This is a genomic window from Alteromonas sp. 5NW40-0090 (genome assembly GCF_057552975.1).
Genome location: NZ_BAAJLT010000014.1, coordinates 1 through 115,343, shown reverse-complemented (window position 1 = coordinate 115,343; position 115,343 = coordinate 1). Strand labels below are relative to the sequence as shown.

Annotated in this window: 91 protein-coding genes (1 of these 91 running past the window's edge); 68 read left to right on the top strand and 23 right to left on the bottom strand. The window is 43.9% G+C overall.

Annotated features, from left to right (window positions below):
• Both AC27KT_RS17195 and AC27KT_RS17190 read right to left on the bottom strand, forming a co-directional pair.
• Positions 1-1,188: the 5' portion of a peptidase domain-containing ABC transporter gene (locus tag AC27KT_RS17195; protein WP_487131992.1), read on the bottom strand. It extends 1,080 nt beyond the left edge of the window; the window shows 1,188 of its 2,268 coding nt (coding positions 1-1,188); its start codon is at positions 1,186-1,188; its stop codon lies beyond the left edge, outside the window.
• A gap of 3 nt (positions 1,189-1,191) precedes the next feature.
• Positions 1,192-2,445 carry an HlyD family secretion protein gene (locus AC27KT_RS17190; RefSeq protein ID WP_487131990.1) on the bottom strand — a complete coding sequence of 418 codons (1,254 nt, stop codon included), beginning with the start codon at positions 2,443-2,445 and terminating at the stop codon, positions 1,192-1,194.
• A 434-nt stretch (positions 2,446-2,879) separates the two neighbouring features.
• Here AC27KT_RS17190 and AC27KT_RS17185 point away from each other — a divergent pair, with 434 nt between their 5' ends.
• Positions 2,880-4,424 carry a hydroxymethylglutaryl-CoA reductase gene (locus AC27KT_RS17185; RefSeq protein ID WP_487131988.1) on the top strand — a complete coding sequence of 515 codons (1,545 nt, stop codon included), beginning with the start codon at positions 2,880-2,882 and terminating at the stop codon, positions 4,422-4,424.
• A 74-nt stretch (positions 4,425-4,498) separates the two neighbouring features.
• On the opposite strand, the gene AC27KT_RS17180 is transcribed toward AC27KT_RS17185, so the two are convergent.
• Complete coding sequence (locus AC27KT_RS17180; protein WP_487131986.1) at positions 4,499-7,834, bottom strand: amidohydrolase family protein; 3,336 nt, start codon at positions 7,832-7,834, stop codon at positions 4,499-4,501.
• 170 nt (positions 7,835-8,004) lie between these two features.
• Here AC27KT_RS17180 and AC27KT_RS17175 point away from each other — a divergent pair, with 170 nt between their 5' ends.
• The 3 genes from AC27KT_RS17175 (at position 8,005) to AC27KT_RS17165 (ending at position 13,688) form a co-directional block, all read left to right on the top strand.
• Positions 8,005-9,135, top strand: coding sequence for a PepSY-associated TM helix domain-containing protein (locus AC27KT_RS17175; protein WP_487131984.1), 1,131 nt, complete (start codon positions 8,005-8,007; stop codon positions 9,133-9,135).
• 88 nt (positions 9,136-9,223) lie between these two features.
• Positions 9,224-11,341 carry a TonB-dependent receptor gene (locus AC27KT_RS17170; RefSeq protein ID WP_487131982.1) on the top strand — a complete coding sequence of 706 codons (2,118 nt, stop codon included), beginning with the start codon at positions 9,224-9,226 and terminating at the stop codon, positions 11,339-11,341.
• A 130-nt stretch (positions 11,342-11,471) separates the two neighbouring features.
• Positions 11,472-13,688 (top strand): molybdopterin oxidoreductase family protein, encoded by a 2,217-nt coding sequence (locus tag AC27KT_RS17165; RefSeq protein ID WP_487131980.1) that lies wholly within the window; start codon positions 11,472-11,474, stop codon positions 13,686-13,688.
• 77 nt (positions 13,689-13,765) lie between these two features.
• Here the strand turns inward: AC27KT_RS17165 and gorA are convergent, their stop codons facing one another.
• The 5 genes from gorA to AC27KT_RS17140 all read right to left on the bottom strand — a co-directional run bounded on the left by gorA (position 13,766) and on the right by AC27KT_RS17140 (position 19,824).
• Entirely contained in the window at positions 13,766-15,115 is a 1,350-nt protein-coding gene (gorA, locus tag AC27KT_RS17160; protein ID WP_487131978.1) for a glutathione-disulfide reductase, read from the bottom strand.
• A 243-nt stretch (positions 15,116-15,358) separates the two neighbouring features.
• Positions 15,359-16,663 carry a response regulator c-di-GMP phosphodiesterase, NosR family gene (gene nosR / locus AC27KT_RS17155; RefSeq protein ID WP_487131976.1) on the bottom strand — a complete coding sequence of 435 codons (1,305 nt, stop codon included), beginning with the start codon at positions 16,661-16,663 and terminating at the stop codon, positions 15,359-15,361.
• 63 nt (positions 16,664-16,726) lie between these two features.
• Complete coding sequence (locus AC27KT_RS17150) at positions 16,727-18,406, bottom strand: HAMP domain-containing sensor histidine kinase (protein ID WP_487132100.1); 1,680 nt, start codon at positions 18,404-18,406, stop codon at positions 16,727-16,729.
• Between the two features lie 11 nt (positions 18,407-18,417).
• A complete protein-coding gene (locus AC27KT_RS17145) occupies positions 18,418-19,242 on the bottom strand; it encodes a phosphate/phosphite/phosphonate ABC transporter substrate-binding protein (RefSeq protein WP_487131974.1) in 825 nt (274 codons plus the stop codon).
• 21 nt (positions 19,243-19,263) lie between these two features.
• A complete protein-coding gene (locus AC27KT_RS17140; protein WP_487131972.1) occupies positions 19,264-19,824 on the bottom strand; it encodes a response regulator in 561 nt (186 codons plus the stop codon).
• Positions 19,825-20,135: 311 nt separating this feature from the next.
• On the opposite strand from AC27KT_RS17140, the gene prlC reads away from it, so the two are divergent.
• The 8 genes from prlC to AC27KT_RS17100 all read left to right on the top strand — a co-directional run bounded on the left by prlC (position 20,136) and on the right by AC27KT_RS17100 (position 28,298).
• Positions 20,136-22,172, top strand: coding sequence for an oligopeptidase A (gene prlC / locus AC27KT_RS17135; protein WP_487131970.1), 2,037 nt, complete (start codon positions 20,136-20,138; stop codon positions 22,170-22,172).
• 6 nt (positions 22,173-22,178) lie between these two features.
• Complete coding sequence (locus AC27KT_RS17130) at positions 22,179-22,880, top strand: DNA-3-methyladenine glycosylase I (RefSeq protein WP_487131968.1); 702 nt, start codon at positions 22,179-22,181, stop codon at positions 22,878-22,880.
• Between the two features lie 172 nt (positions 22,881-23,052).
• Entirely contained in the window at positions 23,053-23,850 is a 798-nt protein-coding gene (gene ubiE, locus AC27KT_RS17125; protein WP_014950941.1) for a bifunctional demethylmenaquinone methyltransferase/2-methoxy-6-polyprenyl-1,4-benzoquinol methylase UbiE, read from the top strand.
• Positions 23,850-24,485: a ubiquinone biosynthesis accessory factor UbiJ gene (locus AC27KT_RS17120; protein WP_487131965.1), complete on the top strand. Its 636-nt coding sequence runs from the start codon at positions 23,850-23,852 to the stop codon at positions 24,483-24,485. Before ubiE ends, AC27KT_RS17120 begins: the two co-directional genes overlap by 1 nt.
• Positions 24,486-24,508: 23 nt before the next feature.
• A complete protein-coding gene (gene ubiB, locus AC27KT_RS17115; protein WP_487131963.1) occupies positions 24,509-26,137 on the top strand; it encodes a ubiquinone biosynthesis regulatory protein kinase UbiB in 1,629 nt (542 codons plus the stop codon).
• 293 nt (positions 26,138-26,430) lie between these two features.
• Complete coding sequence (cspE, locus tag AC27KT_RS17110; RefSeq protein ID WP_012519905.1) at positions 26,431-26,640, top strand: transcription antiterminator/RNA stability regulator CspE; 210 nt, start codon at positions 26,431-26,433, stop codon at positions 26,638-26,640.
• A gap of 424 nt (positions 26,641-27,064) precedes the next feature.
• Entirely contained in the window at positions 27,065-27,709 is a 645-nt protein-coding gene (locus AC27KT_RS17105) for a hypothetical protein (protein WP_487131960.1), read from the top strand.
• A gap of 106 nt (positions 27,710-27,815) precedes the next feature.
• Positions 27,816-28,298 (top strand): Lrp/AsnC family transcriptional regulator, encoded by a 483-nt coding sequence (locus AC27KT_RS17100; protein WP_458731610.1) that lies wholly within the window; start codon positions 27,816-27,818, stop codon positions 28,296-28,298.
• Positions 28,299-28,895: 597 nt separating this feature from the next.
• Here AC27KT_RS17100 and AC27KT_RS17095 read toward each other — a convergent pair.
• Genes AC27KT_RS17095 through AC27KT_RS17085 form a run of 3 tightly spaced genes read right to left on the bottom strand, consistent with a single transcriptional unit; the run spans position 28,896 to position 31,857 of the window.
• The gene (locus AC27KT_RS17095) at positions 28,896-29,903 is read right to left on the bottom strand and encodes a cytochrome d ubiquinol oxidase subunit II (protein WP_487131957.1); all 1,008 of its coding nucleotides are present in this window, start codon (positions 29,901-29,903) and stop codon (positions 28,896-28,898) included.
• Positions 29,904-29,914: 11 nt separating this feature from the next.
• A complete protein-coding gene (locus AC27KT_RS17090) occupies positions 29,915-31,288 on the bottom strand; it encodes a cytochrome ubiquinol oxidase subunit I (protein ID WP_487131955.1) in 1,374 nt (457 codons plus the stop codon).
• Positions 31,289-31,299: 11 nt separating this feature from the next.
• Positions 31,300-31,857, bottom strand: a complete 558-nt coding sequence (locus AC27KT_RS17085) for a GbsR/MarR family transcriptional regulator (RefSeq protein ID WP_136783374.1) — start codon at positions 31,855-31,857, stop codon at positions 31,300-31,302.
• A gap of 224 nt (positions 31,858-32,081) precedes the next feature.
• Between AC27KT_RS17085 and AC27KT_RS17080 the strand changes: the two genes are divergently transcribed.
• Positions 32,082-34,808, top strand: coding sequence for an ATP-binding protein (locus AC27KT_RS17080; protein WP_487131952.1), 2,727 nt, complete (start codon positions 32,082-32,084; stop codon positions 34,806-34,808).
• A 40-nt stretch (positions 34,809-34,848) separates the two neighbouring features.
• Here AC27KT_RS17080 and AC27KT_RS17075 read toward each other — a convergent pair whose 3' ends face one another.
• Positions 34,849-35,898 carry a substrate-binding periplasmic protein gene (locus AC27KT_RS17075; protein WP_487131950.1) on the bottom strand — a complete coding sequence of 350 codons (1,050 nt, stop codon included), beginning with the start codon at positions 35,896-35,898 and terminating at the stop codon, positions 34,849-34,851.
• A gap of 230 nt (positions 35,899-36,128) precedes the next feature.
• Positions 36,129-37,541, bottom strand: a complete 1,413-nt coding sequence (locus AC27KT_RS17070; RefSeq protein ID WP_487131948.1) for a M28 family metallopeptidase — start codon at positions 37,539-37,541, stop codon at positions 36,129-36,131.
• Positions 37,542-37,722: 181 nt separating this feature from the next.
• On the opposite strand from AC27KT_RS17070, the gene AC27KT_RS17065 reads away from it, so the two are divergent.
• Together AC27KT_RS17065 and AC27KT_RS17060 are read left to right on the top strand one after the other, a co-directional pair.
• The gene (locus AC27KT_RS17065; protein WP_118491847.1) at positions 37,723-37,944 is read left to right on the top strand and encodes an AbrB/MazE/SpoVT family DNA-binding domain-containing protein; all 222 of its coding nucleotides are present in this window, start codon (positions 37,723-37,725) and stop codon (positions 37,942-37,944) included.
• Positions 37,941-38,384 carry a type II toxin-antitoxin system VapC family toxin gene (locus AC27KT_RS17060; RefSeq protein WP_487131945.1) on the top strand — a complete coding sequence of 148 codons (444 nt, stop codon included), beginning with the start codon at positions 37,941-37,943 and terminating at the stop codon, positions 38,382-38,384. The genes AC27KT_RS17065 and AC27KT_RS17060 overlap by 4 nt, the downstream gene beginning before the upstream one ends.
• A gap of 58 nt (positions 38,385-38,442) precedes the next feature.
• On the opposite strand, the gene fre is transcribed toward AC27KT_RS17060, so the two are convergent.
• Together fre and ubiD are read right to left on the bottom strand one after the other, a co-directional pair.
• Positions 38,443-39,138: an NAD(P)H-flavin reductase gene (gene fre / locus AC27KT_RS17055; protein ID WP_487131943.1), complete on the bottom strand. Its 696-nt coding sequence runs from the start codon at positions 39,136-39,138 to the stop codon at positions 38,443-38,445.
• Positions 39,139-39,236: 98 nt separating this feature from the next.
• Positions 39,237-40,703 carry a 4-hydroxy-3-polyprenylbenzoate decarboxylase gene (ubiD, locus tag AC27KT_RS17050; RefSeq protein WP_474872530.1) on the bottom strand — a complete coding sequence of 489 codons (1,467 nt, stop codon included), beginning with the start codon at positions 40,701-40,703 and terminating at the stop codon, positions 39,237-39,239.
• Between the two features lie 391 nt (positions 40,704-41,094).
• Here ubiD and AC27KT_RS17045 point away from each other — a divergent pair, with 391 nt between their 5' ends.
• Entirely contained in the window at positions 41,095-41,346 is a 252-nt protein-coding gene (locus AC27KT_RS17045; protein ID WP_014950925.1) for a TIGR02647 family protein, read from the top strand.
• A gap of 177 nt (positions 41,347-41,523) precedes the next feature.
• On the top strand, positions 41,524-42,168 hold the full coding sequence (locus tag AC27KT_RS17040; protein ID WP_487131940.1) for a tetratricopeptide repeat protein: 645 nt from the start codon (positions 41,524-41,526) through the stop codon (positions 42,166-42,168).
• A 59-nt stretch (positions 42,169-42,227) separates the two neighbouring features.
• Here AC27KT_RS17040 and AC27KT_RS17035 read toward each other — a convergent pair whose 3' ends face one another.
• A complete protein-coding gene (locus tag AC27KT_RS17035; RefSeq protein ID WP_487131938.1) occupies positions 42,228-42,791 on the bottom strand; it encodes a cytochrome b/b6 domain-containing protein in 564 nt (187 codons plus the stop codon).
• A gap of 101 nt (positions 42,792-42,892) precedes the next feature.
• Positions 42,893-43,174: a PepSY domain-containing protein gene (locus AC27KT_RS17030; RefSeq protein ID WP_014950922.1), complete on the bottom strand. Its 282-nt coding sequence runs from the start codon at positions 43,172-43,174 to the stop codon at positions 42,893-42,895.
• Positions 43,175-43,487: 313 nt separating this feature from the next.
• Here AC27KT_RS17030 and AC27KT_RS17025 point away from each other — a divergent pair, with 313 nt between their 5' ends.
• A complete protein-coding gene (locus AC27KT_RS17025) occupies positions 43,488-45,851 on the top strand; it encodes a TonB-dependent receptor (protein ID WP_487131935.1) in 2,364 nt (787 codons plus the stop codon).
• A gap of 96 nt (positions 45,852-45,947) precedes the next feature.
• Here the strand turns inward: AC27KT_RS17025 and AC27KT_RS17020 are convergent, their stop codons facing one another.
• Complete coding sequence (locus tag AC27KT_RS17020) at positions 45,948-46,862, bottom strand: LysR family transcriptional regulator (protein WP_487131933.1); 915 nt, start codon at positions 46,860-46,862, stop codon at positions 45,948-45,950.
• 122 nt (positions 46,863-46,984) lie between these two features.
• Between AC27KT_RS17020 and AC27KT_RS17015 the strand changes: the two genes are divergently transcribed.
• The 5 genes from AC27KT_RS17015 to AC27KT_RS16995 all read left to right on the top strand — a co-directional run bounded on the left by AC27KT_RS17015 (position 46,985) and on the right by AC27KT_RS16995 (position 54,895).
• Positions 46,985-48,433, top strand: a complete 1,449-nt coding sequence (locus AC27KT_RS17015; RefSeq protein WP_487131931.1) for an NAD-dependent succinate-semialdehyde dehydrogenase — start codon at positions 46,985-46,987, stop codon at positions 48,431-48,433.
• A 19-nt stretch (positions 48,434-48,452) separates the two neighbouring features.
• Positions 48,453-49,736, top strand: coding sequence for a 4-aminobutyrate--2-oxoglutarate transaminase (gene gabT, locus AC27KT_RS17010; RefSeq protein WP_159580134.1), 1,284 nt, complete (start codon positions 48,453-48,455; stop codon positions 49,734-49,736).
• 188 nt (positions 49,737-49,924) lie between these two features.
• On the top strand, positions 49,925-50,803 hold the full coding sequence (locus AC27KT_RS17005) for a LysR substrate-binding domain-containing protein (protein ID WP_487131929.1): 879 nt from the start codon (positions 49,925-49,927) through the stop codon (positions 50,801-50,803).
• A 255-nt stretch (positions 50,804-51,058) separates the two neighbouring features.
• Positions 51,059-53,362 carry a TonB-dependent receptor gene (locus AC27KT_RS17000; RefSeq protein ID WP_487131928.1) on the top strand — a complete coding sequence of 768 codons (2,304 nt, stop codon included), beginning with the start codon at positions 51,059-51,061 and terminating at the stop codon, positions 53,360-53,362.
• 108 nt (positions 53,363-53,470) lie between these two features.
• The gene (locus AC27KT_RS16995; protein ID WP_487131926.1) at positions 53,471-54,895 is read left to right on the top strand and encodes an APC family permease; all 1,425 of its coding nucleotides are present in this window, start codon (positions 53,471-53,473) and stop codon (positions 54,893-54,895) included.
• Positions 54,896-55,128: 233 nt separating this feature from the next.
• Here AC27KT_RS16995 and AC27KT_RS16990 read toward each other — a convergent pair whose 3' ends face one another.
• A complete protein-coding gene (locus tag AC27KT_RS16990; RefSeq protein ID WP_487131924.1) occupies positions 55,129-56,823 on the bottom strand; it encodes an alkaline phosphatase D family protein in 1,695 nt (564 codons plus the stop codon).
• A 306-nt stretch (positions 56,824-57,129) separates the two neighbouring features.
• Here AC27KT_RS16990 and rnr point away from each other — a divergent pair, with 306 nt between their 5' ends.
• The 27 genes from rnr (at position 57,130) to AC27KT_RS16855 (ending at position 82,528) form a co-directional block, all read left to right on the top strand.
• Complete coding sequence (gene rnr / locus AC27KT_RS16985; protein ID WP_487131922.1) at positions 57,130-59,547, top strand: ribonuclease R; 2,418 nt, start codon at positions 57,130-57,132, stop codon at positions 59,545-59,547.
• Positions 59,548-60,288: a 23S rRNA (guanosine(2251)-2'-O)-methyltransferase RlmB gene (gene rlmB, locus AC27KT_RS16980; protein ID WP_136783359.1), complete on the top strand. Its 741-nt coding sequence runs from the start codon at positions 59,548-59,550 to the stop codon at positions 60,286-60,288.
• Between the two features lie 512 nt (positions 60,289-60,800).
• A complete protein-coding gene (locus AC27KT_RS16975) occupies positions 60,801-62,471 on the top strand; it encodes a S8 family serine peptidase (RefSeq protein WP_487131920.1) in 1,671 nt (556 codons plus the stop codon).
• Positions 62,472-62,760: 289 nt separating this feature from the next.
• Complete coding sequence (locus AC27KT_RS16970; protein WP_487131918.1) at positions 62,761-64,155, top strand: DUF4397 domain-containing protein; 1,395 nt, start codon at positions 62,761-62,763, stop codon at positions 64,153-64,155.
• 133 nt (positions 64,156-64,288) lie between these two features.
• Positions 64,289-66,397, top strand: coding sequence for a GAF domain-containing hybrid sensor histidine kinase/response regulator (locus tag AC27KT_RS16965; protein ID WP_487131916.1), 2,109 nt, complete (start codon positions 64,289-64,291; stop codon positions 66,395-66,397).
• Between the two features lie 221 nt (positions 66,398-66,618).
• Positions 66,619-66,987 (top strand): 50S ribosomal protein L14, encoded by a 369-nt coding sequence (rplN, locus tag AC27KT_RS16960; RefSeq protein ID WP_012519228.1) that lies wholly within the window; start codon positions 66,619-66,621, stop codon positions 66,985-66,987.
• A gap of 12 nt (positions 66,988-66,999) precedes the next feature.
• Positions 67,000-67,314 (top strand): 50S ribosomal protein L24, encoded by a 315-nt coding sequence (gene rplX / locus AC27KT_RS16955; protein ID WP_014950912.1) that lies wholly within the window; start codon positions 67,000-67,002, stop codon positions 67,312-67,314.
• 17 nt (positions 67,315-67,331) lie between these two features.
• Positions 67,332-67,871, top strand: a complete 540-nt coding sequence (gene rplE / locus AC27KT_RS16950; RefSeq protein WP_012519226.1) for a 50S ribosomal protein L5 — start codon at positions 67,332-67,334, stop codon at positions 67,869-67,871.
• A 12-nt stretch (positions 67,872-67,883) separates the two neighbouring features.
• Complete coding sequence (gene rpsN / locus AC27KT_RS16945) at positions 67,884-68,189, top strand: 30S ribosomal protein S14 (RefSeq protein WP_012519225.1); 306 nt, start codon at positions 67,884-67,886, stop codon at positions 68,187-68,189.
• A gap of 13 nt (positions 68,190-68,202) precedes the next feature.
• The gene (gene rpsH / locus AC27KT_RS16940) at positions 68,203-68,595 is read left to right on the top strand and encodes a 30S ribosomal protein S8 (RefSeq protein ID WP_012519224.1); all 393 of its coding nucleotides are present in this window, start codon (positions 68,203-68,205) and stop codon (positions 68,593-68,595) included.
• Between the two features lie 13 nt (positions 68,596-68,608).
• Positions 68,609-69,142, top strand: coding sequence for a 50S ribosomal protein L6 (rplF, locus tag AC27KT_RS16935; RefSeq protein ID WP_487131911.1), 534 nt, complete (start codon positions 68,609-68,611; stop codon positions 69,140-69,142).
• A gap of 12 nt (positions 69,143-69,154) precedes the next feature.
• A complete protein-coding gene (gene rplR, locus AC27KT_RS16930) occupies positions 69,155-69,508 on the top strand; it encodes a 50S ribosomal protein L18 (RefSeq protein WP_014950908.1) in 354 nt (117 codons plus the stop codon).
• A 9-nt stretch (positions 69,509-69,517) separates the two neighbouring features.
• Positions 69,518-70,018 (top strand): 30S ribosomal protein S5, encoded by a 501-nt coding sequence (gene rpsE, locus AC27KT_RS16925; protein WP_012519221.1) that lies wholly within the window; start codon positions 69,518-69,520, stop codon positions 70,016-70,018.
• A 6-nt stretch (positions 70,019-70,024) separates the two neighbouring features.
• Positions 70,025-70,204 (top strand): 50S ribosomal protein L30, encoded by a 180-nt coding sequence (gene rpmD / locus AC27KT_RS16920; protein ID WP_014950907.1) that lies wholly within the window; start codon positions 70,025-70,027, stop codon positions 70,202-70,204.
• A gap of 3 nt (positions 70,205-70,207) precedes the next feature.
• Complete coding sequence (gene rplO, locus AC27KT_RS16915) at positions 70,208-70,642, top strand: 50S ribosomal protein L15 (RefSeq protein ID WP_012519219.1); 435 nt, start codon at positions 70,208-70,210, stop codon at positions 70,640-70,642.
• Positions 70,643-70,647: 5 nt separating this feature from the next.
• Positions 70,648-71,967 (top strand): preprotein translocase subunit SecY, encoded by a 1,320-nt coding sequence (secY, locus tag AC27KT_RS16910; protein ID WP_014977524.1) that lies wholly within the window; start codon positions 70,648-70,650, stop codon positions 71,965-71,967.
• A gap of 38 nt (positions 71,968-72,005) precedes the next feature.
• Positions 72,006-72,122 carry a 50S ribosomal protein L36 gene (gene rpmJ, locus AC27KT_RS16905; RefSeq protein WP_012519217.1) on the top strand — a complete coding sequence of 39 codons (117 nt, stop codon included), beginning with the start codon at positions 72,006-72,008 and terminating at the stop codon, positions 72,120-72,122.
• Positions 72,123-72,297: 175 nt separating this feature from the next.
• Positions 72,298-72,654 carry a 30S ribosomal protein S13 gene (gene rpsM, locus AC27KT_RS16900; protein WP_012519216.1) on the top strand — a complete coding sequence of 119 codons (357 nt, stop codon included), beginning with the start codon at positions 72,298-72,300 and terminating at the stop codon, positions 72,652-72,654.
• A gap of 14 nt (positions 72,655-72,668) precedes the next feature.
• Positions 72,669-73,061 carry a 30S ribosomal protein S11 gene (gene rpsK / locus AC27KT_RS16895; protein WP_012519215.1) on the top strand — a complete coding sequence of 131 codons (393 nt, stop codon included), beginning with the start codon at positions 72,669-72,671 and terminating at the stop codon, positions 73,059-73,061.
• Between the two features lie 24 nt (positions 73,062-73,085).
• Positions 73,086-73,706, top strand: coding sequence for a 30S ribosomal protein S4 (gene rpsD, locus AC27KT_RS16890; protein WP_012519214.1), 621 nt, complete (start codon positions 73,086-73,088; stop codon positions 73,704-73,706).
• A gap of 19 nt (positions 73,707-73,725) precedes the next feature.
• On the top strand, positions 73,726-74,715 hold the full coding sequence (locus tag AC27KT_RS16885; protein ID WP_039217818.1) for a DNA-directed RNA polymerase subunit alpha: 990 nt from the start codon (positions 73,726-73,728) through the stop codon (positions 74,713-74,715).
• Between the two features lie 41 nt (positions 74,716-74,756).
• The gene (gene rplQ / locus AC27KT_RS16880) at positions 74,757-75,158 is read left to right on the top strand and encodes a 50S ribosomal protein L17 (RefSeq protein ID WP_012519212.1); all 402 of its coding nucleotides are present in this window, start codon (positions 74,757-74,759) and stop codon (positions 75,156-75,158) included.
• 264 nt (positions 75,159-75,422) lie between these two features.
• Positions 75,423-76,778: a flagellin N-terminal helical domain-containing protein gene (locus AC27KT_RS16875; RefSeq protein WP_487131906.1), complete on the top strand. Its 1,356-nt coding sequence runs from the start codon at positions 75,423-75,425 to the stop codon at positions 76,776-76,778.
• A gap of 159 nt (positions 76,779-76,937) precedes the next feature.
• Complete coding sequence (locus tag AC27KT_RS16870; protein ID WP_487131904.1) at positions 76,938-78,146, top strand: hypothetical protein; 1,209 nt, start codon at positions 76,938-76,940, stop codon at positions 78,144-78,146.
• Between the two features lie 2 nt (positions 78,147-78,148).
• Positions 78,149-79,384, top strand: a complete 1,236-nt coding sequence (locus tag AC27KT_RS16865; RefSeq protein ID WP_487131902.1) for a hypothetical protein — start codon at positions 78,149-78,151, stop codon at positions 79,382-79,384.
• Positions 79,381-80,349: an alpha/beta hydrolase family protein gene (locus tag AC27KT_RS16860; RefSeq protein WP_487131900.1), complete on the top strand. Its 969-nt coding sequence runs from the start codon at positions 79,381-79,383 to the stop codon at positions 80,347-80,349. The genes AC27KT_RS16865 and AC27KT_RS16860 overlap by 4 nt, the downstream gene beginning before the upstream one ends.
• Positions 80,339-82,528, top strand: coding sequence for a glycosyltransferase (locus AC27KT_RS16855; protein WP_487131898.1), 2,190 nt, complete (start codon positions 80,339-80,341; stop codon positions 82,526-82,528). The genes AC27KT_RS16860 and AC27KT_RS16855 overlap by 11 nt, the downstream gene beginning before the upstream one ends.
• 142 nt (positions 82,529-82,670) lie before the next feature.
• Here AC27KT_RS16855 and AC27KT_RS16850 read toward each other — a convergent pair whose 3' ends face one another.
• Positions 82,671-84,116 (bottom strand): hypothetical protein, encoded by a 1,446-nt coding sequence (locus AC27KT_RS16850; RefSeq protein WP_487131896.1) that lies wholly within the window; start codon positions 84,114-84,116, stop codon positions 82,671-82,673.
• 226 nt (positions 84,117-84,342) lie between these two features.
• Here AC27KT_RS16850 and AC27KT_RS16845 point away from each other — a divergent pair, with 226 nt between their 5' ends.
• The 12 genes from AC27KT_RS16845 (at position 84,343) to AC27KT_RS16790 (ending at position 102,345) form a co-directional block, all read left to right on the top strand.
• The gene (locus tag AC27KT_RS16845; RefSeq protein WP_487131894.1) at positions 84,343-86,349 is read left to right on the top strand and encodes a glycosyltransferase family 2 protein; all 2,007 of its coding nucleotides are present in this window, start codon (positions 84,343-84,345) and stop codon (positions 86,347-86,349) included.
• Between the two features lie 8 nt (positions 86,350-86,357).
• Complete coding sequence (locus tag AC27KT_RS16840) at positions 86,358-89,369, top strand: glycosyltransferase (protein WP_487131892.1); 3,012 nt, start codon at positions 86,358-86,360, stop codon at positions 89,367-89,369.
• 29 nt (positions 89,370-89,398) lie between these two features.
• Positions 89,399-91,174, top strand: coding sequence for a hypothetical protein (locus AC27KT_RS16835; protein ID WP_487131890.1), 1,776 nt, complete (start codon positions 89,399-89,401; stop codon positions 91,172-91,174).
• Positions 91,171-92,262: an alanine racemase gene (gene alr, locus AC27KT_RS16830; RefSeq protein ID WP_487131888.1), complete on the top strand. Its 1,092-nt coding sequence runs from the start codon at positions 91,171-91,173 to the stop codon at positions 92,260-92,262. The genes AC27KT_RS16835 and alr overlap by 4 nt, the downstream gene beginning before the upstream one ends.
• Before the next feature lie 21 nt (positions 92,263-92,283).
• Positions 92,284-94,116: a glutamine--fructose-6-phosphate transaminase (isomerizing) gene (gene glmS / locus AC27KT_RS16825; RefSeq protein ID WP_487131886.1), complete on the top strand. Its 1,833-nt coding sequence runs from the start codon at positions 92,284-92,286 to the stop codon at positions 94,114-94,116.
• A 66-nt stretch (positions 94,117-94,182) separates the two neighbouring features.
• Complete coding sequence (gene glmM, locus AC27KT_RS16820) at positions 94,183-95,523, top strand: phosphoglucosamine mutase (protein ID WP_487131884.1); 1,341 nt, start codon at positions 94,183-94,185, stop codon at positions 95,521-95,523.
• Positions 95,524-95,535: 12 nt separating this feature from the next.
• Positions 95,536-96,420 carry a glucose-1-phosphate thymidylyltransferase RfbA gene (rfbA, locus tag AC27KT_RS16815; protein WP_487131882.1) on the top strand — a complete coding sequence of 295 codons (885 nt, stop codon included), beginning with the start codon at positions 95,536-95,538 and terminating at the stop codon, positions 96,418-96,420.
• A gap of 75 nt (positions 96,421-96,495) precedes the next feature.
• On the top strand, positions 96,496-97,041 hold the full coding sequence (gene rfbC, locus AC27KT_RS16810) for a dTDP-4-dehydrorhamnose 3,5-epimerase (protein ID WP_487131880.1): 546 nt from the start codon (positions 96,496-96,498) through the stop codon (positions 97,039-97,041).
• A gap of 44 nt (positions 97,042-97,085) precedes the next feature.
• Positions 97,086-97,955, top strand: coding sequence for a dTDP-4-dehydrorhamnose reductase (rfbD, locus tag AC27KT_RS16805; protein WP_487131878.1), 870 nt, complete (start codon positions 97,086-97,088; stop codon positions 97,953-97,955).
• A 37-nt stretch (positions 97,956-97,992) separates the two neighbouring features.
• A complete protein-coding gene (gene rfbB / locus AC27KT_RS16800; protein WP_487131876.1) occupies positions 97,993-99,075 on the top strand; it encodes a dTDP-glucose 4,6-dehydratase in 1,083 nt (360 codons plus the stop codon).
• Positions 99,076-99,162: 87 nt separating this feature from the next.
• Positions 99,163-100,845 carry a glycosyltransferase family 2 protein gene (locus AC27KT_RS16795; protein WP_487131874.1) on the top strand — a complete coding sequence of 561 codons (1,683 nt, stop codon included), beginning with the start codon at positions 99,163-99,165 and terminating at the stop codon, positions 100,843-100,845.
• A 312-nt stretch (positions 100,846-101,157) separates the two neighbouring features.
• A complete protein-coding gene (locus tag AC27KT_RS16790; protein ID WP_487131872.1) occupies positions 101,158-102,345 on the top strand; it encodes a nucleotide sugar dehydrogenase in 1,188 nt (395 codons plus the stop codon).
• A gap of 109 nt (positions 102,346-102,454) precedes the next feature.
• On the opposite strand, the gene AC27KT_RS16785 is transcribed toward AC27KT_RS16790, so the two are convergent.
• Positions 102,455-103,861 (bottom strand): mannose-1-phosphate guanylyltransferase/mannose-6-phosphate isomerase, encoded by a 1,407-nt coding sequence (locus AC27KT_RS16785; RefSeq protein ID WP_487131870.1) that lies wholly within the window; start codon positions 103,859-103,861, stop codon positions 102,455-102,457.
• A 213-nt stretch (positions 103,862-104,074) separates the two neighbouring features.
• Here AC27KT_RS16785 and AC27KT_RS16780 point away from each other — a divergent pair, with 213 nt between their 5' ends.
• The 3 genes from AC27KT_RS16780 to AC27KT_RS16770 all read left to right on the top strand — a co-directional run bounded on the left by AC27KT_RS16780 (position 104,075) and on the right by AC27KT_RS16770 (position 108,403).
• Positions 104,075-106,429, top strand: a complete 2,355-nt coding sequence (locus AC27KT_RS16780) for an Ig-like domain-containing protein (RefSeq protein WP_487131868.1) — start codon at positions 104,075-104,077, stop codon at positions 106,427-106,429.
• 498 nt (positions 106,430-106,927) lie between these two features.
• On the top strand, positions 106,928-107,575 hold the full coding sequence (locus AC27KT_RS16775) for a YkgJ family cysteine cluster protein (protein WP_487131866.1): 648 nt from the start codon (positions 106,928-106,930) through the stop codon (positions 107,573-107,575).
• A gap of 165 nt (positions 107,576-107,740) precedes the next feature.
• Positions 107,741-108,403 (top strand): transposase, encoded by a 663-nt coding sequence (locus tag AC27KT_RS16770; RefSeq protein WP_487131864.1) that lies wholly within the window; start codon positions 107,741-107,743, stop codon positions 108,401-108,403.
• Between the two features lie 17 nt (positions 108,404-108,420).
• Here AC27KT_RS16770 and AC27KT_RS16765 read toward each other — a convergent pair whose 3' ends face one another.
• A complete protein-coding gene (locus tag AC27KT_RS16765; RefSeq protein WP_487131862.1) occupies positions 108,421-109,311 on the bottom strand; it encodes a LysR family transcriptional regulator in 891 nt (296 codons plus the stop codon).
• A gap of 218 nt (positions 109,312-109,529) precedes the next feature.
• Between AC27KT_RS16765 and AC27KT_RS16760 the strand changes: the two genes are divergently transcribed.
• The 3 genes from AC27KT_RS16760 to AC27KT_RS16750 are packed head-to-tail and all read left to right on the top strand — an operon-like array spanning position 109,530 to position 113,803.
• The gene (locus AC27KT_RS16760; protein WP_487131860.1) at positions 109,530-111,302 is read left to right on the top strand and encodes an ABC transporter transmembrane domain-containing protein; all 1,773 of its coding nucleotides are present in this window, start codon (positions 109,530-109,532) and stop codon (positions 111,300-111,302) included.
• On the top strand, positions 111,303-112,355 hold the full coding sequence (locus AC27KT_RS16755) for an HlyD family secretion protein (protein ID WP_039222081.1): 1,053 nt from the start codon (positions 111,303-111,305) through the stop codon (positions 112,353-112,355). It begins immediately after the preceding gene.
• Positions 112,349-113,803 carry a TolC family protein gene (locus AC27KT_RS16750; protein WP_487131858.1) on the top strand — a complete coding sequence of 485 codons (1,455 nt, stop codon included), beginning with the start codon at positions 112,349-112,351 and terminating at the stop codon, positions 113,801-113,803. Before AC27KT_RS16755 ends, AC27KT_RS16750 begins: the two co-directional genes overlap by 7 nt.
• Positions 113,804-113,937: 134 nt before the next feature.
• Here the strand turns inward: AC27KT_RS16750 and AC27KT_RS16745 are convergent, their stop codons facing one another.
• A complete protein-coding gene (locus AC27KT_RS16745) occupies positions 113,938-114,750 on the bottom strand; it encodes a hypothetical protein (protein WP_487131856.1) in 813 nt (270 codons plus the stop codon).
• Positions 114,751-115,343: the final 593 nt, after the last annotated feature.

Genomic DNA, 115,343 nt, shown 5'->3' with positions numbered 1-115,343 from the left:
ACCTATATTAATTTTGCCCAGTGTGATGTCTTTATTCAGAGTAGCGACAAGCTTGTTTTGCCATTGACCGTGACGCTGTACTTCTTGTCCGTATACGCGAATGGGCAAAATGGCGCGCACGCTTTCCATAAAGTGGCTTTGCTCAGACGCGGCAAGGGCAATACGTTCAGTCGTTAGCCTTTTGATAAACGGTAAAAGCCCAAGTCGAAAGGCAAGGTAGATAAGCATAATCGCAACCACAACAAGGGTAAGTTTGAAGGAATACAAAAACATTACCGCCAAGGTGATCATGGCCATAATTCCGTCCAGTACTGCAGAAACTACGCCCGTGGTTAAAAACTCGCGAACACTTGCCAACGACCCGAATCGGGATACCACATCACCAATATGACGCTTATCGAAGTAATCCAAGGAAAGAGAAAGAAGGTGCTTAAATACTGACGCTGACATCTGAAGCTGAAGGCGAGAGGACACCGATAAAATAACTAACTTTCTTATTCCGCTAGTAAAAGTTTCCATAACAAGTAGTAAGGCAAAACCAACAGCAAGCGCTTTTAGCAAGGCATCGTTGTTGTAAATGAGTACGTCGTCTACCACTGTTTGCATATAATAAGGCGTTGCAAGCGCGAAAAGCTGCAACACAATCGACAGTGCGAAAAGAGTAAGTAAATTTCGTTTAAACCCAACCGTACGAGAGAAAAATTGAGCAAGACCAAGGCGTGGTGCTGACCTCTTAGGACTGAAGGTGTCGCTAGGTGACACTTCTAATGCAATACCGGTTATGTATTTTGATGCTTCTTCAAACTGAAGCTTTCGCCGTCCAAGAGCGGGATCATGAATAGTAAGGGTTTTCCCTTTTACTTTGGTCAGCACCACAAAGTGATTCATATTCCAGTGTAATATAGCAGGGCAGGAAAGTTGTTTAAGGTGCTCCATTTCTATTTTAATTGCTCGGGTTTGAAACCCCAAGTCGCTGGCAATTCCCATTACATCTTTCAACGTTGTGCCGCGTAGCGAAACGGACATGGTTTGGCGTAAGGTGTTGAGGTCGCGCTTGTCACCATAATACTGTGCAATCATAGCTACACATGCCAGCCCACATTCAGCCGCTTCACTTTGCAAGATAACGGGTACCCGCTTTGTTGTATGGAAAATATGGGTGGAAAGGGGGTGTGTTATGCTCAACATTTTTTAAAGCTTCCCTGTAATGCTGTATAGCGGTTCCATTAGCCACTCCAAAAGGCTACGTTGACTTAAATCAACATCTGCAGAAAATGTCATTCCAGCCTTTAACGAAATAGGATTTCCGTAAGCCAATATTTCATTTGCGCTGAGGCTTGCAGTAACAAGGTAGGTTGGCTCGCTAATTGAAATAGGTACATCTTTAAGCTCGCCGGGCAAAACGAGCGACGGGGAAATATTCACGATTTCACCAGACTGGACGCCAAATTTTTGATAGGGAAATGCGTCGTATCGGATATGCAAAGCTTGTCCTTCCCGAATAAATCCTGCCGAGCTAACGGGAACAGCTAAACGCGCTTGTATGTCGCCATTCTCGGGAAGCAGTGTTAGAAGCGGGCGAGAACTATCAACGGTGTACCCTGTTTTAACTTGAAGGCCGGACACAACACCGGTGTGAGGTGCATACACGGTCTCTTCAGCGTCGCTTTTGTAACTCACAATTTGGTGATTAAGGTCGCTGTATGCATTCTCTATATTCGCCAGTTCATTGGCTTGCTGTTGCGGCAAAGTAGAAATTTCATGATTAATTGCTGCAATATTAGCTTGTTCGCTTCTCAGATCCTTTTTGGCTAACGTAAGCTGTTGCTCTGTTGTTAAACGTTGTAGCGTATGGTTTTCAAAATCGGCTTGGCTAATATGACCCTGCTCAAGTAAGCTTTGAGCTTTCTCCCATTGCTTGGTAGCTAAAAGCCATTGGGATTGTGATATTTCAACAATGGCATCTAGCGCCTCTAAGGCTTGCTGGGCTTGAAGGCGTTGCTCTTCTAAGCCATGTTGCTGGGCTACATGCAATACTCGAAGCCGCTGAATACTTTGCAATGTCCTATGCTGCTTCGCCTCAAGTTCTGCAAGTAGCTGCGTGCTAACCTTATTCCCTAGACCGTCCTTGTTGCTGTAACTTATCGTTATAAGGGGGGCGCCTTGTTTTACTAGCTGCCCCTCGCTGACTAAAACATTAAGTACTTTTCCACGTCTTGCGTTGGCGTAAAGTTTAAATACACCGTGGTTAGGCTCTAGCCATCCATTGACTGATGCCTTACGCGCATAACTTTCTGTGTTCAAGTACACTACAACGGCCACAACCCACACAATAAGCAGGCCTGAAATCACTGAGTAGACCGGTTTAGGAGTCATTAAAAAGCTTCCTTCCGCAGAATTTAATTGTTCATTAATGACTTCTTTTCTAAACAGCCCTGTTCTCATCCGTATTCCCTTCTATCTTGCTCTCAGCAATCAGAGCATGGGGTTAAAACCACTCCAGTTCTCAATGCGTTACATCACATAAAAAGTATCTGGCTGCCGCTTCCTTGTTGGCTACTAATCCTTGGCGTCTCAATCCTTGATGCCTCCGTTTTGTTACTGCCAGATACCTTGTGGTCAACATAACTGCGATGACGGTGATAACTTTAGGTGAGTTGAAAGTTTGAAGAATTGTGCCTAGGGTCTATGTTTAAGCCGCAACTACTCTGACTGGATTTGGCACATTTTTGAAAGTGCATGGCCTAGAATTGAAAGTTGATTTTGCTCAAAAAATTAGCTAAAGAATAAAAAGAAGTCATAGAACTGTATAAAGAATGTGCTATAAAAAACAAAGAAATATGAAAATAAAACGGTAAGAGCACATAGAAGGAAGCCTCATGTTTGTACCCAGTATACTTTTAAAACAACTTTACACACGCGCAAGTCTAACCAAGACAGATAAAGGCTTATCCTTTTCTCTGAAAAATAGATTGAAAGACGCAACCATCAAAGAAGTGAAATGGATATCTCTTGATGGAGTAAAGATCCCTGAAGACAAAATTTCACTTCAACTCACGCCTGATTCCTGCATTTCTGTAAAAGCGCTCAACAAGTCAGACGGAGAGCCTTTTGCATTGCGTCAAACTATAACCGTACACTTGGATATTGACGAGGCTCCCTGCCCTGAAAAACGCAAGCTGGGTATTTGTTTTTCTGCGTCGCCGTTTGGAAAGCTTAAATTTGAGGTGGAAGACAATATTACGGCACCAGGACAACGCAGTGCGTTTATTCCTCGCGATGACATGGACGATTACGGTGAGAGCATTATAAAAACACGCCAAGAATATTTTGAAAGCGCGACGGGCAAGAAAATTGACCACGTAGGTAAGTACTCCATTGACCCGCAAACGCTTAAAGGCAATATCGAGCATTTTATTGGCGTGGCACAGGTTCCTATTGGTGTTGCAGGGCCGCTTAAAATAAACGGTGAATATGCACAAGGGGAATTTGTAGTACCGCTAGCGACCACTGAAGGGACATTGGTAGCATCATATAATCGCGGTATGAAGTTACTTAATATGAGCGGTGGTGTAACGGCAACGGTAGTTGATGACGCCATGCAGCGAGCCCCTGTTTTTATCTTTGAAAACGCACGGGGTGCAAGGGACTTCGTGAAGTGGATAAAAGAGAATTTTGAAAAGATTAAAGAAGAAGCAGAAGCGACTTCAAGCGTTGCCAAATTGACGTATATCGACCACTTTCTATCGAATAAATTTGCGTTCTTACGATTCAACTTTAGGACCGGCGATGCCGCAGGCCAGAATATGGTGGGCCGCGCTACGTTCGCGGCATGCGGGTGGATACTCGATCACTATGAGGGCATAGAGAATTTCTATCTTGAATCAAACTTTGCCACCGACAAAAAAGCCTCTCAGATAAATATTATGCGTACTCGTGGTAAACGGGTGACAGCTGAAGCCACCATTAAGCGAGAGCATTTGTTAGAAGTAATGCGTGTTGACCCGAAACAAATTGATTACCACGGCCGAGTGGCTGGTGTGGGCTCTTTCTTATCTGGTGTGAATAATACGGGTCTGCATTCGCCAAATGGGATTACCGCTATGTTTATTGCCACAGGGCAAGACGTAGCAAACGTGTCAGAATCATCGGCGGCTATGATGTACTCAGAACTTACTGATGATGGTGACCTGTATGTGTCTATCACCATACCATCGCTTATAGTTGCAACTTATGGCGGCGGTACCGGTATTGGTACACAGCGAGAGTGCTTAGAGTTATTAGACTGTTATGGTCGAGATCGCGTGTATAAATTTGCAGAAATCGTGGCGTCGGTTGTGCTGGCTGGTGAGATATCGCTAGCGTCAGCGATAAGTTCGTCAGACTGGGTTTCGTCACACGAACAGTACGGGCGAAATCGTTAGAACGACTAGAATTATTGGCGGAAAGTAAAAGGGCTTCACATAATGTGAAGCCCTTTTATTTAGCGGTTCATTTACTAATGTTCCCAATGATAGTGGTGTGCTTTTGCTTCCACTTCATCTGCCGTTTGTTGCGGCATAAAGGTGGCATTGTCTTGCTCAAAGAAAAACGGTTTACGTTTTTTCTTACTGCCCACTTCGTTCATGGTTGCAGATTCGTATATGCGTCCATTTAGTACGGTGTATTCTACGAATTCACTCTTTTTAATGTCGCTTAGTACATCGCCATCAATCACGACTAGGTCAGCAAGTTTACCTTTTTCGATGCTGCCAAGGTCTTTGCCCATTCCTAGGTGTTTCGCGCCATCAATTGTACCGCCGCGTAGCGCTTCCCATGGCGTGAAGCCGCCTTGTTCCATGATCCACAGTTCCCAGTGAGCAGCTAAGCCTTCGCGCTGTCCGTGAGCGCCAATATGTACACTGACCCCATTATCTCGAAGCTCTTTGGCGTAGCTTGCTACGTTTTGGTGGTTGTACTGATTTTCTGGCGCAGTAGGTCTGCGGATCGCACGGCTGTCTAGAATAGTCGACGGGGTATAGCGAAGAAGACGCGGGTTCTTCCAGACTTCAGTTTTGTCGTACCAGTACTCTTCACCCATCATGCCGCCGTACGACACAACAAAAGTCGGCGTATAGCCAAACTCTGTGGCTTTCCATAGTTGAGTGACGTCGCTGTAGCCTTTTTCCACAGGAATGCTGTGCTCAAGACCCGTATGACCATCTACCAGCATGGTCAGATTCTGCTGAAGCTTACCGCCTCCTTCAGGCACTACCATCATTTCTTGATTTTTTGCTGCCCACAGCACTTGCTGACGCTGGTCACGACGCGGCTGGTTGTAGCTTTTCACTGAAATAGCACCGGCTTCTTTCAAGCGCTCTACGTGGAAATAGGCATCTTCATAATTATTGATGATCGCTTTGTAACCTAGTCCTTCTGCACCGTATAAAATCGTGCCGGTGGAGTAGATACGCGGCGCAACGATATCGCCTTTACGCTGTAATTCTGCCGCAGCAAAAATTTCTGTCGTGTCGTTTGAAGGGTCATGAATGGTCGTTACACCGAACGACACGTTCGAGTACTGACTCCAGTTTTGCTGAGGAATAATCTCATTGCGGCCCTGCGAGCCGTGAGCGTGCGCGTCAACAAGCCCTGGGATAATGGTTTTACCCGTGGTGTCTATTTGCATGGCATCATCAGGAATGGTCACATCGCCACGTTTACCCACTGCTTCAATGCGATTGTCTTTAATTAACACCACGCCATCTTCAATCACCTCTTGGGTATTGTCGGCATCGCGCATAGTTACCACTTTACCGCCAACCAAGGCTTTGTAGCCAGAAGGCTTGTCAGCTTTAGTGGTAAACGACAAGTCCATACCTTCCGCTACCGGCTCAGGTAAGGTTTCCGCTGCGCCATCAACAAAGGCAAAGGCTTCATCAAGTGAACGGCTAAATAGCGTAGGGCCGTTAAACCAGCTAAGGGTTTTGTTGTCAGGCGACCACGTTAAGTATTCACCTGCACGGCTTGAAAGCTGCGTTACCGGCAGTGAGGTCATGTTCGGGCCTATGGTGATGCGCTTGCCATTTTCGACAAACGGCGCCACGTAAGTTTTGAATTGGTAAACAAACGCAACCCATTTCTTATCGTGTGAAAGTTTGTACTCACTTACCTTATCGGCACCGTAAAGGTGAGTTCGCTTGTCGTTACCCTTAAGGTTAACGCTTGAAAGCTGGGTTTCGTAGTAAGCTTCGCCGCCCGCTGATTCGGTGAAATACACGCGATCATCGTTACCCGCGAAATGCGCGTTGTAGCCGCCTTCTGAGACTTTTTCTACGGTGTCTTCTTCAAGATCTGCTACGTAAATTCCTGGCTCAACCGAGTATTTGGGGTCTAGCAAGTAGCCGCCCGTAAATTTGCGGAAGACGATTTTCTCGCCATCGGCAGAGAAAGACGGCTCAATATAGTGACCTGGCTGCTGGGTAACAACCTTTCCTTTACCGCCACGAGCAGAAACCACGCGAACAGTGCCTAGGTCTTGGTCATTCCATGTCGTATAAACAATCGACTTTCCGTCGTTAGAGAAGCGCGGATAGTATTCGTCATGGTCGTTTTGTTTCGTTAAACGCTTAATTTTGCCAGATTTAACGTCGCGCACATAAAGTTTACCTAGCGCTTGGAAGAGTACGGATTTACCGTTGGGCGACATTTGAGACCAGCGGATCATGCGAACGTCAAATTCATCAGGTGCGACATCTACGTCAAAACGTAACGCATCGGCAAATTTCACCGTGCCTTCAACGGTCACGTCCATGGTGCTGGTGGTTTTATCTTTCACATTGATAGTGTGAAACTTACCGCCTGTCCAATATACGATTTTGCTGCTGTCTGGCATCCAGTCGAAGTAGGCAAAGTAACCTTCTGAACCAAAGCCTTCCTGCATATCTCGCTCTAGTTCTAACGTCAGTGGTGTTTCTACACCTGTTTTGATGTCTTTTATGAAAAGCGCGGTTCTATCTTTGACGCGACGAACAAAAGCGATGTATTTACCGTCAGGTGAAGGCGTAGGAACCACAGCGCCGCCCGTCCCGCTAATATAGCGGCTCTCTTCGCCGGTTTCGCGGTCGTAGCGAGTGATAGCAAAAATGCCTTCTAATGGGTCGCGGTTGTATTCAAAGCGGGCGCCCGGAACGGTATTTTCGGTAAAGTAAATATACTTGCCGTCATGAGAGAATACAGGGTCAGCAATGTTTTGCTGGTCGCGCTTTCCACTGTTACGGGCTTTAATTTGTAGGCCGTCACCACCTGATTTGTGGTACATCCAAATCTCGCCCGCCGGAATACTACGGCTAGACATGATGCCTTTGGTTACCACTAGGTATTCGCCGTCTGGGCTCCATTTAGGAGAGTGGATAAGATTGCTTTTCTCTTTGGTTACCTGACGAAGGTTACTGCCGTCAATGTCCATAACCCATACATTACTTAACCCATCTTTATCTGAGATAAATGCGATCTGTTTGCCGTCTGGAGAAATTGAAGGGTGAATATTCCATGCGAAGTCTTGGGTAAGCGGGGTCGCATCGCCACCACTCATGCTCACTTTGTACAAGTCGCCCAGCATGTCAAAAACCATAAACTCGCCGTTTGGAGCAATGTCTAAGCTAGACCACGTGGTTTCATTTGTTTTTATAGTGACTTCGTTTAGTGCATAAGGTGGGTTATTAACGTCCCACTTTTCGAGTTCGGATTCTGTTTTTTCTTCACTGTCGTTTTGGGCGTATATGGTAGGTACTGCACCTAACCCCAAAGCACTTACTAGTGTGATGGCCAGTAAACTTCTTTTTGTCGTTATCATAATTCTATTTCCAAGTGCTTGTTATTTATTTTCTGTCTACATCAGAGTACATGAGTTAGCCTGAAATGACGTACTCTTGAATTGTAAAACTAAGGTTAATCTTACTGCAAAGTAGGCAAGATTCATTTAGCTAATGCGATTGTAAGCACGATTTTAGCGTTTAACTTTCATTGACCAATTTTCGAGAATCGTTACTATTCGCGTTTATTTCGCAATTTGTGAGCGCGGCTTTGAAACTTTGGGTACGACGACTGCACCTTCTATTAGCGCTGGTATGTGGGTTATTTATTATTTGCCTTAGCATCACCGGTGCATTGCTAATTTATGCAAAAGATATCCAAACCTTTGTCCAACCAGAGAAGTGGACCATAGAATCTCACGAATCGCCCTTACCCCTTTCTTACATAGTGAATGCGCTGGAAGACGAGACGGGTCAGAAAGTCGAGCTTTTAATGCCCGAGTCAGACCCTGAGCTCGCTTGGCAAGGAAAGCTCAACAATGGCGAATACGTAAGCGTAAACCCCAACTCTGCCGAAATACTTCATAGATACGATTATTACAGCACGTTTTATGGGTTCACCATGGCTATCCATCGATGGCTGTTGTATCAAGATGGTGACAACGAAAGGCCACTTAGAAATTGGGTGTCTGTTAGTGCCTTAGTTCTACTTCTTGAAGTAATTGTGGGTTTTTACCTTTGGGTAAAGCCAAAAAATAGAATAAAACGCCTTGCGATTAAACGCCGCGCCAAGTTTCGAATTCTCATGTATCAACTTCATACAGTGCTGGGCGTTTATTTGGCTATACCACTAATACTCATCGCTTTTAGTGGCATGGCGTTTAATTGGAAAAGCGCTACGCAGCAGGTGGTGGAAACCGTTACTTTTTCAAAAGTTGAGAAAAGGCCAGTACCTGAACCGTTATCCCACGATGCTAGTAGTGCTTCAGTGGCTATCGATACATCGTATCAAAACGCCATAGCGGTGTTTCCCAATGCGTCACTATTTCGCATTTACTTCCCAAAAAATTCAGGCGAACACATAGGTTTCAGAATGCAAAACCCCGGCGAGTCTCACGCCTACAGCTGGGTTTGGACAAATCCTCAAAATGGAGAAGTAACCGGTTATTACGATGCATCAAAAGCTAACGTAGCGACGCAAGTTTGGAACTTCAAATACAAGTTTCACATTGGTGATTTCGCGGGCCCATTGCTTGAATCTATCTGGTTATTTATCGCATTACTCCCTGCGTTTTTTACAATAACAGGGTTTTACTTTTGGTATAAACGCTATTTTAGATAATGAGAATGGTTTTCATTATCTTTACATTGCTCTTCTACATCTTTAGTATAACGTGCCTTTCGTAACCTTATTTTCTAAAAGAGTTTTCATGTTTAGACCATCGCTTACGCTCATTGCCTTAGCCGTTAGTGCGCCTTCTTTTGCTAATGATGCCCAAAAGGATATGGAACGTATTATCGTTTCTGGAAGCCGTGTTATTGAAAGTATTGATGAAGTACCAGCGTCAATCACCGTTATTTCAAGAAAGCAGATTGAAGATCACCTGAAGGTAAACCCCGAGTTACAGAGCTTGTTAGCGCAGATGGTGCCGGGCCTAGCTCCAGATACGGGTAGTTCGAGCAATACTGGCCAGTCGTTGCGTGGACGAGCTCCGCTTGTGATGATTGATGGCGTGCCTCAGTCCACGCCGCTTAGAAATGGCTCGTTAGGTGTGAAAACGATTGACCCTAGCGCGCTTGCTAGAATTGAGGTAATTAAGGGCGCCACGTCTGTTTATGGTAACGGAGCGTCGGGCGGAATTATCAACTACATTACCAAACAAGCAACAGCGCAAGACACGCATGAGGGCCAAGTGAGTTTGTCTTCACGTTTCAGCGCAGTGAAGCTTGAAGAGTCAGCCGGTGCGCGTATTTCAGCTGCGATTAACGGCAAGGTGGAGAATTTCGATTACCTTGTTACCGCCAGCTTCGAGGAAAACGGCGTTCAGCGCGATGCAGAAGGCGACATTTTAGGTTTGCAGTACGGCCTGTCAGACGCTGAAACACAGAATTACTTTACTAAATTAGGTTACGATTTCGATCAAGAGAAACGCCTTCAATTTAGCTACAACTACTTTAGCTCTCAACAAAAAACTGATTTGGGAGATGTTCCAGGAGACATCAACGAAGGTGTTAAAACCTACGCTATTCATGTACCTGAAGCGTTGCAAAAACGCGGGAAACCTCAGGGGCCTGACGGAAATGAGAACGTCACCCTGAAATATACAGACAGCAATATCTTTGCAAACAGTGAAATGACGCTTGATGTGTACTCGCAAGATATTGAGAACGTATTCTTCTTTTCGCCTAACTTAGCTAACCCGGATGAAGGCTACGACGGCGGCCAGTCTATCATTCGCTCTGAAAAGCGCGGCGCTCGCGCGACGTTTAATACTGCCATTGATTTCGATGGCGTAGAAGCCACGTTTATCTATGGTATCGACGCGTTAAAAGACACTACCTCACAGCCGCTGGTTGATGGGCGCGTGTGGGTACCTGAAATGGAAATGGACAGCTTAGCAGGCTTTTTACAAACAAAGTGGGTAATTCACGACGACGTTATTGTAAAGGCAGGTGTGAGAAGGGAAAGTATCGATTTATCGGTTGATGACTACGAAACACTGAAGCTGTGTCGTTCTGAAACTCAATGCTCTGTTCCTCTTCAAGTTAAGGGTGACACTATAGATTACGACGCAACCACTTATAACATTGCAATTAAGTATAACTGGAGCGACAGCTTTAGCCCGTTCTTCAATTATTCGCAAGGTTCAGACATCGCTGACATTGGCCGCCTACTGCGCGCTGCAACGGTAGATGATATTGGTCTTATTCAAACGGAAGCTTCTATCATCGATAACTACGAAGTGGGCTTCACCTCTCTTTTCGACCAGGTACGCCTTGAAGTTGCGGCTTACAGAAGTACATCTGAACTCGGTACGACCAATAGTTTCAACGAGGTGACAGGTGTGTATGAGCCTGTTCGCGCACCGCAGGAAATTTGGGGTTATGAAGGCTTAGTAGACTATCGAATTTCAGAAACGCTCAACGTGGTAGCCACATATAGTTACGTTGAAGGGAAAAATACCGAAGCTGATGTGTACCTTGGCTCTCGCCAAATTAGTCCACCCAAAGCAACGGCAAACGTCAATTGGAAGCCATCAGACACTTTATCGCTAACAGTTAGCTATCTGTATGTGGGTGATCGTAAACGCTTCTCGCCAAATGCTGACGGCGACTATGTGGGCGATCAAGGACCTATATCGAGCTACAATATTGTTAACCTAAGTGGACAATACCAGTTCGCTGAAAACTGGAATGCGTTTATGGGTGTCGAGAACCTGTTTAACAGCGACTACTATCCTGCGCGCGCTCAGTCGTATACTTACGGTGGCTACAATATTAAAGGGTTAGGCACCACAGCAACCCTTGGTGTGACTTACTCTTTCTAACCAATAGCACCTCGTCTAATTGTGGCGAGGTGCCTTCTCTTTACCATCACTGTCAATGATGCTTGTCTATTACAGCAATAATCGCTAATTTCGTAACAAGTCATTAACAATGAATTGTGTAGGAATTACCGTGAGCAACGCTGAACAACAATTGCATTATTCTACCTGTACGCTTTGTGAAGCAATGTGTGGTATTGAGGTAGCGACGAAAGGCCGTCAGATACTGTCAATAAAAGGGGATAAAGATAACCCCTTTAGTCAAGGTCATATTTGCCCGAAAGCGAGTGCGTTAAAAGACTTGTACGATGATCCTGATCGCTTGAAGCGCCCTGTAAAAAGGGTAAGACTTGACGACGAAGACAGCGCATGGGAAGAGATTTCTTGGGATGACGCCTTTGATTTGGTTGCAAACAACTTACACCGCATTCAGCAGGCACACGGTAACAATGCGGTTGGTGTGTATTTAGGTAATCCTAATGCGCATAATATGGGCTCAATACTATTTGGGCCTTATTTCTATCGCGCCCTTAAGTCGCACAACCGCTATTCCGCTACATCCGTTGACCAGCTGCCACATCACATTGTTAGTCGACGACTTTTTGGTCATATCTCCCAAATTCCTATTCCTGACATTGACCATACGCAGCACTTTATGATCATCGGCGGAAATCCGCTGGCCTCTAATGGCAGCATTATGACGGTGCCAAACGTGAAGAAACGTTTGAAGGGCATTCAAAAACGCGGTGGGAAAGTCGTTGTTATAGACCCTAAACGCAGCGAAACCGCTGATATCAGCTGTGAACATCACTTTATTCGCCCTGGCAGTGACGCGCTATTACTGCTGGCTATGCTGCATGTATTATTTGAAAAGCAATTGCATAAAGTGGATGAAATTTTACCTTATGCTGAAGATATAAAAGAGGTTGAAAAATACGTTCGCGATTACTCGCCGCAAAAAGTGAGCGAGCTTACCGGTATTTCGGCTTCACAAATCACTCAGCTTGTTTTGGACTTCTGCAATGCTGAGTCTGCAGTTTGTTATGGCAGGATGGGGGCTAGCGTACAAGCGTTTGGCACACTGACCCAATATCTCATCATGCTGTTTAATATGCTCACCGGAAACCTAGATAAGAGGGGGGGCATGATGTTTACACAGCCGGCCGCTGACGTATTACCTGTATCAGGCAAGGGCAGCATGGGCGGATTTACCTCTCGCGTAAGAGGGCTCCCGGCGTTTGCGGGTGAATACCCGGTAGCATGTTTAGCCGAGGAAATCTTAACCCCAGGAGAAGGGCAAATTAAGGCCATGGTGATTGGTGCAGGTAATCCCGTGGTCACTACGCCCAATGCAGAGCAGCTTGATAAAGCATTTTCTCAACTCGATTTTTTGGTTGCGGTAGATTTTTACGTTACCGAAACCTCTCGCCATGCAGATGTAATTCTTCCTCCGGTAACCGCGCTAGAGCGCGACCACTACGACATTGTTTTTCACAACTTTGCAGTGCGTAATTTCGCTAAATTCTCCGAAGCTGTGGTGGACATTGATGAAGACCAGCTTACCGATTGGCAAATCTATCTGTCTTTAGCTAAGCGGCTAGATGCCCTAAACGGAAAAAGCACGGCACACTATGCTGCGCTTTGGGACAAACAGCCTAAAGGTGTGGTCGATGATTTATTGCAAGCTGGGCTGTATGGTCGAGGGGCAAACGAAAGCAGAGACGCTCAGGCTAACTTAAATCAAACTTCACCCGACATTCCCTCAGAAGGGTTGTCGATTGAAATACTTAAAGCACACCCGCACGGAATTGACTTAGGACCGCTGCGGCCTTCCTTGCCTCATGCTTTGTTCCATGAAGATAAGAAGATCCACTTAGACTTTGATTATTTCATGTCTGATTTAGACAGGGTTAATACGCATTTCTTTGGAAAAGCGAAACATGCTACGCCACAAAATCAGTCCGTCGTTTTGATAGGACGCCGGCACATTAAAACCAATAATTCGTGGCTGCATAACAGTCCTCGTATGGTGAAAGGCAACAACCGCTGTACGTTGCAGTTGCACCCTGATGACGCCGCTAAATACGGCATTGAAGATGGTGGTGAGGTCAGTGTGAAATCGCGCGTTGGGGTGCTAACTGTAGAGGCTGAGATCACAGATGCAATTATGCCCGGCGTGGTGTCTATTCCGCATGGATGGGGTCACAACAAAAAAGGTATAAAGTTGTCTGTGGCAAGTCAACATCCTGGGGTTAACACCAACATCCTTACCGACGATTTACAGGTAGACGAACTGTCGGGAAATGCGGTACTAAATGGTGTACCAGTCGAGCTAGAAAAAGTTAGTTAGAGGCATATAAAAAACCGGCATTTACTTGCTAGTAAATGCCGGTTTTTGTAAGAAAGCACTCAATTAAGCACCTATTCTTAGGTCATTGTAACAAACTCTTCCGCACTGGTAGGGTGAATGGCTACACAAGCGTCAAAATCAGCTTTGGTCGCGCCCATTTTTATAGCAACGGCGAAGCCTTGCAGAATTTCATCCATGCCGTGGCCAATACCGTGTAGACCTACCACTTTTTCCTCTTTACCTGCACACACAAGTTTCATCTTAGTCATTTGACGATGGCGGGTTACCGCGGTGTACATAGACGCAAAACTAGAGGTGTATACTTTAATGTTATCCTCGCCATATTCTTTGACAGCTTCTGGCTCGGTTAAGCCAATTGTGCCAATAGGTGGGTGACTAAATACCACGGTTGGAATCATCGAGTAATCCATGTGAGCGTCTTTTTGGCCGTTAAATAAACGTTCGCTAAGCAAACGACCTGCTTTAACTGCCACCGGAGTAAGCTCTGCCTCCCCGGTAATATCACCTACTGCGTACACGTTTTTGGCTGTGGTATTTTGGTACTTATCTACTTTAACCGTGCCGTCATCACTTAACTCAACGTCGGTGTTTTCAATATCGATTTTGTCGGTAGAAGGCTTACGGCCAATCGCCCAAATTAGGCAGTCAGCTTTTAGCACTTCACCGTTGGTTAGATGCACTGATAGCTCACCATCGTCAGCCTTTTCTACTTTCTCCACACTGGCATGGTCGTGCAGTTTGCAGCCTTCAGCGTGGATCATGTCAACCAAAGTTTCGTGAATAAGCGGGTCGAAGTTTCTAAGCGGCGCGTGTTTGCGAACCACTAGGTGCGATTCTGTTCCAAGAGCGTGTAGTACGCCGGCTAATTCCACGCCAATGTATCCGGCACCAACCACAACAGCGCGCTTAGGCTGCTCTTTTAAGGCGAAGAAACCATCAGAATCAATGCCGTATTCGGCACCTTCAATATCTGGGATTATTGGGCGGCCGCCTACTGCAATCGTAATATGATCAGCCGTGTACTTTTCGCCGTTAACTTCTATCGTGTTGTTATCAATAAACTTCGCGAAACCACGGATAAGCGTTACATCGTTCGCAGTAAGAGCACGGTCGTAAGAGGCATGAATACGCTCAATATAAGCCTGGCGGCTGGCAATCAGGCTGTCCCAGCTAAAGTGATTTACCGACAAATCGAACCCGTATTCAGGTGCGTAGCGGTGAATAGCTTCAGCTACCTGTGCTCCGTACCACATGGCTTTTTTAGGCACGCAGCCAACGTTCACGCATGTACCGCCAATATCTTTCGCTTCAATGATAGCGGCCTTTTTTCCGTGTTTAGCTGCACGATTTGCGGATGCGATACCACCGCTGCCACCGCCAATACAAATATAATCAAAATGTGTCATTAAAAAAGCCTTTTTTGTCGGTTAGGCGAACGCAAGCGATAAGCACAAATGCCTTCGACAGGTTCGCAAAGCAAATCATTCTCTATCGGTCTCGTCATAAAGAGTAATCAAAAGACCGAGATTTGCTTAAGGGAATTTCATTTAGTTTATCAATGGGGACAGTGCAGCCTAATTAAAAGGCTAAGGTAAAGCGAGGCATATTCATGCATCGCCCGTCCTGTTTTCAGCACGAAACCTTTAAGCTTATTCACTTATAGTAGCAGAAAGCTCTTCTGGTTCTATTTGAATACTAAACGCTTTTCCACGCTCTTCTTCAAAGTGTACGAGTTTTTGAATGGTGGCATCACTAAACACATGTCCCTCGGGAAGGATAAGGATGTGACTATCGTTATACAAATTTTGGGCGAGGACCATGCCCGGCTTAAGCTGCGTGGCTTTTAATGATGTCGAGAGCAGTTTAGACGTTGTGACATCTTCTGCTTCGAGTAAAAGGTCCAAAAACTCGCCGTCATAGCGGGTATTTCTGTGCTTTTTCATTTCTAATTTGGCATCGCGAGGGCTCATTTCCACACCACTCATTCTGCCAGTTACTAAGCGCCAATAATCTCGGGCAATCGCTAAAATACGCGCGCCTGCGGGAATTTCTTTGGCAACTTTGTTATACAAACCTGAGCCATTGTAGTGCTCGAATTGAAACTCGATGATATCTGAAACTTGATGCAGTTCGTGTGCCGGCGCGAGGATCAGTGCTGCCTGTTTGGTTTGCGACAAGTAATTTTGTTGCTGTTGATATTTAAGCTTTGAAAATGGCGCTTTGAAATCTTCGGTTTCAAGCCCTAGCAGGCCAAGCTCACAAATAAGGCCGGCATAGCGTACTTGCTTTATTTCGTCTTTCTCTAAACGAGCAATACGCGCAAGTTTCGACGCTAATTCACTCACCTCAATAGCAAACTTACCGTTGATGTTTGGATTAATGCTTATCACGTTGAACAGCACTTGCTCCATGGCAATATTGTGCTTTTCTATTTTATTAAGCGCAGCCTTTATTTGGCGGGTACGCTTTTGAACCACTTGTTCCAGCGAAGCGTTTACGTCTCTAAGCTTTCTGTTTTGAAGGCGAGTAAGTTTTTGAAGACGCGTATTTTCGGCCTTCAATTTAACCCGCTCTAACCCCTCCTCAACCACAGATATTAATTCTTGGTTATCCCACGGCTTTTGAAGATATCGATGAATTTTACCTTGGTTAACGGCTTTAATAGTTGACTCGATATCGGCATATCCAGTCAGTACAACTCTAAATGTATCGGGATAATTAATAGCAACTTGCTCAAGAAGCTCAGCGCCTGACATTTGAGGCATTTTCATGTCTGAGATTACAACGTGGACCTCGTGATTACTCATCAGTTCCAGTGCTTTAGCACCGCTGTCAGCAAGCAGTAGCGTAATATCCATGGTGAAGAGCGCGCGTTTAATTGCACGAAGAATATTAGGTTCGTCGTCGACAAATAGCACGGTATAGGTTGAAGCTTGTTCAGTAGGCTCTGTCATAAATTATCCTTATACGCGACGTAACTAATATCACATGCTATTACATTATTTGACACTATAACTTCATGCATTATTAGTATCACCGTTATTTTGTGAGTCTTTGGAAACTGGGTTGATTGGAAGCGCTAGCGTAAATGTACTGCCATCTCCTTCGGTGCTAGAGGCTGATAGCGTTCCGCCGTGTTCTTGCGCAATACCAAATGAAATTGAAAGTCCTAAACCCGTTCCTTGTCCTTCCGGTTTTGTAGTGAAAAAAGGATTAAACAGTTTATCAAGGTGGCTTGGCGGTATTCCGCAGCCGGAATCTTCTACTCGTAACTCAACAAACTCGCCAACAGTGCAAGTTGTGATAATGATTTTTCCGTTTTTGCCAGTAGCTTCAATAGCTTGGCCAGCGTTAATGAGAAGGTTAGTTATCACTTGAGATATTTTACCAACATTCATATCTACATCAGGGATCCTTCCCAAATGCGTTTCTACTGTACATATGTATTTTAGTTGGTTATTAACCATGGCCAATGTGGTTCGCACACAATCATTAATGTTGTGTTTTTGCATTTGATCGCTATCAACGCGAGAAAACAATTTAAGCCCTTTCACTATCTCAGCAACGCGCTGCAAGCCTTCGCGAGAGTCACCGAGCAAGTCGGAAATATCTTCATTGATGAAAGCCATATCTTGATTGCCCAGCATTTTTTCAAGTTTATCAAGGGCAAGCGCGCGCTTTTGCTCATCCTTCTCGTCTAAAACAACCTGAATCTGTGAAAAAATCATTTGATAAGTCGCAACGTATTCACTGAGTGTTGAAATGTTGCTGCTAACAAAACCTACAGGATTATTAATTTCATGGGCAACACCAGCGGCGAGTTGCCCTACTGACGCCATTTTTTCAGCCTGAAGAAGTTGTACTTGGGCCTCTTTTAAATCTTTGTTCGTTTCTTCTAGCTGATAGTTTTTCTGGTTGAGTAAGGCTGTCCTGTCTTGTACTTTTTCTTCGAGAAGTGTGTTTAGTTCTTTAAGCTCATCTTGTGCACGCTGGCGCTGTTCGTATTCTTCCTTTAGCCGCTCAACGAGTTGATTAAATGCCTCAGCGAGCTCGCTTAATTCATCTTTCCCCCTAACAGAAACAAAAACTTCTTTATAGTCGTTGTTTCTCACCGCCTCACCTAAGTGTTTAGCACCCTGCAAAAGCTGCTGAAGCTGAGACATTAAAAACGAGCCGAGTAAATACGAACACAAACCAACTAGAACGAACTCCATCAGAGCGAGGGTTACCGTCCAGCTTCTAACCCTAGAGACCGATTCAGTAACTGAGGCTATGTTTAGGCCAATTTCAACATAGCCGTATAAGGTATTGTTTACCATAATTGGAGCGCGGGTGTCATATACACCATCGTCAGCTTCTGACACCGATAAGTCTGCTTCAAAGGGACGACTAAGCGCGGCTTCACTACCTTTCTCTACAAATATATTGTTGGTTTTGTCTTTTACTCTCACGTATGAAATATTAGGGTTGGTTAATATTTCGGATACATCGGCATCAAGTGAAGCTAAGTCATAGCTTAAAAAAGCATTCTTTGTTGTAGATACAAAAAGTGCAACCGTGGTGTCTGCAGACTTTTTGATGTTGCTGTCAACAAGATCGTTTAACAATTGAAACACAGTCACAAGGAGCACCAGCAGCAAAAGTGCAGCGATACTTGCAATTCCGGTAATCGTTTTAAATCGCAACGACAGCTTCATATGTTCATTTCTCATAGGTGCGGTCTTGAAAGTGACGCAATTCCTAGGTTTCTCACGTCGTCCCAATCGTTGTCTCTAGAGGCAATAAATCCGCCCAACCCAATATCGCTTAAAATTGAGGACTTACTGCTGTCATTAGATAATGCAATCAATGCATTAAGAATAGCTTGTCTATCGTCATCTGCCATCTTTGGGTGCGTCGCGATGGGGTGGGGCGTATAACCCTCACTTTGCCACAGCACACGAAGGTCATTTTTTATTGCTTCCGGAGAAATATTTAACGTGCGAAAAATTCCGCCACCTGCTTTAAAAAAATTACGCTGTACTGATAAGTACACCGAGTCGTGAGATTTCACATAACGAGGAATGAATGCGATGTTATTTTTGCGTAAGTGAGCGCTGGTGATAATAGTCGCTGCAAACGCAGCGGGCGCAGGAAAGGCAATTTCAGACCCGTTTAAATCTGAAAGCGTTTGAATTGGACTGTCCCGGTGAACCACAATGAGCCCACGTATTTTCTTGTCTGCCTGATGAGCAAGTGCGCGATAACCCACAGAGTCGTTAAAAACCACAAAATGATAAGGGTTCATGTAGGCCAAGTCGTAAAGTCCGGCAGTTAGGTTAGCTTCGAAAGTAGGAATGTCTTTGGCCGTTCTAAATTCAATGTTAAGACCAGTGTAATTACTCACATAATCAATAAATGGTTGCCACTTTTCGGTCATTTTCTTGGCAGATTGCTGAGGAACAACGCCAAACGTCAGCGCTTTTCCCTCAGCTGAAAGCGGGACTAAAGTAATCCATAGAGCGATTAAAATGCACGTTGCTGGCCAAGACATAGTCATTCCTTCTCATTCAAACTACATTGACATGAATTGCTCTAGCACATTGGTAAGATCATGATTTGAGAAAGGCTTTTGAAGCGTCGCATCAGCACCGATTTCCAGCGCACGCTCAAGACTTATGTCGTCTAAGGCTGATATGACGATAATTTTCAAATCTTTGTATTTGCTTTGTTCTCGGGTGAATTCAATAACACTGTAACCATCCATGCCAGGCATGCTAAGGTCAAGTGTCATAACCTTTGGTTCGTATTGACTTAACATGATCCCTGCTTGGAATCCCCCAGTCGCGATGTACGAATCGAAGCCTGCGCGTCTTGCTACACGCTGTATCGACTTGGCCACCGGCATCTCGTCGTCTACGATCAGGATGGATGGTGAGGCAATCCCTCTGAGCGCATCTGGAATAGGCATATCATGGCGTTCAAGAAACTCAATAAAGTCTTCAACAAGAACACGATTGTTACCACGTCCCGGAAGCTTGAAGCCCTTAAGCTTTCCGCTTTCGATCCATCGAATTACAGTGCGAAGGTTTACGTCGCAGTACGAGGCTATTTCGCCTGATGTTAAGGTTTTCATATCAATGCCTTGTAGATATATTAACCAGAATTATAGCTGCTATATGACTAGGAGACAAAGTAGACAAAAGGATGAAATACGACATTTGCGACATGCCTGGGGCGGTCGTGGTGTGAGATCACGCAAATCTGACGACTACCCCTACATGGAAAAGTGCGCTCAGCTTAATGAGTTATGGTGCAGTTTGGTGATCCATAGCCTTAAACTAGAAGTAACTTCAAGACAGGTCAACAGATGCGTAAACAATAGCTTGCTTTTAGTCAGCAAAGCCCCATCATTATTCTATCAAAGCGTTAAGAGTGAAAAAGATTATGACAACCCCTGCAATAGAAATGGTAGATGGACTACCAATTTTTTCCGCTATTGAGCCTGCCTCTATTAAGCCCGCAATTGAAAATGCCATTGCGGCGTGTAAAAGCGAAATAGAAGAGGTCGTGGCGTCGAAAGATTACTCTTACCAAAATTTAGTGCTGCGCCTTGAAGAGGTGGACGACCGTTTAAGCAAAATGTTCTCGCCGGTGTCTCATATGAATAGCGTGGTGAGCAGCGATGAATTGCGTGAAGCCCACGATGCGTGTTTGCCACTATTATCTGAATATGGAACTTGGGTAGGCCAGCACGAAGGCCTTTACAATGCTTATGCTTCCCTCAAAGCGTCAAACGAATTTGCGACCTTGAGCGAAGAGCAACAGAAAGTGATTGAAAACGCCGTTCGCGATTTCACGTTGTCAGGTGTAGCGCTTCCCGCAGAGCAGAAGAAACGTTTTGCAGAGATTCAGGCAAAGCTTAGCGAGCTATCGTCAACCTTTTCCAACAATGTGATGGACGCCACTATGGGCTGGACTAAACACATTACCGATGAAGCTGAACTTGCCGGTATGCCAGAGTCAGCCCTTGAAGCAGCGGCGCAAGCTGCGCACCAAAAAGACTTACAGGGCTGGTTGTTTACGTTAGACATTCCGTCTTATTTGCCGGTCATGCTTTACGCCGATAACCGCGAACTTCGCGAAGAAATGTATCGCGCCTATGCAACAAAAGCGTCTGATCAAGGCCCTAATGCGGGTAAGTGGGATAATACCGATATAATCAAAGAAACCTTAACGCTGCGTACTGAACTGGCTGAATTGTTAGGCTTTTCAAGTTATGCAGAGCGTTCACTAGCGACTAAAATGGCGGACTCTACCGATCAGGTCATAGGTTTCTTACGTGATTTGGCGGCTAAGTCTAAGCCTCAGGCAGAAAAAGAGCTTGAAGAAGTACGAGCGTACGCGAAAGACAAGCATGGTGTTAGCGAGCTAGCGGCATGGGATTTACCGTATTACAGCGAGAAACTGAAACAGGAAAAGTACACGATTTCTGATGAAATGCTTCGTCCTTATTTCCCCGAAGATAAAGTGTTGTCTGGTTTATTCGAAGTAGTACATCGCCTGTACGGCTTAAAAATTATTGAGCAGCCTGGCATTGATACATGGCACAAAGATGTACGCTACTTCACCATTACTGACGATGCCGATGTGATGCGCGGCAGCTTTTACCTAGACTTATACGCACGAGCTAAAAAGCGTGGCGGCGCGTGGATGGATGAATGTCGCGTACGTCGTGAAAAAATGGATGGCGAATTACAGCTACCCGTTGCGTACCTTACCTGTAACTTCAACGCACCTGTAGGGGATAAGCCAGCGCTATTTACTCATGATGAAGTGGTGACCATGTTCCATGAGTTTGGTCATGGGATCCATCACATGCTTACTAAAATGCGCGTAGCGGGTGTATCGGGTATTAACGGTGTACCGTGGGATGCGGTTGAATTGCCAAGCCAATTTTTAGAAAACTGGTGCTGGGAAGAAGACGCACTTAACTTTATCTCTGGTCACTATGAAACGGGTGAGCCACTCCCTGCTGATTTACTGGACCGTATGCTTGCTGCACGGGATTACCAGTCTGCTATGCAGATGGTACGCCAGCTTGAATTCAGTCTTTTCGACTTTTTACTGCATAGCGAAAAGGGCAGTGAGGTAGACGTACAGGGCACATTGGATAAAGTGCGTGAAGAGGTGGCCGTGGTCATTCCTCCATCATTCAACCGGTTCCAAAACGGCTTTGGTCACATATTTGCTGGTGGATACGCAGCGGGCTACTACAGCTATAAGTGGGCCGAGGTGCTTTCTGCCGACGCGTACAGCAAGTTTGAAGAGGATGGCATTTTTAACCGTGACACGGGCAAAGCATTCTTAGAAAACATTTTAGAAATGGGCGGCAGTAAGCCTCCTATGGACTTGTTTGTTGCTTTTAGGGGGCGCGAGCCGCAAGTTGACGCTTTGCTTCGTCACAGCGGTATTAAAGGCTAGGCACACATGAAAGAGTCTAAGCTAGAGTCTTTTCAATCTATCTACCGCCGAGCGTGCGAGCGCAAAGGCGGTGAAAGGGTGCTTGAAGCCATGCTCCAAGCACCACTTTCTAAAGCGCAAATTGAAGCCATTCCTGACGACCGTTTTTTAGCGGCGATGACCAAAAAAGTGTTCCAGTCGGGCTTCGTTTGGCGAGTTATTGAGCAAAAGTGGCCCGACTTTGAAACCGTATTTTTCGGGTTCGACATTGATAAAGTGTTGTTGATGCCCGATGAAATGCTAGAGCAAAAAGCGTCAGATAAGCGCATTGTTCGCAACTATAAAAAAGTGATGACAGTGCGTGACAATGCCATGATGATCAAAGACGTAGCCCTGGAGCACGGTAGCTTTGGTAAGTTCGTAGCAGGCTTTGAAAAAGGCAATATCACTGAGCTTTGGGCGTTTTTGAAAAAACGCGGTGCGCGATTAGGTGGCAACACCGGCCCCTACATGCTTCGTGCACTAGGCATAGACACGTTTTTATTCTCTCGTGACGTGGAAGATTACTTGCGAAAGAATGAAATTATCGACGGTGGCTTAACCTCGAAAAAGTCGCTGTCGGCGGCCAATGCGGCATTTGCGCAATGGCATGAAGAAAGCGGCCGTTCTTTGCAAGAGATCAGTGCCATTGTTGCCTATAGTTGGGGCACAAACAATCAGGTAGCGTAGAGCAAGCTGCTTTAGTCTTTTAAACAAGCGAGCTTGTGCCTTGCAGGCTCCGCTTTTGTAAAGGCCAAAGGCTTGATTTACATCACGAGACAGTCTGGCATAAAGCTTTTGCTTGAGCACACAATCCTATACACTTCGGCATTAATAAAAATATTCAAATTACAGGACTGTCATGAGCGACAATCAAACTCCCGCTACGCAAGCAGACTCTGCAATCGACAATGCTACTGAGCATACAACGCACTTTGGTTTCAAACAGGTGGATAAAGGGCAAAAAGCCTCTTTAGTTGCTAATGTTTTTGACTCTGTTGCAGCAAAGTACGACGTAATGAACGACCTTATGTCGATGGGAGTGCATCGTTTATGGAAGCGTTTCACAATAGACTGCAGCGGTGTTCGCGCTGGCAATAAAGTATTGGATATTGCCGGTGGTACTGGCGATTTAACCGCTAAGTTCTCTCGCTTGGTAGGCCCAACAGGGCGCGTAACCCTTGCTGATATCAACTTGTCTATGCTGAAAGTGGGCCGTGACAAGCTTCGCGACCGAGGTTTGGTAAGCAACATCGATTATGTGCAAGCTGACGCAGAAGCATTGCCTTTCCCTGACAACCACTTTGATGTGGTGACCATGGCATTCGGCCTTAGAAACGTAACGGAAAAGCAAAACGCGCTCAATTCTATTTTTCGCGTGTTAAAACCAGGCGGCCGTTTATTGGTATTAGAATTTTCTAAGCCTACGTCAGAACAGCTCAGCAAACTTTACGATATGTACTCGTTTCACATTTTGCCAAAAATGGGGCAACTGGTGGCGAACGATGCAGAAAGCTACCAATACCTTGCGGAAAGTATTCGCATGCACCCTGATCAAGAAACCTTGAAGGGTATGTTTGAGCAGGCTGGCTTTGAGCAATGTGATTACCAAAACCTGACTGGCGGTATTGTAGCGCTGCACAGAGGTTATAAGTTTTAATGCCTACTTCTGCGCTGGTTACCGCAACGGCTGAATCGGTTTTAAACAAGTTACTGTCTTTAGATGAAGAAAGCGAAGCAAGGCTAAAAGCGCTTGCTGGCGCTAGGCTTACCGCGTTCATTTCGCCGCTTCCCTATGGTATTACGCTGTCGTTTTCTGACCGTATCGACGTGCTTAGTGAACAAGGCTCGTTTGAAGACGCCGTCGCGGCCCTCGGGCCGAAAGACTGTTGTATTAAAACGTCGTTACAAACCTTGCCAGAGTTAAAAGAAACCAGCCAGTTGACTCGACTTATTCAGCAAAAAGCCCTCTTTTTGGAAGGAGAGCTAAATGTTGCTCAGCAAGTCAGTGCCTTATTTCAGCAGCTCGACATTGACATTGAAGAGTTGCTGGCACAAAAGACTAACGATGTTATTGCCCATCAAACCGTGAAAACGATGAAAACTGTGCATGAGAAGTCGATGTCAGCGCTAGCCTCCATGGCGAAAGTATTCGGAAACGCCGTAGTAGAAGAAAAGCAGCTTGCTGCACACAAGCTGGCGGTTATGCACTTTAGTGACGAAGTTAATGCGCTTCGCGATCGAGCAGAAAGTGCCGATGCGCGACTGCGCCGCCTAGAAGAAAAATTTAAGTAAGATTGAGAGAAACAGGCTCATAAATGCGTATTGTTAGGTTATACCGAATTAACAAGGTATTGTTGGAACACGGCTTAGACGAACTTATTCCAGCAAAGTGGTTACCCTGGTATGCGCGGGCTATGCGTCATACCATTTTCTGGGTGCGGAACAAGCACAAGGGCAAGTCAGCCGGCGAGCGTATTACGCTTGCACTACAAAACCTTGGGCCTGTTTTTATTAAATTCGGCCAGATGCTCTCTACCCGCCGAGACTTGCTTCCCCCTGCCATTGCTAACGAACTTGCCCGTTTACAAGACAAAGTTCCGCCGTTTTCATCTGAAGCAGCGCAACACATTATCAAGCAAGCGTTGGGGCTTTCTGATTTAAGCGAATTATTCAGTGAATTTGAAAAAGCGCCGCTGGCGTCTGCCTCTATCGCCCAAGTTCACGCGGCAAAGTTAAAGCATAACAATGAAGACGTCGTGGTAAAGGTATTGCGCCCAGATATTCGCGATACCATTGTGGCGGACATGGAGCTGTTATTTAGCTTGGCTAACGTGCTTCAACGCTGGCTTCCTGACGGCAAACGTCTGCGTCCTGTGGAAGTGGTTGTAGAATATCGCAAGACCATTGTTGATGAGCTTGATTTGCTACGTGAATCTGCGAATGGCATCCAGCTTGGTCGCAACTTTGAAGGTTCTGACGCGCTGTATGTACCTAAAATTTACAGTGACTACTGTCGCAGTAATGTACTGGTTATGGAGCGCATTTACGGCCTACCTATCTCAAATATCGACGCATTACTTACACAAAATACCAATATGAAAAAGTTGGCCGAGCGTGGTGTGGAGGTATTCTTCACTCAGGTGTTTCGCGACAGCTTTTTCCATGCAGACATGCATCCGGGCAATATCTTTGTATCTACGGAACATCCTGAAAACCCAAAATACATCGCCATCGATTTTGGTATTGTGGGTACGCTAAACCGTGAAGATAAGCGCTATTTGGCTGAAAACTTTATTGCCTTCTTCAACCGCGACTATCGCAAAGTCGCCCAGCTTCACGCTGACTCAGGTTGGGTGCCGCAAGACACCAACATCGATGAATTTGAGATGGCCATTCGCACGGTATGTGAACCTATATTTCAAAAGCCACTTGCAGAAATTTCCTTTGGTAACGTGCTGCTACAGCTTTTTAATACAGCACGACGTTTCAATATGGTGGTTCAGCCACAGCTTGTGCTACTGCAAAAAACATTGCTGTATATCGAAGGCTTAGGCCGTCAGTTGTATCCTCAGCTTGATTTATGGAAAACCGCCAAGCCGTTTCTTGAAAACTGGATGAAAGAGCAGATTGGCTTTACCGCCATGATGGGGAAGGTAAAAGACAATTTACCTTTCTGGTCTGAAAAACTGCCTGAAATGCCAGACCTTCTTTACGACAGTTTACAGCAAATGAAGCGCTTGCCTCTACAACAACAAAGGGCCCATTTGGCTCTGCTTCAAGAGCAAAAGAAAACAACTCAGACCACTCATTTAAGCGTAGTGGGTGCCACCTTTGTGTTAATGACAGCAATACTGCCAATGTACGATTTATCTTGGTATTTCCCTGCAAGTACAGGCGTAATTGGCGCAGTTTGCTGGTATTTGGCGTGGCGAAAAGGGCTTTGATTTTTGTTACGCTGCGGTGAATTATTTATGAAATCCGTAGTTTATCAATTAATTTGTATAGTAATCGTCCCGAAGAGTGTTATAGTGGTTGTGGCTCTAAGCCAAAGTCTTTAAATAGACGCGATTTTGTATTATTTGCTATATGTTAAACCACTCGAGTTACCCGGTAATTTGTTGTAAGTTGTTTGTCCATTCGTAAGTAAGACCCAATACTCCGCCAATTTAAAGACTCTAAAGAACTTAGTTACACGCGCTTATGCGCAATTTAATACGATATTTGAGGTCTATACGACATGTCTAAAGTTACAGGCACAGTTAAGTGGTTCAACGCTGATAAAGGTTACGGTTTTCTAACTCAGGATAACGGCGGTAAGGACGTATTCGTTCATTTCCGTGCGATCATCTCTGACGGTTACAAAACGCTTCCAGAAGGTCAGCGAGTAGAATTTGAAGTTGAAGAAGGTCAAAAAGGTCTTCAAGCTGCTAACGTGCAAGCTATCTAAGAATTCAAAAACGGCGGTCATTTGACCGCCGTTTTTCTTTCTGTTGTCTGGGTTTCCACGCTCACGCTTATTACACGACTAGGCTTTTATCGCATAAAGCGTTTGGTCTACAACTTTTAATGTATATATCTCTATAGAGTAGCGCTTTCAGTCATCTACAAGTCTACAGTGTAGCTATTGCAATCTTTTCTCAACTACACCATACAAGCATTCGTTCACCCCAATTAATTTTGATGCTCGCACCATAGCCCTAATATCGGTACGTCACGGTATTGCGTAGTCATAGCGTTTAATGCTTTACTCATCACAACGACCATTTAGGTAACACCGGTCCGTACAGTTAATTACCTACTAAGCAAGACGCAAAGTGTTTGTAATTACGGCCTGTTACCGCAGGTATAAATACGTCTAAAAGGAGTGCTTAATGCGCATACTATCAACGCTTCGATCCTCATTGGCCACTGCGCTACTTATTCTTTTTTCAAACCTTGCTAATGCAGCCCAAGTAAATGAACAAGTTGCTGATCAGAGTATTTTGGCAAAGGTGCTAAATATCGAAATCCGTATGGAAGACGTCGTGCCTAGTGAAGAAGAACGCAAAAACTTAAAGCAGAAAGCGAAAGACAATTACTCAGATATGCTTGAATATGTTGCCCGCGTAAATGCGTCTAACAAAATTTATGAGCTTGTATTAGAGGATTACGCAAAGCAAAAAGGTATCGCTGTTAACCAAACACTAATAAGCAAGTTTATAGAGAAGTTTGAAAGCCAAGTTTCAAGTGAAACAGCAACGAAACCCATAAGAGAGATAGCGGCTAAGCAGGTTCTTCAATTTCAAACAGAAAAAGCGATGTTCGAAGAATTTGGAGGGCGCGTTATCTTTCGCCAGTCTAACCCGCAAATGCCGATTGATGCATACAATGCTTTGCTATCTCGCTATCGCGATGCAGGTAAACTTGCCATAATAGATGAGGACTTGGGCGATGCATTCTGGGGTGTATTTACGCCGCCCTATCAATACGAAATTGCGCCGGAAAATATCGATTTTACTCAGCCATGGTGGCTTTAGATAGTGGCCTTAAAAAGTGGCGTTAATCTGCACATCAAAAACTAAAGCACCTGACGTAATTCACTGAAAAACTAAGAACATTGAAAATAAAGGGCAATACCTTACTATGGGTAGTGAAAAAACAGGCGGTATAGACGCAATAGATAAAGCCATTTTGGCCATGCTACAGAATAGCGCTGACACACCTGTTGCAGAAATCGCTGAGCAAGTCGGGCTTACGGTAACGCCCTGCTGGCGGCGTATTCAAAAGCTAGAAGAGAAGGGCATAATCTCTAGGCGAGTAGCGCTGTTGCAAGCAAAACACTTGGGGCTGGCCATGACCGTTTTCGTGCAAGTAAAAGCGGGCAGACATGATGGAAAGTGGCTGGCAAGTTTCGCCAAGCACGCCGCGTCGTTTGATGAAGTTGTTGAATGTTATCGTATGTCTGGCGAATACGATTACCTGCTGAAAGTTCTCGTTACCGATATGGATTGCTTCGATCACTTTTATAAGCGATTAGTTAACGGTATAGAATTTTCCGACGTAACTTCAAGCTTTGCAATGGAGCAGATTAAGTACACAACCTCGGTACCGTTAAACCACATTTAAAATCAAAAAAATGGGGCCGGTTTGACGGGCCCCATATAAATTAATGATTTTGGTCTTCAACGTGCTGGTCGGCGAATATCTTGGATTTCTTTTTGATTTTACATCCTAAGATACGCTGCGCATTTTTACGGCCGATATAGTGAGCGACTGTGTAGGGGTGCGCGCGCTTGAAGAACCGTGAGAACGAATGGAATACATTTTCCATAGTATTGGCTCCTTCTATTAAAAATTGCCCCAAATAAAATATAGTAATATTACAGTTTGATGTCAACAAAATATTTAATGGTAAATGACGTTTAAATTTTGATCACACTTTGAGGGGGAATATCAGCTAAAGCTAAATATGCCTATTCATTGGTATACATTGTTCGAGGGAAAGGATCATATTTTGATCGCATGTCTTCAATTCGAGCTCGTGGGTAGGTGATACTGGTCGCCGCAAATGCAGCAAGCACAGGGAAACCGTAGGAAACCGCAAGCAACTCGCAACGTATAGCGTTGAGTATAGCGCTGAATAGAAAGTGAACACCACTGACTTTCAATGATGTTCACTATTGTTTCAAGTAATTGGGATCCGCTGCGATCCCTCAATGAATACTAGTAGTAAGAAAGCTTCTCTGATTTACCGGAGAATATCTTATATACCATGGCGGTATAAGCCAAAATAATAGGTACAACAATAACTACGCCAACAAGCAAGAAGCGCAGAGAGCTTGCATCACTAAGCGCATCCATCACCGTCATCTGTCCAGGTATGATAAACGGATAGTAGCTTATGCCGAATGCGGTGAAACAAAGTAAAAATACTAGAAGGGCAATAAAGAACGGAAGCCATTCGCCTTTCCCTTGTGCATCAGGCAGTTTTTTAAGCAACACACCACAAAGTGCTAGAAGTGCGAAACACGCTACCGGAATAGCGAAAAGCACATAGCCCCAAGGTGCTGATAGCCATAAGTCTCGCACGTCATCGTGTAAGGTAAGGTTTGCGATACTTACCGCAACAATTCCTACCGTCAGTACACCTAATCCTCTTCTCGCCCAGTAATAGGCTTTTTGTTGAAGCTCACCTTCACCTTTAAGTATTAACCAGCACGAGCCAATAAACGCATAAGCTGCTGTAACACCAAAGGCAGCGAGTAGTGCAAAGCCTTGGGCCCAAATATCTGTGCGAAGGCCTGTCACGTAAATACCTAACATGTAACCTTGAGCCAGCGTAGTCAACAGTGAACCGTATTTGAAGACTAAATCCCACTTACGTTTTTTTACCTGTACAACTTTGGCGCGAAAATCAAATGCGACACCGCGCAAAATAAGCCCCAATAACATGAAGGTCGCAGGCAAATACAAGGTTTGTAAAAACTCACTATGGGCTTCAGGGAAAGCAATAAGCAGAAGACCAATGGCGAGAACAAGCCAGGTTTCATTAGCATCCCAGTAAGGCCCAATAGAGGCTATCATGTCATCGCGAAAGGCTTCTGTTCTTGGCGGAATAAGTATACCCACACCCAAGTCGTAGCCATCTAAAATGGCGTACAACAATACAGATAGACCAAGTAAGCCCACATAAATATTTCCGAGCATTTCTGCTGATACGTTTTCAAACATATTTGCTCTCCTTAAACCGTGCTTGGGTCAGGTTCAGAAGGCTGCATTTTAGCCTTCGCTATTTCCCGCTCTTCCGTTGTTATCTCTTCAATCTCAACGGCTCTTCTGCACATCAACATAAGTGTTCCCATGTATGCGATTAGAAGCACCGTATAGATAACAAGATAAAGCGTGAACGACAGAGCAATATTAGCCGGAGGCAACTGCGTAACCGCATCTGCTGTTTTTAATACACCGCTCACCAAGTAGGGCTGACGGCCTATTTCAGTTACATACCAGCCGGCAAGCGTTGCAATCCATCCGCTAAACGCCATGCCTGCAAACGTGCGCTTAAGCCAAACGGGGAAGTCTTTTTTGCGCATAAGATAAAGACTGCCAAGCCATGATACAGCAAGCATCAACATGCCCATACCCACCATGACTCTGAAGCCGAAGAACACAGGGGCAACAGGTGGATGTTCTCCTTCAAACTCATTTAGCCCTTTTATCTCGCCTTTCAATTCATGGGTAAGGATTAAGCTTGCACCATAAGGAATAGGAACTTCAAAATGGTTTTCCTTGCTTTCTTCGTCAGGAATTGCAAAAAGCAACAAAGGTGCGCCTTCAGTGGTTTCCCAAAGCCCTTCCATCGCAGCTACTTTCTGTGGCTGGTGTTCAAGCGTATTTAAACCATGCATGTCGCCAGCAAAAATTTGTAGCGGAATTAACACTGCCGCCGTATAGGTGGCGGTTTTAAGCGCGAGTTTAGGCGCAAGCTTGTCGTCGCCTTTAAGCATGCGGTAGGCAGAAAGCCCAGCTATTAAGAAACTGGCCGTCAGCCCAGACGCTAACATCATGTGTACGAAGCGGTAGGGGAAAGAAGGGTTAAAGATGATTTCTTTCCAGTTGGTGGCATACACCACACCATCGACTACTTCAAAGCCTTGTGGGGTTTGCATCCAGCTGTTAAGCGCTAATATCCAGAACGCAGATGTTGTGGTGCCAAGCGCAACAATAAGGGTGGATGCTGTGTGTAACCAGTTCGGAACACGGCGTATACCAAATAACATAATGCCTAGGAACGTAGCTTCTAGGAAGAATGCAGTAAGTACTTCGTAACCTAATAGCGGACCTGCTACGTTGCCCACTTTCTCCATAAATCCAGGCCAGTTAGTACCAAACTGAAATGACATGGTGACGCCGCTTACTACACCCAAGGCGAAGCTTAGGGCAAAGACACGTACCCAAAAACGATACATACGCATCCACACAGGGTGACCTGAAATATTAGAGCGCAGCTTAAAGTAGAAAAGAAACCAGCCCATCGCCATGGTGATGGTTGGAAATAAAATATGGAAACTAATATTTAACGCAAATTGTAAACGAGACAGCAAGAATGCATCCACAGAAGGCCCCCTTAGTTAACGCTGTTTTTTCCCGGAAGTAGCTTGTCCTTAAGCTCAAGCATACGGCCCACGCCAGAACCTAACTTCATCAACGTGTTTAACTTTTCAGGCCCAAGATTTTGAAGCTCTTCAGACCATGCCGTAATTGATTCGAGTAAATCGTGAATTTCGTTCAGTTTATGTTGAGCGTTTGCTTCCTTTTCATTAGCAGGTGCATCGAGCAGCAGATCCCGAAGTAAGCTCATTGTTGGGTCTATCTCGCGCTTTCTGCGCTCTTCAAACACCCGGTTTGCCAGCGTCCAAATATCACCGGCAGGAATAAAGAACTCTTTTCTTTCGCCTGGAACATGATGTTGTTTAACTAGGCGCCATGACTGAAGCTCTTTCAACCCCATACTGGTATTGCCTCTGGAGATATTGAGCGCATCGGCAACCTCTTGTGCCGAAATAGGCTCTTCGTTTAAAACAATAAGTGCAAGAATTTGCCCAACTGTTCTATTAAAACCCCAGCGACTTCCCATTTCGCCAAAGTGCATCACGGCAGAAGTAATTAAAGGCGTCATTTTCATTTTTACTTTCCAGAAGTTTCAGAAATTACTGAAAGTTTATTGTGTAAGATCAAAAAAGGCAACATTAATGTGCCTTTTAAGCAAAATTTTATTGATAATTTAATAAGAGTTAATTAGGAAACTTTCAACGATATTGCATGCTTTGATCACAATTTGTTGTTATCGTGGTTGAGTAATTAGACACTCGCAAGAAAGTTCGCTTTCTAAATTTCTCGGCCAAGGCAATGCAACACATTAAAGACAAAAAGATAAAGACGCTTCAGAACTGCGAAGATGAAGCTATTCACCTAATCGAAAGTGTTCAAAGCTTTGGTTATGTTATAGCAGTTGACCCTGAAACTAAAAAAGTTCAGGTGGTTAGTGAAAACATCAATGAGCTATTTAAAGTCAGTATCACTGCGGGTGAAACTCTTATTACTGAACTTATCGATACGCCTTCTGAAGATGCTCCCACCTTTCAAAGTATCTATCAAAGTGTTAAAGGCGGGAATTCACGCCGTGCTTACCAATGGAAGTTTGCGGAGAACGCACTTTGTTTAGACAATTGGGAAAAAGAGGGTAGCGGTGTTGTGTTCGACTCAAACGGTCTGCTTGTTATCGAGTTAGAGCCCACCCCTCAGCTTAGTTATGAAGCCGCCCAGCAATGGGTACCGATGGACGTAGATATTCGCACATTACTACCCGATGTAGATGGGTGCGACTCCATTCACGATGTTGCAGACGCCATTGCGAACGTGTTTAAGGGATACATAGGTTTCGATTCGGTGATGGTTTATCAGTTCGACAAAACCTATAGTGGTGAGGTGATTGGCGAAGTAAAAGTGCCTGGGGCTCGCTCTTTCAAAGGTTTGAAATTTCCGGCATCTGATATTCCTAGCCAAGCACGAGCGCTGTACTTAAAAAATCGCGTACGTTGTGTATATGACGTAGAACAACCCCCTATAGCTTTGATACCAACTGTGCAAGAAGCGGAGCGACCGCCTCTAGACTTATCCATGTCTATGGTTCGTTCAGTGTCGCCGGTTCATATCACTTACCTTAAAAATATGGGCATACGTTCATCGTTTTCCGTGTCCCTTGTGTTTGAAGGTAAACTTTGGGGGTTGCTTGCTTGTCACAATAATGAACCTAAATATATTGAGCAGAAAAAGCGTTTGGTATGTGAGTCTCTTGGTCACCTCTATGCGTGGCAGCTACACACTAAAGCCCTACACCAAAAGAAAGAGCAGTTTCAAATTCGGCAGCGCAAGCTGAATAGTATTATTCACCAGCTTACTAGCTATGCTAATCCCCTGGAGGCGATAACCCAAAAAGAAAAAGGCCTTTTGGATGTAGCCAGTGCATGCGGTATGGCGGTTATTACCCCTGTAGATAAATACTTAGTAGGTAGAACCCCGTCTGAACAAACATTAACTCGCCTTCTCGATAAGTTCGTTATTACCAACTCTGAAGAGTCAATTGCTATTAGCAAGTTGGCGGGAGAAGTGTCGGAACAATGTAACCTTAACGGCATTCGCGGCATGTATATATCCTGTGTATCAGCGAAGCTTGGTTATTACACCGTTTGGTTTAGAGAGCAAAAAGACAAAACTATCAGATGGGCAGGTCGTGAAGCTGCGAACAAAGATATTGGTAAGGTTTTAACGCCTCGTAATTCCTTTGATATGTATCTTCAAAGTGTAGCCGATGAATCGGTAGAGTGGACCCAGGATGATCAGCTCATAATAGAGGGTTTTGACCACCTATTTATACCTTACGCACTAAGCTTAAAAGCGTCGCTTGATAAGCAAATTAGTAAATTAGAAGAGTTAGACAAAGCTAAAGATCAGTTTCTTGCCAGTATTTCTCACGAGCTTCGTTCACCTCTTAATTCTATTGTAGGTTGGACCGACTTAGCGCTTATGGATGTGACGAATGTCGATAGAATGTCCGATGCATTGGGGGTTATCAAACGCGCTGCGTCTACACAGGCCGCGTTAATTAACGATATCTTAGACTTATCGCGCATTATCTCCGGCACAATGAAATTGAGTACGCATTCATTAAATATCGCTGGGTCTATATCTGAAGTCGCTAAATCATTCGAAGCGGGTTTCGCCAGTAAAAATATTCAACTTTCAATTAATTGCGAAGACGAGCACACACAAATTCTTGGTGATAATTTGCGTATTAAGCAGGTGATCAACAATTTGCTCAGTAATGCCCTTAAATTTACAGCAAAGGGCGGAACCGTACACGTGCGTGGGCGAAGGGAACATTCTAACTACTTGTTCCGTGTAAAAGACAACGGTAAGGGAATGACCCAAGATCAGATAGCTCGGGTTTTTGAACGTTTTTATCAAGGAAAAGATTCTCATAACAAACATGGCTTGGGGCTGGGTTTATCTATCGTAAAAAGCTTGGTTGAAATGCACGGCGGCGAAATTTACGCCGAAAGTGATGGGTTAAACTCAGGTACTACTTTTTTTGTGTCATTGCCAATCGCACCACTTAGTTTGCATGACGATATTATCGAAACCAAAAACTCTGAGATTAGCGATTTAACTGAATCACTTCGTTTGAGTGGCTTGCGAATTTTAGTCGCAGAAGACGAGCGAGACGCCCGTGATTTCATAAAATTGTTCCTAGAATCTAACGGCGCTCGAGTGAATGTCGTGAAAAACGGCTTAATGGCATGGAAGGAAATCAACGACATGCCTGAAGCTTTCGATCTACTGCTATCGGACATAGGTATGCCGGAAATGGATGGGTTAGGTCTAGTATTGAAAATTAGGGCAAGCGAAATCCCGGAAATTGCAAAACTTAATGCCGTAGCACTTACTGCTTATGCCTATACATCTGACCGCGTTAAAGCACTTAAAGCAGGCTTTAATAACTATGTGTCAAAACCGGTCGATGGCGAAGAATTGCTGACAATTCTGGAAATGTACCTACCAGAAACGTCGCATTAACTCGCTTGCTCTCCCCCGTATCCTTCGCACTGCAAGTCATCTACCAGCGGCGAAGCAATTGCTGGTAGGTGGTTTTATCTAACAGCGACTCGCGAGGCGACGAATCTTCTTTAGCGGGAAGCGCAGTATGCGCTTCCTCTAACGATATATACTTATTTCCGTCAATATAAAACAAACTGTTTTCAGATGTGGGTTTACCATCAAGTGAGTAGGCGGTGTTTAACAAATCAGAGGGGGTAGTTATGTTGCTGCGCCCGATAAAGTCGGCAACGCCATCGCCATCCACATCTTTGGTGAGCCAAGCTAACCCAAGTGGCTGATTCAATTCCCCCGAATTCTGCATTGTCGACACCGCTTGGTTGAATTGCGCAATAATCCTCTCAGCGTTAGCAACACCTTTGCTAATAGCTATTTGAAATCCCGTTTTCGCTAAAGGTTTTGCTGAAAAGTGCAAGGTTTCTTCATTATCGTTAGCCAGCAGTATGTTCAGCTCTCGAGCAAGCAGCTGGGTGGTAATTAAGTAAGGCGCTCTATCGTCGGCAAGTTGGCGAAAGGCATCAAACGTAGTGGGGTTGCGCGACCACTTTATATTTTTAAGTAACCTGAATGAAGGCGTATTTGCAAAGCGATTTTCAATAGCAACGCGGTTGTCCTTTAAATGAGGAAAGAGTTTTACGGCCTCAACATCTGCGTCTTTGCTTACCGCGTAAAGATAAATGGGTAAGTAGACATCGGAAAGTACATAGTTGCTCGTGTCCTCACCTAAGTTGATGTAGGCAAATTCACCGTCTAATTTGCCCGTTAAGACAGAGCTGCCCAGAAAAGCTTGTCGCATCACCTGAAGCTGAATATCCAACTCTGCTTTTTTAAACACTTTTTCAAGTAATGCGTTAATCCGAGCAGGCTCCCCATCATCGCTGATATAGGTCTCGAAGGAAGCTGCACCCAACTTAGTAGGGGCGGCATGTAATTGCGAAACACTAAAGCAACAAAGGACTAGGCTAATAGCCAATAAAGAAAGGCGTTGAGTGAAAATAGAGAGCGAGAACGCGCTGAATCTTACCAAAGGTGAACTCCGAACTGCCGTCATGCATTTCCTACACTGTAATGCAGTTAGTCACTTAATTCCAATAAACACGTGCTGGCTTAAATTAACAAAATGTAAGCGACATCAATATATTGAATGTAGTGTCCACGCTTAGACTAGCTTTTGTTGAATAAAGTCATTCGTGATGATAAGCCGGTTTCATTGCCAGCTTAACGTCACGAACTTGATTGGATGCCTAATTGGGTGCGTATAAAAACGCTTAATATAAGCATTTATTCGCCGAAGCTACCCGCAGGACCTGGGTAAACGACAACGCTTTCAACACCGTCTTTGTTAACGCTGGCAACGCCAAAAAAGTAGTTGTCGATAACCACGTTCTCAAGCATGGCCTCGGTAACGTTACCCACATATTTACTGTATTCCCATTGCGGAGCATCAGTATGACGCCAGTATACTTTGTATCCTTTAAGCTGAGGGTTCTCTTCCGCGTCTAGTGCATCCCACTTTAAAAAGGTTGAAGGCTGAACAGCACCGGCAATTTCTACATTTGCAGGTGGGTTCGGTGCCCACGCCATTGCAGCAAGAGAAACCGCATTTAAGCCGGTAAGTTTTGCAGCGTAATCAAAGTCAACCCCATCCAAGGTATCACCATAGGCAATACCGTCTTCTATACGAAGATCTTGATGCTGGCGGGTATAGTTCTCGTTAGTTTCCATAATACGAATACCCGGATAGCCCAAGTCGTTAAACGGGCGGTGGTGCCCGCCACGACCAAAACGATCTAAACGATAAATCACCATAGTGTCTAAATTTTCAATGTACTTATCAGCGATTTTATCTATATAGCGGGCAAGGTTACGGCTTGGTGAGTCAACCTCACCCCCGGTGAAACGTCGCATGCGTGCTTCTTTATCCGTTTCGGTTACGCGTGTACCTTCAGCAAACAAGCGAGCGGTGGTGTTGTTAATCACACCGTTTACCCCTTCGATATTGCCAATCATGTCATTATTGAGCACGGCTTTAATTCGCCAGCCGTCCTTCTTGGCTTGGTTTGCCATAATACGTCCGCCGAAAAGCCCTTGCTCTTCGCCAGATAGTGCAGCGTACACGATACTACCGTTAAACTTGTATTTGGATAGTACTCGTGCCGCTTCAAGGGTACCGGCAACACCAGAGGCGTTGTCGTTTGCACCCGGTGAATCAGAGGTGAAATCCATCACATCAGACACCCGTGAATCAATGTCGCCCGACATGATCACGTAACGGCCTGGATCAGTAATACCGCGTTGAATAGCAATAACACTTACCACTTCTACCGGATCGGGAATACGCTTTTCTCCGCTGATAACTTCCGACTGGTAGTACACTTCTAGGCAGCCACCACACTCGGCTGAAATTTTATCAAATTCAGATTTAATCCATCGGCGCGCAGCACCAATGCCACGGGTATCAGACTCGGTTTCAGAAAGGGTATGACGTGTACCAAAGTTTACCAGCGTAGTAATGTCTTTTTCGATATTTTCAGCAGAGACGCTCTCAGCGATATCATAAAGTGCTTGCTGCTGCTCGCTTTGTGCGTATGCAGTGAAAGATGCAGTGCTACTTAATAATATGGCAGAGGCCAGCAGACTATTTTTTCTCATTTTGGCGCTTATGTTAGCGAGTGCGGATAGGTTTTTTATCATTGTTCTCTCCAGTGTTTATCTTTTCACCATAACCAATACGTGGCTTGGCTACAATTGGAGTAAACGATTTAAACTAGCCAACTGTCGCAAGCTTAAAACTATCTATTCTTTACTTTCTGATAAAAAGTAAAGATGGTAGTATGATAAATGAACAGTTGAGAGGTGTGGAGATTAAATAACAATGGCTAAAGTTAGTATGAAACGGCAGATAACGCTACCCGCAGAGTTGTGTAGCATTGCAAATATCCATGCGGGCGATGATGTTGAAAGCTTTGTTGATCGTCAAGGTGTTATCTCTATTGTGAAAAAACAAACTGGCGCGGCAAAAGGAATTTTGAAAAATATCACTGTTAATCACAGCTTCAGTGATGAGGCGTCGCTCCATAGCGCGTTAGAAAAATGATAGCTATAGATACGAATATCTTGCTCCGCTACCTACTTCAAGACGAGGAAATGCAAGCTAAGCAAGCAAACAAATTGATTTTGTCTTCTGAAACAGTATTGATTACAGATGTGGTATTAATTGAAACCATCTGGACGCTAAAAGGTAAGCGCTACAGCTTAAATAAAGAGAAAATTATTCAGGTTATTCATGCACTATTTGCTGAGCCAAATATTGTGTTTGAGGATAATCAGGCTGTGTGGGCCGCACTGAAAGATTTTACCAATGCTAAGCCTATAAAAGCAGGCGGAAAAACCAAGCAAGCAGATTTCCTAGATGCTCTCATTATTAATAAAGCCAAACGTCACGCGCAGCTATATAAGCTAAACCTTACAAACGTGTTTACCTTTGATAAGGTGGCTCAGGAGATTGAAGGTATGACTGATCCTCAATATCCATAATAAAACGCCAACGACGATTCGATGGCGATAGGTTTTAACAAGCCCTTATGTAATTGGCTTAAATAAACGCGAACGCGTCGCCAAACAAGTTCTCAACTTTTAAGCCGCGCTGAGTAAAATCGTCGCGCACGACTTTTGCCATTTCGAAGCGGCCGGCAACATATACTTGAACGTTCGCAAAGTCGGCGTGATCGGCCATGACTGCGTGATGTACCCAGCCCGTTCTGCCTTTCCACTCGTCGCATGCAAACTCGACAACTGGCACAAAAGTGAAGTGCTCATTCGCCTTAGCGAGTTCGGTTAGCTTGTCAGCTAAATACAAATCAGCAGCGTGTTTTCCACCCCAATAAAGAGTAAGTGGTGTTTTATCACCGCTGTTAAGGTGCTCTTGCAGAATTGAGTAGGTATACGAGAAACCCGTACCACCAGCAATAAGAACCATAGGCAGGCCATTACTTTGCAAAAAGGCATTGCCATTACCTACGTTGACGGTAATTTCGCCATCTGCACGCATGCGCTCTAGCACTTCACCTGCGTAACTGTTGCCAGGCTCTGCGCCAATGTGTAATTCAATGCGGTTATTATCAAAGGCGGCATTAGCAATAGAAAATGGGCGCATATCTTTTTCGCCCATTACCACCATAGCGTACTGACCCGCTTTAAACTCAACAGGGCTTTCTGGCGTTAATTCAATTTTTTGTACCACTTCGGTTAACGGCGTGATGCTTGCAACCTTGCACTTAATCTCTGACATGTATTTTCTTTAAACCTTCTTGCTTAGCGTGTCGCCTTTTTATGCGCTTTAAGACAAGCGCATGCTTTAATAATCGTTATTAGCGCTACATCGAGTCGCTACATAATACCAAGACTGTCCCAAATATCATCAACGCGTTTTTTAACGTCTTCGTCCATCACAATGGGCACGCCCCATTCCCTATCGGTCTCACCCGGCATCTTGTTGGTCGCGTCCATTCCCATCTTAGAGCCTAGCCCTGAAACGGGGGACGCAAAGTCCAAGTAATCGATAGGTGTATTTTCTATCATTACCGTGTCGCGGGCTGGGTCCATACGGGTAGTAATAGCCCATATAACATCGTTCCAGTCGCGGGCATTAACGTCGTCATCGCACACTATCACAAATTTTGTGTACATGAACTGTCGTAAGAAAGACCACACGCCCATCATCACTCGTTTAGCGTGACCTGGGTATTGTTTCTTCATGGTAACCACCGCCATGCGGTAAGAACAGCCTTCTGGCGGCAAATAGAAATCGACAATTTCAGGGAACTGCTTTTGCAAAATAGGCACAAACACTTCGTTTAGCGCCACACCTAATATAGCTGGCTCATCTGGGGGACGGCCTGTATAAGTTGAATGATAGATTGGATCTTTGCGATGGGTTATATGAGTAACGGTAAATACAGGGAAGTCATCGACTTCATTGTAGTAACCGGTGTGATCGCCATAAGGGCCTTCAGGCGCAGTTTCATCCTGTGCAATATAGCCCTCAAGCACGATCTCCGCGCTGGCAGGTACTTGTAAGTCGTTACTAATAGACTTAACCACTTCGGTTTTATCTCCGCGAAGTAAGCCTGCAAAAGCATATTCAGAAAGGGTATCTGGAACAGGAGTAACCGCGCCTAAAATAGTGGCTGGATCTGCACCAAGCGCTACAGATACAGGGTAGGGTTCGCCCGGATGCGTTTGACACCACTCGCGAAAATCAAGGGCGCCCCCACGGTGTGACAACCAGCGCATAATAAGTTTGTTTTTACCGATAACCTGCTGACGGTAAATCCCCAAATTCTGGCGCTTCTTATGCGGCCCTTTTGTAACGCTCAACCCCCAGGTTACCAAAGGCGCAGCGTCACCCGGCCAACAGCGCTGAACCGGAATTTTTGACAAGTCTACATCGTCACCGGTAAGCACCACTTCCTGACAAGGGGCTTTTTTTAGGACTTTGGCAGGCATGTTAAGCACCTGCTTAAATACTGGCAGCTTTTCCCAAAGATCTTTTAGTCCTTTAGGCGGCTCTGGCTCTTTCAAATAAGCCAGTAGCTTGCCTACTTCACGCAGTGCTTCAACAGACTCTTGGCCCATGCCCATCGCTACGCGCTCTGGCGTACCAAATAAATTGGCCAGTACCGGCATGTTGTGGTTCTTAGGGTTTTCAAACAACAGTGCAGGGCCGCCGGCACGCAAGGTCCTGTCAGCAATTTCTGTCATTTCAAGGTCGGTATCAATCGGCTGGCTAATGCGTACCAATTCACCTTTAGCTTCTAGCTGGCGAATAAAGTCGCGTAAATCTTTGTACTTCATCAGTGCAGGTGCATCCACAAACTCAATTTATGGCAAGAATATACTATTTAGCGCCAAAGTCCGATCAGTAAGCGCTGTGTTTACATGATTAAACGTTTTACAGGTGAACTGGCCAGCAACATTTCCTCGCTCCGCTCGCAGGTTTTTCTTGACAATATTAGTTAAATTACGCTTTACAGAGGTGCAATTTGGGTGTGATATAGGAAAGCGTTAAAAATATTAACAAATCTAAGGTGGATAGCGCTTTGATGTATGCGCTTTAGTCTAGGCTTTCGCTCCTAGTGCTTTTATGCAAGTGCTTGGGAAAGGTTCTGGACCAAAGTTCTATGCTGAAAAGTTTCAGCAAGCACAGTGCTAAACCCCTTATAACCCTTTTGCCTAAGGTGGTTACATGAGCTCATTCGATCAGGACATGCTAGACGAATTAAATTTGTTATTGAAGTTTCCCACAGACAGCCTGCTTCAAGGTTTGAAAATTCATCACGACGCGAGCCAAAGCATGGTGAATGCAGCGTCCAGGCTGTACTCGAAAGGCCTAATCACCCAGCCAGACGGTGGTTACCTAACTGATTTAGGCATTGACCTAGCCGATCACGCCCGCCATATCCAATCGGCCATGTGCCCACGAAAAAGTAGCCACTGATCTTAAGAGGCTGGCGTTAGATTGAATGCGGGTGGACCGCGTCAAAGCTGAAAACAATTCGCCGCTAGCCTCCGCTTATAGCGTCCATGTGTAAAGATAACCATGTCTTGGTTAAGATAATCTATAATTAGCCGATACCTTAACCAAGACATGGTAACTAACACATACTCTTTTGCTATGAAACGTATTCTAACCACAGCCTTATTTATCTGTGCCTCTGCGACGGCTTTTTCCGCTCATGCTCTTGAAGGGGAAACTATCGAAGAGCTTCGCGCTGTTCAGCTTTATAGCCAAGACGCGTTAATCGACATGATTAACGCTAATACTCACCTAGACAAAGTGGTAGAAGACAGATGTCAGCTTGTTCAAGACATTGAAGCCCGTGCGGATGTATTAAAAGTGCCGGCCTACCAGTTTTTATGGGGGGACATGCTGGCGTGGGGCGTGTGCGTAGATGCTGAACCTTCTCGCGGTATTGGCTATATGGAGGACGCCGCGAATCAAGGTTTGCCAGCAGCACTAGAGCAGCTTGGACGATATTACGCAAAAGGCACGCTTGTGCAGCAGGATAAAGCGCGTGCGGTGGTGTATTTGCGAGAAGCGGCCGCACTTAAAAACCTGAAAGCGCAGATTCGTTTGGTTGAGTTGTTTTTAGAAGGTCATGGTAGCCCTTACGACTATGAAGATGCCTACCACTGGCTTTATAACTCTGTGACCAATGATAAAAAACAGCACCAGCAAATAGCTTCATACCTGGCTCGCTTAGAAAAATTAATGCACCCGAAAGCAGTGCGTGAAGCAAAGCGGCCTTTAGATAGCTAAAGGTTAGTGGTACGTAATCGATAGCAAACGCCTAAATGATTAAGATAGTTTGCGGGGGCTTAGCGCTTACGCCAGCCAGTAAGCATAGGGCGAACTAATTGAGTATTTCCTATATATTGCACAGCAAACACTGCAGCGACATGCACTAGCACGCAACCATACAGAACATCAGCCATAATGCTGTGTATCCATTCCAGCGTACTATTACCAAACATGGCATCTATTTCTTCCATCATAAAACCGGTAATACCTAAACCCAGCAGGAGCGTGATAACGGCCATTATCATTAGCCAGCCAAAAGGATTGTGACCATGAGCACTTGGGATTTGTTTATGCTTTAGGTGCTGAATATGCTCTCTAAAGGCCTGCTTGCTTAGCGAAATAGTGGAGAAGTTAGCGTAAGCAGCGGATCCCTTTATGTTGGAATTGGGCGAATATAAACCCCAAATAACGCGTATAGATATGAGCGCTACACCCACATAGCCTGCTATTTCATGGTAAAGCCGGCCCGGCTCTACAATAAAGTAGTTGGTGATAAAACTTGCAACAATGCCCCAGTGGCATACGCGCACTACCCAATCCCAAATATAAATATCTGAACCTGTGTCTTTAGCTTTGTGCATTATGTGACTTTCTCAAGGTAAAACAAAAAACGCTGCAATAGTTTGCAGCGTTTCTATCAAGTATTGAAGCAAGCATTTATACATGGCTTGCTAAAACACACTTAGTGCATTTCTTTCTTAACAATGCTGCCATCGACAGGGTTAAAGTAAATTTCTACTTTGTTCTCTTCTTTATCAAAACCATAGATTTCGTAACAGTTGCCGCCCGTTACTTTGAACTCGTTAATTTTGTAACCTTGCGCTAATAGCTGAGCCTGAAACGCATCTTGGTTCTGCCATTCAGCTTCAGGTGCAGTCGTACACTGTGTAGTGCCATGCTCTGCACTACACGCACTTAAAAGGGTTGCAGCGCCAATAGCCGTAGCCATCATTAGTTTTTTCATTGCAGTCTCCATTTCGCTTTTTAGTTAAATGTTATTTCTGTCCTACGTGGAATGAGTGTACTTAGTTTGCTCTATGATTCAAAGGGGCGTTTTTTGTTATGCCATTTATCGCGGCGTAGATTTTTCGAATGGCATATATCTGTCACAAAATTGCCTTTCATTTGTAACTTATACTTCATCGAACCGTCTCAAAAGCGCTCTACATTCTTTTGCTTCGATAATTCTAAAAGGTAAGCAATGTTGCCAATCTATCGGCGAAACGCTTACAAAAAATACATAAAACACCCACTAAGCACACGAAAGGAATGATTTGATGCGCCCTCTGTACCCACAACCGGTCTATTCACGCTCTTTGCTTGCTACAACGATTGCGTTTGCTTTATCAAGCGCAGCCATTGCACAAGAAGTCGCGCCTGATACTGCAAACGAAACTGACTATATAGAAGAAATTACGGTAACCGCTCAAATGCGAGAGCAGTCCGTAATGGATGTGCCTGTTACCATGGATGTTATAGGCAGCGAGTTTCTAGAACGCACCAATATTATGGAGCTTGATGAGCTATCTCGTATTTTGCCTAACGTTCAAATTCAAGAGCAGGCCGTAAGCTTACCGTCTTTTAATATTCGCGGTGTCACCGATGATGTGTCGTCGGTATCGGCAACGCCTCGTATATCGGTATATCAAGATGGCTTTGATATCAGTAAGAAAACCGTAGCCAGTGTCGCACTTTACGATATCGCCCGCGTTGAAGTGTTAAAAGGCCCACAGCCGACCCTATTTGGTGTGGCTGCTGCCAATGGCGCGGTAAGCATTCACTCCAATCTTCCTACCTTTGAACAGGAGGGTAAGGTACAGGTTGGCTATAACTCAGAAGAAGGCCAAGAAGTTGAGTTTATGTATAACCAGCCTATTAACGACAATCACAGTTTCCGTATTGCCGGGCTTTACCGAGAAATGGACGGCATTGTAGAAAATAACGCCTGTAGTGCTGACTCTTACTATGGCAATGCAAATATGTACAACCACCTGGGTGAAGAAGTACCTTGCAATAGTGAAGATCTTCAGGGGGTATCAGTTCAAGCACTTCGTGCAACTTGGCTTGCAAGCTATGAGAAGTTAGAAATCATTGCGCGTGCAGCAATGGAATACAACGACCAGCCGGGCATCGCTTTCAAATCTGGCTCTATCGCACCTAATGGTGGAGATACTAGCCCTTTTACCGCTGCTGAGTTCAGCTTAGGCAGTGAGCTAGGTATTGAGCGTACGCTTCAAGCTTATGATTTAACCGTAAACTACGATTTCAACCAAATGCTTAGCCTACACGCCGATGCCTACTATAAAGATGTAGAAGTAAGCGAAGGTTTCGATGCTGATGGATCTGCGCTTAGAATTCAAGATGCTTACTTTGATAACGATGCTACGTTACAAGGTGCATCGATGCGTTTAGTGTATGACTCGGGTGATAAATTGGCCGCGTTTGTAGGTGCGTCCATTACTCAAGACGATTCGATTTTGCCCTACTATGTGATGGTAGGCCCTTTTATACGCGGTACGTTTGATGCGGTAAAAGCACAGCTAGAGGCTAGTTCTAATATTCCGCTCAATCAAAATATAGCGACCAACGCATCGCTAGAGGAAATAGAAGCCCTGCGTGCAATATTGGTGTCTCAGCTGTTTAATGAAGATGGTTCGCCTATTTCAAACCCTGCATTGCCACCTATTTTGATTCAAGGGCCGTTTACCTTTGAAGCTGAGCTAGACATTGCATCTTATGTTGCTGAAGTTTCTTATTATGTAACCGACGATATTAATGTTACTGCTGGTGTTCGCTACATTGATGAAACTCGCTATACGCGAAATACCTTTACCACTGCAGACGGTGCATTTACCTTCGATGCCGAGCGCGATTTTGACGATACTCTGCCACGCTTCGCGGTAAGCTATGACGTTAACAACAACTGGAATTTATACGCGAACTACGCCAAGGGCCGACGTTCACCGGTTGTGGATGCTAATGCGGGTGGCGTTAACGTCACAAAAGCTGAAATTGTGGATAGCTACGATCTGGGTGTTAAATACCAAAGCGCCAACTTCCTGTTCTCAGGCGCTATTTTTACCTATGAATACAGCGATTATCAGCAAAGCTTTACCGATGCGGAAACCTTGCAGTCTATTACTGTAACGGTAGGCGACTCGACCATGTCGGGCATTGAGGGCATGGCGACCTATAACTACAGCGAAACACTCACGTTAACAGCAAGCCTTGGCTTCCTTGATGCTGAATTTGCTGACAGTACTGCTGATGGGTCTGAATTCCAATACGGCGGCAATAAGTTCCGCTTAGCGCCAGAGGTGAGTGGCGCGATAAACATCAACAAAGTATTCAACATGAGTAGTTTCGACATTGATGTGAACTGGCTCACCAGCTTTCAGTCTGAAGTGTTCTTTGAAAGCAGTAATTACCCTGGCCTTTCCCAAGATACCTATTCGCTTACTGATGTATCGGTGAAGCTGCTTCAAGACAACAGTAAGTTTGCTTACGAGTTTTATGTGAACAACCTGTTTGATAAAGAGTTCTTGATTGATGCGGGTAACACAGGCGGAGGCTTGGGTATTCCTACCTTTGTTCGCGGCATGCCACGCATTGCCGGTGTGCGTGTTTACTACGAGTTTTAGATACGCCTGTAATAGAAGCGCTTAGTTAAACAAGCGCTTCTATGCACCTCGTAAAATCGTCGTACCCATCAATGTAAGTGAACACAATTAATGACGTCAGTTATCCTGAAGCTCCTGCATAAACAAGTTCACTATACGTTGGTTAGCCAGTGGCTTTTTTCTGATGGCATGATAATCATTGGTGTAGCTTAACACGTCAGGTAGCAGCGGCTGCAGTTTATCGCTGTAGCCCAACATGGAAACAAAGTGCTCTGGCAGATAGCCTATGTACTTACCGGTTAACACTAGGGCAATGCGGGATTCCTGTTGGTGGGCCCGTGCAGTGATTGGCCAGTTTTGATGAATGTCACCAGGCTCGCGCCCCACCACCATACGGGGAGATTCAACAATCCCATAGGCGCGGACTTGCTCAACAGTTAACTTTGCGTGTTGATGTAACGGGTGGTGGCGCAACGCATATAAGTGCATGGTCTCACGAAACAACGGTGTTGCGTCTAACGCACTGTTTGAACGTGATAGCACCGTAATACCAATATCGGCTCGGCTCTGTAATACGGCTTCTTCCACTTCATCTGAGCCAATAGTCGACAGACTCAACGACACTTTAGGGGCTTTGTCGGAAAAAGACTCTAGTGCACGAACGATTGCCCCGTTATGGATCCCAGGAATATGCTCAGCCAATGCCAGATTTAAGCTGCCTAGAATTTGTTCGTGACTTTGGTTTACCACCTGTTTAAACGCTTCCATTGAGTTAAACAGGTTGCGGGTCGCGTTGTGCACCACTTCACCTTGCTCGGTCAAACGAAAACCGGAGCGCCCTCGTTCACACAGCTTCATGTCCAGACGCTTCTCTAAATTAGAGATGTGATTAGAGATAGTGGAATTTGCCAAGTTAAGCGTTAATTCAGCAGCGGTATACCCACCCGCTTCAACGACCGCTAAAAATATTCTTAGCTGTCGAATATCCAAATCAGTCAAATTTCCAGCCAGTATCGCTTTGTTTTTACCCATACATTTGCAAATTCAAAAGTGAATAATGATAAACAATTATATAAGCAAAAGTATCGTGGGGCTATGCTGCATTTAAAGTTTAACGCCGTGCCTCAGGCACCCTTGGTTTTAAGGATCTGATTATGCAACCCCACGCGTTACAAGCGCTCATTAAAAATGGCTCGTACATTAATGGTCAATGGCAAGCTAGCCAGCACACGTTTGATGTCAATAATCCGGCGACGGGTGAACTGGTGGCCTGTGTGGCAGATGCGACAAAAGACGATGCACTGGCGGCAATCGAAGCAGCAGATATAGCCTTTAAAAGCTGGTCAAAAACCACCGCGTCAGAACGCGCATCGCTATTAAGAAAGTGGTTCAACCTTATGATTGAGCATGCAGACACGCTGGGTCATTTGTTAACGCTTGAGCAGGGTAAGCCTGTGGCTGAGGCTATCGGCGAAATCAAATATGGTGCTGCGTATGTTGAGTGGTTTGCAGAGGAAGCTAAACGGGTCTACGGCGATACTATTCCGGGGCCGTCTCCAGATAAACGTGTCGTTGTTATCAAGCAGCCCGTGGGTGTTGTGACTGCGATCACACCTTGGAACTTTCCGAATGCCATGATCGCACGTAAAGCCGCCGCTGCACTTGCGGCAGGTTGTACTTTTGTGGTTCGCCCAGCCTCCGAAACTCCCTTGTCAGCACTGGCCATGGCCGAGCTGGCGGAGCAAGCCGGAATACCCGCAGGCGTGTTGAACATAGTCACAGGTACGCAGGCTTCCGATATCGGTAAGGTACTCACCCAGCATCCCCGCGTGGCGAAATTTACCTTCACGGGTTCAACCGGTGTAGGTAAGACCCTCATTGCTCAGTGCGCAGATGGCGTGAAAAAGGTGTCCATGGAGCTTGGCGGAAATGCGCCGTTTATCGTTTTTGACGATGCGGATATAGACGCCGCCGTAGACGGTGTCATCGTGTCGAAATACCGCAACGCCGGGCAGACATGTGTATGCACAAACCGCATTTACGTGCACGACAGTGTACATGACCAGTTTGTTGAAAAACTCATTGCCAAAGTCAGCGCGCTTAAAGTGGGCAACGGTCTGGATGAAGGGGTAAATATTGGCCCGCTTATCCATCAAAAAGCGGTGCAGGGCGTAAAGCGATTACTTGATGATTCAGTCGAGCAGGGCGCAAAAGTCGTGTTTGGCGGTGCGCCACAAAATGGCTCTAATTTCTTTGCTCCTACGGTTGTCACCGAGGTAACACAGCAAATGCCGCTGGCCGTAGATGAAATCTTTGGGCCAGTTTCAGCCATATTGCGATTCAACGAGGAAAGTGAAGTCATCGCCCAAGCGAATGACAGTGAGTATGGGCTTGCCGCGTATTTTTACAGCCGCGATATCGGCCGAGTGTGGCGTGTAGCCGAGCAGCTTGAATTTGGCATGGTTGGAATAAACGAAGGCGCTATTTCAAACGCTGCGGCGCCATTTGGCGGTGTTAAACAATCAGGCAATGGTCGTGAAGGCTCCAAGTATGGTTTGGAAGATTATCTAGAAATTAAATATTTGTGCATGGGCGGCATTTAAGCAGTTAGAGGGTAAAGCAATGAAAAATCAATCACTACAAGAAAGAAAAGTACAGGCGTTTGCCCGCGGTCAGGGCAATGCTTATCAAGTTTACGTTGAACGTGCACAAGGCTCGGAAATGTGGGATGTGGAAGGTAATCGATACATCGATTTCGGTACCGGCATCGCAGTGTGTAACACTGGGCACAGCCACCCAAAAATTGTTGAAGCTGTGAAAAAGCAGGTTGATAAGTTTAGTCATACCTGTGTCATGGTAAATCCGTATGAAGTGGCCGTTGAACTGGCTGAAAAACTTAACGCTGTTGCACCGGGCGATAGCGAAAAACGCGCAATTTTTGTGACCACAGGTGCTGAAGCCGTCGAAAACTGCGTGAAAATTGCACGTGCTCACACCGGACGCCGCGGTGTAATCGCGTTCAACGGTGGTTTTCATGGTCGTACTAATATGACGATGGGGTTAACCGGTAAAGTAACGCCGTATAAAAATTTATTTGGTCCTTTCCCGGGTGATATCTACCATGCGCCTTACCCTAATGCGCTGCATGGCGTCAGCGTTGAAGATGCGCTTAAAGGTATTGAAAACCTATTTAAAGCCACTATTCCCGCGCAGGATGTGGCCGCTATTATTCTAGAGCCGGTTCAAGGTGAAGGTGGGTTTTACGCAGCACCGGTTGAATTCATGCAAGCGCTTCGCACGCTGTGCGATGAGCACGGTATCGTATTGATCAGCGATGAAATTCAGTCTGGCTTTGCCCGTACAGGTAAAATGTTTGCCACTGAATATGCCGACATAGAGCCAGACCTCATCACCATGGCAAAAGGCATCGCGGGTGGTTTCCCGTTAGCTGCTGTCGTTGGCAAACAACATATTATGGATGCATCACACCCAGGTGGACTTGGCGGAACATACGGTGGCTCGCCGGTAAGCTGTGCGGCAGCGCTTGCGGTGCTAGATATTATTGAAGAAGAGCAGTTAATCAGCAGTGCAAACACCATTGGCGAAACCTTCTTGGCAAGATTGAACGAACTTAAGGCGCAATTTCCAGCGCTTATCAGTGAGGTTCGCGCCAAGGGAGCAATGATTGCATTAGAGCTTTGTGAAGATGGCGATGCAGACAAACCGAATACACACCTGACACAGCGGCTTATTGCCAATGCAGCAAAGCACGGCTTGGTGCTGCTTGCGTGTGGTTATTACGGTAATGTTATCCGCTTTTTGCCTGCGCTTACCATTACTTCCCAAGTGCTTGAAGAAGGTCTGGACAAGTTCACAACACTGTTTACCGAGCAGGCAAGCGTTTAAACGTTCCTGCAGTAAAAAGAACGCAAAACGTTGTAACTGCCAACCGGTTATAACAGGAGCCTTTTTCGCCTGATTTGCGCACTTCTCAATGTTGATGATAGTTTGCATGCTTGTTATTTTTTCTCACAAAATATAGTATTTTGTGAGAAAAATTCCATCGGCATAAATGACCAACAGCGAGAAGCAAAATGGACAGGCGGAAACTTCCTCTTTCGGCGTTAAGGGCGTTTGAAGCAGCAGCGCAAACCTTGCATTTGGGTAAGGCCGGTGAACAACTGGGCGTTACCCACGGTGCTATAAGTCATCAGATAAGAGCACTGGAAGAGCAGCTCGGCGTGGTCCTGTTTTCACGGGCCAATAATAGAATGGCGCTAACGGCTGCGGGTATCAGTCTGTATGACTCAGTACGCGACGGCTTTGATTTAATCGCTGACGGCGCGCGCCATCTAAGTCGCGATAAGATGAGCGGGACCTTGCATATAGCCTGTACTCAAACAATGGCGACATGCTGGGCAACCAAACACATTTGTGAGTTCAGCGAGCACTATCCTAACATCACCATTCAAGTGTCGGTCATCGACGCAATGCAAACTCAAGTACCCAAGGACATCGATATTGCGTTGTGCTACGGCAAACCTCAAGAAGATGAACGGCAGGTGAGCATGCTGGTCTCACCCCCGCTTTTTCCTGTGTGCAGCCCCACATTGCTCAATAAAATCGGTCACAATATCAGCGTTCAACGATTAGTCGAACACACCTTGATCCACGAAGGGCATGGTCAATGGCCTCGTTGGTTAGAGCAGTATAATGCGCGTCGCACCCCCGCTAATAATATCTATTTCTCTAATACTAGCCAGGCTATCGCCGCCGCTTCCCAGGGCTATGGCATCGCGTTGGCAAACAGTTTTGAAACCCTTGAGTTCATTAAAAATGGACAATTAGTTCAGTGTATGAACAAGCCGCTCGATGAGCCGCATAACTATTATATTTTGCGCCAACCTGATGCTTATCTTCCGCTTAAAGTGAGGTTGTTTGAAGAGTGGATCATGCGTGCGCTGCACAGCTGATCAGACCAAATTACCAATTGGAAATTTAAATAAGACGTGCACCTCCTGCTTTGTCTAAGTCTGTGAATTTAATTCACAGGGGTGGATAATTTTTATCCATTGTTTACTGCGAGTGGTAACGCTAGTTTGGATAGCGGGTAAACTATATCCGGAAAACAAAAACGAGCCACTTGATGCCCGTTACCGGATGCAAAAAATAATAATCGCCAGTTGCCCGAAAAATAAAAACAAGTGAATTGTTGGAGGAACCACATAATGAAAATGGGAAAACATGTTTTCTGGCGCACTGCGATTGCCTGTGGCGTAGCAATGGCAACAAGTAATAGCGCAATAGCACAGCAAGAATCAGAAGAAGAACCGTCTCGCGGGTTAGAAGTTATTCAAGTCACATCGCAAAAGCGTGTACAAAGCGTACAGGACGTGACTGTGGCTGTTACCGCCTTTGATCAAAAATCAATGGAAAAGCTGGGTATCCAAGAGCCAATTGATATTGCAGTTCATACCCCTAACTTAAATGTTAAAAATGTACTGAATAAATCAGCGCCCATCTTTACTATCCGCGGCATAGGTAATGCCGCGTTTACTTCAAATAGTGTTGCCCCAGTAGGTGTTTATGTTGACGAGTTGTTCCTGCCAACCAACACCATGATGAGCTTTTCTGTCTTTGACACTGAACGTGTAGAAGTACTTAAAGGGCCCCAAGGTACGCTTTTTGGGCGTAACACAACGGCAGGGGCAGTCAGTTTTACCACTGTAAGACCCGATCACGACGGTCGCGGTTATGCCAGAATTGGCGTGGGTAATTACGAATCGGCCGATGCTGAAATTGCTAAATCGTTTTCTTTAACCGGGGACGTTGCAGCACGAGTTTCTGCGAAGTGGCTCTATCAAGGTGAAGGAACATTCACCAATCGTCTGGATGACTCAAACCGAGATCTAGGAAGGGTAAATGCATTCGCAGTACGTACGGGTTTCTTATTTGATTTAGACAATGGAGAGCTATACGTCAATCTGCATGGCGGCCGCGACCGCAGCGAAAACGAGCCATGGGTAGGGATAGGGCGCAGCGCTCTCGATAACCCAACAGGCCCAGCACCAGAGTTGCCAGGCGTTAATGGGCAGCAGTATCGCAATAATTGTTTGAGTCGTGCAGATAATGACATCAACGCGTTCATTAACAACAGCAACTGTGTTAACCGTGTAGGTTACTACGACCCTTATACCGATGTGCGTGAAGGGGAATTCAGTCAAGAGCCGGTGATTGAAAGCGACAGTTTCGGCGCACTAGCTCATGCTACCCTTGACTTCGATGCATTCTCATTTGTTTCAATCACTGCATTTGAAACCCTTGATAAAACCACCGAAGAAGATTTTGACGGTAGCCCATTTCGCATAGGTGATACGTCATACAGCAATGATATTGATGTGTTTAGTCAAGAGCTTCGTCTCACATCTGCCCGTCCACTGGCCGGAAAAACGGACTGGATCACTGGTTTGATGTACTACCAAGATACCCAAGAAGTGTTCGACCTCTATGGTTACACTGACCGCGTAAATCACGATGTGCAGGTCGATTTTACCCAAGACACCACCAGTATTGCGGCTTACTTGCACACTGAAACTCAGCTGTCCGACAAGTGGAAGCTGATTGCAGGTGCGCGTATCACAAGAGATGAAATTTCGTTTGATGGTGGCACAACAGTCGTCAATTTAGATGATGATTTCACTGGCGATGTGACATTCTTTTCCGTAGACACGCCAATTCTTGTAGACGACGAAGAAATTAGTTCAACCGAGTTAACCTATAAGGTGGGTCTGGACTACGTGTTAAGCGATGATGTGTTGTTGTATGGTAACTTTAGTCACGGCTACAAAGCAGGCGTATGGAACGGCTTCTGGGCGGCAACGCAAGGCGATCACAGCTCTGCCGAGCCTGAATTTATTGATGCGGTTGAGTTTGGCGTTAAGTCCACGCTTCTGGACAATACCCTTCGATTAAATGCGGCAGTGTTTAACTACGACTATGACGATATGCAGTTATTCGCTGATTTACCTGACGGTCGCTACACCATTTTCAATGCTGGCTCAGCCAGTGTAAAAGGTGCTGAAATTGAAGCGAACTGGCTGCCTACGGATAATTTAGAGATTATCGCTGGCGCGGGTTATACCGATGCAAGTGTTGATGCGGAAGTTGGACTGTTGTCTTACTCCGACGCTACACCAGCAAACACGCCAGAGTTTACTTACAACGTCGTTGCCCGCTATTTTCATGACTTAAGCGGCGGGCTATATGGCTATGCGCAAGTTGACTACACCTATCAAGATGATGTTTTCTTTTCACTTGATAACTTAAAGGCAGTGAGTCAGGAAGCGTACGGGCTTACCGGTTTTAGGATTGGTGTGGAGTCAGATGAAGGGTGGGAAGCCAGCTTTTGGGTGAAAAACCTGACCGACGAAGAATACTTCACTGAAATTCTGACCTCTGGAAGTGCCGGTGTGTTGTCTGGGCAAGTAGGTAGTCCTCGCATGTTCGGATTGACGTTTAAAACAGAGATTTAATTTTCAATTTTACCAACGGTATTTCACAGGGCAAACCATCTTGTCGGTAACATGTATGGTTTGCTCTGTCCGCTAGGTAAAAGAATAAAAGCAGGGGGGTCGATTGCAATGACAATAAAAAACACTGCGCTTGATAAAGAACTCGGATTAAAAGATACATTGGCACTGGCATTTGGCTGCATGATTGGCTGGGGCTGGGTAGTGCTGGTTGGTGAATGGATCAGTGTGGCTGGCAGCATGGGCGCTATCGGCGGCTTCTTGGCCGCAGGTGCAATACTGGTTGTCATTGGGCTTTTGTACGCAGAGCTTGCTGCTGCCATGCCTATGGCTGGCGGGGCTCAAAATTACTGTATGCGTGCCTTTGGCCGTTGGCCTGCATTTATTTGCAGTTGGGCTTTGGTACTGGGCTATGTGTCAATTACGGTATTTGAAGCGGTGGCGTTGCCACAGGTAGCGGAATATTTCGTAGGACCATTAGACCAAGGCTACTTGTGGACCGTCGCCAATAACGATGTATATTTGACCTACGGCCTAATGGGTGCCGCTGGTGCCATCGTGATTGGTCTGCTAAATGTTCGTGGTGTGAAAACCGCAGCGCTATTTCAGACTCTCGTTACGCTGGTTATTTTAGCCGCCGGCGTTATGTTGTTTACCGGTGCTACCTTTGAGGGTAACGCCGATAACTTGTCTCCTTATTTTGTTAACAGTGTGACCGGCTCTATTGTCGCGGTTATGGTTATGGCGCCATTTCTGATGGGAGGCTTCGATGTTATTCCACAAGCTGCTTCCGAGATCAATTTGCCGGCAGCCAAACTGGGTAAACTTATTGTCGTCGCTGTGGTAGCGGGCGCCGCCTGGTACTGCGCGGTTATATTTTCCGTTTCAATGATATTTGACGGTAAGGGTTTGGCAGCGGCCAATCTCCCCGCTGTTGATGCAGCGGGCAAAGCGTGGGGGCAAATTGGCTGGCAAGTGCTGATCATCGGCGGGTTGGCAGGCATTCTCACCAGCTGGAACGGTTTTTTAGTTGGCGGAAGTCGCGCTGTCTATGCATTGGCAAGGGAAGGCATGTTGCCAGCATTCTTTGCACAGTTACACCCAAAGTATCGCACGCCAACTAACGCCATCTGGACAATTACTGCCCTTGGCTGCATCGGTCCTTTCTTTGGTAAGCAGCTTCTTATCTGGGTGTCTAATGCGGGTAGCCTCGGTTTTGTATTAGCGTATTTGTTTGTCGCGCTATCATTTATCAAACTTCGTAAGAGCGAGCCGAACATGCCACGCCCTTACAAAGTACCTTACGGTATGTTTTTTGGTGTTGTTGGTCTGCTCGGTGCGTTAGGCATGACATGCTTATACTTGCCCGGCAGTAACGGTGCTTTGCTGTGGCCAAACGAGTGGCTCATTGCCGGATTGTGGTTTGCTTTTGGCTTTGCGGCATTTATCTATGCCAGTAAAAAAAGTGCCCTACAGCGAGCAATCAGTCAGAAAACATCTACGGGAGCGCGCCAGAGCAAACGCGTCAGCGCCTAAATTTTTGTCCCCTGGTAAGCAAAAAGCCTGGCTCAGTCCAGGCTTTTTTATCTATGCGGACGGGTATAATGTTTCCGTTTTACATCTTAATGCGGTGCTCGTTTAAATGAAGAGACATCCACATTGAACAAGCATAGGAACGCACGAACAGCCAGAGCCGCTAGACTTAAGATTCTTTTAATAAATCACGTGTATAGACTAGAGCCTATACACGCTTACAAGTTTGTCGAACGCTATGCCTTAATCTCGAAGCTATGCGTGCTAACCACTTTTCCAGCCTTGGTTAAAATCGCATCCACATAATGCCAAGTGGCTGTTGCGCTGTCTTCACTAACCGTCAATGTCATAAAACCGCGCTGGTGAAGGTTACAGTACTGCAAATCTTCAATAAGAAGTGGAAGGTCATCGGCAAGCGTTTCTGCCATTTCACCATTCATGCTTAAGTAATGTTCCATACCGGGTGACGTTACGCCTGGTGTGGCAAGTTCAACACCCACTTCTGTGCCATCTTTCAGGGTTAATTTGTTATGCCATGCGTTATGTGTATCACCTGCAAGGGCAATAACTGGCTTGCCGATAGATTTTAGCTGCATCAGCACCTGTTCCCGTTCAATAGGGTAGCCGTCCCATGCGTCTAGGTTATATGGCATTACGGTATTAATAAGCGCAAGCTCTTGTTCACTGAGTGCGCCACCTTGCTTTTGTTTGCGTTTGATATTCGCAAGTTTGTGTACATGGACAGGAATTGCTTTTCGTTCAACGCCGTTAAATATCGATACAGGGAAAAGCATGCGCCCTATTAATAGTTGCTGCCCTAACACCTGCCATTTAGCTTGGCTTTGCTGCATAGACGAATGTAGCCATTTGCGTTGGGTTTCACCTAAAAGCCCACGACTAGGCTCACTGATATCTTTCATAAAGCCAGCTTGGTCAAACGCTTTTGTTTCAGGATCGCGATAGTCGCCGTATTCAAGCTGTTTGTCGCGGGCAAGAACGCGGGTGTCGAGCATGTATAAGTCAAGAAGCTTACCAAAAGTAAACTGGCGATAAATCTCTAAACGCTCAGTGCCAAAGGGCGGGCGTATAGGTAACCACTCATAATAAGCTTGCACGGCCGCAGCACGACGTTCATAAAAATCGCCTTCATCCGCTTGGTGATTTTCCGCGCCATCTTTGTAAGTGTCGTTAGTAATTTCATGATCATCCCACACCACAATAAACGGTTTGTTTTGATGTAATGCCAACAAGCCTTCATCCGTGCGATACAGCGCATAGCGATTGCGATAGTCGGTTAGCGTATAAAGCTCGGTGTCGTTATCAGGCGCGTAGGTTCGGCCAATCTCTTTCGCATGCTCTGTTGCATAACCCTTTCCATCGTACTCATAAATGTAGTCACCAAGGTGCAATACATAATCGATGTTGTCGTTTTTCGCTGCCTCCATGTATGGCGTGAAAAAGCCAGCAGGGTAGTTAGAGCAGGAAAATATGCCGAACGTAACGTCAGACACATCGGCTTCAGGCAGCGTGCGGGTTTCACCCACGGGGCTGGTATTGTTGGCACTTTTAAAACGGTAAAAATAACGTTTAGCCGGACTAAGGCCAGTTACGTCTACCTTTACGGTAAAATCATGAGTGGCTTTCGCATCAACAATGCCGCTACTTACCACGTTGACAAAATCAGCATCGCTTGCCATTTCCCATAAAATATTGGCTTTGGCTAGGCCGGAGCCTGGGGTTGGCACGGCGCGCGTCCAAATAATCACGGCGTCTTTTAATGGGTCTCCACTGGCCACACCATGGGTAAAGGTTGCGTTGGTTTGTGGTTGGCTGTTTGCTGAAGTGCTAACGGTACAGCCCGCTAGCCCTGTAGACACTGCCATACTCGCACCTGCGAATGACGACAGCCTAATAAACGATCTTCTATCCATATGCCTGCTCTTTATAGGTTTGTAAGGTAACTGGTGATGTCATTGTTTTGTTGAACGCTCATGCAACAAAAACGAAAACCCATTTTTATACTGAGTGTTTGTGACATACAGATGTCAGGCTGAGAATCCATAATAACAGTCAATGTTTTACTGCAAATACTGTTATACTGTGCAGCAAATAACCACATGAACCAAAAATGGTTCGTGTGTCTAAACAATCATATTTATGTTTTCTACAGGGCTTTGAAGAACTAAGCAACAAACGAAAACACGTTGAACAAAATACGAAAGGTAAATTTAAAATACATGAGTGATGATCCGCATTATCAGCGCGAGAAAGAGAAGTACGAAAATCCGGTAGCCAGCCGCGAATATTTAATGAGTTTATTAAAAGAGCACGACAAGCCGTTGTCGTTTCTTGATATCTGTAACTTGGTGAACGCCTTCGACGAAGAAGCGCGAATTGGAATTCAGCGCCGACTACGTGCCATGGAGCGCGAAGGTCAGGTGCAATTTACCAAGCAGAAAAAATACATTCTCCAAAACCGTGATGAACTCATTAAAGGCAGAATTATTGGTCACCGAGATGGCTACGGCTTTTTGCGTCCTGAAGATAAAAGCGGTGATTTATTTATCAGTGCTGGGCAAATGAACCTGTTCCTTCACGACGATGTGGTAGAAGCCCGCATTAGCGGAACCGATCGCCGTGGAAGAAAAGAAGCGTTTGTTACGCAAGTCATTGAGCCACGCAGCGAGCCGATTGTTGGCCGCTACTTTGTTGAACAAGGTTTTGGCATGGTTGTGCCAGATGACAGCCGGTTGCAGCACGAAATTGTCATTCCACCAGAAAGCACACACGGTGCTCGAATGGGGCAGGTGGTTGTGGTAGAGCTTACCCAGCGTCCACGCCGTAAAATGAGTCCGGTGGGCAAGATTGTTGAAGTACTTGGTGAGCATATGGCGCCAGGTATGGAAATAGAAATGGCACTTCGCACGTTTGATATTCCGCACCAGTGGCCAAATGGCGTAACCAAGCAAGTGGAAAAGCTTACCGATCAGGTGCCTGATGAAGCCAAAGAGGGCCGCATCGACTTGCGCCAACTTCCGCTGGTAACCATTGATGGTGAAGACGCTCGCGACTTCGATGACGCGGTATATTGCGAACCGCTTGACGACGGCGGCTGGCAGCTGTGGGTAGCCATAGCCGATGTAAGTCACTACGTAAGAACAGGCTCAGCCCTAGACGATGAAGCACAGCAGCGCGGTAACTCGGTGTATTTCCCCGACCAAGTTATTCCTATGTTGCCAGAAGTCCTTTCAAACGGCTTGTGTTCACTAAACCCTGAAGTCGACCGACTTTGCATGGTGTGTGAAATGACCATCAGCGCGAATGGTAAATTAGAAGAATTCCAGTTTTACGAAGCGGTAATGAATTCACATGCACGTCTAACCTACACCAAAGTTTGGAATATCCTGCAAGGTGATAAAGAACTTCATCAGCGTTACGAGCCTCATGTACCTCATTTACGTAATCTTCACGACTTGTACCGTGCGCTCAAAAAAGCCCGTGCCAAGCGTGGGGCGATTGAGTTTGAAACCCAAGAAGTCAAATTTGTATTCAACGCCCAGCGCAAGATTGAAAATATTGTGCCGCTGGTGCGTAACGACGCACACAAGCTTATTGAAGAGTGCATGATCATGGCAAACGTGAGTGCGGCTCTTATGCTTGAAAAGCATGAGGCGCCTGCGCTATACCGTGTGCACGACAAACCAGACGCCGACAGGCTTACCGCATTTACCAGTTACTTAAGTGAAATTGGTATCCCTCACGCCATTGTAGAAGATGCAGAGCCCGCTGCATTTACCGATGTGGTACTTAAAACCCGCGGTCGGGTAGACGAAGAGCTTATTCAAACCATGCTGCTGCGCTCAATGAAGCAAGCGGTTTACGACGGTGACAACGTAGGTCACTTTGGTTTGGCGCTAGAAGCTTACGCGCACTTCACGTCACCTATCCGTCGCTATCCAGACTTGGTCGTTCACCGTGCGCTAAAAGGCATTATTGCCAAGCAGCAAGGCAAGAAAGCGGTGAGTGGCGCGAAAAATTACACTGTTGAAGAAATTGAACAGTTAGGCGAACAGTGTTCAATGACAGAGCGCCGCGCCGATGATGCCACCCGTGACGTGGCTGACTGGCTTAAGTGCGAGTTTATGCTTGACCACGTCGGCGACACGTTTGAAGGTGTGGTTAGTTCGGTGACTAACTTTGGATTATTTGTTCGCCTTACCGAATACCACATCGACGGCTTGGTACATATAACATCGCTAGATGATGACTATTATCACTATGACGATGTAAAACAGGCATTGGTAGGCGAGTCGGGTCATCGACAGTTTAGACTGGGCGATACGGTAGAAGTGACCGTTGCGGCCGTAAACCTTGATGAAAGAAAGATTGATTTATTACTCGATAAGTCTATGCTGCGCGGCACCAAGGGCAAGAAGGTAAAAGTGAAGACTGCTAAGAAGGCTTCAGGAACTCCGACTCGCTTTGATAACAAACCACGCACTGACAAAAACTCGCGTTCTGATAAGAAAGGGAGTAAAGGCAAAGGTGGCTCAAGCTCGTCTAGTCGTAGTGGTGGAAAATCGTCAAGTCGCGGCAGCGCAAAAGGCGGTAGCAGCGGCAAAACACTGTCATTGAATAAAAGAGGTAAGCGTTAAATGGCGCAGCAAGAATGGTTATACGGTTTACATGCCATGCAGTCGGTACTTGAAAAAGAGCCCGAGCGTGTAATGGAAGTGTTAGTGTTAAAAGGTCGCAATGACGAGCGCCTAACCAACATTGTTAACCAAGCACGTCGTTTCGGTATTTCAGTACAGTTTTGTCAGCGCAAAGCACTCGATGACAAAGTGAGCGGTGAGCAACACCAAGGCGTGGTAGCAAGAGCGAAACCCGCTCGGGTGCTAGATGAAGCCGATTTGGACAAAATATTAGAAAGCGAAGCGCAGCCTCTAATTTTGGTGCTAGACGGTGTGACCGACCCGCATAATCTAGGGGCGTGTTTGCGTACTGCGGATGGAGCAGGGGTGCACGCGGTAGTAGTGCCGAAGGATAAATCAGCAAGCTTAAACGGCACAGTAAGAAAGGTGGCCTGTGGTGCAGCTGAAGTGGTTCCACTTATTCAAATCACTAACCTGGCCAGAACCTTGAAGCATCTCCAAGATAAAGGCCTTTGGATTGTCGGTACAGCCGGTGAAACTGATAAAACCCTTTATGATGTAGACCTGAAAGGCCCAACTGCATTAGTAATGGGAGCTGAAGGTAAGGGCATGCGCAGGCTTACCAAAGAAACGTGTGATGAGTTGGTGAAGCTCCCTATGGCTGGCAGCGTGACAAGTTTAAACGTGTCGGTTGCTACAGGTGTATGTTTGTACGAAATTGTAAGGCAGCGCGGACTATAACGTAGCCATTAACGCTAAGAATTTCTCAACGTCAATTCAATAGTATTTTGATAAAGCGTGTGATCCGAGAGGGTCACACGCTTTTTTTAGCTAAATTTATAAGTGTTTTAACATTTTGTTACACTTGAAAATGTAAGATAAATGTTAATTATAAAATTTTATTCCTAATATGAATGGGCTCGTAGAACACATTTGGCGCGCTTTTCATGGAGTGTGGTGTTTTTAAAAGTATTTTTAATGGTATAAAAAATACTTACCAGGGTTAAGGCAACATACTCAACTACTTGATTAGCCGCCTAATATGAGCTCTGTAGCTAACCTCTTTATTCTTGGTTATCTACAAACCTGACAAACGGGTAGGTCGTTGCAACGCAGTTGCGTCGGTTGTCATGGATGAGCTTTTCGTATGAGGTAATGGTTATACCTGTATGTCATTTAATAACAAATAGCTTCAAAAGCACGGACGAAAACAGTGCTGAAGTTAATAAGACAGATAAAACAGGAAATAAATTTTGAACTCGAAATTAAATAAGAAACACACATGTCTAACAGCAGCTGCTCTAGCTGTATCACTTGGCTTAATGGGTAATTCTGCAATGGCAGCGGGCGAAGGTCTGGTAAAAGTTAAGGAAAAGCCTCAAACCTTAAAACAAGCAATAGGTAAGCGATTGACTGTTGACCGTCTTGTTACTACTGAACAAGAGCGCTATATCATCAAATTCAAAGATGAAATGACCACTGAAACAGTGGAAGTAAGTGCGTTAAAAGGTAAAGGTCAAATCGCAAGTGCTAAATCAAAGGGTAAAAAATCTTTTGATATAGCGTCAGCTAAGTCTGAAGTAAGAAAAGCGGGTGGCTCTATCAAGAAAGAGCTTAAGAAGCATAAAATGGTAGCGGCTACCATGAGCAAGTCTGCACTAAACAAGCTTCGTAAAAACCCTAATGTAGAAAGTATTGAAGTGGACGTTCGTCGTAAACCTATGGCGCAAACTACGCCATACGGCTACACCATGGTCCAAGCGAATCAGTTTGGTCAGTCAGATACTACAGCTCGCAAGGTTTGTATCATTGATACGGGTTACAACCTAGGTCACCCAGACCTTCCTGGTACAAACGACGGTGTTACAGGACAAGCAAATAACAGTGCTGTTGGTAACTGGTATAACGACGGCAATGGCCACGGCACACACGTAGCAGGAACGATTGCCGCATACGATAACAATGAAGGTGTGGTGGGTGTATATCCAGGTGTAGATATGCATATCGTTAAAATCTTTAACGACAATGGCCAATGGACGTACGCGTCTGACCTTATCGATGCTATCACTCAGTGTCAGGATGCTGGCTCTAATGTTGTAAACATGAGCTTAGGTGGCGGCAGTTCGTCAACTACGGAGCGCAACGCTATGCAGAGCTTTACTGACGCAGGCATGTTGTTAGTTGCAGCTGCAGGTAACGATGGTAACAGTGCAAAATCTTACCCAGCCTCATATGATGCTGTAATGTCGGTTGCGGCGGTAGACTCAAATGAGAACCGTGCAAGCTACAGCCAGTATAACGATCAGGTTGAAATCGCCGCGCCTGGCAGTGCTGTACAGTCTACCTATCCAACCAATACTTATGCATCTTTAAGTGGTACGTCTATGGCAACACCACACGTGGCAGGTGGTGCAGCATTGGTATGGAGCTACTTCCCGCAGTGTTCAAACAATCAAATTCGTAGCGCACTTAATGCAACAGCTGAAGATAAAGGCAGTGCGGGGCGCGATAACTTCTATGGTCATGGATTGATGCAGCTGGCTGATGCATATAACTATCTTAACACTAATGGCTGTGACGGAAGCGGCACGGGTGGCGGTGGTGGTTCTGAGCCGGGTGTAGAGCCAGTATCAGGTCAACTAACAGGCCTTTCAGGTACACGTAGAAACTGGGATCGTTACACATGGACTATTCCAGAAGGTGTATCGCAAATGACTATTCGCACTTCTGGTGGCTCAGGTGACGCTGACCTTTATGTGAAGTTCGGCTCACAGCCAGAAACCAACAGCTATGATTGCCGTCCATACCAAAATGGTAACAGCGAAGTATGTACATTTGATGCGCCAGCATCAGGTACTTGGCACATCGGTATTCGCGCGTATTCGTCATATAGCGGCGTAACGCTATCTTACTCCTATGAGTAGATAACCCCGTCTCCCAAGACACATTCAAGCCTGCTGCTCAGCAGGCTTTTTTTATGCCCATTACACACCTCGAATAGCCTTTTTGAATAAAGAAGTTACTACAACAAACCGTCAATATTCATAAAGAAAGGTCAGGTTTGCAAAGATAGTGTAAAGCCCTGAACCAAGCTCTTTTAAGACAGCCATATCGCTGTATTGTGCGTGCAAATATAAGCACTTGTTACATGTGCCTCTTTGCGTTAACGCAGTCTTAAACCAACAAAGAACAACTTCAAAGGACATCCAATTTATGCAATTGACCTCTCACTCTTTGCGCAGTGGAACATGGTTCCGTGCAGCGGCAATAGGACTTGTGGCGCTGCTAGGGCTTACCGCATGTGGCGGCTCAGACAGCAGTAGCTCAGATTACACTTATGCGTACATACAGTTTTATAACGCTTCTCCTAACGGCGCGAATGTAGAAATGCGAGAGGTTGATGGAGATAGCTTTGGTTCAGCTCAGTTTGGTGACGCAACATCTATGTACTCTATGGATGAAGACGAATACGAGCTAGAGTTCATTCGTACCGATTCTGACGACCAAGAAGTTTACATTGACGAAATTACGGTGAATTTAAAAAATGGCTATAAAACCATCGTTGTTATGAGCGGTGATTTTAGCAACCCAACTTTTACTACTTACTCGTATGAGCGTGAAACACTTGAGGACCATTTTCGTTTGTTTGCGCTCTCTGTGGCCGCAGATGATTCATCGTATGATTTTTATATGAGTGAATCAGGTGACCCATTTGAGGCAGCTAATTTCCTCGGCACGGTAACAACTGGCGACATGGCAGAGCTAGAGTACTGGGACGCTGATGACGACAGTGAATACTTCGATGAAGGGGAATACACTATTTACCTTACCGAACCTGGTAGTGACGAAGTGGTATTCGAATCGCAAACCCTCGATTTTGTGTACGAAACTGAGTATCTGATGACCCTTCGTGACGTAAGTGGTGCAATTCAAGAAGGGCTGGTAGTTGACACAGTATTAAACTCTTCAACAGTAACAGCGTTAACCGACGTTGAAGCTGACTCACAATATCGTATCTATAATTCGACGAACCTAGATGCAGAGTTGCAGGTAACATTTGGTGGCAACACTGACGAAGAAGACGTGAGCTTTTCGCTTGCGGCGGGTGAGCTATCTGAATTTAGCACCATTCGCTATGGTGACTATCGCGTTACGGTTACCGATCCTTCAGGTACAGTAGCATCACTTAGCAATAAGCTGATTACCCTTAACCAAGGTGAAAGTAAGGCTATCCTTATCTATAACACCGGCAACAAATTAGGTGCAGCAACCTTTGTAGAAAGTGGTTTGCCTCAGGCATACGATAAAACCGTTAATTTTATAAACCTAGTCAGCGATTTTGATGACGTAGATTTCTACTTAGTGAGAAACGACGAAACCATCGATACTGCTGAGTACGATGTTCAAAATCTAGAGTTTGCTGAAAGCACTAGCGAAGTATTGCCTTCAGATTACTATGAGGTGATTGCGGTTTACGAAGATAGTAACGAAGAACAAGTGCTTTTAGATAGAACGGCTTTATTTGGTTTTATCGAAGAAGAAAACTACATCGTTACTGTAGAGCCAGCAGACACGCCAACAGGATATAAAATTAGCGTGCTTTATTAATAGGTTAGTCGGTTTATTATACTAATTGATGAGGGGTAAAACTTTCATCTCTTGAAATATCTCATAAATTTAAAAGGTCAATGTTAACAATATTGGCCTTTTTTATTTGCAGTCCTGGAGGGCGACAATCCTCATGAGTATTATTCAAGACCTACAAACAATATCTAACGACAGGGCTATGCTGTTAGATGAAAAATTAGAGAACTTGCTGCGTATCGGCACAGAGATTCTACGCTTAGAAACAGGGATTGTGAGTAATATTCGAGGCGACCAGTACAACGTTCAAAGTGTGGTTACGCCGGGCGATAGCATACCTGAAGACGCCAAGTTTTCCCTCTGTGATACCTATTGTGCAGATGTGGCAAGTGCTGGCTCAGTGGTTGCGTACCATAATATCGATATTCAACCCGGCGCTTCCCACCCCTGTTTTGAAAAATATACGCTTAAAAGCTATCTCGCTGCTCCTATACATGTGTTTGGCGAGTTTTATGGCACGGTTAACTTTTCTTCGCTCTCTCCAAGAGAAGAGGCATTTAGCGCGCTAGAAACCGATTACCTTCTACTTCTAGCCTCATGGATTGGTAACGAACTGGAGCGTCAGCAAGCACTCAGTAATTTGAATGCGCAAAAAGTTGTTCTAGAAGAGCGAAACTCTTTACTTAACCAAATTACAAATTTAGCCGGTGTGGGTACTTGGGAACTGAATGTAGATAGCGGCTCGATAGTGTGGTCAGGTGCATTAAAACGAATGCTGCATGTACACAGCGAACGCGTATTAAAGCCAGAGGAAATCGTCAATTTTATTGTTAGTGAAGAACAGAAAAAAAATTACGTTAATCAGTTTCAGAAAATGATAAAAACAGGTCAAGACTTTGCTTACGAGGTTAAAGTGAAAACCGACGCTGGAGAGCCTAGATGGCTCGAAAGTAGAGCCCATCCAATAATGGAGAATGGACGTTGTGTAAAAGTGATTGGCGCTACTGTTGATATCACGCAAATGCAAATAGACAAAGCAGTACTTCGCCATAAAAGTGAACTGGCAGAGAGTGCGTTAAAAGCCCGAAGCGATTTTTTGGCCAATATGAGTCATGAAATTCGAACGCCTATTCACGGAGTTCAGGGAATGTTAGAAGCATTGTTAGCAACGCCACTTAATGCGAAACAGATGGAGTTGGCCTCAATTGCATCCCAAAGCGCAGAGGCTTTGCTCAATATTGTGAACGGGATTCTAGACTTTTCTAAGTTCGATTCTGGTGAGATATCTTTCGAAGAAGCCCCAACTAGCCTTTCCGAAACCATCGAAGAGCAAATACCCATGTTTTTAAGGCTTGCTGAAGAAAAAGGGGTGGAATTTAGCACGAATATAGCTTCGGTTAAGGGCATGACCTTTCTTGCAGACAAGCTGAGAGTGGGGCAAGTTCTGATTAATCTTCTTAACAATGCATTCAAGTTTACAAAAAAGGGGGAAGTGACGCTTGAAACAAAATGTACGCGATATGGGCGAGGCCGATATCGTGTGAAGCTTATAGTGACTGATACTGGCATCGGTATTAGCGCGCAGCAACAAAAAATAATTTTCACTCCTTTCATGCAAGCTGAGAGCTCGTCGGAGCGTCTTTTTGGCGGTACAGGTTTAGGGCTGTCCATTGTTAAACAAATCGTTGAACATTACGACGGCAAAATTGAAGTAAGTAGCGAACTAGGTATAGGTGCGCGCTTCACCGCAACACTAACACTTGACGACGCTAATGCGGGAGCGATGGCAGAGAAAAGGTCTGCGCTAAATGCAGTCTATACCCCAAGTAAACAGGAATTAAGCACGCTAAAAGCGCTTATCGTTGAAGATAATGAGATTAACCAACTGGTCATTAAAGAGCAGTTAAGAGAAATAGGATTGGTAAGTGATTTAGCCGTTAATGGAGAAGACGCGTTAGAGAAAGTGAAGCGCTCAATTGCAGAAAAGTCACCTTACGCTATTATCCTTATGGACTGTCATATGCCTATTATGGATGGTTTAGAAGCGACCAAACATATTAGAAAACTAGACCATCAAAGTTCAACGCTTCCAATTATTGCGTTAACCGCTAACGCGTTAACGAGAGATAAAGAAAAGTGCTTGAATTCTGGAATGAACGACTTCATATCAAAACCTGTCGGTGTAAGTCGTTTAAAAGAATGTGTTTTTAGGCATTTGAGTATGCAGTTCGTAAACAACGTTTCAGCGCTAAAAGATCCTGCTTGATAACCTATGACGTGGTTATCAGCCCCGGCTTTTAGTCGGGGCTTTTTTATTGCACACATAGTTTAAAAATAATTCAATTTACCGCTATCACTTCTAAATCTTTTCTGTTATTATTTCGCGCCCTTTTTATGGGGGTATGTACATAAAAGCAACGACATCCAGTTGTTTTTAGCAGCACTAACGACTCGGGAGAGTCTTAATTTTAAGAGCGGAGCACTAACATGATCCAAATGCAAACTAACCTGGACGTTGCAGACAACAGCGGCGCTCGCAGGGTTCAGTGTATTAAGGTTCTTGGTGGCTCGCATCGCCGTTATGCAGGTATCGGTGACATCATCAAAGTTACTGTTAAGGAAGCAATTCCTCGCGGTAAAGTTAAAAAAGGTGACGTACTGAATGCAGTGGTGGTGCGTACTAGAAAAGGCGTTCGTCGTGCAGATGGTTCTACCATTCGTTTTGACGGTAACGCGGCTGTTATGCTTAATGCTAACAAGCAACCAATTGGTACGCGTATCTTTGGCCCGGTTACCCGTGAGTTGAGAAGTGAAAACTTCATGAAAATCATCTCATTGGCCCCAGAGGTACTATAAGGAGTCACGATAATGGCTAATAAAATTCGTCGTGATGATGAAGTAGTCGTATTAGCGGGTAAAGACAAAGGCAAACAAGGCAAAGTCCTTAAAGTGCTTATTGCTGATAACCGTGTAATTGTAGAAGGCGTTAATCTTGTCAAGAAGCACACTAAGCCAAACCCACAACTGGGCGTAGCTGGTGGCATCGTTGAGAAAGAGGCTTCTATTCACGTTTCTAATGTTGCGATTGTTAACCCGGCAACGGGCAAAGCAGATCGCGTTGGTTTCCGTTTCGAAGACGAGAAGAAAGTACGTTTCTTCAAGTCTAACGGCGAACTTGTTTAATTATATTGGAGAGTACGATGGCGAAACTGCATGATTTCTATAAAGAAACAGTAGTAGCTGAACTTGCTAAGCAGTTCGGATACAAAAGCGTCATGCAAGTCCCTCGGATTGAAAAAATCACTCTAAACATGGGTTTAGGTGAAGCAGTTGCTGACAAAAAGGTACTTGAGAATGCTCAAGCTGACATGACGGCTATCGCCGGTCAGAAGCCTGTTGTTACAGTTGCTAGAAAATCAGTAGCGGGTTTTAAAATCCGTGAAGGTTATCCGATTGGCTGTAAAGTAACCCTACGCGGCGAGCGTATGTGGGAATTCCTAGAGCGTTTGATTTCAATCGCTATTCCACGTGTTCGCGATTTCCGTGGTTTGAATCCTAAATCATTCGACGGACGTGGTAACTACAGCATGGGCGTGCGTGAGCAAATCATTTTCCCTGAAATCGATTTCGATAAAGTGGATAAGGTTCGCGGTATGGATATCACTATCACTACCAGTGCGAATACAAATGACGAAGCACGTGCTCTGCTGGACGCGTTTAACTTCCCATTCAAAAAGTAGGGGTGTAGGGTTATGGCAAAAGAATCAATGAAGGCACGCGAAGCTAAGCGTACTAAGCTAGTAGCTAAGTATGCTGAGAAGCGCGCCGCACTTAAAGCGATTATCAGCGATGTTAACGTTTCTGAAGAAGAGCGTTGGGACGCTGTTCTGAAGCTACAACAACTGCCACGTGACTCTAGTTCTTCACGTCAACGTAACCGTTGCCGTGTAACTGGTCGTCCACATGGTTACCTACGCAAATTCGGTCTTAGCCGTATTAAGCTTCGCGAAGCAGCGATGCGCGGTGAAGTCCCTGGCCTTAAGAAAGCCAGCTGGTAAGGAGTAGCTGATAATGAGCATGCAAGATCCTATCGCGGATATGTTTACCCGCATCCGTAACGGCCAGATGGCACAGAAAGTTTCTGTGACTATGCCTTCTTCAAAACTTCGCGTTGCAATTTGTGAAGTATTGAAAGCTGAAGGTTATATCACTGACTTCGCTGCTTCTGGTGACGTTAAGCCTGTTTTAGAAGTTACGCTTAAGTACTTCGAAGGCAAGCAAGTAATTGACACTATCGAACGTGTGAGCCGTCCTGGTCTGCGCATCTATAAGAAAAAAGATGAGCTTCCAAAGGTTATGGGTGGTTTAGGCGTAGCTATCGTGTCGACTTCTAAAGGTGTGATGACTGACCGTGCAGCGCGTAACGCTGGCATGGGCGGTGAGATCATCGGTTATGTAGCATAACGGAGGAGTTGAAATGTCACGTATAGCAAAAGCCCCAGTAGACGTTGTATCAGGTGTAGAAGTTTCTATCTCTGGTCAAGAAGTTACTGTTAAAGGTAGTAAAGGCACTTTGACCCGCGTTTTCAACGACGCTGTAGAAGTTGCACAGGAAGAGAACCAACTTAAAGCACTTCCACGTGAAGGTTTCGCTGACAGCTGGGCACAAGCAGGTACTGCTCGCTCTATCCTGAACGCAATGGTTCAAGGTGTTTCACAAGGTTTCGAGAAAAAACTTCAGTTGTTAGGTGTTGGTTACCGTGCACAAGCACAAGGTAACAAGCTAAACCTTACACTAGGTTTCTCTCACCCTGTAGCATACGAAATGCCAGAAGGCATTACGGTTGAAACTCCTAGCCAAACTGAAATCGTCGTCAAAGGCGCCGATAAGCAGGTGGTTGGTCAGGTTGCGGCGAACATTCGTGGTTACCGTCCACCAGAGCCTTACAAAGGTAAAGGTGTACGTTACGCTGACGAACACGTACGTCGTAAAGAAGCTAAGAAAAAGTAGGTGGGTGATACGATGGATAAGAAAACAGCTCGCATTCGTCGCGCTACTCGCGCACGAGCAAAAATTCGTGAACTGGCCGCGCATCGCTTGGTAGTTAACCGTACACCTCGCCACATCTACGCTCAGCTAATCGCTCCATGCGGTTCTGAAGTGTTGGCAGCGGCTTCAACTGTTGAGAAAGATCTTGCGAAAGATCTTAAGTCTACAGGTAACGCTGAAGCAGCGACGGTAGTCGGTAAAGCAATCGCAGAGCGCGCGCTTGAGAAAGGCATTAAAACAGTGGCTTTCGATCGTAGTGGTTTCCAATACCACGGTCGCGTTAAAGCATTAGCTGATGCAGCTCGCGAAGCTGGTCTTCAGTTCTAGGAGTTTATAATGGCTAAACAAGACGTTCAAAATGGTGAATTTCTAGAGAAATTGATCGCCGTAAACCGCGTATCTAAAGTGGTTAAAGGTGGTCGTATCTTTAGTTTCACTGCATTGACAGTAGTGGGTGACGGTAACGGTCGCGTTGGTTTTGGTTACGGTAAGGCACGTGAAGTACCTGCTGCAATCCAAAAAGCAATGGAAAAGGCACGTCGCAACATGGTTGACGTAGACCTTAACGGTCACACGTTACAGCACCCGATTAAAGGTCGTCACTCTGGCTCTAAAGTTTACATGCAGCCAGCATCTGAAGGTACCGGTATTATTGCCGGTGGTGCGATGCGTGCAGTACTTGAAGTAGCTGGTGTACAAAACGTACTTTCAAAATGTTACGGCTCTACAAACCCAATCAACGTTGTACGTGCAACAATCAACGCGCTGACAGAAATGAACAGCCCGGCGAAAGTTGCTGCGAAGCGTGGATTGTCTGTAGAAGAAATTTTGGGGTAATCAGACATGGCAACGATTAAAGTAAAGCAAACTAAAAGTGCAATTGGCCGTCTGCCAAAGCACAAAGCTACGCTTAAAGGTTTAGGCCTTCGTAAAATCAACCATGTTCGTGAACTGGAAGATACCCCAGCCGTTCGTGGCATGATCAACCGTGTATATTACATGGTTGAGATAGTGGAGGAGTAAGACATGCGTTTAAATACAATTTCTCCAGCCGAAGGTTCAAAGCCTACTGGTAAGCGTTCTGGTCGTGGTATTGGCTCAGGTCTTGGTAAAACAGGTGGCGTAGGTCACAAAGGTCAAAAAAGCCGTTCAGGTGGCCGTGTTAAGCCAGGATTCGAAGGTGGTCAGATGCCTATCCAGCGTCGTCTTCCTAAGTTCGGTTTCACTTCACGCAAGAGCTTTGTTACTGATCAAGTAACTCTTGCTGAAATCGCGAAGGTTGATGGTGATACTGCGTCTCTTGAGACTTTAAAAGCAGCTGGACTTGTTAAGAAAGAAATCCAGTTTGTTAAAGTTGTAAAGAGCGGTGAAGTTTCACGCGCTGTTACAGTAAGCGGGTTAAAGGTTACTAAAGGCGCTAAAGAAGCGATTGAAGCTGCTGGCGGTAAAGTAGAGGAATAAGCTAGATGGCTAAACCAGGATTGGATTCAGGCGCTAAAAGCGGCTTGAGTGAGCTTAAGGCAAGATTGTTGTTCGTACTTGGTGCGATTGTTGTATTCAGACTAGGTTCTTATGTTCCTATCCCTGGCATCGATCCAGCGGTACTTGCTGACTTGTTCGAGCAACAAAAAGGCACCATTGTAGAAATGTTTAACATGTTCTCTGGTGGTGCGCTTGAGCGTGCATCCGTTCTGGCTTTGGGCATTATGCCATACATTACTGCATCCATTATTATGCAGTTGCTCTCGGTGGTTCATCCACCGATGGTGGAGCTTAAAAAAGAAGGCGAAGCAGGCCGTCGTAAAATTAGTCAGTACACGCGTTATCTAACGCTTGTATTGGCTATCTTCCAATCAATTGGTATTTCGACTGGTTTGCCTAACCTGATTAATGGATTGGTGATAAACCCTGGCTTCGGATTCTACTTTACGGCAGTAGTGAGCCTAGTCACAGGAACTATGTTCCTTATGTGGTTGGGTGAGCAAATTACCGAACGAGGTATTGGTAACGGTATCTCTATATTGATTTTTGCTGGTATTGTTGCCGGTCTGCCAACAGCGATAGGTCAGACTGCGGAACAAGCAAGGCAGGGCGACATTAACTTGTTGTTCCTACTGTTGATTGGCGTGATTGTTATTGCTCTTACATACCTAGTTGTATTTGTAGAGCGCGGACAGCGCAGAATTGTGGTAAACTACGCAAAACGTCAGCAAGGCCGTCAGGTTTTTGCTGCGCAAAGCACCCATTTACCGCTAAAAGTCAACATTGCTGGTGTAATTCCACCAATCTTTGCTTCTAGCATTATTCTGTTCCCGGGTACCATCGCAGGATGGTTCGGACAGAATGAATCAACAGCGTGGTTGCAAGATGTAGCGCTTATGCTATCTCCTGGTCAACCGCTGTACGTGATGTTATACGCAGCTGCGATTATCTTCTTCTGCTTCTTCTACACGGCGTTGGTATTCAACCCGCGTGATACTGCAGATAACTTGAAGAAGTCTGGCGCGTTCATCCCAGGCATCCGCCCGGGTGAGCAAACGTCACGATACATTGACAAGGTAATGACTCGCCTTACACTGGCTGGCGCACTGTACATAACCTTTATTTGTTTAGTGCCTGAATTCATGCTAATTGCTTGGAATGTGCCGTTCTACTTCGGTGGTACGTCGCTTCTAATTATTGTAGTGGTTATCATGGACTTTATGGCACAAGTACAGACACATTTGATGTCTAGTCAATATGAGTCTGTGCTGAAGAAAGCTAACCTTAAAGGCTACGGCCGATAAGTTAGCCCCTTAATATTGATAGAAAGGGGAAAGATGTAATGAAAGTTCGTGCATCAGTAAAAAAGATTTGCCGTAACTGTAAAGTTATCAAGCGCAACGGTGTTGTGCGTGTAATTTGCAGTTCTGACCCAAAGCATAAGCAGCGTCAGGGCTAATCTAAGCGGAACAAGATATTCGCAAAGCTAAGTAAGCAGAACCTAGATAGTACTTGTCTGGTTCTGCTAGTTTTGTTTTAAAGTATTTTGAACCTTAATTTGCAATTTAGTCGACGGGTAAGTATCCTATCGGGCTTTTTAGGTCGTCGACAAATAAACAAGAGGAGTGCTGTTAATGGCCCGTATCGCTGGCATTAACATTCCTGAGCACAAGCATGCTGTAATCGCTATCCAAGCGATCTATGGCGTTGGTCCCACACGTGCGAAAAGCATTTGTGCGGGTGCTGGTGTTGCAGAAAATACAAAAATCAAAGAGCTAGACGAAGCTACTATTGATAAGCTTCGTGACGAAGTGGCTAAATTCACCGTTGAAGGTGACCTACGCCGTGAAGTCTCTATGAGCATCAAACGTTTGATGGACCTGGGTTGCTTCCGTGGTATTCGCCACCGTCGTAGCTTGCCTCTACGTGGTCAGCGCACTAAAACTAATGCGCGTACCCGTAAAGGTCCTCGTAAGCCAATTAAGAAGTAAACGGGGAGTAAGTTATGGCTAAAGCACCAGCTCGTAGCACGCGTAAGCGCGCTAAACGTCAGGTTGCAGACGGTATGGCTCATATCCATGCGTCTTTCAACAACACAATTGTGACTATTACAGACCGTTCAGGCAATGCACTAGCATGGGCGACATCTGGTGGTTCAGGTTTCCGTGGTTCACGTAAATCTACCCCATTTGCTGCACAGGTAGCTGCTGAGCGTGCAGGTGTTGCTGCACAAGAATACGGTCTTAAGAACCTTGAAGTATTCGTTAAAGGTCCAGGTCCAGGCCGTGAGTCTGCGATCCGTGCTCTTAACGCTACAGGTTATAAGATCACAAACATTACCGATGTGACCCCTATTCCTCACAACGGTTGTCGTCCACCGAAAAAACGTCGCGTTTAATCGACGGACAGTTGGAGAAAGATCATGGCAAGATATTTGGGTCCAAAACTCAAACTTAGCCGTCGCGAAGGAACTGACCTGTTCCTAAAAAGCGGCGTTCGCGCAATCGATTCTAAATGTAAAATCGATACAGCGCCTGGTCAGCACGGTGCCCGTCGTGGCCGTCTGTCTGACTACGGTGTTCAGCTGCGTGAAAAACAAAAAGTTCGTCGTATGTACGGCGTACTGGAAAAGCAATTCCGCAACTACTATAAAGAAGCTGCACGTCTAAAAGGCAACACAGGTGAAAACTTGCTACAGCTTTTAGAACAGCGTCTTGATAACGTAGTTTACCGTATGGGTTTCGCTAGCACTCGTGCTGAAGCACGTCAGCTAGTTAGCCACAAGGCGATCATGGTAAATGGTCAAGTTGTGAACATCCCATCGTTTAACGTTTCTGCCGAAGACGTGGTTTCTGTTCGTGAAAAGGCTAAGAAGCAAGCGCGTATCGTAGCTGCTTTGGAACTGGCTGACCAACGTGAGAAGCCAACCTGGATTGAAGTAGACAGCAGCAAAATGGAAGGCACTTTCAAGCGCGTTCCTGAAAGAACTGACCTGTCTGCGGAAATTAACGAACAGTTGATCGTCGAACTTTACTCTAAGTAAAGCTAACTAAAGAGGAAGCATTGTGGGTTCTGTGACTGAATTCCTAAAACCGAGATTAGTTGAGATCGAAAACGTTTCTCCTACTCGTGCCAAAGTAACTTTGGAACCACTAGAGCGCGGCTTTGGCCACACTCTAGGTAACGCCCTACGTCGTATTTTACTGTCATCTATGCCAGGATGTGCAGTTACCGAGGTAGAAATTGACGGCGTTCTTCACGAGTACAGCACCAAAGAAGGTGTTCAGGAAGACGTAATTGAGATTTTGCTAAATCTTAAAGGTTTAGCGGTTCGCCTTGAAGGTAAAACTGAGGCAACCCTAACTCTAGTGAAATCTGGCGCTGGCCCTGTTGTTGCTGGTGATATTCAGCATGATGGCGACGTAGAAATTGCAAACCCTGAGCATGTAATTTGTACTTTAACTGGCGAAGCTGAAATCAGCATGCGCATTAAAGTAGAAATGGGCCGTGGTTATGTACCAGCTTCTACCCGTCGCTCCTCTGAAGAAGATGATCGTCCAATTGGTCGTTTGTTAGTAGACGCTTCATACAGCCCAGTTGAACGTATTGCTTACAGTGTAGAGTCTGCACGTGTTGAACAACGCACAGACCTAGACAAACTAATCATCGACATGGAGACGAACGGTACTTTAGATCCTGAAGAAGCGATCCGCCGTTCTGCTACTATCCTAGCTGAACAGCTAGATGCATTCGTAGATCTACGTGATGTATCTGAGCCGGAAGCGAAAGAAGAGAAGCCAGAATTCGATCCGATTCTGCTTCGTCCAGTAGATGACCTAGAGTTAACAGTACGTTCTGCAAACTGTTTGAAAGCAGAAGCTATCCAGTACATTGGTGACCTGGTACAGCGCACTGAGGTTGAGCTACTTAAAACGCCAAACCTTGGTAAGAAATCGCTAACTGAAATCAAAGATGTTCTAGCATCTCGTGGTCTTTCTCTAGGTATGCGCCTAGAAAACTGGCCGCCAGAGAGCATCGCTGAAAAAGATTAATCAGGTTTTTATCAAACTGATTTGTAGAGAAGGATAAAACTATGCGCCATCGTAAGAGTGGTCGTCAGTTGAATCGCAACAGCAGCCATCGTCAAGCTATGTTCAAAAACATGGCCGGTTCTTTGGTCAAGCACGAAGTGATCAAAACTACGTTACCAAAAGCGAAAGAATTACGTCGCGTAATCGAGCCTCTAATCACTATGGCTAAAGAAGACAGCGTTGCAAACCGCCGTCTAGCTTTTGCCCGCACTGGTGACAAAGAGGTTGTAGGTAAACTATTCAACGAGCTTGGTCCTCGTTACGAAGCTCGTCCAGGCGGTTACACTCGCATTCTTAAATGCGGTTTCCGTGCTGGCGACAATGCCCCAATGGCATATGTTGAGCTAGTTGACCGTCCAGTTGTAGAAGCTGAAGAAGAAGCAGTAGAAGCAACTGAAGAGTAATTAATACTCGATTAGAAAAAGGGGCCTGAGTGAAAACTCAGGCCCCTTTTTTTGTACCCAAAAAATAATGGGGTCAGAGTCGTTACTCTGACCCCATTATTTTTGTATCAAGCAATTAAATCTACTTTTTAAACATCTATTCATCACTTTGGCTTGTTGTTTGCAAAAAAATCCAAGTAAGTATTCAAACCGTGCATTGAAAACGTTGTTCTCTGCTAATTTTTCGTAATTTATGTATTTCAGTTTTTCATAGCAAGGAAGTTTATGTTAACCGTTTCATCGTTCACGCAGTCGCTATCATCAAACCCTGTGTTTAGTAAAACGCTGTCTACAGCGTATGAACGGCTAAGTTCAGGGCTTAGAATAAATAGCGCTGCAGACGACAGTGCAGGTCTACAGATATCAAATAGGCTAACGTCAGAGTCTATTGCCAAGGACCAGCTTCGCCGTAACTTGAATGACGGCATTAGTTACGCGCAAATAGCGGAAGGCGGGCTGCAAGAATCTGCCGATATATTGCAGCGTATGCGGCAATTAGCTATGCAGTCTCAAAACGGCATCAACACAGATGCTGATAGGCGCGCATTAGATAAAGAATTCCAGCAATTAAAAAACGCGCTCAATGGCATTGCCTACAATACCGAAGCATTTAATCGTTTGCCCCTGCTAGGCGATAACGACTTGTTGTCTGATAATGTATCATCCATAGGTGATACCTTTGTGCAGGGTAGCCCAACACGCTTAAATAGCGGTCTGCGTTCCATTGCTTACATTCCCGCGGGCTCTACTAACATCTCTATAAATATTGATAGCTTTTCACTAGACGATGATCTTCAAGTTTTTACCACAAGCGGTAGGCACTTGGTCGGTACGCCTCTCTCCGATAATGTATGGAGTATTAACGGTGTTAGTTCGGGTAGCGACATTAAAAGCCTTTTATTTTTAACCCAAGAAGGCTATACCCCAACGGCAGGCTATGATGGCAGTTCTTTAATCACCAGTGGCTCGGGTACAATCAACGGAACAACATTCACCTTCTCAGGTGACCAACACCCAGGGGTAACAACAGAAACCCTAACCATCGACAACACTAACGAGCCACTCATTATTTCAGTAGTGGGGCAAGGTGTATTTGATGCCACAGTAGATTGGGATACGTTGGGTGCTGCCGGAAGTGGTGGAAACAGCTTTGAAGCCGGCCCCGTCGATATTACTGCCACCAACTCGTTAAGCGAGGGCACGGACTACATTAATCTTGCAAAAACGCCAGTGGGTTTATCTGACCTAAATATGGTTGAAAGCGATGTACTCAACTTTGAAAATGCAGAAGTAGCGTTACAGCAAATTGATGATGCCTTAGCGTATGTTAGCGAGAGTCGTGCGTTTTACGGCGCAAAAATGAATCAAATGGAGTCGGCATTAAAAGTGAACGATCGCATGCATGAAGGCTTAATGGCAGCTCGTTCTCAAATCCTTGATACTGATTTTGCCGCAGAAACCGCTAAATCAACACAGGCGCAAATCGTTGAGCAAGCGAGTATCTCTGTTCGGGCGCAGGCTAAGTCTAGTGATGGGTTAGTGTTAAGTTTATTAAGTGATGAGATATCAATAGGGCAATAAATACTACTCAGATAATGTAAGGCTAACTGAAACGAGGTTTTACCAGCAAACGTTGAAAATAACCATCGAAACTATAGCGTAAAACGCGGTATACTAGTCTAAGCGCACCCAGGGAAAAGTAATCTATTAGCAATGCTAGTATTAGGACGGTTTTGAAATATGTTATACATTTTGGAAGAGGAAGAGGAATTTTTTCACTCTTGGACAAATTCTCGGTTTCCAACATTGACCAGCACTTTTGGCGAAAATTTAAATGGGCTGAAGATAGTAGTTTTTGATTATTCAAAAGCTTCTTTTATGAATAGCAGTACATCTAATTTCATCTTAAAACTTCCGGACCCTTTACTGTTTAAATTGGGTGTCGACATTTCAGATATAGTGCAAAACAATAGACTCCTTAAAAAAATTGTATCTCAACAACATGAATCCGGTTTTGATATAAGTGTTTTGGACATCGCCACTGCTGAAGGAAGCAAAGTCAGTAACGAACTAGGTATCGGAATAAACTCCACTGAGTCAACGGCTATTCAAAAGGTTTTAAATTTACATCCCACTTACTCACAAGAGTTGGGGGGCAAAGTTACACCACTCGCAAATGATACCTATAATTATGGCACTCCATCCTACTATCAAAACACTACGATACCTTACCTTGTAGAAAGAATAAAAGATCTACAAATAAGTTCACTAACTCAGATACAGAGTATTAAATATCTCAAAGATTTTGTTTCTAGTTTTGATACTGAAGAATCAACTGAGCTCGGTTTAGTAGATTGTATCAGGTTAGTTAAATGCAAATTTGATGAACAGGAAATTGCTTATAAGAAATCTCTTGGTAGGTCTATTGACTTAAAGCAACAAAAGCAAAAAGTATTGAAAAGAGAAAGTGATTTAAAATATGAGATGAACAAAAAAGTTAAAAGCTTGGAGAAACAAGTAAGTGAACTTGAAAATCTTAATTTAAGTCTAGAGAGTAAGTTTTCATCAGAGCTATTGGAGCTTACAGCCAAATCTCGAGAGGGAAAAAAGGTTTTAGAAAAATTTATAATTAAGCAATGTTCGTTAGTAAAGGATATTAGAGAGCGCTCTACCAAATTAAGCAAGGAAAAAAAGAAAGTAAGATTTTCTTCAGAAGTTCTTAGTACCTTAAGAGCACACTCTCTGATAGACGACGAATATTACCTTAATACATATCCAGATGTAGCGACTAGCAAATTTCAACCTCATGAACATTTTTACAGTTTTGGCTTTTATGAACTTAGAAACCCATCTGCGAGCTTCAATACTTTAGAGTTCATTATAGAAAACCCAGAAGTTCTGCTAAAGATGTCACATCCATATGATAAATATATAAACAGAGATGGTTAGCAATGGAAATAAGAGTTTTTATATCACCTAACGACGCTATGCTAGAACGTTTCGTAAATAAGAGTGTGGAATGTATAATACTAGCTCCCGAAGGAAGGGCGACTTCTTCAAATATTGATTCTGAGACCAATCATTTACATTTTAATTTAAAAAATTTAGGGAATATTTTAAAAGAAAAAATAGAAGAATATAATCCTTTAGGTAGAAAGCTTGTTGCTTATGTAAATTTAGCCGAGTTAGAAAAGTCTAGTGAGTTATTGAAATCTGTTTCTCTGCATTTTGTTTTTGATAAAATTTATCTCTTTAAAACCAATAGCAAAGTATTTCCTTTTCAGGAATACTTAGCGCTCAAAAAGTTCGACTATTGTCTAGAAAAGGTAGATTCATTTAACGATAAGTTTGTCTACACCTTTTCTGAAAGGTTGGCAGTTAATGAAAAAATTTCTTTTTTGAACGAGAGTTTAAAAAAAGAAAAGGAGTTAAGAAAACTGTATGAGTTGAAGTTAGAAGTGGAGGCTATTAGTTCTGCAAATATACGTGTTGATGAGCCTGTCAATCATAGTAGTTTGATTAACCATTTAGATATATCTAATTTCTTGACTAACGGTGTGCTACCTCCTTCCTTCGAAGGTTGGGCGATTGACGAAGATTTAGCGCTATTAATAATCGACAGAATCGTCTTTGGTAATTTTACTCACTTCATAGAACTGGGAAGTGGAAGCTCTACAAGGCTTATCGCTAAAGCCTTGCAAAAGGTTGAAAGCCCTAATAAGCTTCTTTCCATTGAACATTCAGAGAATTATTTACAAAAAACAAAAGACCTAATTTCACGAAGCAACCTTCAGAGTCTAGTTTCTTTAAATTTGTGTGAGTTAGCTTCATATCAATTCGGTGAGGAAGACTATTCTTACTATGATTGCGGGGAAATTTTAGATGAATATTTGGGTATTAGCGAAAATAGCCTAGTCAAAAAGAAAGTAATATTTTGCCTTGTTGATGGACCTCCAGGGTTAACAAATAATCATGCTCGTTACCCAATTCTTCCGCTACTTTTGGAAAGGTTAAACTCAGACTTTTCTATTTACTTGTATCTAGATGACTTTAATAGAGCGCAGGAAAAGGAAATAGTAGCTAAGTGGAGCGAATTAGCAACTAAGAAAGGTTATGAATTTGCTGTCGAAGATGTAAAAAATAAAAAAGGGCTTTGCATTTTTAAAGTTTCGGATTCTAAGTTATGAAGCAACTCACAATCGTATCGGAATTTGACGAAACAGCTGTCTATACAAACCAGTTCATAAAGGATGGTGATGTACTTTATATTAGCTTTGCTGCTTTCAGTCCTTCAGGTAGTGGTAAGCCATTCAATCCAGGTTTGTTTGGAAAAAATGGACTAGCTTGTGTTTTTGTGTGCCAAAAGTGGAATCACTGGTGGCATACAGAAGATATGGAAAACATCAAGCAATTAATAAAAGAGTTGGCGAATGGAAGAAAGGTCGTGTTGTATGGTTCTTCAATGGGCGGGTACGCGACAATTCATTATAGTGATTATTTTGAAGCTGATTTATCTATTTCGATAGCGCCACAAGTGCTGATAACTCCTCGTTTCATAGAAGATGTTAGGTGGACTGGTTTTAGAGATAAAATTGCGGCTTTTAAATTTGATGAACGCTCTAATTTAGCAAGGTTGAGAGGAAATATTATCGTTCTCAGCGATCACGATTTCCCATTAGATGAAATGCACAGAGCGGTAGTTGAAGAGTGTAATACCTGCCAAAACATTTCTTTTATCCATGTACCTTATTCGATGCACAATACAGCCTCGGCTGTTGTCAAATCTGGGGTGATTAATGAGTTTATTGGCTCCTTAATCTTAGGTCAAAATCTATCTGTGCAACGCCTAAAAGTGGATGCTCTTACGACCTATAGAAATGTCAATAAGTTACACCTTAATTTTTTACGAAACCATATTATCGATCTAGTCAAAGTTACAAAAGAAAAACAACTTCTCAGTCTGATAGAATCTCTGAGCGGTGAAAAAAGTCTCGATTTCGAAGAAGCGTTTATGATTGCCGAAATATATAAAAAATTGAAAAAATATAAGTTAGCGACCGAGTATTCAAATCTCAGCCTAAGTTTATATCCTCATGAAATCATCCCCCAGTATCTTTTACTCAAACATAAGGAAGTTGTCGGTGAGCAGTAAAAATGAACCCTTGAAAGTTTTATTAGAAAAGGCTGTCAGATATAAAATAGAAGGGGATTACGAAAAGAGTTTAGAAACTTACAGAAAGCTAAAGGACGAAACTCATACTACTCTTTTTGATGCAGATATTGAAGAGTTAAAATCTCTTGGGGTTGATGAAGTTCCGTGTAAAAGTGTAGTTTTCGTAACTGCAGGAATTAAGGGGCCTACTCCTGGTGGTGGTATTGCCACATGCTTTTATAATATGGTGCGAGCTCTAGCTGAATCGGATCATAACTGTAAGATAACTGTACTGTACGTCGCTGACCCGTATTATGCAAAAGGAAATAAAAGTCATTGGGTTTCTTATTTTGAGGAAAACTATGGTGTAACTTTTGTGGGTCTGAACTGTAATAATAAAGATTACGGTTCGAAAGAGATGAAGCGCAGTTATGAAGTGAAGAAGTGGCTAGAGAAAAATGAGTCTAATATTGATAGGGTTGTTTTTCATGACTTTTACGGCTTAGCTTTTTACTCAACTTTGTCAAAGAAGATGGGAAGATCTCTTTTAAATGTAGAACTGGTCATTTCAGCTCATGGTAATAATAAGCTAAGTAATTTCTTCGGCTCTAAAAAGACGCAGACTTGGAGTGAGCAAGCTATTCTATTTATGGAAAAGGAATCGTATAGAATGGCTGACAAAGTAACAACGCCAAGTGCTTATTATGCTCAATGGCTACACGATGCTTTTGGGATTCAGATGCCGGTTCACCTCGAGAATATAATTTACAAGGAGAACGGATCAGAGCTTCCTATTACAAGTAAACTCGGTGCTACAAACCCTCACGTTAAGGAGATTGTCTTTTTCGGAAGAGCCGAAAGACTTAAGGGAATAGATGTTCTCATTAATGCCTTAAACTTAGTAGCTGAGAGTGAGGAGAATAAAGGCAAATTCAAGTTAATTGTTGTTGGAAACTCTACCAAAATAGATGGTACTGAGAGTAATGTATACATCAAGGAGCGCTCAAACTTTGATGTAGAATTCGTGGGCGCTTGCCAAGCGCCTGACTTCTACAAGGATGTTAAGCAAAGAAATGCTACAACAGTTTTTCCTACCCTAGGCGAAACGTCTTCCTGTGTAGTAGTAGAATCTATTTTATACAATATACAATTTTTAGCATCAGCTATTCCTGGCATAAAGGAACTCGTCAAGAAAGAGGCTCAACATTGCCTTTTCGAACCAAACGATCCTTTTACCTTAGCAAGTAAATTGCAGTTGGTTCTGGAAGATAGTTCCGACGCACTCTTAGATGCTGAGCTCTCTTTTTCTATGGAACACATAAAAGAAAAATGGTGCTCACTATTAACCAGTCCTATTATTGTTAGTAATTTAACTAATTCTGATGTTAGCGAACCCCTTGTTTCCGTTGTAATTCCGACGTCAGATAGACCTGAATTACTTGAGGAAACTCTCGATGCACTTTACAAACAGACGTATAGAAACATTGAGGTTGTAGTAGTAGATGATAATTCCGTTGAGTGGACTAAGAACAGAGCTATAGCTAGCAGTTTTAATTGCTCTTACTATTACCTAGAAGAAAAGAAATACAAGGGGTATGCGTGTAACTATGGTGTATCACGTTCAAAAGGCGAGTTCGTTTTATTCTTTGATGACGACGACCTACCTCGCCCAGATATGATCCAGAATTATATTAATGCAGTTCAATTGAATCCGGAAATTGACATAATGAGCTGTTTTGCAGGTGTATTTGAGCACTCCAATTTTTCTGGAGAGGGACTGCCTGATGTAGAATATAATTCGTACTCGTTAGGAAACTCTTTCAGCACTAACATCTTATGTAACTTTTTCGGTAAGGGAACGTTCCTAATAAAGAAATCTTCTTTCATTAGTGTTGGAGGCTATGCAGAAGATAGTGACCCTGTACCAATGGTGGACTATAGATTTTACGTTAAATCCTCTGCTAGTGGATTGAATATACAGGTCATACCTGAGCCTCTTTATTATTACAGAAAGAATTCTCCAAAGAGTCTTTTCTACGAAAATAAAGACAACAAACGCTTACAGTATCTCGCAAAATTAGGTATTGAAAACAATATCAAACTTGTCTTAGGTGAGGAAGTTGGTGACGGGTTTAAGCACCTAATCTGGAATCAATCCCTACCAAAATATGATAGTTGATCTATATTTATAAATAATTGAAAGGTTAAAGTAGGTTTATAAGGAATATAAACCTACTTTCAAAACAAACAATAAAATTAAAAACTGTCGATACGGATTGAATATTTTAGGGATAAATAGTTGTAAAAACTTTACTGGGTCGTCATACAATATCTACTTTCAAAAGTTCTGAGCAAAAATACGTTATGGAATCTTTAAATGAATCTCTTTTTTCTCTTTCTTTTATAGGTAAGCCCATACTAGCGCCATAGAGTTTTCTAGAATTGAAACCAACCATAGTGTGAACTGCAACGTCAGTTTCATTCATTGAATTTGCCCCCCACTTACTCATCCTATGCTCCATATAAAATAAGTCATACAGGTCGGCATCATAACAATTATCGTAATCTAGCATTGAAATTTGCTCAGCAAACGCATCTATCGATAAGGCTGTTTGAGCATGTATAGCCATTATTTTCGAAAAGTGCTCAGCTTCGGCTACTTTTAGTTTCTTACCATTTCGTTGATGGAAGCCACGTAATATCTCTCCACCAAACCCTCTTGAATAGTTAGTTAAAGTATTTAAATCCTTATAAGCGTTATAAAGTGCATCTGTAGAAAACACTGTATTCAATCGATGAGGTCCGCCATTCGTTCTAAGCGCATTTCTACTTTCTGAAAAATAACCGTTTACCCTCGCATCTTGAGATGATACGTCTATCACTCTATGAGAGAAATTAAATTTTTCCGCCAAAGCTTTTGCGGCTTTTAAATCTGCTAAGTTGCTTTGACTGCCTCTCAATTGAGTAAATGTATTGAGCTTCACTCCTTTAGCAATCAGTGGCGCCAGCATGGTTCTACTGTCCATACCTCCAGTAAGGCCAAATATTTCTTCATCAAAATTCTGAGCAATGTAGTCAGAATAGCCATCTAAATAACTTATCAAAACATTACTCGCTAACTCGGTATCTTTGTGGCAAATATTACCTCGTGGCCAAAACCGTGTTAGAGCTCCATTGTCCAACCTCAAACTATGATTCGCAGGGGCAACATAAACATTTTCGAATTCTGTTTTTAAACCTGGTAAGTTTTTTACGTCCTTTTTCTTATAAGCTTCACTAGTTATAAATGCATACATGTCAAAATCTATGCTGCTACCTGTAGCTTCCGCAAGTAAATTTACGTGTGAAGATAGGGTTGGTGATGACTCTTTTGTAAAGTATCGCATTTTAGAGCTAAAGCCATCAGGATACGCGCGCCAAACGTTATTGAACTTTGCAAATACTATGTACCTACCACTAAGTTCATCCATCTCTTCAAAGAATACGCTGGACTCTTCCTCGAAACTTGCTAACTTGTCGCAAACCAATTGTGAGTCAAGGGTTTTAGAAAAAGGGTTAAAAGCGTGCCCTAGTATTACAATGTTATTATTACTCTTTGTAGAGAATGTAATAGGCAAATCTGGGTGCGCAAATAAAGACAGTTCATTAAAAAAATACTCGCGCCAGAATGGAAGCTTGCTTCTCAAACTACTAGCTAACTTCAGGCGCTCTCCAGCTTTGGCTAAATATCCAAATTTATACAGTAAAGGTATTGCTTCTGCGTTCATTAATAATCCTTACGCTACGCACTAATATCTGCGTTCATGGTGTCCAATCTAATTTCGGTAACCAGTCTATTAATCTAGACATAAACCAATGTAGGCAAATATAGCACGATAGCAGATTCATCTCATTGTCATTTGAACAATCAAACAACCGATCTTCACTTCGAGTATTACTCATTAAACTGGTATACTTCTAGCGTCAACAATTATTGCCCGAGATGGATGCTACATGGGACTTAAAACACTTAAAAGGGTGGTTAAAAACCATCCGTATTTAATAAAAAGAAAATATAAAATCGAGATTGCATTGCTACAGAACTCAGATTTATTTAGTAGCAAATATTACTTGTGGAAGCACAAAGATGTAGCTCGTGATAAGTTTTGGTCTAAAAATCCCATTCTTCATTTTCTCCTTTTCGGCGGTAGTGAGAGTCGAAAGTGTTCAAAGTGGTTTGATACCGAGTGGTACGCTGAAAACTATGAAGATGTTGCGCAAGAAAACATGAACCCTCTTGTACATTATTTGCGATATGGCCAGAAAGAAGGCCGCCGCATTTCTGGAAAAAAGTACACGGAAAGGACAAGGGATGAGCGTGAAAAGCTTAGAAACTCCACAGTAAAACATCTTTGGGGAGGCTATTCAGAAACTGCTTTACAGGAGCTTAAAGATATATATACCTCAGAAACTCAGCATGTCGAGCTGCGCTATTTTGCAGCTTGGCATGCCGCGCGCTGGTATTTTTATGTTCAGGCTTACGACACTCTTCTAAAACTAGCTGAGCTTATAATTTCTCTTGATAACAATTACATCAAAGAGAAAAATACCGTCATGATGTTCACATCCGCTTATCTGGCAATGGGAGAAAAAACGAAGGCAAGAACGCTAGCAGAGCAGTACTTGATAGCTAATAAAAACGATACAGATATGCTGCTTGTTTTAGCGAATACTTATGACAATGATGAAACAAAGTTAAAAGTAGTAAATAGCATATTTGAGAAGAGACGCTTAGCAGTTATAAATAAAATTGATGCTACCAAACCACTAAGTTTCAGTAACATACAAGCCTCTTGTCAGAACCGACATCACTCTCAAAAAGTAAGCGTTATAATGCCGACATATAATGCGGAAGACAAGATTAGTGCAGCACTTTATAGTTTGTTAAACCAAAGCTGGAAGAATATTGAGATTATCGTAGTTGATGATTGCAGTACAGATGATACCGTTCAAGTTGCATCTAAAGTGGCGGAAATAGACTCTCGAGTAAAGGTTTTTAAGCAGGAGAAAAACGGAGGCGCTTATTTAGCGAGAAATAGAGGCCTTCGAGAAGCTGAAGGCGATTTCATCACTACTCATGATTCAGATGACTGGTCGCACCCTCAAAAAATTGAAACTCAGATGGATTTGTTACTTAGGAAGGGGTCTGTCATGGGGGTATGTACCTATTGGACGAGGGCACTAGATGACCTAACGTTTACACACAATTGGAACTTAAATGAAAAGCTACTACAGTGGAACCACTCATCATTTCTGTTTCGTCGAGAAGTTTTGTCAGTGCTAGGACCATGGGATTCTGTAATTATTGGCGGGGACACAGAGTTCATTTGGAGAGTACAGGCGCACTACGGTAAAAGTGCAGTAGTGAAGTATAAGCCGAATATTCCTTTCTCATTTGCCCTCGACGACGATGCTTCACTTACTAGGGCTAAAGCTACGCACGTAAGTACAATTCACCTAGGTTTGCGAAATCTATATCGGAATGCAGCTAAATGGTGGCATGAGACATCTAGTGACCTATCTGTTCATGGGAATAATCGTCCTTTCGCTGCTCCCAAGCCTATGTTAAAGCGCGGTGATAACCAACTTTCTTGTGATGTGTTATATATCGCAGACTTCAGTCAAGAGGCTACATTTGAGGTTTTGAAAAGCTTTTTGGAAGAAGATACAAAGAAAGAAAGCTTTAAAATCGGACTATTACACTGGCCGGAGTACGGAAAAGATAAAGAAGAGCCTCTCTCCACATTTTTCGAATTCCTCAATTTACCGAGCGTGTATCCAGTAGTTTATGGAATGGAAGTAACTTGTTCCTTGACCATTACTCCATCTAAGAAGTTGTTTAAAGAAAAACTGGAAAAAGTACCATTGATTTCTACAGATCGCGTTACATATGTAGAGCCACACGAGGAAGACAACGACCTTGGCCCTCTGAAGGACTATGTGAGCCTAGTTAAACCGTGAATAAAAGCATGAGTTTCAAGAGCAAAATAAAACAGTTTGCAAGGTTTGCTCGAGAATTGACGTGTGGTTTTTTTCCAAAACTCACGTCCAAAACAAATAAAGTGATCAATGATCCCCTTTTTGTTTTACCTAAGGGGGTGTTAGCGCGTTTAGTAGCTGGATATAAGGTGTCCCGATCGCTTGTTTACGGAACTAGCCTCAACACCGAATATTATCCGAATTTCGATTCTGAATGGTATATAGAGCAATACGCTGATGTTGCGGTTAATAGTTCACCGCCTTTTTTCCATTTTGTATTTCATGGGAGAAACGAAGGAAGGCTTCCCTATGATAGCCGCCTTGATAAATACGACTCGTTGCTTTGGTTAGGTCGACCAGAGCTAATGCTAACAAAGATAAAGAATATGCTCTCGTCGTTAGATGAAGAGTTGATAGCCAGGGCGTTGTGGTATCTGGGTAGATGGTATAACTATAATGGTGACACTCAGAACTCACTTTTTTATGCAAAAGAGTTGTTTTCTGTAATCGAGAGCTTCTACGGTAAGCCGAATAAGCCTTTCTTAATATTAATTATTGATGTGTTCACCACATCAAAAGAGCTTGAGCTTGCATCGGATGCTTTAAACTTACTTGATTTTCATTATCCTCAAAGCAATGAATCACTCTTGCTGAAATCTAATATTGAATGTACTACGCGTGGCTCAAGTACAAGTGCGGTGGAATACCTCAATCAAATTTTTTTGGCTAACAGTTGCCTTCCTATTGCATTAAGCCAAATGAATTATTTGGAAGCTTGTCAGTTTTCACGTGCGCAGGTGATTGACCAGAATAGCGAAAGCTCGTCTTCTTTAGTCTCGGTAATAGTACCCGCCTACAATGCTGCTGGTGAGCTGGCGTCAACGCTAAATTCTCTCGCGAAACAAACATATCGAAACATCGAGATAATTGTTGTTAATGATGCTAGTACCGACAATACGGCGAAGGTTTTCAAACAATGGTCAAGCGCCAATACTCACCATGAAAATATTACCTTACGATACATTGAAAATGAGAAAAACGAAGGTGCGTATTTCAGTCGAAATAAAGGAATGCAGCTGGCTAGGGGGACGTTTCTTACAGTTAATGATGCAGATGATTGGGCGCACCCCCAAAAGCTGCAGTTTCAGGTCTCAGCATTCAATGACGATACAATTTATGCTTCGATTAGTTCGTGCACTCGAGTAACTAAAGGTTTTCTTTTCAAGTGCAATAACATTGAACAAAATTGGATTCAACGCAATGTTAGCTCTCTTATGATCCGTAGAGACGTGCTGCTGAATATAGGGTTTTGGGATGAAGTAAAAGCAAACGCAGATACTGAGTATTATTACAGGTTAGAAAGTAAATTAGGAAAGTTATCGATAAAGCATGTATTACCTAATGTCCCTCTATCCTTGCAATTGGTGAGGAAAAGCTCATTAACCCACTCTTCAGTCATTGGCCTTAAAACCCAGTTTGAGGGGGCTCGAAAGTGGTATATGGATGCAGCTCTCAGGTGGCACCAAAATAATGTTGAGCATCTCAAATTAGCCCCTGAACTCAAGGAACGTCCGTTTAGAGCACCTAACGAACTTATAGGCAGCACGCAAGTAAATCCTCATGATTCACTAGAAGAGATAAGACAATCCGGTTTGTGGGACGCGGCGTGGTACGTGCAGCGATACCAGGATTTACAAGAGGGGGGAGTCGACCCCTTTCAGCATTTCATATCGACGGGGCTCGCTGAGTTAAGAGACCCAGGTCCTCTTTTTTCACTTTCTTCCTACATATTAAGCTCCGCTTGCGCTCCTGAAAACGCAATAATCAATTTCGCATCATCAAGAAATGAGGCTTCTTACTATGTTGGTGAGCTTGAAGGATATAAAGCCTCCGGCGGTAAAGCGAATGTTTTGTTGGTTGGGCATCAGGCTAAACAGGCGATATTTGGCGCAGAGCGAAGCTTACTAGATTTGGCGAAGTTGTTGTCTAAATTAAAGTACAACGTTTTTGTTTTACTTCCTGAGGCATTAAATCGACAGTATATCGAGCAATTAAAAAAATTTTCATCCAAAATAATTATTGCACCCTATTCGTGGTGGTTTGAAGGAAAACAAGCTAATCCAGAAACAATCGAAATATTTCAAAATGTACTCACAGAAAATGAAATTGATGTAGTGCACGTGAATACTCTTGTCCTAGACGAGCCACTAATTGCAGCAAAAAGTTTGGGTATAAAGTCGTTGGTGCATATTAGAGAGGATTTACTGACGGACAGCGCGCTTTGTAATGCAATGATGTGTAGTCCTGCCCAAGCTATAGAAAGACTCATAGAATATGACTGCAATATACTCTGCAACTCATATTATTGCCTAACCCAAACCAAAATGTTATTGCCCAAAACTTTTACTAAAAGTATTGCCGTAATTTATAACCTTATTGAGTGTAACAATGCTGAGAACTTTCAAAGTAATAATTTGGATACTCTTTCTATAGGCCTTTTAAGCAGCAATATTGAAAAGAAGGGCGTAGGTGATTTCATGAAGTTGGCGTGTCTTTTAGAGGATACCGAAGGCTTGATATTTAAAGTGTATGGTCCTAAAACTGCTTATCTTGAAATGGCTATGGCCCAGCAACAAAAAAATTTAGAATACTGTGGTTACACAGATATACCTGGAGACGCTATAAAGTCGTTGGATGTGGTATTAAGCCTATCGCATTTTGCGGAGAGCTTTGGCAGGACAGTTGCTGAAGCGCAGTGTTTTGGCAAAGTCTCAATCGCATATAATAAAGGTGCAGTATCAGAACTTATTCGAAATGGCGAGACTGGTTTCCTAACACCACCTGGAGATATAGAAGCAGTTTCACAACATTTATTAGCATTAAAAGAAAACCCAATTTTGCGTAGGTTGATTGGTAAAAGAGCGAAGAAGTTTGCTCTTACAACTTATAGTGAAGACGCACTTTTGGCAAAAGTTTCTTCTTTTTACGAGAATTTAAAGTAAAAGTAGCAACGCTACTTTTTTGATTATTTATGCAAATTTATATCCATATAGGTCCTCCTAAAACTGGCACTTCTGCAATTCAAAATTGGTGCTCTCGCCATCAAAAAGTGTTGTTGGAAAATGCGGTTTACTATCCCTCACATACATTAGACGAAAATGGCATAAGTTCAGGTAATTTGCTCTCTCTGTTTTCAAAAGATTCTAACAACAACTTAGTATACGAAGAAGAGAAGTTGCTTAAAGAGACACAACGCGCGAAGGAGCTTGGTGCTAAGGTAATAATCTTTTCATCAGAGTTCTTTTTCAAACAGACAGAGTTTCTTGCAAACGCAATCCCAGATGCAAAATTTATTGCTTACATTCGTTTTGGTCTTGAACAGTTCGAATCATCATACAATCAGGCAGTGAAAAGGCACGGAAGAACCACTGAAATGTCAATTCCTGACTATCCTAAATCACAAACACTTCTTAAGATTCAAAGAATAATAGATAGTTTTGGTGAAAGCTCAAAAATGATACTTAGAGCTTATGGAAGCTCAGTGTTCTACAAAAAAAATATAATCACCGATTTCTTGTCTTCCATTGAAGAGGTTGATTTGAGTAATATCCCAGTGGAACAAGAAGAGCGAATTAATAGTAGTTATTCTCACGAAGGATTACAATTAAAGCGCTGGTTTAACAAATTTGAGCTAGGCAGTCTTCAAGGAGCATTGGACGCGTTTTTACAATCACAGGGTGTTGGAGCCGAGAATTACAGTTTGTTGGACGCAGAAAAGTTTGAAAATGCTAAGGAGAGTTACCTTCAGCAACTGGCTTCTTTTTGCGATAGCTATCCCGTAACCAACGGCACGGGGTTATTACGCGAATGTAGCGCTAAAAAACTCGGCAAGGTTAAAATTCAGCATATCTCTATAGATATTTTTTATGATCTAATCTCGAAATTTATTAAAAAAGATAAGAAAAACTTGAATGCTCTTATCTTATTTTTATCGGAAAATAACCCACAAAACAGAGGTGATTTTCTCAGGTTCAGTGAAATCGAAAATCTGATTGCTAAAAACACCTCATTAACTGACTTGTCTTTTTTAAGAAGTTTGCCTGCCAATATATTAAAGCGGGTGAGAAATGCCTTAAATAAAGGAAATAATAGAGAGGGGGCGCGTTTTTCTGAGCTATGGGGCGAAAATACCGTCGTTCGCGTTTTTGACATACCGTTTTCTTCAGACTTTTTTTGGTTAAAATCTGTCAAAGAAAGAGACAAGGTTTTTTGGGGATTTTACTATCATAGCGCTGATGGACGTAATTCTAAGGCCTCGAATAGCCAATCTGCTCAGCTCTTCGACGGGAACCAAATAGGGCACTTCAGTCCAGATTGTGGCGTAGCCAGCGTCAGGGAGTCACAAGAAAATATTCTTTTCTTGCAACGCCCAATAGATAGATTTTGGTTACACTTGAACTATGTTCTTGATCAGCAGACCCCAAAAGATATTCATCAGAGATTAATGGCTATCTGTGAAAAACATAAAGTAGCCTCTATGCTATCTCTAGCAAAGATAATACTTACTCGTTATCCAAACGACTACTTGTGTAATGTTTATTCTATTTATTTAAATAACGTAAAAACAACAGCAATTTCAACGTTGGTAATTAAGAAAGGAAGCGAAATAACCGTGAAAAGAGGGTGTAGACGGATAAATGAAATATCAAGCAGTCAAATTGAAGTTCTTGATGTTCCACCTAGCCTTTACGAGTTAGAGGGGCTGTTGAAAAAAGATAATGAAATTTTTGAGAAATTTGCTAAATGAGCCTAATACGTACGCAGCGAAGAACGTGGGCTGAGATCAATTTAAAGCGGATAGCGAACAACATCTCGCTAATCTTAGATACTATCAATAGTGCTTATTCTATTGCTGTGGTGAAGGCTAATGCTTATGGGCATGGAGCGGTTGAGGTGTCGAAAACTGCGATTGAGTGCGGTGTTGACATGCTTGCGGTTGCTACATTGGAAGAGGCGTTGATACTTAGAGAAAATTATGCAGACCACCCAATCCTTGTTTTAGGCGTTATAGATATCGATGATTTGTCCATTGTAGCTGAAAAAAAAATAAGCGTTACTATTCACGATTTAGATTGGCTAAAGCTCGTTGATAGGGAACTTCGATTTCCGATAAATATCCACCTTAAAATTGATACTGGCATGACTAGGTTAGGGCTCCATTCTGCAGATCAAGTTAATACAGCAGACCACATTTTATCCAAAAATAAACTGCTGAAAAAAGAAGGGCTTTATACTCATTATGCTTTCGGCGAGAGCTTACCGAGTATGAGGAATCAGCAACTGCTTTTTGAACGCTTAACGAGGGATATTAATAAATCAGCATACTCTTATGTGCATTTATCGAATAGTGCTGCGTTATCGGACAATCTTACTGTGGGCAATACAATAAGGTTAGGTATATCAATGTATGGTCTTTTGGAACCAAAGAGGTTAAGTAATTCTAGTAATATTAAACAAGCAATAAGCTTGTATACTCGGGTTACACAAGTAAAAAATGTTCCTGAAGGTACATGCGTAGGATACGATCATACTTTTACCATGAAAGAATCAGGGTATATCGCTACAATTCCTATTGGTTATGCGGATGGTTTTCTAAGGCGAAATCAAGGCCGTCACGTTATGATTGCAGGGCGTAAGTACCCAGTAGTTGGAAGAATTTGCATGGATCAATGCATGGTTTTAGTTGATTCTAGCGTTTGTCCAGGGGATCTTGTGGAAGTTATCAACGATGAGCTATCGGTTTGCCAAATGTCTGAGGAAATAGGGACGATTCCCTACGAAATCGTTTGTTTAATTTCAAGCAGAGTACCGAGAATTTATAACAGTGGAAATTAAACGTCTTTTAGAGGTTTTGAGATGTGTGGAATAGTAGGCGCAGTCGCCGAAAGAAATGTAGTTGAAATACTACTAGAAGGATTAAAAAGGCTAGAGTACAGGGGATATGACTCTGCTGGCGTTGCCTTATTAGATAAGGAGGGTAACTTAAAGCGCATTCGCAAAGTCGGTAAGGTTAAAAATTTGGCTGAAGCTGTCGAAAGTGAAACAGCTTTGGGAACCACGGGTATCGCCCATACTCGGTGGGCTACCCATGGGGGCGTCACTGAATATAACGCGCACCCACATTTCTCATCGAGTCGTGTGGCAGTAGTGCACAACGGTATTATCGAAAATTACGTTTCGCTGCGTAAGAACCTTTCTGAAAAAGGGTACACCTTTTCAAGCGATACCGACACAGAGACCATCGCGCATGTGGTTCACGAAATGCTTAACGACGGTAAGTCTTTATTAGAAGCTGTTCAGAGTGCAGTAACACACTTTACTGGGGCATACGGTACAGTAGTTATCGACAAAGAAGACCCGGATAAAATGGTAGTAGCGCGTTCAGGTAGCCCTTTAGTAATCGGTCTGGGTTTAGGTGAAAACTTCATAGCTTCCGATCAATTAGCATTGCTACCTGTAACACGCCGCTTTATCTTTTTAGAAGAAGGTGACGTAGCGGAGGTTACTCGTCGAGAAGTAACAATTTTTGATAAATCTGGTGTTCGGGTAGAACGTGAAATTATCGAATCGACGGTTGAGCATGATGCTGGTGACAAAGGCGGTTACCGACACTACATGCTTAAAGAGATTTATGAGCAGCCAGCGGTTATTCGAAATGCTCTTCAGGATAGAGTGGATAATATTCACAACATCGACGCTTTGTTTGGCGATGGTGCAGAAGAAATCTTAAAACAAGTTAAGCATGTGCAAATTATCGCATGTGGCACGAGTTATCATGCTGGAATGACTGCGCGATATTGGCTGGAAGAGCATGCAAATATTTCTTGCTCAGTAGAAATCGCCTCAGAGTTTAGATACCGAAAGTCAGCCGTTCATCAAAACAGTTTGCTTGTGACTATTTCTCAAAGTGGAGAAACAGCGGATACATTGGCAGCATTACGTTTGGCCAAAGAACTGGGTTACATGTCCGCACTAACTATCTGTAATGTGCCTGGTTCATCGTTAGTGCGTGAGTCTGATCTTGCTTTTATGACTCTTGCCGGTGCTGAGATTGGCGTTGCATCAACTAAAGCGTTTACTACCCAACTTACCGCCTTTCTAATGCTTACACTAGCGCTCGGTAAATTTAATGGCTTGTCTGATGATAAGGCACAAGCGATCACCACCGCTATTAAGACACTACCGGGTAAGATTGAAGAGGCGCTAAGTACTGCAGACGCTATTGAATCGCTGGCTGAAGAGTTCGCCGATAAGCATCATAGCTTGTTCCTAGGGCGCGGCGCTCAATATCCGATTGCTATGGAAGGCGCGCTTAAGCTCAAAGAGATTTCATATATTCACGCCGAAGCATACGCTTCAGGTGAACTTAAGCATGGACCATTAGCGTTAATAGACGACGAAATGCCTGTCATTGTCGTTGCACCAAATGATGAGTTGCTCGAAAAATTGAAGTCTAACGTGGAAGAAGTGCGTGCAAGAGGCGGCATTATGTACGTGTTTGCAGACGCTGACGCACATTTTGAAAGCGATGAAACAATGCGCGTTATTGATATTCCACATTGTGAAGATATTATTGCCCCCATTATTTACACTATTCCTTTACAGCTTCTCTCTTATTATGTAGCCCTGATTAAAGGGACTGATGTTGACCAGCCACGAAACTTAGCTAAGTCAGTTACAGTAGAATAGCACTAATGTCTTGATAATCGGCCATGACTTTTTAAGTCGTGGCCTTTCGTTTTTTAGGAAGTAAAAATGTCTCAAAAATATTTTGGCACCGACGGAATTCGCGGAAAGGTAGGCGAGTTCCCAATGACGCCCGATTTTGTAATGAAACTTGGTTGGGCTGCTGGTGTTGTCTTGGCGGCAGACGGTACAAAAGAAGTGCTAGTCGGCAAGGATACGCGCGCGAGTGGCTATATGCTGGAGTCCGCGCTAGAAGCGGGATTGTCTGCAGCTGGGGTAAATATTGCCTTGGCGGGGCCAATTCCTACACCAGCTGTGGCTTATTTAGCTTCTACTTTTAGGGCTGACGCTGGCGTAGTTATTAGCGCATCCCACAACCCATATTACGACAACGGGATTAAGTTTTTTGGTCGTAGCGGGGCTAAACTGGGTAGCGCGCAGCAGCAGGCTATTGAAGAAAAGCTCCAGTATGCGCTGGAAAATGGTATTGAATGCGTTGACTCTGAGCGTTTAGGCAAAGCTCGAAGAGTTGAAGATGCCGCTGGTCGTTATATCGAGTTTTGTAAAGGTGCCTTTTCGAGCGAGCTTAGTTTAGAAGGCCTAACAATTGTTGTCGATAGTGCCAACGGTGCTGCTTATAAAGTCGCACCTAGTGTATTTGAGGAACTGGGCGCAAAAGTAATTAATATCGCCAATACGCCGAATGGCATAAATATTAACAATGATTGCGGTGCAACTTCCCTCAACTCGTTGAGTAAAGCAGTCACGACAAATAAAGCTGATCTAGGCATAGCCGTTGATGGCGACGCCGATAGAATCATGTTTGTTGACTCTCAAGGTGAAGTGGTTGATGGAGATGAGATTCTCTTTTTAATGGCTCGTGAAGCTAAGCAAGCTGGCTATAAAGGCGGTGTTGTTGGCACACTAATGAGCAACCTAGGCCTTGAAATAGCGTTAAAAGAACTTGATATTCCGTTTGTTAGAACAAAAGTTGGGGATAGATATGTCGTCGAGAAACTTAAGGAAACTGGTTGGCGAATTGGGGGGGAAACCTCAGGGCATATTCTTAACTTAGATTATACATTTACTGGAGACGCCATTATCGCTGCGCTACAAATTTTAACCGTAGTAGTAAAAAGTGAATACTCCTTAAGTGAACTAAAAGCAGGGATGACAAAGCTTCCTCAGTGTATGGTGAACGTTCGTCATAACGATCTGAATTCAGTGCTTGATTTAGATGTAGTAAAAGATGAGGTCAGTCGCGTAGAAGAGGCTTTAGGTAAGAATGGACGACTTGTTCTTAGAAAGTCTGGAACAGAACCATTAATTCGTGTGATGATAGAAGCTAGAGATAGGGGGCTTGCTTCTGAGTTAGCCAATAGCTTGGCTGAAGTCATCAGAGAAAATTAAAAAGGAATAACTATGAAACGGAAGGGTATAATTTTAGCAGGTGGTTCTGGCACTCGATTGCACCCATTGACGAAAGTCGTGAGCAAGCAACTGATGCCGGTTTACGATAAGCCGATGATATATTATCCCCTAGCTACGCTTATGATGTCTGGGATAAGGGACATTTTAATTATCACAACACCAGAAGAGCAGAGTCGTTTCATTGAGCTTATCGGCGATGGGAGTGAACTGGGAATTAGTGTTCAATACGCAGTTCAGCCTTCACCCGATGGCTTGGCCCAAGCATTTCTTATAGGTGATAGCTTTATTGGTAATGATTGCTGCACGCTTATTCTTGGTGACAATATCTATTATGGACATGATTTAAAGCGCTCTCTGCAGAGCGCCTATAACCAAGAGCAGGGCGCTACTGTATTCGGTTACCATGTCAATGACCCAGAACGCTATGGTGTAGTTAGCTTCGATGATGACTGGAACGCGCTTTCTATTGAAGAGAAGCCTCCTGTTCCCAAATCTAACTACGCAGTTACAGGGCTCTACTACTACGACAACAGAGTTGTTGATTTCGCGAAAGAGGTAAAACCATCACCTCGTGGTGAGCTTGAGATTACCGATCTAAACAATCTTTATCTAAAAGATGGCTCTCTTAAAGTTGAGTTAATGGGACGGGGTTCAGCCTGGCTTGATACGGGCACTCTAGACTCTCTACTTGATGCAGCGAACTTTGTGGGCGCTATAGAGAAACGTCAGGGCTTAAAAGTATGTTGTCCGGAAGAAGTTGCGTTCAGAATGGGGTATATCAACGCTGAGCAGCTAGAAAAGCTGGCGGCTCCACTTAAGAAGAGTGGCTATGGTGATTACCTATTGAAAGTACTTAAAGACAGAGTAAAAGTTTAACCTATATTCAAGTTATAGAAGGTGGCATTGCCACCTTTCTTCTTATATTCATTTGCACGTTAGTACGGAAAGTAAATGCAAGTAATCAAGACAGATATCCCTGACGTTAAAATTATTGAGCCGAAAGTGTTTGGCGATGAGCGCGGCTTCTTTCTAGAAACCTTTCGTACCGATTGGTTTAAAAAAGAATGCGCAGATGTAGACTTTGTTCAAGATAACCATTCTAAATCTCGCCAAGGTATTCTTCGTGGCCTTCATTACCAGATGGAGCAAACCCAAGGTAAGTTAGTACGAGTAGTTAGCGGCGAAGTGTACGATGTAGCCGTAGATATGCGTAAAGACTCACCAACTTATGGTAAATGGGTTGGGGTAATACTTTCTGCTGAGAACAAGCGTCAGCTTTGGGTGCCTGCAGGCTTTGCGCATGGCTTTTATGTCACCAGTGAATCAGCAGAGTTTGTGTACAAGTGTACTGATTACTACCACCCAGAATCTGAAATATCGGTTAAGTATGACGACCCTACGTTGAATATCGACTGGCCTTTAGTAAATGGCGAGAAGCCGTCTTTATCAGGTAAAGATGAAGCGGGTTTGGCATTTGTGGATGCCCCTACGTTTTAATTGGTATTAGATTTTCACTGGCTTTCATTGAGTATTAGCGATTAATGAATATTGTAATTATAGGTAAGTCTGGGCAGCTAGCATTTGAGCTTTCTCGTGAACTAGAAAATAACGAACACGACGTGACGTTTTTAGGGCGTGATGATATTGATATTACGAGTAGCGATAGCATTGACGCTACGTTAGCGCCGTTATCAATTGATGTGTTGATTAATGTGTCTGCGTATACGGCTGTTGATAAGGCGGAACAAGATACAGAAACATGCAACGCCATTAACGTGCTTGCCGTTAAAAATTTGGCTGATTTCTGTAAAACTAATGGCGCCTTCATGGTGCATGTGTCTACCGACTATGTGTTCAATGGTCACAAAGGCTCGCCGTATTTAACTGACGACCCTATTGAACCGCAAGGTGCCTACGGCAAGTCGAAAGCTGAAGGCGAAAAAGCACTGTTTGAAATTCTGCCAGAGGCAAGCTGCTTAATCCGCACGGCTTGGGTGTACTCATCACACGGCAACAACTTTGTGAAAACCATGTTGCGCTTAATGGCTGAAAAACCTCAGTTAACGGTAATAGATGACCAGATTGGAACGCCAACGTGGGCTAAGGGTTTGGCCGAAGCGTGTGTCTCGGCCGCCGAAAACAAAACCGTTGGCGTTTATCACTGGACTGACGAAGGCGTCGCAAGCTGGTATGACTTTGCGTTAGCTATTCAAGAGTTAGCTGTTGAGAAAGGTTTGTTGGGTAAGGCTATTCCCATTTTACCTATTCCGTCAAGCCAGTACCCAACGCCTGCAAAACGTCCGCATTACAGCGTATTAGACAAGCAAACCGCACGCGAAGCATTTGCCTCATGTAAGCCTACGCACTGGCGTAAGCAATTAGCCAGCATGCTAGATGAATTGAAAGCGTAAGCGACAAGAACAAGATTATTTTTTTGGTAAAAAGAAAATGAGTAAAACAATTTTAGTAACAGGTGGCGCAGGTTTTATTGGCTCTGCAGTAGTTCGCCATCTTATAAACGATACCGACCATATGGTAGTCAATCTAGACAAGTTAACCTACGCAGGTAACTTAGAGTCGTTAACGTCAGTTTCAGATAGCGAGCGCTACAGCTTTGAGCAAGTTGATATTTGTGATGCTGAAGAAGTAAAGCGTGTTTTCAATACGCACCAGCCAGATATCATTATGCACTTGGCTGCAGAATCTCACGTAGACCGTTCTATCGATGGTCCGGGCGAGTTTATTCAAACCAACGTAGTGGGTACCTATTCATTACTTGAGCAAGCAAGAGCCTATTGGTCAGCACTCGAGGACGATAAAAAAGCAGGCTTTAAGTTCCATCATATTTCTACTGATGAAGTATACGGCGACCTTCCTCACCCTGATGAATTTGAGCCAGGAACAGCGCTTCCATTGTTTACTGAAACAACACCTTATGCACCTAGTTCGCCGTACTCGGCAAGTAAAGCGAGTTCCGACCAGTTAGTGCGTTCGTGGCTTCGAACGTACAAGCTACCCACACTAGTCACAAACTGTTCGAATAACTACGGCCCGTATCACTTCCCAGAGAAGCTGATTCCGTTGGTTATTCTAAATGCGCTTGCTGGTAAGCCGTTGCCTGTGTATGGCAAGGGGAACCAAATTCGTGACTGGTTGTATGTTGAGGACCATGCACGTGCATTGGTCGTAGTTGCCCTAAACGGTGAGATAGGTGAGACCTATAATATTGGCGGGCATAACGAAAAGCCGAACATAGAAGTGGTGCAAACCATTTGCTCAATTTTGGATGAAGTAAAGCCAAAAGATAGCAAATACGCTGAGCAAATTACTTACGTACAAGACCGCCCAGGCCACGACATGCGCTATGCCATTGATGCCAGTAAAATTGAGCGTGAGCTCGGCTGGAAGCCACAGGAAACGTTCGAAAGCGGTATTCGTAAAACCGTAGAGTGGTATTTAGCAAACGAAGGCTGGTGGAAAGCGGTATTAGATGGCAGCTATCAAGGTGAACGCTTGGGTACGGCTAGTTAATACCCATACACGTTTACAAGTGTTAAACTAGAAAGCCGCTTTTATATAAAGCGGCTTTCTTAATTTAAAAGGCTCTACACTGTTTACATGAAAAAGCTAGTTATGCGTTCTGTGCGCGCAGCCCTCCAACTTATTCCTAAAAACTTGAAAGACAAGTTAAAACAAAACGAACGTTTAACCGGTTTGTATGTGAGGTCGGTAAGAAAGTCTGGTTTATTTTTCGATGCTCCAACGCCCAAACAAACTCAGGCTTTATACAATCATTGGCTTGATGTAAATGAATCTGCTTTCTCGAATTCAACAGCTAAAATAAGTGGATGGCAAGCAGTGATATTCGGTAGTGACCCCCACGGCGTGACTGAAAAAAATACTAAGGAACTCGGTGCGCAAGCTTGCTTGATAACAGGCGAAATGGATACAGGTGTATTGAACGAGCAAATTTCACTAATGAATGACCAGTTGCCTACACTATTGCTAAATGGTGGTGACCTTGTGGAAAACTCCGCTATCCGTCACTTATTTGAAGCACTAAAAGATAACGACTTAGCTTACTGTGATACTGATGAACTGAATGACAATCGGGTTAAATCATCACCAAGGTTCCTACCAAGTTGGAACCCTGATCTTCAATACTCTACGGCCTATATCAATAGTGGTGTAATGCTTAAAACTGCGTTGCTGAAGTCGCTACAAATTTCAAAGCAAACGTCAATCGCCGAGCTAATTACAGCGCTCTCCTTAACCAAAAAGGACTTGTCGATTAATCATTTGCCGTTGCCGTTGGTGCATCTTTCATTAATAAAAGAGAACGGGCTTACTACGCTTAAACGCGTAAAAAAAATGATAGAAGAGCACACTAGTGCTGTAGTCGACTTAGATGAAAAGTTTAACGTTAATCGACTTTGCTGGCCCAATAAAAATCCATTTGTCAGCTTAATCATTCCAACGAAAAATGGGAAAGCATTGGTTAAAGCGTGCATCGAATCGATTTTAGAAAAAACAACCTACCAAAATTACGAGATACTGCTCATTGATAACGGCTCTGACGAGCAAGAAAGTATTGAGTATTTTAGCTATTTGGATACGCTGGAAAAAGTGAAGGTTCTTAAGTATCCGGCACCTTTTAATTATTCAGCGATCAATAACTTCGGCGTTAAGCATGCTAAAGGTTCCATTCTTGGGCTAATCAACAATGATATTGAGGTTATATCGCCGGAATGGCTGACATATATGGTTGGTCATGCAGAGCGCGAAGACGTTGGCTGTGTTGGTGCAAAGTTGCTTTATTCTGATACAAGGATACAACACGCTGGTGTGGTTTTAGGCTATGGCGGTGGCGCAGGACACGCGCATAAAAACTTTCCTCGCTTTCATACTGGGTACTTAAAGAGAATTATTGCAACAAATAACTACAGTTCGGTCACGGCAGCTTGTTTATTAGTGAAACGCACACATTTTGATGCCGTAAACGGTTTAAATGAAAAGGACCTTGCAGTGGCCTTTAACGATGTTGACTTTTGCCTTAAGGTTAAAGGCTTAGGTGTTAATAATGTTTACTGCGCAGAAGCAGAACTCTTCCATCATGAATCAGTTAGCAGAGGGTTAGACATTTCCCCTGAAAAAGCAGCACGTTTTAATCGGGAGTTAGCGTATTTGCAAACTACATGGAGTACGTTTATTAAAGACGATCCTGCTTACAATCCAAATTTAACGCTAAAGCGCGAGAACTTTTCAATTAAGAGTGCCGTTGAATTGAAGAGAGTGTCCTGAAGCCATAATTGATACACTTCAGCTAAATAAGCGGACCTCTTTTCTTACAAGTTCGCTGTTTTTTGTTTTCGAACACAGAATTCTAGGTGGTGTGATTGTTGCTTCAGTAAATGTAACGCAACAGAGCACTAAAGATTCATATAGGACGTCTTTGTTTTGAGTCGAAATGCACAAGGTCACGAGGAATATATCAATTTAAGCACTTTTATGATGCATTGTTCATGAGATTTTCAAAAAACTCTGGCAATATAGCGCAAGTATTTTAGTAATTGTTTCTATCGTTGATAGTTAATAAGGTTGGAGAAGTTATAAATGGATAGTACGCTAGCAAAGTACAAAATAGCAGTAGCTGGTACGGGTTACGTAGGTTTGTCAAATGCAGTGCTACTTGCACAACACAATGAAGTGAAAGCAGTTGACTTGGTCCCTGAAAAAGTCGAAATGCTGAACAATAAAAAGTCTCCGATTGAAGACAAAGAGATTTCAGAATACTTAACGACAAAAGAGTTAAACCTTGTAGCAACGCTTGATGCGCAAGAAGCGTATAAAGATGCTGATTATGTGGTTATCGCTACGCCTACTGACTACGACCCACAAACCAACTACTTCAATACGGGTAGTGTAGAAGCGGTTATTAAAACAGTAATGGAAATTAACCCTGATGCCGTGATGATAGTAAAGTCTACAGTACCGGTTGGCTTTACTAGAGATGCAAAAGCGCGCTTTGGTTCTGACAACATTATCTTTTCTCCTGAGTTTTTGCGTGAAGGCAAGGCGCTTTACGACAATCTTTACCCTAGCCGTATCATTGTTGGTGAGCGAACTGAGCGAGCTGAGATATTTGCTAAACTGCTTCAGCAAGGTGCAATTAAAGAAGAAATTGATGTGCTATTTACTGATAGTACGGAAGCGGAAGCCATTAAGCTTTTCGCTAACACCTATTTAGCGATGCGTGTTGCTTACTTCAATGAACTTGATAGCTATGCAGAGAGCCATGGATTAGATTCAAAACAAATCATCGAAGGCGTTAGCTTAGATCCTCGCATTGGTAACCACTATAACAACCCAAGCTTTGGTTACGGTGGTTACTGCTTACCAAAAGACACTAAGCAATTACTTGCGAACTATAGTGACGTTCCAAATAACATGATTCAGGCTATTGTTGATGCAAACCGCACGCGCAAGGATTTCATTGCTGATTCAATTGTAAGCCGTAAGCCTAAAATTGTGGGCATCTATCGCCTTATCATGAAGTCGGGTTCGGACAACTTCCGCGCAAGTGCAATTCAAGGCATCATGAAGCGAATTAAAGCGAAAGGTATTGAGGTGGTAGTTTATGAGCCTGTACTTAAAGAAGAAGACTTCTTTAACTCGCGCGTAGTGAACGATTTGGTTGAGTTTAAGAAAATCTCTGACGTTATAGTCGCTAACCGCGTAACAGGCGATATCGAGGACGTACTTGATAAAGTATACAGCCGCGATTTGTTCAACGCTGATTAATTTAAGATTTGTGGGGTCAGAGTAAACCACCTGGCTCTATAAACAAAAAAGGGGCAAAGCTTTTAAGCTCGGCCCCTTTTCAGTTTTATGTGCACATAGTTTTGTTCGTTTACTTGTCTGAGCGCCCATATCTATCTGAGAAACGAACGATGTCGTCTTCGCCAAGATAGGCTCCTGATTGAACTTCAATAAGTTCTAGTGGAATTTTACCCGGGTTTTCTAGGGCGTGCACCGCACCAATAGGAATGTAGACCGACTCATTCTCAGTTAGCATCTGGACTTCCTCACCAATAGTGACGTTAGCTGTGCCTGATACCACAACCCAATGTTCTGCTCTATGATGATGCATTTGAACAGATAACTTTTCGCCTGGCTTTACGGTAATGCGCTTTACTTTAAATCGCTCGCCATTATCAATTGAATCGTAACTTCCCCAAGGTCTAAATACTTCACGATGAAACTCAAACTCTGGGCGCTTCTCAGCTTTAAGCTTGTTTACTACTGTTTTGATATGCTCGGCATCTTTTTTATTTGCCACCATAACAGCGTCTTTTGTTTCAACTACTACTACGTCTTCCAAGCCAATCACCGCAACTAAGCTATGCTCGGTATTTACGTAGCTGTTTTTGGTTCCTTCTAGTAACGTATCGCCAGTTGTGACATTGCCATTTTCGTCTTTGTCACCGGTTTCCCACAAAGATGACCAGCTACCAACATCGGACCAACCCGCATCTAGTGTTACCATGGCGGCTTCTGATGTTTTTTCCATTACTGCATAGTCGATAGAGTCACTTGGACATGAGGCAAAGATTGCTTCGTCTATTCGAACAAAGTCGAGATCTTTTTCTGTTTTCTCGATAGCTTTTTTACAGATTGTGTATATATCTGGTGCGTGAGCTTCAAGCGCTTTTAAGAAGGCACTCGCCTTAAACATGAACATACCGCTATTCCAGAAGTATTCCCCTGAATTAACGTATTCGGTAGCGGTAGGCATATCAGGTTTTTCAACAAACTCACTCACATCGAAGCCAATATTTAGTTTGTTGCCAGCTTTAATATAACCATAGCCCGTATGAGGCTGGGTAGGGACAATACCGAATGTAACTAACTTACCTTGTTCAGCTAAAGCCTGAGCTTCTTTTATCTTCGACTGAAATGCATCGCTATCTTGAATTAAGTGATCAGCCGCCAAAACTAGAAGAATTGGATCGTCGCCTCCTTCCATAGCTTGAAATGCTGCCAGTGCTATAGCTGGAGCTGTATTTCTTCCCACTGGCTCTAAAAGTATATCGCTGTTATCGATACTGATCTGACGCATTTGCTCAGCAACTAGGAAGCGGTGCTCTTCATTACAAATTATAGACGGTGGCAATGATTCGATTCCCTCGAGTCTCAGCACAGTGTCTTGAATCATAGTTTTGTCAGAAGTAAGTGACAAAAATTGTTTAGGTAAAGCAGCACGTGACTTTGGCCATAAGCGGCTTCCAGTACCGCCTGCAAGAATAACTGGCTTCACTAGCGTTCCTTGATTTAATAGTAATATTTCTTTGTTCAGTATACTGGGTTATGTAAGAGATAAAAACATTTCAAAATTATTCACTACATGGAGCATAAGCTGCAGAAGATATAACTATTTTCTTAAATAATTTCTTAATTTTTACGCAGACATGGGGTATCGTCTAGTTCAAAGGCATAATAACTAACCAAAAACAGAATAGGGACGTTCGAAATGAATAAAAGCATTATTGCTATTGCCGTTAGTGCAACTCTTCTTGCTGCCTGTGGCAGCTCCGACGACACCAATGAAGCGCCAATACTTACCGCCGATTCCGCGGTAACACTAAATGGTGACGCTGTTTCCATTGATGTACTTGCTAATGATACCGATCCTGAAGGTGATGCACTGACTGTGTCTGCAGTTGGCACGCCAGATGTGGGTGAAGTCGCTATCATCAATAATGAAATTGTTTATACGCCTACAACGGTTGCGATGGGCGAAGTCAGTTTTTCTTATGACGTAACTGATGGTGAAAACACAGTAAGTTCAACGGTTACTATCACTAATCAACAGTCTGTTTCAATTTCAAGTATTGCAACCGATGCGCCTTTAGCCAATGCAGAAGTGACAGCGCTTGATATAGGCGGAAATGTAATTGCTACTGCGCAGGCCGGCGCGGATGGACGTTTCACGCTTCCTATTACGGTAAGCGCTGCGCCCGGCGATTTAACGCTTAATGCTGTGGGAACGGGAGAGCAAGCTCACGTAACGCTCTCATCGCGAGTAGGTGACTTTATTACGATGCGTAACCTTAGCATCGAAAATAATACCGATGAACTTACGAGCGACCTATTTCCTGCAGGCAAGATAACTCATTTAAGCACGGCAATGGATGTGCTTTATACAGAGTATAAAGAGAACGGCGGAGAGGGGAGCTTTGATACATTCGCAAGTGAAGTAGACTTCGATAAGGTTCTAGGCTTGGCCAGCTTTATTAAAGTCCTTGCTGATAATAGCGAGTTCCCGGTTCCTGAAGGTATGAGCACTTTGTCGTTCTTTACTGGAAGCCTAGTCGATGCGCTAAGCACCATCCGAAAGTATGTTGATAGCATGGGACTGTTAAACGAAGACGGTACGTATGACGAGGCTTATATAGAGGCAATTAATGCTGCCCGAGCAGAAACCCTTGAAGATGAAACGTTACAGCAAAATTATGTAAATGCTGATATTGCGGATGCAGTTTTTGCGACTTACTACCACTCAGAGCAGCAAGCTGGCAAGGGCATGACAGCGTATACGTTCAACGTAGACGGTAGCGGCGCAAAAACGTCTGCGGAAAATGCATTCAATATTTATTCGGATGAATTTGAGTGGAGTGTTGTAGACGGAAACCTAGTTATTGACCAGCTTGATCAGTCGCTCAGTGCAAACTTTGTGTTTCTTGATGAAGAAATTTATAGTCGGTTTGATGAACAAACAGTCTACGAGATATCTGATTATGCCTATGAGTATGACATTCGATATTGGGAAACGGAGCGAACCGTAACAACCGAACGTATGGACTTGCTAACACAGGCTGGCGGGCACGCACTTGCTGTGTTAACAACTACTACTGAGCTTTCCCTCACACCGATGGATGACATTCAAGATAAACCTACGTTTACTACCACGTACGAAACTACCAGTAATGTTAAGTACAGCAACACTACTGCATCTACGTTTACCGTAACCGAAGAGGATTTGCTAGCATCACCTTGGGTGTTTGCTTATCAGGGAAGTTACACGTTTGATAAAGAGTACTTAAATGAAGACGAGCGTACCGAGGTTGGTATTTTAAACGACCAGTTTACATTCAAAGAAGATAATACTTTCGTGTCTCTCGTTTATGATGCGCAAGGTACATGGCAGTTAAATGATGGTGTTATCGAAATTGAATTGGAAGGAATGTCATTTTCAGTTACACCATTCAAAGCGCAGAATGATTTTGTGCTGGCGCTTTATGAGTTAGATAACGATGGTGTAGCTATTAAATATACTGGTGATATGCACGCCATAGACTATGCGTTGGCCGAAGATTTCAGCATAGAGAGTTCATTGCCCAACATCTGGATGTTTTCTTATAACGAAGCACTATTCGTAGACGGAACTCCATTGTTCGACGATGTATTTGGCTATTACTTTGAACCTGACGGTACCGCAGGCAGAGTCTATTCTGCTTTTGAAGAGTCATATTTTGTAGGAGATGGTGAGCTTTATAACTTCCAGTGGACTATGGATAGCAACGAGGTCAACATCGTCGGGTTACGCGAGAATAATGCGTTTGTTTTCAACAGAGAATATACCTGGAAATTATTGGGCTCTAAGCAAGAAGGTATTGTTGCAACACTTGAAATGCAATCTAACAAAGTAGATTACACAGATGACTTTAACGAAAATCTTGTGTTTAACATTCTTCCTCGTTTAAGTTTCACCTTTAAATTGAATCTAGAAGAGCAATACCCTGAATTTTGGGAAAATACAGACGTAGGTAGCTTGAATACGCCTGACATTTCTGTGTCTTTTTCTTCGAAGTTGATTACTCGATAGTTTAGCTAAGCAATGGCGCTAGCTCACCAAAGCTAGCGCTAACATATTTAGATTACCAAAATACCCACGCAACTATCAGTTTAAAGCGTTAATCAATCTAACCCCGTAAGCGTGAAAGTGTTCATCCACCATTTTAAAAACGGTTATCGACTAAAATTTTTTTCGTTACAAGCCATACATATCTTTTGTCCCTACTGTGTCCCATATCGCTGTATTGTGCTTATCATCAAAGAGCTTTCACAAAAAACTTCCCAAACATCAAAAATCAAAATAAAATCCGCGCCAATTCAACCCCTGCCATTAAGCCTCAAGCTTACTCACACCCGGCGGGGAAGAGGCATGCTTTAAAATATTAAGTCAGAGTACATTTCTGCCTCCAGTGCTATCTGTTCACTGGTTACTAAAACCAGTAAACAAAGTGTTGAGTTCATGCTACCTACCGTTTAACACAGCGTGAACCTCGTTTCGTTTTAGTTTGCTTTTATTAGCGGAGTCGTTATGAATAGGCTGCGTGAGCTTTCCAGCCAAGTGATGGATGTTTACCAATCTCTTTCTCAAGAGTTCAGCGCATTTCAATCAAGTCAGTCATTAAGCTGTGTTGAGAAATGCGGCGCATGTTGCAATAAACCCGATATTGAAGTGTCGCCTTTAGAAATGCTGCCATTTGCCTTGCATTTGTTTGACACAGGGCAAGCCGAACAAGTATTCGATGAACTTCAAAGTTATAGCGGTTTTGCATGCAAGCAATATCAACGTTTGAGTTTAGACGGTACAGAAGGTTATTGCGGAATTTACGAATACCGCCCCGGGATTTGTCGTATGTTTGGTGCGGCAGGCTATAAAACAAAGTCAGGCGAAGCAACGCTTTCGGTATGCAAACCAATAAAGCAAGCTGTACCTGAAAAATATGCGGCTGCGCTTATCGCTATACAGCCAGCATGGGGTCAGAGTAACAACTCTGACCCCATGTCTATATCAAACAGCAAACCACCAATGATTGCTGAAGGTAGACAAAAGCTGGCGCAACTGGATTACGAGTTAGGCGATAAGCTTATGCCTATAAATGATGCGCTACGCTACATATTAGAAAAAATACTCACGCTAAGTTTCTACTCGCAAAACATAAATGATGGCGTTGCAGCGTAACATGCAGTAAGCATTGGGGTCAGAGTCATGACTCTGACCCCAGTGCTCCACTGACTCCAACAACTTCATTGCTGAACTTTGAGCCTGATTTTTTAGGTACAGGATTGTACTCCGCAAAAGTCCACTTATCATCGATAAGTAATAACGACTAATCGGAGCTATAGTATGGCAAGAAGGAGAAGGATTTCCCCAGCAGGTTTCCCTGTACATGTTATTCAACGCGGCAATAATCGTTCTAATTGCTTTCTAAGTGAAACGGACTTTATTGCTTACGTAAAATGGCTCAATGTCTACGCGAAAAAGTTTAATATACATATACATGCCTGGGTATTGATGACAAATCATGTGCATTTACTTTGCACACCTCAAGAAGATAATAGGGGGGTAAGTGCAATGATGCAGTCAATCGGTCGAATGTATGTAAGAAGATTTAATGCAAAATATGATCGTACCGGAACATTATGGGAAGGGCGTTTTCGATCCTGTGTAGTGGATTCAGAGAAATACCTAATGATTGTGTCACGCTACATTGAGCTCAATCCAGTAAGAGCTGGCCTGGCGAAACACCCAGCTAATTATAAGTGGTCAAGCTATCATCGCAATGCACGTGGTGTTCACACCTCATTATGCACTGAGCACCCAATATATACATCATTAGGCACAGATCCTGAAGCACGGCAAAAGTCTTACAGCGCACTTTTTCATGACGAACTTTCAAATAAAGATATAGAGCGTATTCGAACATACAGTCAAATAGGTAAGGCGCTTGGCTCAGAACAGTTTAAAACGCGACTATATGAAGCATTGGGGTCAGAGTCCCGACTCTGACCCCATAACTCAGAGCGTCACGCTAAAATTTCGCGAGCCGATCCCACGATTGCCTCACTAATTGTGTAGTCGGCACGGCTTTTACCAGTAATGGCGTAGTATCTTTCATTAAGGGTATTGGCGTTACCAATACAGTGCACGCCATACTGTTCTTCAACGTGCTTCGAAATAGCAGAAGGTGCGCAGAATACGCCGAAGTCCTCGCTGCCGAATAACTTCAGCAGCGCGGTATCATCGAACTCGGCAACAATTTTGGGGTAAAGCTGCTCGGTTTCAAGCCAGCTCGTCAGCGCTTGTCGTATTCCAGAGGTATTACCTTGAATAAGCAGCGGCATTTGATTCAAACAGTCGGGGAACTGTAAACCTTCTCCCAGGGGGGATTTAGCAAAAAAGCTCAAAGAACTTTCCCCTAGGAAAAAGCTATTTGCACTAATTTGTGTGCCAGGCGCAATACCTCTGTCTGCCACGATAAAGTCAATAGCGTTAATGGCGAGTTCCTTTAATAAACCATCAAAGCTATCTTCCTTAATGACGTACTTCACCTGCGAGAATTTGCGCATGGTATCGTGCACAAAATCGTAAAAAAGCACTTTTGGAATGCCATTTGTAATACCTATGACGAATTCTTTCGTATTCACTTCATCGTTATTGTTAAGTATTTCAGCCAGTTGGTTACCCTTGTGAAATATTTCACTGGCATACTGATAACTTACTTTACCCCGTGCGTTTAGGTACAGCCGTTTGTTTATTCTGTCGAATAACGAATAGCCCAGCTGACTTTCAAATGTGCTGAGTTGCCCGCTTACCGTTTGCGGGGTAACGTGGAGTAACTTAGCGGCTTTGGCAATGCTGCCTTCGCGGGCCACAAGATAAAAATAATAGAGGTGATGGTAGTTTAGGTGATGCATACTTAATTAAGACGCTAAATACTATTAAATAATAGAGCGGCGATAAAAAGTACTCTGACCCCATTATTCATAATAACAATTATTTTCGATGAACTATTAAGAATATAACAGATTTATTCTAACTAACCATTGAAATACACTATAAGTGTTGTTTCATAGATTCGGTAAACAACGCGTGACTGATTTTTCCAAGCTAGCGGTATATTGAAGACATAACTATGGCTAAACCAATAGATTTACGTAAAACGCGAAAAACACTTTTTTCGTTACTAAGACCTGAGGCTGGCTTTTTTTGGGTTGCTATCGCTTATGGCGTGGCAATCAGTTTGATGACACTGGCAGTACCTATTGCCGTACAAACGCTAATTAATAGTATCGCCAATATTGGCTCTACCCGAGCAGTCATCATACTGGCCGTCATTCTTTTCCTTACTCTGTTTATATCAGGTGTATTCAGCGCCCTTCGTATGCGCGTTATGGAATTTTATGAGCGTAAGGTTTACGCGCGTCTTACCGCCGACTTAGGGCTTAAAACCATCCTTGCCCCGCATAGTTTTTTTGAAGGTCGCCAGAACGTGAGCATTACGCAGCGTTATTTCGACATTATGACGTTTCAAAAGAATATGCCTTCTCTCATGATCGACGGTTTCGCATTGGTATTACAAATGCTGGTGGGCTTCACTTTGGTATCCTTTTACCACCCGGCGTTGTTCGCGTTTAACGTAGTGCTTTTACTTACCATGTATGCGGTATGGAAAATTTGGGGCCGCGGCGCTAAGCGTACCGCCATTGAACTTTCTCACGCTAAATATGATTCAGCGAAATGGCTACACGATATTGCCATCGCTCATGAGTTTTTCAAATCTGCCGATCATGTCGAATACGCCGGCCGCAGCACCGAAGGCTACATAAGCAACTACGTTAAGAAACACAAAAGCCACTTCCACTACACCTTCTCGCAGGTGGTTATGTTCCTACTGATGTATGCCGTAGCAAGTGCGTCATTATTAGGTATAGGTGGTGTGCTTGTTGTACAAGGCGAGCTGTCTATTGGTCAGCTTGTTGCAGCTGAGCTTGTTATGTCAGCCGTATTCTTCGGTTTGTCGCGTTTCACTCAGTACCTTAAATTATATTATGAACTGTACGGTGCCGCCGAGAAGTTGGGGGGGGCTTTGGCTATGCCTCAAGAAGAGCTCAATGCTTCGGAGCATATACCGGCATCGTCTAAACTCGTTTTTAACGATGTAGAGTTAAAACATGGTAATGATTCCTGCAACCTTAATGTGGTGTTTGAACCAGGCACGAAATACTTTGTTACCACTGACAAAAGCTGGGTTCAAAAGCAATTACTTGGTTTGTTAAAGCAATACGACCGCGTTAAGTCAGGCGATATATTGTTGGGGGAGCTTAGCCTAAACGACTACGACACTCATGAACTAAGGCAAGCCGTCACTATCTTAGATCGCTCTTTAATTATTGAAGTATCTATAGAGCGCTATCTAAAACTAGCTCATCCACAGGCTACCATAGCCGATATTCGAGCTGCGCTTGAGGAAGTGGAAATGGCGAAAGTTATCGATAGCTTGCCTGAAGGTTTGCAAACTAAAGTGTCGGTATTAGGTGCGCCTTTGCAGCCGCTTGAGTTCTTACTGCTTAAACTGGCCGCCGCCATTATTGGGAAACCCAAACTTCTTATATTAAACCAGCACTTTGATGCTATACCCACAGAGCTGCGGGCACGATTGCTTAGACGCTTAAGCAAATACGACTTTACTGTAATGTATTTTACCAATATGCCAATACCAGATTGCTTCGAGGGTGTATTGCACTTACACGACAATGCCACCGCCATGTTAAATGAATATACAAACGGTGAGTCGCCGGTTGCCAGCGTAAAAGAAAGTACTAGTGCTATGAATGCCCAGACCAATAGCGCACCAAAGGCTGATGTAAAAAAGAACGATGTGAAAAATAACAAGGAGGACAAGTAAGTGAATAACGCAGAACGTCGCTTTTTAGATAACATTACGTCTTTGCCTGCTTTGAAAGTACCTAAGCTACATCGCGTTATTACTGGTGTAATAATTTTCTTGGTGCTGGCCGCTGGTTTAATACTGTACTTCACCCCTTGGATCCAAACCGCCTACGGCACAGGTATGGTTGACTCACTCGACCCGAAAGACAGAACTCAGCCTATCAATGCCCTTGTCGACGGGCAGGTTAAAAAGTGGCATGTGAGAGAAGGTCAGCAGGTAAAAGCGGGCGAGCCCATCGTCACGCTAATTGATATCGATGCTCAGCGTCTTGAAAAGCTTCAGTCTCAGCTTTCTGCTGCAAATTTGAAAAACCAAGCCAACGAAACCGCGGTAAGAAATGCCGAAAACAACTTGGCGAGGCAAAAGTCACTGCAGGAGCAGGGGCTGGTGTCACGTAAAGAAGTGGAACAAGCCGAAATTAAAGTACAGGAACTAAGGGCAAAAGCTGCAGCGTCGGTATCTGAAATAAACGAAGTAAGTATGACGTTGTCTCGCCAATCTACCCAGACTAAGTTTGCGCCGGTAGACGGCACAGTGGTGCGTTTGCTGTCGGGGGGCGTGTCTACCTTCGTTAAATCAGGTGATATTCTAGGTCAGTTCATTCCTGCCGATGCCAAGCGTAGTGTACGGGTAACGGTAAGAGGTCTAGACGCACCGCTAGTAAAACCTGGCGCGAAGGCACGCCTGCAGTTTGATGGTTGGCCGGTTTTCCAGTTTAGCGGGTGGCCAGGAAGCGCAATAGGAACCTTTGGCGGTGAAGTGGTATATGTAGAGCCGGTCGCCAACGCAACGGGCGATTTTAATGTTTGGATAAAGCCTGACGAGTCAGATATTCCATGGCCAGCTGAAAGCTCTGCTCGCCTAGGTAGCCGGGTCAAAGCATGGGTACTATTAGAAGAAGTACGTTTAGGTTATGAAATGTGGCGACAGTTAAATAACTTCCCACCGCTACCTACACAGCAGCCATCTTCAGGTGGAGCGAAGGGCTCAGGAGCATCAATATGGTAATGCGCAGATTGTTTTTTACTGCAATTGCTTTAGTTACCCACATGGGCGGGAGTGCATCTGACGCATTTTCGCAGACGCAAAATAGCCACCAAGTGCAAACTCAAAGTGCTAGACAGGCGCCAACTATTGAAGCGTTGATTAATAGTATGGTGAATTATCACCCGTACGTGCTGGCAATTAACGAAGGAAACTATCAAGCGGCTGCTGAGCTTGAAATAGCAAGAAGCAGTTTCGACCCCTTCATTGAACAGAAAACGAAAAGCCGGGTATCGGGTTACTACGATGGGACGAACCTCACGCAACGTTTTACAAACCCTATTGAAGATTTTAACGGGGCAGTATTTGGTGAGTACCGTATAGCAGGTGGAGACTTTCCAAGTTATGAGGGTGATTACGATACGCTTTCGGGCGGCGAAGCAAGCGTGGGTATTGCTATGTCGCTGTTACAAAATCGAGAGATAGATAAGCGTAGGACTGAATTGCGTAATGCAGGGCTGGCTACGTCCCAGTGGCAGGCATTAGCCACAAGCTTGATTAACGACTTTGTCTACAAAGGCGTAAGTGAATATATTGCGTGGTACGAAAGTGCATCACAAATTCAAGCGGTTACCGAATTACTCAATACGGCGTCTGAACGTGAAAAAGCGTTGGTTACTCGAGTGGAGAAGGGCGACTTAGCCAGTATTGTGCTTACGGAGTTTAAAGCCAATTTGCTTCAACAGCGCTTAACGCTGGCCGAACTTAAACAAAAGCGCGACATGCACGCGCAAATGCTATCTTTTTACTGGCGTTCACCCAGTGGCGATATGTTAGCAATTAATAGTGAGCAGCCGCCTAGTGAAATAAGCTGGCCCTACTGGGTTGGCAACGGACAACTGGTATCACTTCGCAATGCGCTGCATAACCACCCTGAATTAGACGTAATGAAGTTGGAACAGCAGGTGGTACAAAATAAGGTTGCGCTTGCTGACAATGCATTATTACCAAAGCTTGATCTTACCGCGTCTATTGCTAGAGATGTGGGGGCGGGCTCGGAAACGCTTGAGGGTACAGAAACGAAAGTAGGCTTGTCGTTTTCTTATCCATTGGGCAACAGAAAGGCGAAAGCAGAGCGTGCTCAACTTCAGTCAAAGCAAAGGGAGCTTGCACACAAGCTAACATCCACACAGCAAGCTATTGAACAACGGTTCGAACAAGCCTTAGTGTACTGGTCGCAAGCAAAAGATATTGTGGCATTGCAAAGCGAAAATGCGGCATTAGCAAAAACGTTGTCTAAAGTAGAAAGAACGCGCTTTGACGCAGGTGATAGCGATATGTTTGTATTGAACGCGCGAGCTCAGAACGAAATTAAGGCGAAGATCAAAGAGATTAAAGCTAAGGTCGACTTACTAAAAGCAGAGCTTATGCTTTATAGAGAAGCCGCTATGCTATATTCATTCGAAAGTTAAAGGTTGTTATTAACACAGATTTTTTATGAAAAGTGGAGGGCGAACTCCGCTTGCCATGACTAATAGAGTGATATAAAAAAACGGCGTACTGAGCTAATCAATACGCCGTTATTTATAAACTTAGTTTTTAGGGCTTAATTACCTAATGCACTATTAACGTCGTCCTCGCTCAGTCCGGCAGACATAGCGTACTCTTTTAACTTATCTTGAGAGACGCCTGCGTGTTGTGCAGTATTTAATATACGCATTACTTGTTCACGCTGCTGGGCCGACTCTCTTACAGCTGTTTCAACTACCGTTTCCGCTTCGTTAGGAAATACGGCTAAAAGTGCGTCTACTACATATTCGCCAACAAAAGGTACTGCATTTAGCGCACTAGTCATAATATCGACGATTTTGTTTGGATGCTCTTTAGATAATGTTTGTACAATACTATCTGCCGCATCGGGTTGAGTTAATACAGCTACGCGCACAATCTCATCTAATTCTTCAGGTGTGGACACGGCCGCTGCCTGTACCACAAAGTCAACATAAGTAGGCTCTGCTTTAATGGCTAATTGTACGATGTTAGGGCAGCTACTCACTTCCTTCTCTATAGCCAGCTGAACAATTTCTTCTGTTGAGGAAGGCTGCGCCGAAATGGCTGCAAAGATTATTTCTCGGTATTTGTCAGGATAAGTATCTAGTGCAATGTCTACGATAGACACTATTTCCTGTGGGTAGTGACCAGCAATAGAACTAATTGCACGTCCTACAGACATGGTTTGATCAACTTGACGTTTTAGAAAGGCTGTTTGAAAGCGATTCGACTCTTCAACGGATTTTTCTACGCTCGCTGAAGTGGATGGCTGAATAACTTCATCAGAAGAAGTGTCTTGCGCCATTGCCACGTGACTAACTTGAGAAGCTAGTAGTGCTGCTGATAGCAATGTAAGAGTTCGTAACATAAACCCACCTTTATAATTATTGCGTAGTCAATTTCTGACACCACCAGTATTAATACATTTATAAAGAACACAAAGCATAGGTCTTTTACGCTTATATACATTCTTATACGTATTCCTTTACGCAAGCCTTAATATCTATCGCTAATATTAAGCATTTGTATAATAACGGCAGGATCAAATACTACTTTAAGAACTACTACTTTATAGGATCTGAATTCCCATCCTATTAGTAATTAGTCCATATTGTCTACTAATTATCACATTTGAATGAAAAATAGACGGTTAGTTCAGTTTTTTCATCTTTTTTAAAATAAGTGTTGACGTGAGCGCTCATTTCCCTAAAATGCGCATCCGCTTCGGGGGAAAAGCAAAACAGCAACCCTCTTGAAGTAAGTCTCTACTACCTTTATAGGCCAGTAAAGACGGGAGTTTAGAAGAAACGCTTCAGAAAATAAATTTTCAAAAAGTGTTGACAATAAAAACTTCCAGTGTATAATGCGCACCTCACTCGAACAGGGTGAGTCACTAAGAAGCAACGGCTTCTAGTGAATGTTCTTTAAAAATTTAGACAAGACAATCTGTGTGGGCACTCA

Coding starts and splice junctions, on each gene's coding strand:
- AC27KT_RS17085 (WP_136783374.1), bottom strand. CDS start 31,857: ATGAAAATGACGCCTTTAATTACTTCTGCCGTGATGCACTTTGGCGAA.
- AC27KT_RS16995 (WP_487131926.1), top strand. CDS start 53,471: ATGACAATAAAAAACACTGCGCTTGATAAAGAACTCGGATTAAAAGAT.
- rfbC (WP_487131880.1), top strand. CDS start 96,496: ATGCAAGTAATCAAGACAGATATCCCTGACGTTAAAATTATTGAGCCG.
- AC27KT_RS16860 (WP_487131900.1), top strand. CDS start 79,381: ATGAAGCAACTCACAATCGTATCGGAATTTGACGAAACAGCTGTCTAT.
- AC27KT_RS17025 (WP_487131935.1), top strand. CDS start 43,488: ATGCGCCCTCTGTACCCACAACCGGTCTATTCACGCTCTTTGCTTGCT.
- AC27KT_RS16875 (WP_487131906.1), top strand. CDS start 75,423: ATGTTAACCGTTTCATCGTTCACGCAGTCGCTATCATCAAACCCTGTG.
- AC27KT_RS17075 (WP_487131950.1), bottom strand. CDS start 35,898: ATGACGGCAGTTCGGAGTTCACCTTTGGTAAGATTCAGCGCGTTCTCG.
- AC27KT_RS17030 (WP_014950922.1), bottom strand. CDS start 43,174: ATGAAAAAACTAATGATGGCTACGGCTATTGGCGCTGCAACCCTTTTA.
- AC27KT_RS17095 (WP_487131957.1), bottom strand. CDS start 29,903: ATGTTTGAAAACGTATCAGCAGAAATGCTCGGAAATATTTATGTGGGC.
- rplQ (WP_012519212.1), top strand. CDS start 74,757: ATGCGCCATCGTAAGAGTGGTCGTCAGTTGAATCGCAACAGCAGCCAT.
- rplX (WP_014950912.1), top strand. CDS start 67,000: ATGGCTAATAAAATTCGTCGTGATGATGAAGTAGTCGTATTAGCGGGT.
- AC27KT_RS17170 (WP_487131982.1), top strand. CDS start 9,224: ATGTTTAGACCATCGCTTACGCTCATTGCCTTAGCCGTTAGTGCGCCT.
- AC27KT_RS16965 (WP_487131916.1), top strand. CDS start 64,289: ATGAGTATTATTCAAGACCTACAAACAATATCTAACGACAGGGCTATG.
- fre (WP_487131943.1), bottom strand. CDS start 39,138: ATGTCAGAGATTAAGTGCAAGGTTGCAAGCATCACGCCGTTAACCGAA.
- AC27KT_RS17035 (WP_487131938.1), bottom strand. CDS start 42,791: ATGCACAAAGCTAAAGACACAGGTTCAGATATTTATATTTGGGATTGG.
- AC27KT_RS16850 (WP_487131896.1), bottom strand. CDS start 84,116: ATGAACGCAGAAGCAATACCTTTACTGTATAAATTTGGATATTTAGCC.
- AC27KT_RS17070 (WP_487131948.1), bottom strand. CDS start 37,541: ATGATAAAAAACCTATCCGCACTCGCTAACATAAGCGCCAAAATGAGA.
- AC27KT_RS17180 (WP_487131986.1), bottom strand. CDS start 7,834: ATGATAACGACAAAAAGAAGTTTACTGGCCATCACACTAGTAAGTGCT.
- ubiE (WP_014950941.1), top strand. CDS start 23,053: ATGAGCGACAATCAAACTCCCGCTACGCAAGCAGACTCTGCAATCGAC.
- secY (WP_014977524.1), top strand. CDS start 70,648: ATGGCTAAACCAGGATTGGATTCAGGCGCTAAAAGCGGCTTGAGTGAG.
- nosR (WP_487131976.1), bottom strand. CDS start 16,663: ATGACAGAGCCTACTGAACAAGCTTCAACCTATACCGTGCTATTTGTC.
- AC27KT_RS17040 (WP_487131940.1), top strand. CDS start 41,524: ATGAAACGTATTCTAACCACAGCCTTATTTATCTGTGCCTCTGCGACG.
- ubiD (WP_474872530.1), bottom strand. CDS start 40,703: ATGAAGTACAAAGATTTACGCGACTTTATTCGCCAGCTAGAAGCTAAA.
- AC27KT_RS16760 (WP_487131860.1), top strand. CDS start 109,530: ATGGCTAAACCAATAGATTTACGTAAAACGCGAAAAACACTTTTTTCG.
- AC27KT_RS17080 (WP_487131952.1), top strand. CDS start 32,082: ATGCAACACATTAAAGACAAAAAGATAAAGACGCTTCAGAACTGCGAA.
- AC27KT_RS17145 (WP_487131974.1), bottom strand. CDS start 19,242: ATGTCTTGGCCAGCAACGTGCATTTTAATCGCTCTATGGATTACTTTA.
- AC27KT_RS17005 (WP_487131929.1), top strand. CDS start 49,925: ATGGACAGGCGGAAACTTCCTCTTTCGGCGTTAAGGGCGTTTGAAGCA.
- AC27KT_RS16790 (WP_487131872.1), top strand. CDS start 101,158: ATGGATAGTACGCTAGCAAAGTACAAAATAGCAGTAGCTGGTACGGGT.
- AC27KT_RS16765 (WP_487131862.1), bottom strand. CDS start 109,311: ATGCATCACCTAAACTACCATCACCTCTATTATTTTTATCTTGTGGCC.
- rpsE (WP_012519221.1), top strand. CDS start 69,518: ATGGCTAAACAAGACGTTCAAAATGGTGAATTTCTAGAGAAATTGATC.
- rplR (WP_014950908.1), top strand. CDS start 69,155: ATGGATAAGAAAACAGCTCGCATTCGTCGCGCTACTCGCGCACGAGCA.
- rfbA (WP_487131882.1), top strand. CDS start 95,536: ATGAAACGGAAGGGTATAATTTTAGCAGGTGGTTCTGGCACTCGATTG.
- glmM (WP_487131884.1), top strand. CDS start 94,183: ATGTCTCAAAAATATTTTGGCACCGACGGAATTCGCGGAAAGGTAGGC.
- AC27KT_RS17015 (WP_487131931.1), top strand. CDS start 46,985: ATGCAACCCCACGCGTTACAAGCGCTCATTAAAAATGGCTCGTACATT.
- rpmD (WP_014950907.1), top strand. CDS start 70,025: ATGGCAACGATTAAAGTAAAGCAAACTAAAAGTGCAATTGGCCGTCTG.
- rpsK (WP_012519215.1), top strand. CDS start 72,669: ATGGCTAAAGCACCAGCTCGTAGCACGCGTAAGCGCGCTAAACGTCAG.
- alr (WP_487131888.1), top strand. CDS start 91,171: ATGAGCCTAATACGTACGCAGCGAAGAACGTGGGCTGAGATCAATTTA.
- rpsH (WP_012519224.1), top strand. CDS start 68,203: ATGAGCATGCAAGATCCTATCGCGGATATGTTTACCCGCATCCGTAAC.
- gabT (WP_159580134.1), top strand. CDS start 48,453: ATGAAAAATCAATCACTACAAGAAAGAAAAGTACAGGCGTTTGCCCGC.
- rplN (WP_012519228.1), top strand. CDS start 66,619: ATGATCCAAATGCAAACTAACCTGGACGTTGCAGACAACAGCGGCGCT.
- AC27KT_RS17000 (WP_487131928.1), top strand. CDS start 51,059: ATGAAAATGGGAAAACATGTTTTCTGGCGCACTGCGATTGCCTGTGGC.
- rplO (WP_012519219.1), top strand. CDS start 70,208: ATGCGTTTAAATACAATTTCTCCAGCCGAAGGTTCAAAGCCTACTGGT.
- rplE (WP_012519226.1), top strand. CDS start 67,332: ATGGCGAAACTGCATGATTTCTATAAAGAAACAGTAGTAGCTGAACTT.
- AC27KT_RS17065 (WP_118491847.1), top strand. CDS start 37,723: ATGGCTAAAGTTAGTATGAAACGGCAGATAACGCTACCCGCAGAGTTG.
- AC27KT_RS16745 (WP_487131856.1), bottom strand. CDS start 114,750: ATGTTACGAACTCTTACATTGCTATCAGCAGCACTACTAGCTTCTCAA.
- AC27KT_RS16845 (WP_487131894.1), top strand. CDS start 84,343: ATGGGACTTAAAACACTTAAAAGGGTGGTTAAAAACCATCCGTATTTA.
- AC27KT_RS16990 (WP_487131924.1), bottom strand. CDS start 56,823: ATGGATAGAAGATCGTTTATTAGGCTGTCGTCATTCGCAGGTGCGAGT.
- AC27KT_RS17100 (WP_458731610.1), top strand. CDS start 27,816: ATGGGTAGTGAAAAAACAGGCGGTATAGACGCAATAGATAAAGCCATT.
- AC27KT_RS17150 (WP_487132100.1), bottom strand. CDS start 18,406: ATGAAGCTGTCGTTGCGATTTAAAACGATTACCGGAATTGCAAGTATC.
- AC27KT_RS17105 (WP_487131960.1), top strand. CDS start 27,065: ATGCGCATACTATCAACGCTTCGATCCTCATTGGCCACTGCGCTACTT.
- ubiB (WP_487131963.1), top strand. CDS start 24,509: ATGCGTATTGTTAGGTTATACCGAATTAACAAGGTATTGTTGGAACAC.
- rfbD (WP_487131878.1), top strand. CDS start 97,086: ATGAATATTGTAATTATAGGTAAGTCTGGGCAGCTAGCATTTGAGCTT.
- AC27KT_RS17140 (WP_487131972.1), bottom strand. CDS start 19,824: ATGAAAACCTTAACATCAGGCGAAATAGCCTCGTACTGCGACGTAAAC.
- AC27KT_RS16840 (WP_487131892.1), top strand. CDS start 86,358: ATGAGTTTCAAGAGCAAAATAAAACAGTTTGCAAGGTTTGCTCGAGAA.
- AC27KT_RS17130 (WP_487131968.1), top strand. CDS start 22,179: ATGAAAGAGTCTAAGCTAGAGTCTTTTCAATCTATCTACCGCCGAGCG.
- AC27KT_RS17185 (WP_487131988.1), top strand. CDS start 2,880: ATGTTTGTACCCAGTATACTTTTAAAACAACTTTACACACGCGCAAGT.
- AC27KT_RS16780 (WP_487131868.1), top strand. CDS start 104,075: ATGAATAAAAGCATTATTGCTATTGCCGTTAGTGCAACTCTTCTTGCT.
- rnr (WP_487131922.1), top strand. CDS start 57,130: ATGAGTGATGATCCGCATTATCAGCGCGAGAAAGAGAAGTACGAAAAT.
- rplF (WP_487131911.1), top strand. CDS start 68,609: ATGTCACGTATAGCAAAAGCCCCAGTAGACGTTGTATCAGGTGTAGAA.
- cspE (WP_012519905.1), top strand. CDS start 26,431: ATGTCTAAAGTTACAGGCACAGTTAAGTGGTTCAACGCTGATAAAGGT.
- AC27KT_RS17060 (WP_487131945.1), top strand. CDS start 37,941: ATGATAGCTATAGATACGAATATCTTGCTCCGCTACCTACTTCAAGAC.
- gorA (WP_487131978.1), bottom strand. CDS start 15,115: ATGACACATTTTGATTATATTTGTATTGGCGGTGGCAGCGGTGGTATC.
- AC27KT_RS17120 (WP_487131965.1), top strand. CDS start 23,850: ATGCCTACTTCTGCGCTGGTTACCGCAACGGCTGAATCGGTTTTAAAC.
- AC27KT_RS16870 (WP_487131904.1), top strand. CDS start 76,938: ATGTTATACATTTTGGAAGAGGAAGAGGAATTTTTTCACTCTTGGACA.
- rpsM (WP_012519216.1), top strand. CDS start 72,298: ATGGCCCGTATCGCTGGCATTAACATTCCTGAGCACAAGCATGCTGTA.
- AC27KT_RS16775 (WP_487131866.1), top strand. CDS start 106,928: ATGAATAGGCTGCGTGAGCTTTCCAGCCAAGTGATGGATGTTTACCAA.
- rlmB (WP_136783359.1), top strand. CDS start 59,548: ATGGCGCAGCAAGAATGGTTATACGGTTTACATGCCATGCAGTCGGTA.
- AC27KT_RS16865 (WP_487131902.1), top strand. CDS start 78,149: ATGGAAATAAGAGTTTTTATATCACCTAACGACGCTATGCTAGAACGT.
- rfbB (WP_487131876.1), top strand. CDS start 97,993: ATGAGTAAAACAATTTTAGTAACAGGTGGCGCAGGTTTTATTGGCTCT.
- AC27KT_RS17045 (WP_014950925.1), top strand. CDS start 41,095: ATGAGCTCATTCGATCAGGACATGCTAGACGAATTAAATTTGTTATTG.
- prlC (WP_487131970.1), top strand. CDS start 20,136: ATGACAACCCCTGCAATAGAAATGGTAGATGGACTACCAATTTTTTCC.
- AC27KT_RS16770 (WP_487131864.1), top strand. CDS start 107,741: ATGGCAAGAAGGAGAAGGATTTCCCCAGCAGGTTTCCCTGTACATGTT.
- rpmJ (WP_012519217.1), top strand. CDS start 72,006: ATGAAAGTTCGTGCATCAGTAAAAAAGATTTGCCGTAACTGTAAAGTT.
- AC27KT_RS16795 (WP_487131874.1), top strand. CDS start 99,163: ATGAAAAAGCTAGTTATGCGTTCTGTGCGCGCAGCCCTCCAACTTATT.
- rpsN (WP_012519225.1), top strand. CDS start 67,884: ATGGCAAAAGAATCAATGAAGGCACGCGAAGCTAAGCGTACTAAGCTA.
- glmS (WP_487131886.1), top strand. CDS start 92,284: ATGTGTGGAATAGTAGGCGCAGTCGCCGAAAGAAATGTAGTTGAAATA.
- AC27KT_RS17190 (WP_487131990.1), bottom strand. CDS start 2,445: ATGAGAACAGGGCTGTTTAGAAAAGAAGTCATTAATGAACAATTAAAT.
- AC27KT_RS17020 (WP_487131933.1), bottom strand. CDS start 46,862: ATGGGTAAAAACAAAGCGATACTGGCTGGAAATTTGACTGATTTGGAT.
- AC27KT_RS16835 (WP_487131890.1), top strand. CDS start 89,399: ATGCAAATTTATATCCATATAGGTCCTCCTAAAACTGGCACTTCTGCA.
- AC27KT_RS16750 (WP_487131858.1), top strand. CDS start 112,349: ATGGTAATGCGCAGATTGTTTTTTACTGCAATTGCTTTAGTTACCCAC.
- AC27KT_RS16970 (WP_487131918.1), top strand. CDS start 62,761: ATGCAATTGACCTCTCACTCTTTGCGCAGTGGAACATGGTTCCGTGCA.
- rpsD (WP_012519214.1), top strand. CDS start 73,086: ATGGCAAGATATTTGGGTCCAAAACTCAAACTTAGCCGTCGCGAAGGA.